98 protein-coding genes and 1 tRNA gene (1 of these 99 running past the window's edge) are annotated in these 115,343 nt (G+C 60.3%); 54 read left to right on the top strand and 45 right to left on the bottom strand.

All coding sequences use genetic code 11. The features are described 5' to 3' along the window. Positions 1–2,488, bottom strand: a 2,488-nt coding sequence (locus tag H8B20_RS16825) for a retention module-containing protein (RefSeq protein ID WP_210623936.1), incomplete at its 3' end; no start/stop codon positions are given. Between the two features lie 358 nt (positions 2,489–2,846). On the opposite strand from H8B20_RS16825, the gene H8B20_RS16830 reads away from it, so the two are divergent. From H8B20_RS16830 to H8B20_RS16860, 7 genes are all read left to right on the top strand, one after another. After that, a complete protein-coding gene (locus H8B20_RS16830) occupies positions 2,847–4,199 on the top strand; it encodes a TolC family outer membrane protein (RefSeq protein ID WP_042561934.1) in 1,353 nt (450 codons plus the stop codon). A gap of 33 nt (positions 4,200–4,232) precedes the next feature. Next, positions 4,233–6,389 (top strand): type I secretion system permease/ATPase, encoded by a 2,157-nt coding sequence (locus H8B20_RS16835; RefSeq protein WP_210623937.1) that lies wholly within the window; start codon positions 4,233–4,235, stop codon positions 6,387–6,389. Continuing rightward, a complete protein-coding gene (locus tag H8B20_RS16840; protein WP_042557032.1) occupies positions 6,379–7,746 on the top strand; it encodes an HlyD family type I secretion periplasmic adaptor subunit in 1,368 nt (455 codons plus the stop codon). Before H8B20_RS16835 ends, H8B20_RS16840 begins: the two co-directional genes overlap by 11 nt. 256 nt (positions 7,747–8,002) lie before the next feature. Next, on the top strand, positions 8,003–8,920 hold the full coding sequence (locus tag H8B20_RS16845) for a LysR family transcriptional regulator (protein WP_210623938.1): 918 nt from the start codon (positions 8,003–8,005) through the stop codon (positions 8,918–8,920). A 192-nt stretch (positions 8,921–9,112) separates the two neighbouring features. After that, entirely contained in the window at positions 9,113–10,651 is a 1,539-nt protein-coding gene (locus H8B20_RS16850) for an MFS transporter (RefSeq protein WP_210623939.1), read from the top strand. Positions 10,652–10,677: 26 nt separating this feature from the next. Next, positions 10,678–11,748: an HlyD family secretion protein gene (locus tag H8B20_RS16855; protein WP_210623940.1), complete on the top strand. Its 1,071-nt coding sequence runs from the start codon at positions 10,678–10,680 to the stop codon at positions 11,746–11,748. Further along, positions 11,745–13,295 (top strand): efflux transporter outer membrane subunit, encoded by a 1,551-nt coding sequence (locus tag H8B20_RS16860; protein ID WP_210623941.1) that lies wholly within the window; start codon positions 11,745–11,747, stop codon positions 13,293–13,295. Before H8B20_RS16855 ends, H8B20_RS16860 begins: the two co-directional genes overlap by 4 nt. Positions 13,296–13,484: 189 nt before the next feature. Here the strand turns inward: H8B20_RS16860 and H8B20_RS16865 are convergent, their stop codons facing one another. Both H8B20_RS16865 and H8B20_RS16870 read right to left on the bottom strand, forming a co-directional pair. Next, positions 13,485–14,243 carry a slipin family protein gene (locus tag H8B20_RS16865; RefSeq protein WP_042557037.1) on the bottom strand — a complete coding sequence of 253 codons (759 nt, stop codon included), beginning with the start codon at positions 14,241–14,243 and terminating at the stop codon, positions 13,485–13,487. A gap of 2 nt (positions 14,244–14,245) precedes the next feature. Further along, positions 14,246–14,776 (bottom strand): NfeD family protein, encoded by a 531-nt coding sequence (locus H8B20_RS16870; RefSeq protein WP_210623942.1) that lies wholly within the window; start codon positions 14,774–14,776, stop codon positions 14,246–14,248. Positions 14,777–15,216: 440 nt separating this feature from the next. Here H8B20_RS16870 and H8B20_RS16875 point away from each other — a divergent pair, with 440 nt between their 5' ends. From H8B20_RS16875 to pgaD, 12 genes are all read left to right on the top strand, one after another. Then, complete coding sequence (locus H8B20_RS16875) at positions 15,217–15,462, top strand: DUF2789 domain-containing protein (protein WP_210623943.1); 246 nt, start codon at positions 15,217–15,219, stop codon at positions 15,460–15,462. A 183-nt stretch (positions 15,463–15,645) separates the two neighbouring features. Further along, a complete protein-coding gene (locus H8B20_RS16880; protein ID WP_210623944.1) occupies positions 15,646–16,074 on the top strand; it encodes a MarR family winged helix-turn-helix transcriptional regulator in 429 nt (142 codons plus the stop codon). Beyond that, complete coding sequence (locus H8B20_RS16885) at positions 16,071–18,134, top strand: FUSC family protein (RefSeq protein ID WP_210623945.1); 2,064 nt, start codon at positions 16,071–16,073, stop codon at positions 18,132–18,134. Before H8B20_RS16880 ends, H8B20_RS16885 begins: the two co-directional genes overlap by 4 nt. Continuing rightward, complete coding sequence (locus tag H8B20_RS16890; protein WP_007917703.1) at positions 18,131–18,340, top strand: DUF1656 domain-containing protein; 210 nt, start codon at positions 18,131–18,133, stop codon at positions 18,338–18,340. The genes H8B20_RS16885 and H8B20_RS16890 overlap by 4 nt, the downstream gene beginning before the upstream one ends. Continuing rightward, complete coding sequence (locus H8B20_RS16895) at positions 18,337–19,224, top strand: efflux RND transporter periplasmic adaptor subunit (RefSeq protein ID WP_047299245.1); 888 nt, start codon at positions 18,337–18,339, stop codon at positions 19,222–19,224. Before H8B20_RS16890 ends, H8B20_RS16895 begins: the two co-directional genes overlap by 4 nt. After that, on the top strand, positions 19,221–20,663 hold the full coding sequence (locus H8B20_RS16900) for an efflux transporter outer membrane subunit (RefSeq protein ID WP_042557044.1): 1,443 nt from the start codon (positions 19,221–19,223) through the stop codon (positions 20,661–20,663). The genes H8B20_RS16895 and H8B20_RS16900 overlap by 4 nt, the downstream gene beginning before the upstream one ends. Positions 20,664–20,756: 93 nt before the next feature. Then, positions 20,757–21,392 (top strand): hypothetical protein, encoded by a 636-nt coding sequence (locus H8B20_RS16905; RefSeq protein ID WP_047299246.1) that lies wholly within the window; start codon positions 20,757–20,759, stop codon positions 21,390–21,392. A gap of 317 nt (positions 21,393–21,709) precedes the next feature. Continuing rightward, positions 21,710–23,215, top strand: coding sequence for a YdgA family protein (locus H8B20_RS16910; RefSeq protein WP_210623946.1), 1,506 nt, complete (start codon positions 21,710–21,712; stop codon positions 23,213–23,215). Between the two features lie 257 nt (positions 23,216–23,472). Further along, the gene (gene pgaA / locus H8B20_RS16915; protein ID WP_210623947.1) at positions 23,473–25,953 is read left to right on the top strand and encodes a poly-beta-1,6 N-acetyl-D-glucosamine export porin PgaA; all 2,481 of its coding nucleotides are present in this window, start codon (positions 23,473–23,475) and stop codon (positions 25,951–25,953) included. A gap of 12 nt (positions 25,954–25,965) precedes the next feature. Next, entirely contained in the window at positions 25,966–27,963 is a 1,998-nt protein-coding gene (gene pgaB, locus H8B20_RS16920) for a poly-beta-1,6-N-acetyl-D-glucosamine N-deacetylase PgaB (RefSeq protein ID WP_210623948.1), read from the top strand. Position 27,964: 1 nt separating this feature from the next. Next, entirely contained in the window at positions 27,965–29,320 is a 1,356-nt protein-coding gene (gene pgaC, locus H8B20_RS16925; RefSeq protein ID WP_210623949.1) for a poly-beta-1,6-N-acetyl-D-glucosamine synthase, read from the top strand. Beyond that, positions 29,317–29,844 carry a poly-beta-1,6-N-acetyl-D-glucosamine biosynthesis protein PgaD gene (gene pgaD / locus H8B20_RS16930; RefSeq protein WP_210623950.1) on the top strand — a complete coding sequence of 176 codons (528 nt, stop codon included), beginning with the start codon at positions 29,317–29,319 and terminating at the stop codon, positions 29,842–29,844. The genes pgaC and pgaD overlap by 4 nt, the downstream gene beginning before the upstream one ends. 41 nt (positions 29,845–29,885) lie before the next feature. Here pgaD and H8B20_RS16935 read toward each other — a convergent pair whose 3' ends face one another. After that, on the bottom strand, positions 29,886–31,409 hold the full coding sequence (locus H8B20_RS16935) for an FAD-dependent oxidoreductase (RefSeq protein ID WP_210623951.1): 1,524 nt from the start codon (positions 31,407–31,409) through the stop codon (positions 29,886–29,888). Between the two features lie 139 nt (positions 31,410–31,548). Between H8B20_RS16935 and H8B20_RS16940 the strand changes: the two genes are divergently transcribed. Both H8B20_RS16940 and H8B20_RS16945 read left to right on the top strand, forming a co-directional pair. Further along, complete coding sequence (locus tag H8B20_RS16940; protein WP_210623952.1) at positions 31,549–32,109, top strand: YbhB/YbcL family Raf kinase inhibitor-like protein; 561 nt, start codon at positions 31,549–31,551, stop codon at positions 32,107–32,109. A 352-nt stretch (positions 32,110–32,461) separates the two neighbouring features. Continuing rightward, on the top strand, positions 32,462–33,883 hold the full coding sequence (locus H8B20_RS16945; protein ID WP_210623953.1) for an aminotransferase-like domain-containing protein: 1,422 nt from the start codon (positions 32,462–32,464) through the stop codon (positions 33,881–33,883). Here H8B20_RS16945 and panB read toward each other — a convergent pair. The 9 genes from panB to H8B20_RS16990 all read right to left on the bottom strand — a co-directional run bounded on the left by panB (position 33,868) and on the right by H8B20_RS16990 (position 43,750). Continuing rightward, the gene (gene panB, locus H8B20_RS16950) at positions 33,868–34,686 is read right to left on the bottom strand and encodes a 3-methyl-2-oxobutanoate hydroxymethyltransferase (protein ID WP_210623954.1); all 819 of its coding nucleotides are present in this window, start codon (positions 34,684–34,686) and stop codon (positions 33,868–33,870) included. The genes H8B20_RS16945 and panB overlap by 16 nt on opposite strands. A 43-nt stretch (positions 34,687–34,729) precedes the next feature. Continuing rightward, positions 34,730–35,983, bottom strand: coding sequence for an ATP-grasp domain-containing protein (locus tag H8B20_RS16955; protein ID WP_210623955.1), 1,254 nt, complete (start codon positions 35,981–35,983; stop codon positions 34,730–34,732). Then, complete coding sequence (locus H8B20_RS16960; protein ID WP_210623956.1) at positions 35,964–37,220, bottom strand: methylaspartate mutase; 1,257 nt, start codon at positions 37,218–37,220, stop codon at positions 35,964–35,966. Before H8B20_RS16960 ends, H8B20_RS16955 begins: the two co-directional genes overlap by 20 nt. A gap of 2 nt (positions 37,221–37,222) precedes the next feature. Beyond that, positions 37,223–38,719: a hypothetical protein gene (locus H8B20_RS16965; RefSeq protein ID WP_210623957.1), complete on the bottom strand. Its 1,497-nt coding sequence runs from the start codon at positions 38,717–38,719 to the stop codon at positions 37,223–37,225. Then, positions 38,716–39,954 carry an ATP-grasp domain-containing protein gene (locus H8B20_RS16970; RefSeq protein ID WP_200616412.1) on the bottom strand — a complete coding sequence of 413 codons (1,239 nt, stop codon included), beginning with the start codon at positions 39,952–39,954 and terminating at the stop codon, positions 38,716–38,718. Before H8B20_RS16970 ends, H8B20_RS16965 begins: the two co-directional genes overlap by 4 nt. A gap of 44 nt (positions 39,955–39,998) precedes the next feature. Further along, the gene (locus H8B20_RS16975; protein WP_210623958.1) at positions 39,999–40,454 is read right to left on the bottom strand and encodes a cobalamin B12-binding domain-containing protein; all 456 of its coding nucleotides are present in this window, start codon (positions 40,452–40,454) and stop codon (positions 39,999–40,001) included. Further along, positions 40,451–41,692, bottom strand: coding sequence for an MFS transporter (locus H8B20_RS16980; RefSeq protein WP_210623959.1), 1,242 nt, complete (start codon positions 41,690–41,692; stop codon positions 40,451–40,453). The genes H8B20_RS16975 and H8B20_RS16980 overlap by 4 nt, the downstream gene beginning before the upstream one ends. Next, a complete protein-coding gene (locus H8B20_RS16985) occupies positions 41,685–42,755 on the bottom strand; it encodes an LLM class flavin-dependent oxidoreductase (RefSeq protein WP_047299258.1) in 1,071 nt (356 codons plus the stop codon). The genes H8B20_RS16980 and H8B20_RS16985 overlap by 8 nt, the downstream gene beginning before the upstream one ends. Positions 42,756–42,820: 65 nt before the next feature. Then, a complete protein-coding gene (locus H8B20_RS16990; protein ID WP_200616405.1) occupies positions 42,821–43,750 on the bottom strand; it encodes an asparagine synthetase A in 930 nt (309 codons plus the stop codon). 237 nt (positions 43,751–43,987) lie between these two features. Here H8B20_RS16990 and H8B20_RS16995 point away from each other — a divergent pair, with 237 nt between their 5' ends. The 7 genes from H8B20_RS16995 to H8B20_RS17025 all read left to right on the top strand — a co-directional run bounded on the left by H8B20_RS16995 (position 43,988) and on the right by H8B20_RS17025 (position 51,456). Further along, positions 43,988–45,301 carry an MFS transporter gene (locus H8B20_RS16995; RefSeq protein ID WP_210623960.1) on the top strand — a complete coding sequence of 438 codons (1,314 nt, stop codon included), beginning with the start codon at positions 43,988–43,990 and terminating at the stop codon, positions 45,299–45,301. Between the two features lie 51 nt (positions 45,302–45,352). Further along, positions 45,353–46,747, top strand: a complete 1,395-nt coding sequence (locus H8B20_RS17000) for an amidase (protein ID WP_210623961.1) — start codon at positions 45,353–45,355, stop codon at positions 46,745–46,747. 74 nt (positions 46,748–46,821) lie between these two features. Continuing rightward, positions 46,822–48,180 (top strand): OprD family outer membrane porin, encoded by a 1,359-nt coding sequence (locus tag H8B20_RS17005; RefSeq protein WP_210623962.1) that lies wholly within the window; start codon positions 46,822–46,824, stop codon positions 48,178–48,180. Between the two features lie 127 nt (positions 48,181–48,307). After that, a complete protein-coding gene (locus H8B20_RS17010) occupies positions 48,308–49,981 on the top strand; it encodes a vWA domain-containing protein (protein ID WP_210623963.1) in 1,674 nt (557 codons plus the stop codon). Positions 49,982–50,010: 29 nt separating this feature from the next. Next, positions 50,011–50,592: an RNA polymerase sigma factor gene (locus H8B20_RS17015; RefSeq protein ID WP_210624235.1), complete on the top strand. Its 582-nt coding sequence runs from the start codon at positions 50,011–50,013 to the stop codon at positions 50,590–50,592. Continuing rightward, positions 50,589–51,164, top strand: a complete 576-nt coding sequence (locus H8B20_RS17020; RefSeq protein WP_210623964.1) for a hypothetical protein — start codon at positions 50,589–50,591, stop codon at positions 51,162–51,164. Before H8B20_RS17015 ends, H8B20_RS17020 begins: the two co-directional genes overlap by 4 nt. Positions 51,165–51,219: 55 nt before the next feature. Then, positions 51,220–51,456: a hypothetical protein gene (locus H8B20_RS17025; RefSeq protein WP_210624236.1), complete on the top strand. Its 237-nt coding sequence runs from the start codon at positions 51,220–51,222 to the stop codon at positions 51,454–51,456. Positions 51,457–51,532: 76 nt separating this feature from the next. On the opposite strand, the gene H8B20_RS17030 is transcribed toward H8B20_RS17025, so the two are convergent. Continuing rightward, a tRNA-Arg gene (locus tag H8B20_RS17030) sits at positions 51,533–51,609 on the bottom strand. A gap of 441 nt (positions 51,610–52,050) precedes the next feature. Between H8B20_RS17030 and gabD the strand changes: the two genes are divergently transcribed. From gabD to H8B20_RS17045, 3 genes are all read left to right on the top strand, one after another. Next, the gene (gene gabD, locus H8B20_RS17035) at positions 52,051–53,493 is read left to right on the top strand and encodes an NADP-dependent succinate-semialdehyde dehydrogenase (protein ID WP_210623965.1); all 1,443 of its coding nucleotides are present in this window, start codon (positions 52,051–52,053) and stop codon (positions 53,491–53,493) included. A gap of 184 nt (positions 53,494–53,677) precedes the next feature. Beyond that, complete coding sequence (gene gabT / locus H8B20_RS17040) at positions 53,678–54,955, top strand: 4-aminobutyrate--2-oxoglutarate transaminase (RefSeq protein ID WP_042557070.1); 1,278 nt, start codon at positions 53,678–53,680, stop codon at positions 54,953–54,955. Between the two features lie 136 nt (positions 54,956–55,091). After that, positions 55,092–56,303 (top strand): response regulator, encoded by a 1,212-nt coding sequence (locus tag H8B20_RS17045; RefSeq protein WP_042557071.1) that lies wholly within the window; start codon positions 55,092–55,094, stop codon positions 56,301–56,303. 120 nt (positions 56,304–56,423) lie between these two features. On the opposite strand, the gene H8B20_RS17050 is transcribed toward H8B20_RS17045, so the two are convergent. Both H8B20_RS17050 and desA read right to left on the bottom strand, forming a co-directional pair. Further along, positions 56,424–57,413: a GGDEF domain-containing protein gene (locus tag H8B20_RS17050; RefSeq protein WP_210623966.1), complete on the bottom strand. Its 990-nt coding sequence runs from the start codon at positions 57,411–57,413 to the stop codon at positions 56,424–56,426. Between the two features lie 226 nt (positions 57,414–57,639). Beyond that, positions 57,640–58,824, bottom strand: coding sequence for a delta-9 fatty acid desaturase DesA (gene desA, locus H8B20_RS17055; protein ID WP_042557073.1), 1,185 nt, complete (start codon positions 58,822–58,824; stop codon positions 57,640–57,642). A 146-nt stretch (positions 58,825–58,970) separates the two neighbouring features. Between desA and dibA the strand changes: the two genes are divergently transcribed. The 6 genes from dibA to H8B20_RS17085 all read left to right on the top strand — a co-directional run bounded on the left by dibA (position 58,971) and on the right by H8B20_RS17085 (position 65,285). After that, positions 58,971–60,890, top strand: coding sequence for a phosphodiesterase DibA (gene dibA / locus H8B20_RS17060; protein WP_210623967.1), 1,920 nt, complete (start codon positions 58,971–58,973; stop codon positions 60,888–60,890). Between the two features lie 201 nt (positions 60,891–61,091). Next, positions 61,092–61,274, top strand: coding sequence for a sulfur starvation response protein OscA (gene oscA / locus H8B20_RS17065; RefSeq protein WP_003220508.1), 183 nt, complete (start codon positions 61,092–61,094; stop codon positions 61,272–61,274). A 148-nt stretch (positions 61,275–61,422) separates the two neighbouring features. Beyond that, a complete protein-coding gene (locus H8B20_RS17070; RefSeq protein ID WP_042557075.1) occupies positions 61,423–62,436 on the top strand; it encodes a sulfate ABC transporter substrate-binding protein in 1,014 nt (337 codons plus the stop codon). A gap of 152 nt (positions 62,437–62,588) precedes the next feature. Continuing rightward, positions 62,589–63,407 (top strand): sulfate ABC transporter permease subunit CysT, encoded by an 819-nt coding sequence (gene cysT, locus H8B20_RS17075; protein WP_210623968.1) that lies wholly within the window; start codon positions 62,589–62,591, stop codon positions 63,405–63,407. A gap of 12 nt (positions 63,408–63,419) precedes the next feature. Beyond that, positions 63,420–64,292 carry a sulfate ABC transporter permease subunit CysW gene (cysW, locus tag H8B20_RS17080; RefSeq protein WP_210623969.1) on the top strand — a complete coding sequence of 291 codons (873 nt, stop codon included), beginning with the start codon at positions 63,420–63,422 and terminating at the stop codon, positions 64,290–64,292. 3 nt (positions 64,293–64,295) lie between these two features. Then, positions 64,296–65,285, top strand: coding sequence for a sulfate/molybdate ABC transporter ATP-binding protein (locus H8B20_RS17085; protein ID WP_210623970.1), 990 nt, complete (start codon positions 64,296–64,298; stop codon positions 65,283–65,285). 82 nt (positions 65,286–65,367) lie between these two features. Here H8B20_RS17085 and H8B20_RS17090 read toward each other — a convergent pair whose 3' ends face one another. Further along, positions 65,368–65,892, bottom strand: coding sequence for an Mpo1 family 2-hydroxy fatty acid dioxygenase (locus H8B20_RS17090; RefSeq protein ID WP_210623971.1), 525 nt, complete (start codon positions 65,890–65,892; stop codon positions 65,368–65,370). An 82-nt stretch (positions 65,893–65,974) separates the two neighbouring features. Here H8B20_RS17090 and H8B20_RS17095 point away from each other — a divergent pair, with 82 nt between their 5' ends. Beyond that, positions 65,975–66,652, top strand: a complete 678-nt coding sequence (locus H8B20_RS17095; RefSeq protein WP_047299268.1) for a Crp/Fnr family transcriptional regulator — start codon at positions 65,975–65,977, stop codon at positions 66,650–66,652. A 127-nt stretch (positions 66,653–66,779) separates the two neighbouring features. Here the strand turns inward: H8B20_RS17095 and uraH are convergent, their stop codons facing one another. Both uraH and H8B20_RS17105 read right to left on the bottom strand, forming a co-directional pair. Then, complete coding sequence (gene uraH, locus H8B20_RS17100; protein WP_200616383.1) at positions 66,780–67,190, bottom strand: hydroxyisourate hydrolase; 411 nt, start codon at positions 67,188–67,190, stop codon at positions 66,780–66,782. Between the two features lie 14 nt (positions 67,191–67,204). Continuing rightward, on the bottom strand, positions 67,205–67,687 hold the full coding sequence (locus tag H8B20_RS17105; RefSeq protein WP_210623972.1) for a GlcG/HbpS family heme-binding protein: 483 nt from the start codon (positions 67,685–67,687) through the stop codon (positions 67,205–67,207). Positions 67,688–67,823: 136 nt separating this feature from the next. Between H8B20_RS17105 and H8B20_RS17110 the strand changes: the two genes are divergently transcribed. Then, positions 67,824–68,504: a heavy metal response regulator transcription factor gene (locus H8B20_RS17110; RefSeq protein WP_210623973.1), complete on the top strand. Its 681-nt coding sequence runs from the start codon at positions 67,824–67,826 to the stop codon at positions 68,502–68,504. After that, on the top strand, positions 68,494–69,879 hold the full coding sequence (locus H8B20_RS17115; protein ID WP_210623974.1) for a heavy metal sensor histidine kinase: 1,386 nt from the start codon (positions 68,494–68,496) through the stop codon (positions 69,877–69,879). The genes H8B20_RS17110 and H8B20_RS17115 overlap by 11 nt, the downstream gene beginning before the upstream one ends. Before the next feature lie 107 nt (positions 69,880–69,986). On the opposite strand, the gene H8B20_RS17120 is transcribed toward H8B20_RS17115, so the two are convergent. Continuing rightward, positions 69,987–70,991, bottom strand: coding sequence for an AraC family transcriptional regulator (locus H8B20_RS17120; RefSeq protein WP_210623975.1), 1,005 nt, complete (start codon positions 70,989–70,991; stop codon positions 69,987–69,989). A gap of 100 nt (positions 70,992–71,091) precedes the next feature. Between H8B20_RS17120 and H8B20_RS17125 the strand changes: the two genes are divergently transcribed. The 4 genes from H8B20_RS17125 to H8B20_RS17140 all read left to right on the top strand — a co-directional run bounded on the left by H8B20_RS17125 (position 71,092) and on the right by H8B20_RS17140 (position 75,615). Continuing rightward, entirely contained in the window at positions 71,092–72,165 is a 1,074-nt protein-coding gene (locus tag H8B20_RS17125) for a fatty acid desaturase (protein WP_210623976.1), read from the top strand. 916 nt (positions 72,166–73,081) lie between these two features. Further along, positions 73,082–73,663 carry an alpha/beta hydrolase gene (locus tag H8B20_RS17130; protein WP_210623977.1) on the top strand — a complete coding sequence of 194 codons (582 nt, stop codon included), beginning with the start codon at positions 73,082–73,084 and terminating at the stop codon, positions 73,661–73,663. 54 nt (positions 73,664–73,717) lie between these two features. Beyond that, entirely contained in the window at positions 73,718–74,650 is a 933-nt protein-coding gene (locus H8B20_RS17135) for a sigma 54-interacting transcriptional regulator (protein WP_210623978.1), read from the top strand. A 167-nt stretch (positions 74,651–74,817) separates the two neighbouring features. After that, positions 74,818–75,615 carry a MetQ/NlpA family ABC transporter substrate-binding protein gene (locus H8B20_RS17140; protein ID WP_115146064.1) on the top strand — a complete coding sequence of 266 codons (798 nt, stop codon included), beginning with the start codon at positions 74,818–74,820 and terminating at the stop codon, positions 75,613–75,615. 588 nt (positions 75,616–76,203) lie between these two features. Here the strand turns inward: H8B20_RS17140 and H8B20_RS17145 are convergent. Then, positions 76,204–77,400, bottom strand: coding sequence for an AAA family ATPase (locus tag H8B20_RS17145; protein ID WP_042557107.1), 1,197 nt, complete (start codon positions 77,398–77,400; stop codon positions 76,204–76,206). A gap of 37 nt (positions 77,401–77,437) precedes the next feature. Next, entirely contained in the window at positions 77,438–77,581 is a 144-nt protein-coding gene (locus H8B20_RS17150) for a hypothetical protein (protein WP_155401098.1), read from the bottom strand. A gap of 44 nt (positions 77,582–77,625) precedes the next feature. Between H8B20_RS17150 and H8B20_RS17155 the strand changes: the two genes are divergently transcribed. The 4 genes from H8B20_RS17155 to H8B20_RS17170 all read left to right on the top strand — a co-directional run bounded on the left by H8B20_RS17155 (position 77,626) and on the right by H8B20_RS17170 (position 85,197). After that, positions 77,626–78,729, top strand: a complete 1,104-nt coding sequence (locus tag H8B20_RS17155; protein WP_210623979.1) for an efflux RND transporter periplasmic adaptor subunit — start codon at positions 77,626–77,628, stop codon at positions 78,727–78,729. After that, positions 78,726–79,793, top strand: a complete 1,068-nt coding sequence (locus H8B20_RS17160; protein ID WP_210623980.1) for an efflux RND transporter periplasmic adaptor subunit — start codon at positions 78,726–78,728, stop codon at positions 79,791–79,793. Before H8B20_RS17155 ends, H8B20_RS17160 begins: the two co-directional genes overlap by 4 nt. Next, positions 79,790–82,855: an efflux RND transporter permease subunit gene (locus tag H8B20_RS17165; protein WP_042557110.1), complete on the top strand. Its 3,066-nt coding sequence runs from the start codon at positions 79,790–79,792 to the stop codon at positions 82,853–82,855. Before H8B20_RS17160 ends, H8B20_RS17165 begins: the two co-directional genes overlap by 4 nt. Before the next feature lie 89 nt (positions 82,856–82,944). After that, positions 82,945–85,197 carry a glycoside hydrolase gene (locus H8B20_RS17170; protein WP_210623981.1) on the top strand — a complete coding sequence of 751 codons (2,253 nt, stop codon included), beginning with the start codon at positions 82,945–82,947 and terminating at the stop codon, positions 85,195–85,197. Between the two features lies 1 nt (position 85,198). Here the strand turns inward: H8B20_RS17170 and H8B20_RS17175 are convergent, their stop codons facing one another. From H8B20_RS17175 to H8B20_RS17230, 12 genes are all read right to left on the bottom strand, one after another. Further along, positions 85,199–85,825 carry a class I SAM-dependent methyltransferase gene (locus H8B20_RS17175; protein WP_210623982.1) on the bottom strand — a complete coding sequence of 209 codons (627 nt, stop codon included), beginning with the start codon at positions 85,823–85,825 and terminating at the stop codon, positions 85,199–85,201. Positions 85,826–85,890: 65 nt separating this feature from the next. Beyond that, positions 85,891–86,535 carry a methionine ABC transporter permease gene (locus tag H8B20_RS17180; RefSeq protein ID WP_042557114.1) on the bottom strand — a complete coding sequence of 215 codons (645 nt, stop codon included), beginning with the start codon at positions 86,533–86,535 and terminating at the stop codon, positions 85,891–85,893. After that, the gene (locus H8B20_RS17185; protein ID WP_210623983.1) at positions 86,525–87,646 is read right to left on the bottom strand and encodes a methionine ABC transporter ATP-binding protein; all 1,122 of its coding nucleotides are present in this window, start codon (positions 87,644–87,646) and stop codon (positions 86,525–86,527) included. Before H8B20_RS17185 ends, H8B20_RS17180 begins: the two co-directional genes overlap by 11 nt. A gap of 2 nt (positions 87,647–87,648) precedes the next feature. Then, the gene (locus tag H8B20_RS17190) at positions 87,649–88,458 is read right to left on the bottom strand and encodes a MetQ/NlpA family ABC transporter substrate-binding protein (protein ID WP_042557116.1); all 810 of its coding nucleotides are present in this window, start codon (positions 88,456–88,458) and stop codon (positions 87,649–87,651) included. Positions 88,459–88,577: 119 nt separating this feature from the next. Beyond that, the gene (locus H8B20_RS17195; protein ID WP_210623984.1) at positions 88,578–89,930 is read right to left on the bottom strand and encodes an LLM class flavin-dependent oxidoreductase; all 1,353 of its coding nucleotides are present in this window, start codon (positions 89,928–89,930) and stop codon (positions 88,578–88,580) included. Beyond that, positions 89,930–91,123: an SfnB family sulfur acquisition oxidoreductase gene (locus H8B20_RS17200; protein ID WP_210623985.1), complete on the bottom strand. Its 1,194-nt coding sequence runs from the start codon at positions 91,121–91,123 to the stop codon at positions 89,930–89,932. The genes H8B20_RS17195 and H8B20_RS17200 overlap by 1 nt, the downstream gene beginning before the upstream one ends. A 35-nt stretch (positions 91,124–91,158) precedes the next feature. Next, positions 91,159–92,400 carry an SfnB family sulfur acquisition oxidoreductase gene (locus H8B20_RS17205; RefSeq protein WP_210623986.1) on the bottom strand — a complete coding sequence of 414 codons (1,242 nt, stop codon included), beginning with the start codon at positions 92,398–92,400 and terminating at the stop codon, positions 91,159–91,161. Positions 92,401–92,700: 300 nt separating this feature from the next. Beyond that, positions 92,701–93,465, bottom strand: a complete 765-nt coding sequence (locus H8B20_RS17210) for a hypothetical protein (RefSeq protein ID WP_210623987.1) — start codon at positions 93,463–93,465, stop codon at positions 92,701–92,703. A 474-nt stretch (positions 93,466–93,939) separates the two neighbouring features. Continuing rightward, on the bottom strand, positions 93,940–94,689 hold the full coding sequence (tcyN, locus tag H8B20_RS17215) for an L-cystine ABC transporter ATP-binding protein TcyN (RefSeq protein ID WP_115146055.1): 750 nt from the start codon (positions 94,687–94,689) through the stop codon (positions 93,940–93,942). Positions 94,690–94,693: 4 nt separating this feature from the next. Continuing rightward, on the bottom strand, positions 94,694–95,359 hold the full coding sequence (tcyL, locus tag H8B20_RS17220) for a cystine ABC transporter permease (RefSeq protein WP_042557122.1): 666 nt from the start codon (positions 95,357–95,359) through the stop codon (positions 94,694–94,696). Next, positions 95,359–96,159 (bottom strand): cystine ABC transporter substrate-binding protein, encoded by an 801-nt coding sequence (tcyJ, locus tag H8B20_RS17225; RefSeq protein ID WP_210623988.1) that lies wholly within the window; start codon positions 96,157–96,159, stop codon positions 95,359–95,361. Before tcyJ ends, tcyL begins: the two co-directional genes overlap by 1 nt. Positions 96,160–96,425: 266 nt before the next feature. Then, positions 96,426–97,418, bottom strand: a complete 993-nt coding sequence (locus H8B20_RS17230; protein ID WP_210623989.1) for a D-cysteine desulfhydrase — start codon at positions 97,416–97,418, stop codon at positions 96,426–96,428. Between the two features lie 190 nt (positions 97,419–97,608). Here H8B20_RS17230 and epsC point away from each other — a divergent pair, with 190 nt between their 5' ends. Both epsC and betT read left to right on the top strand, forming a co-directional pair. Then, positions 97,609–98,535: a serine O-acetyltransferase EpsC gene (gene epsC / locus H8B20_RS17235; RefSeq protein ID WP_150687667.1), complete on the top strand. Its 927-nt coding sequence runs from the start codon at positions 97,609–97,611 to the stop codon at positions 98,533–98,535. A gap of 401 nt (positions 98,536–98,936) precedes the next feature. Then, entirely contained in the window at positions 98,937–100,898 is a 1,962-nt protein-coding gene (gene betT, locus H8B20_RS17240) for a choline transporter BetT (protein ID WP_164488118.1), read from the top strand. Positions 100,899–100,922: 24 nt separating this feature from the next. On the opposite strand, the gene H8B20_RS17245 is transcribed toward betT, so the two are convergent. The 4 genes from H8B20_RS17245 to H8B20_RS17260 all read right to left on the bottom strand — a co-directional run bounded on the left by H8B20_RS17245 (position 100,923) and on the right by H8B20_RS17260 (position 103,181). Next, the gene (locus H8B20_RS17245) at positions 100,923–101,183 is read right to left on the bottom strand and encodes a hypothetical protein (RefSeq protein WP_210623990.1); all 261 of its coding nucleotides are present in this window, start codon (positions 101,181–101,183) and stop codon (positions 100,923–100,925) included. A gap of 25 nt (positions 101,184–101,208) precedes the next feature. Then, on the bottom strand, positions 101,209–101,676 hold the full coding sequence (locus tag H8B20_RS17250) for a DoxX family protein (protein ID WP_228731944.1): 468 nt from the start codon (positions 101,674–101,676) through the stop codon (positions 101,209–101,211). A gap of 225 nt (positions 101,677–101,901) precedes the next feature. Beyond that, positions 101,902–102,408 (bottom strand): DUF1097 domain-containing protein, encoded by a 507-nt coding sequence (locus tag H8B20_RS17255; protein ID WP_210623992.1) that lies wholly within the window; start codon positions 102,406–102,408, stop codon positions 101,902–101,904. Positions 102,409–102,440: 32 nt separating this feature from the next. Then, positions 102,441–103,181, bottom strand: a complete 741-nt coding sequence (locus H8B20_RS17260) for an SDR family oxidoreductase (protein WP_210623993.1) — start codon at positions 103,179–103,181, stop codon at positions 102,441–102,443. 131 nt (positions 103,182–103,312) lie between these two features. Between H8B20_RS17260 and H8B20_RS17265 the strand changes: the two genes are divergently transcribed. Both H8B20_RS17265 and mgrA read left to right on the top strand, forming a co-directional pair. Further along, positions 103,313–104,203 carry a LysR family transcriptional regulator gene (locus H8B20_RS17265; RefSeq protein WP_210623994.1) on the top strand — a complete coding sequence of 297 codons (891 nt, stop codon included), beginning with the start codon at positions 103,313–103,315 and terminating at the stop codon, positions 104,201–104,203. Between the two features lie 189 nt (positions 104,204–104,392). Beyond that, positions 104,393–105,430 (top strand): L-glyceraldehyde 3-phosphate reductase, encoded by a 1,038-nt coding sequence (mgrA, locus tag H8B20_RS17270; protein WP_210623995.1) that lies wholly within the window; start codon positions 104,393–104,395, stop codon positions 105,428–105,430. 160 nt (positions 105,431–105,590) lie between these two features. Here the strand turns inward: mgrA and tauD are convergent, their stop codons facing one another. The 7 genes from tauD to H8B20_RS17305 form a co-directional block, all read right to left on the bottom strand. Beyond that, positions 105,591–106,433 carry a taurine dioxygenase gene (gene tauD / locus H8B20_RS17275; protein WP_210623996.1) on the bottom strand — a complete coding sequence of 281 codons (843 nt, stop codon included), beginning with the start codon at positions 106,431–106,433 and terminating at the stop codon, positions 105,591–105,593. Between the two features lie 143 nt (positions 106,434–106,576). After that, entirely contained in the window at positions 106,577–107,410 is an 834-nt protein-coding gene (tauC, locus tag H8B20_RS17280; protein WP_210623997.1) for a taurine ABC transporter permease TauC, read from the bottom strand. After that, on the bottom strand, positions 107,407–108,201 hold the full coding sequence (gene tauB, locus H8B20_RS17285; protein WP_210623998.1) for a taurine ABC transporter ATP-binding subunit: 795 nt from the start codon (positions 108,199–108,201) through the stop codon (positions 107,407–107,409). The genes tauC and tauB overlap by 4 nt, the downstream gene beginning before the upstream one ends. 16 nt (positions 108,202–108,217) lie before the next feature. Next, on the bottom strand, positions 108,218–109,195 hold the full coding sequence (gene tauA, locus H8B20_RS17290; protein WP_210623999.1) for a taurine ABC transporter substrate-binding protein: 978 nt from the start codon (positions 109,193–109,195) through the stop codon (positions 108,218–108,220). Between the two features lie 315 nt (positions 109,196–109,510). Next, positions 109,511–111,094: a glutamate--cysteine ligase gene (gene gshA, locus H8B20_RS17295; protein WP_042557132.1), complete on the bottom strand. Its 1,584-nt coding sequence runs from the start codon at positions 111,092–111,094 to the stop codon at positions 109,511–109,513. 269 nt (positions 111,095–111,363) lie between these two features. After that, positions 111,364–111,747, bottom strand: coding sequence for a PaaI family thioesterase (locus H8B20_RS17300; protein ID WP_115146048.1), 384 nt, complete (start codon positions 111,745–111,747; stop codon positions 111,364–111,366). Next, entirely contained in the window at positions 111,747–114,071 is a 2,325-nt protein-coding gene (locus H8B20_RS17305) for a Tex family protein (RefSeq protein WP_210624000.1), read from the bottom strand. Before H8B20_RS17305 ends, H8B20_RS17300 begins: the two co-directional genes overlap by 1 nt. Before the next feature lie 356 nt (positions 114,072–114,427). On the opposite strand from H8B20_RS17305, the gene ompR reads away from it, so the two are divergent. Together ompR and H8B20_RS17315 are read left to right on the top strand one after the other, a co-directional pair. Beyond that, a complete protein-coding gene (gene ompR, locus H8B20_RS17310; RefSeq protein ID WP_042557134.1) occupies positions 114,428–115,168 on the top strand; it encodes an osmolarity response regulator transcription factor OmpR in 741 nt (246 codons plus the stop codon). Positions 115,169–115,282: 114 nt separating this feature from the next. Continuing rightward, on the top strand, positions 115,283–115,343 hold the start of the coding sequence (locus H8B20_RS17315) for an ATP-binding protein (protein ID WP_042557135.1). The gene runs 1,253 nt beyond the window's last position; 61 of the gene's 1,314 nt are visible here — the first part of the coding sequence; the start codon lies at positions 115,283–115,285; its stop codon lies beyond the right edge, outside the window.

Consider the following 115,343-nt stretch of genomic DNA (forward strand, 5'->3'; position numbering starts at 1 on the left):
CTGGAACGGTCACGGTGCCGGACGTTTTGCCGGCCTCAATGGTGATCACGGCACCGTTCGACAGAGTCACGGTGACTGGCGAGCCCGCAGCGTTGGTCAGGGTCGCGGTGTAGGTGATCTGGCCACCTTCGGTGACGCTGCCGGTCGCGGTCAGAGTCAGGCCGGTGTTGTCGACCGAGTCAGTGATGGTGGTCACTGCTGGTGTCGGGTTCGGCACCAGGTTTTCGAAGTTGCCGCCGGTAGCGCCAGTGATGGTGGTGCTGACAGTGCTGCCATTGTTGTAGACGTCATTGGCCGCAGTCGGCACGTTGACGGTGCCGGTGGTCTGGCCTGCGCCGATGGTGATAGTCGAGCCGTTCGACAGGGTGACGGTGACCGGCGTTTGCGCCGGGTTGGTCAGGGTCGCGATGTAGGTGATCTGGCCACCTTCGACGACGCTGCCGGTCGCGGTCAGGGTCAGGCCGGTGTTGTCGACCGAGTCGGTGATGGTGGTCACTGCTGGCGTCGGGTTCGGCACCAGGTTTTCGAAGTTGCCGCCGGTAGCGCCAGTGATGGTGGTGCTGACAGTGCTGCCATTGTTGTAAACGTCGTTGGCCGGGGTCGGCACGTTGACGGTGCCGGTGGTCTGGCCCGCGTCAATGGTGATGGTCGAGCCGTTCGACAAGGTGACGGTGACCGGCGTTTGCGCCGGGTTGGTCAGGGTCGCGGTGTAGGTGATCTGGCCACCTTCGGTGACGCTGCCGGTCGCGGTCAGGGTCAGGCCGGTGTTGTCGACTGAGTCAGTGATGGTGGTCACTGCTGGCGTCGGGTTCGGCACCAGGTTTTCGAAGTTGCCACCGGTAGCGCCGGTAATGGTGGTGCTGACGGTGCTGCCATTGTTGTAAACGTCGTTGGCCGGGGTCGGCACGTTGACGGTGCCGGTGGTCTGGCCCGCGTCAATGGTGATAGTCGAGCCGTTCGACAGGGTGACGGTAACCGGCGTTTGTGCCGGGTTGGTCAGGGTCGCGGTGTAGGTGATCTGGCCACCCTCGACGACGCTGCCGGTCGCGGTCAGGGTGAGGCCGGTGTTGTCGACCGAGTCGGTGATGGTGGTCACTGCTGGCGTCGGGTTCGGCACCAGGTTTTCGAAGTTGCCACCGGTAGCGCCAGTGATAGTGGTGCTGACAGTGCTGCCATTGTTGTAAACGTCGTTGGCCGGGGTCGGCACGTTGACGGTGCCGGTGGTCTGGCCCGCGTCAATGGTGATGGTCGAGCCGTTCGACAGGGTGACGGTAACCGGCGTTTGTGCCGGGTTGGTCAGGGTCGCGGTGTAGGTGATCTGGCCACCTTCGACGACGCTGCCGGTCGCTGTCAGGGTCAGGCCGGTGTTGTCGACCGAGTCGGTGATGGTGGTCACTGCTGGCGTCGGGTTCGGCACCAGGTTTTCGAAGTTGCCACCGGTAGCGCCAGTGATGGTGGTGCTGACGGTGCTGCCATTGTTGTAAAAGTCGTTGGCCGCGGTCGGCACGTTGACGGTGCCGGTGGTCTGGCCTGCGCCGATGGTGATAGTCGAGCCGTTCGACAGGGTGACGGTGACCGGCGTTTGCGCCGGGTTGGTCAGGGTCGCGGTGTAGGTGATCTGGCCGCCTTCGGTGACGTTCGGCGCCGTCGTCAGTGTGACGGTGGTGGTGTCGATGGTGTCGGTAACCTGAGTCGTGGCCGGTGTGGTCGGCGGCGTCACGGTGATGCCGTTGCCGCCGGTGGTGCCGGTGACGGTCACGTCGATCTGGGTCGGGTCGTTATAAACCGAGTCGTTCGGTGCCAGCGGTACGTTGACGGTACCGGTGGTCGAGCCGGCCGGAATTACAATCACCGAGCCGTTGGACAGAGTGATGGTCAGGTCGGTGAGCGGCGCCTGGGTCAGGGTCGCGGTGTACACCAGCACGCCGCCGGCTTCGGTGATGGTCGGCGTTGCGCTGAGGCTCAGGGTCGAATCACGCAGGGCATTCGTCGTGGTGTCGGTGTTCTGGCCTCCGGTGATGTTCTGTGCAGCCTGACCGGCCGAATTGATGCCCGCCGTCGGGAAACCAATAGTCGGATCAACGCGACCTGCCGTGGCGTCGAGCATCACGAAACTATGACCGCCGCCGGCTGCACCACCCGTACCTGCGGCGCTTGGGCCGGCAGCGGTGGCTTCGAGTGCGGTAGTCGGGTCGACACCGGCGGCGATGGCCTGCTGCAGTTCTTCTACAGACGGCGCAGCCTGCGCGGTGGCTTCGGACAGGTCAGTACTGGAGTCGGGCGCGCTGGCGCTCCATTGGGTTTCACGACCCAGATCCAGGGTGCGGCCATCAGCCAATTCAAGCGTTACAGCGCCGGAAAGACCGGTGTCGATCTGATCGCCGACAAACAGTCGGTCGCCCTCAACGAGCACGCGGCGTACGCCCTCTGGGGACACCACGAATACCTGACCAACAATGCTTTTGACGATGGCAACAACACTGCTCATTGAAGACTCTCCGGGTGTCACGTTCAGTTGACTTCCATGAACCTGAAGGCATGGATGCCAATTCAGTCTGGACGTACTTTAAAAATGTGCGAAAAAAGTTTTGACGCTTCTAATCGTCAATAATTTGGCTATAATCTTTCGATATTAACTTTATGCCAAACTATTGACCTTCTGGGTGCCATCCTAAACAATCGTCCCACTAATGTCACATTGATATTCCGCGGCGACCTGTCCTTTTGCATGTGAACCAGTTCCTGTTTTGAACTTTCCGACATACGGTCAATTCAGTCGCCAATCATCCGACACAGCAGCACGTTTAGCTGTGATTCAAGACAAGAAGTTCTGGGAAATTTTTACCATGCGTTTGCCTCTCTTCATGGCTGTACCCTTCGCTCTCGCCGCCTCTTTCGTACAAGCACAATCCTTACCAGAAGCCATGCAGCAGGCACTGGATGTCCATCCGGAAATCCAGGCGGGGGTCAACAGTCGTTTAGCCGCGGATTATCAATTAAGAGCAGCCAAAGGTGGATACCTGCCCAAGGTCGATCTGCTGGGCGGTTATGGCCGTGAAGGCACTGACAGCGTGACCACTCGCGCCAACAGCGGTGGCAATCACTGGGAAACCCTGAACCGTAGCGAGTCAAGTTTACGTCTGTCGCAAATGGTTTTTGACGGTTTTGCGACTTCCAGCGAGGTTGGGCGTCAACAAGCCACCGTTAATTCCCGTGCCTACTCTTTGCTGGGTACTTCCGAGCGCACCGGGCTGACAGTTGCCCAGGTTTATCTGGATGTACTGACCCGTCGTGAATTCGTGCGTCTGGCCGAGGACAACCTCAAGAGCCATCAGCGCATCTACGACCAGATCCAGTTGCGCACCCAGCGTGGCGTCGGCAGCGGCGCGGACCTTGATCAGGCCGAAGCGCGGATGGCCCAAGCGCGCAATAACCTGATTACCGAGCAGACCAACCTCGCTGACTCGGAAACCAATTTCCTCAGCGCCGTTGGCCAGATGCCGGATCAACTGGAGCGTCCGGCGCCGTTCATGGCGATGATGCCGGCCAACCTCAATGAAGCGCGTCAGCAGATGCTGGAGAACAGCCCGATCCTGCGGTCGGCCGAGTCTGATATCGCCGCTGCCGAGAAGCAGTACGAAACCGCGAAGTCGACCTTCTACCCACGCTTCGACGCCGAACTGGGCCGCACCGCCGACAATGATCTGGATGGTCAGAACGGCCACAGCAACGAATGGCAGGCCATGTTGCGCATGCGCTTCAACCTCTATTCGGGCGGCAGCAACAAGGCCGATCTGGAGTCCAAGTCGTACCTGTCGAACCAGGCGCTGGATATCCGCAACAACGCCCTGCGTCAGCTGAACGAAGAACTTGGCTTGGCCTGGAATGCCCTGAACAACGCCAACGCTCAGGTGCCGATTGCGCAGCAGTACGTCGATCACAGCACCTCGGTGCGCACGGCTTATCAGCGTCAGTTCAGCCTTGGCGAGCGTACCCTGCTCGATTTGCTCGACAGCGAAAACGAGTTGTTCACCGCTTCGCGGCGTCTGGCTGAAATCAAAAACATTCAGTTATTTACTCAGTATCGAATCAAGGCGACCATGGGCGAGTTGCTCAGAAGCCAGGGAGTGGTCGCGCCGTTGGCATCCGTTGTGCAGAACGACGTGAAGCCCAAGGTTCAGCTGCCTGGGATGAATTGAGTTATCCCTTTCAACTGTTAAAGAGTGTCGAGCGTGGAATCAGAAGTCAGTCGAGTTCATCTCAGTCATGATCCACGCGCGTTGCACGACGATCCGTTGCTGGACGGTCTGCTCGCCCTTTGCATGCTGCACCAGAAGCCCGCCAGCGCGGCGATGCTGACGACCGGCCTGCCTCTGCCCAAACAACGTCTGAGTGTCGAGTTGCTGCCCCGCGCGGCGGCTCGCGCCGGTCTGCAAGGGCGGGTTTTGCAGCGCAAGCTGGAAGAGATTCCAGCGATTGCCATGCCCGCGTTGTTGCTGCTCAAGGATGGACGCAGTGCCGTCCTGCTCGGCTGGCAAGGTGACAATGAAGCGCGGGTGCTGCTCAGCGAAAGCGACGGCGGCGAATCCGTGGTCAGTCGCGAACTGCTGGCCGACGACTACACCGGCAAGGTCTTCTTCGCTCAACCGCAGCACAAATTCGATGTTAACCACGGCACGCTGATCCCGCGCGCGCGCTCGTGGTTTCGCGACACCCTCAAGCGTTCGCGCTGGCTGTACGCCGACGCCATCGCCGCCAGTTTCCTGATCAACATCATCGCCATGGCCGCGCCGCTGTTCGTGATGAACGTCTATGACCGCGTCGTGCCGAACCAGGCCGAAGCGACCCTGTGGGTGCTCGCGCTGGGCATCACCGGCGCGTACATGTTCGATCTGGTCCTCAAGAGCCTGCGCAGCCTGTGTCTGGATCTGGCCGGGAAGAAAACCGACCTGATCATCTCCGCCACGCTGTTCGAACGCATCGTTGGCATGTCGATGAAGTATCGCCCGGCGCGGGTCGGCAGCTTCGCGCAGAACATCCATGAGTTTCAGAGCCTGCGCGATTTCCTCGCCTCGCTGACCCTGACCAGCCTGATCGACCTGCCGTTCACCATCCTGATCTTCATCGTCATCGCCATTCTCGGCGGGCATCTGGTGTGGATTCCGGTGCTGGCATTCCCGATAGCCCTGCTGATTGGTTACGCGCTGCAAAAGCCGCTGGTGGCAACCATGGAACGCACCATGGCCCTCGGTGCAGAGCGTCAGTCGAGCCTGATCGAAACCCTCGCCGGCCTCGACGCGGTCAAGGTCAACAACGCCGAAAGCGAACGCCAATACCAGTGGGAACAGACCATCGGCACCCTCAGCCGTCTCGAACTGCGGGTGAAAATGCTGTCCGGTCTGGCGATGAACATCACCCTGCTGATTCAGCAACTGGCCGGGGTGATCATGATCGTCTTCGGCGTATACCAGATCATCGCCGGCAACCTGAGCATGGGCGGTTTGATCGCCTGCTACATGCTCAGCGGTCGCGCACTCAGCCCGCTGGCGTCGCTGTCGGGTTTGCTGACCCGCTACCAGCAGGCGCGGGTGACGATGACATCGGTGGACCAGATGATGGAGCTGCCGCAGGAGCGCAATTTCGAAGAGCGCCCGCTGAGCCGCAAGGTCCTGCAAGGCGCCATCGAGTGCCGTCAGCTCAACTTCACCTACCCCGAACAACAGAACCCGGCGTTGAAGAACATCAACCTGGTGATCCGTCCCGGCGAGAAAATCGGCATCATCGGCCGCAGCGGCTCGGGTAAGAGTTCGCTCGCCAAACTGCTGGTTGGCCTCTATCAACCGGACGACGGCGCGTTGCTGGTGGACGGCGTGGATATCCGCCAGATCGACGTCAGCGAGTTGCGCTACAACATCGGCTACGTGCCGCAGGACATCCAGCTACTGGCCGGCACCCTGCGTGACAACCTGGTTTCCGGCGCGCGTTATGTCGAAGACGAGCTCGTGCTGCAAGCCGCCGAACTGGCCGGTGTCCACGAGTTCGCCCGCCTGCACCCGCAAGGCTACGAACTGCAAGTGGGCGAGCGCGGGCAAAACCTGTCCGGCGGTCAGCGCCAGAACGTCGCGCTGGCCCGGGCGCTGTTGCTCAATCCGCCGATCCTGCTGATGGACGAGCCGACCAGCGCGATGGACAACACCGGCGAAGAACGCCTCAAGCAACGCCTCGCAGCGGTGATTGAAAACAAGACCGTGGTGCTCGTCACGCACCGGGCTTCCCTGTTGTCGCTGGTGGATCGTCTGTTGGTGATCGATCGCGGGCAGATTCTCGCCGACGGCCCGAAAGCTGCGGTGATGGAAGCGTTGAAGAAGGGGCAGATCAGTGTTGCTTAAGTCGGGTTTCAAGGATTCGATCCGTCGCTACTTCAAAGGCACTGCATCGCTGCAGGGCCAGCCGCTGCCCGAGGTCAACAAGGCGCTGATCGAGGACGCCCCGCGCGTCGTGCGCCTGACCATCTGGGCGATTATCGGCTTTTTCGTGTTCCTCATGCTCTGGGCCAACTTTGCCGTGATCGACGAAGTGACCAAGGGCGACGGCAAGGCGATTCCATCGTCGAAGATCCAGAAGATCCAGAACCTCGAGGGCGGGATCGTTTCCGAACTGTTCGTCAAGGAAGGCCAGATCGTCGAAGCCGGTGCACCGCTTATTCGCCTTGATGACACGCGATTTGCCTCTAACGTCGGCGAAACCGAGGCTGATCGGCAGTCGATGCTACTGCGCGTCGAGCGCCTGAGCGCCGAGGTCGATGACCGCCCGCTGAATTTCCCGGAGGACGTGGTCAAAGCCGTTCCCGGTCAGGCGAAAAGTGAAGAATCGTTGTATATCAGCCGTCGTCAGCAACTGCACGACGAGATAGGCGGCTTGCAGGAGCAGTTGATCCAGCGTCAACAAGAGCTGCGCGAGTTCAGCTCCAAGCAGGCGCAGTATCGCCAGCAGCTGAATTTGCAGCGTCAGGAAATCAACATGTCCGAGCCGCTGGTGGCGCAGGGCGCGGTGTCCCCGGTTGAAGTGCTGCGCCTCAAGCGTGCCGAAGTGGAAACCCGTGGTCAGCTCGACGCCACCACGTTGGCGATTCCACGCGCCGAGTCGGCGATCAAGGAAGTGCAGCGCAAGGTTGATGAGACGCGCGGCAAATTCCGCAGCGAAGCGCTCACTCAGTTGAACGAAGCGCGCACTGATCTGAACAAGGCGCAGGCCACCGGCAAGGCACTGGAAGACCGCGTCAGCCGTACGCTGGTGACATCGCCGGTGCGCGGCATCGTCAACAAATTGCTGGTCAACACCATCGGTGGCGTGATTCAGCCGGGCAGCGACATGGTGGAAATCGTACCGCTGGACGACACTTTGCTGGTCGAGGCCAAGATCCGCCCGCAGGACATCGCATTCCTGCACCCGGGGCAGGAGGCGATCGTGAAATTCACCGCCTACGACTACACCATTTACGGCGGGCTGAAGGCTCAGCTGGAGCAGATCGGCGCCGACACCATCACCGACGAAGACAAGAAAACCACTTACTACATCATCAAGGTGCGCACCGAGCGCAGCCACCTGGGCACCGATGAGAAGCCTTTGCTGATCATTCCGGGGATGGTCGCGTCGGTGGACATCATCACCGGCAAGAAGTCGGTGTTGAGTTATCTGCTCAAGCCGATCATTCGCGCGCGGGCCGAGGCGTTGCACGAGCGCTAGATCTCCATTGGCCTTAATGGCCTCATCGCTGGCAAGCCAGCTCCCACAAGGTTCTCGGTTGGAACACGATTATGTGTTCAACATCGGGACCTGTGGGAGCTGGCTTGCCAGCGATGGCGTCATTGAAATCACCCCATTTCGCCAATAAGTGACACAAATCGTCACTCACCATTCAGTCCAGACAGGCGCCAACTAACTTAGGGATGTTTGCTAGCATTGCGCACAGATCAATCCAGATCAGCCAAGAGTGCTCAGCATGCAACTCCCGGACATGAACCTTCTGGTCGCCCTCGACGCCTTGCTCGACGAGGGCAGTGTGGTCGGCGCCGCGCGGCGGATGAACCTCAGCCCGGCGGCGATGAGCCGGACCTTGACGCGGATCCGTGAAGCCATCGGCGACCCGATTCTGGTGCGCGCCGGTCGGGGGCTGGTGCCAACCCCGAAAGCGTTGGAATTGCGCGAACAGGTGCGCGATGTAGTCGAGCAGGCCGCGCTGTTGTTCCGTTCGGCTGACGAAGTGGAACTGAGCACCTTGCGCCGGCGCTTCAGCATCCGCGCCAACGACTTCTTTGTCGGCGTTTACGGCGGCAAGCTCTTCGACACCCTCGACCAAGTCGCGCCGCACTGCGAACTGCGCTTCGTCCCGGAGGGCGATGGCGACGATGAAGCGCTGCGCGAGGGGCGCATCGACCTGAGCGTCAGCAACACTCGGCCGGTGACGCCTGAGGTGAAGGTGCAGAACCTGTTCTCCACCCATTTTGTCGGTCTGGTGCGTGAGGATCATCCCTTGCTTGATGGCGAGGTCACCGCCGAGCGCTACGCCGGGTTCTCCCACATCAGCATGTCGCGCCGTGGCATTGCCCGCGGGCCTATCGACACGGCGCTGAATGCAATGGGCCTGGAGCGGCGAGTGGCGGTGATCGCGCCGAGTTTCCATGCGGCGATGTTCGCTTTGCCGGACTCTGACCTGATCCTGCCGGTGCCCAAGGAAGCGTTGCTGAGTGTGCGGCGGCTGGGGTTGAAGCTGCGTTCGTTCGACCTGCCGATCCCGCTGCCGACACTGATGCTGACTCAGGCGTGGCACCCGCGTTTCGACAAGGATCCGGCACACCGCTGGCTGCGCGAAACCCTCAAGAGTTGCTGCGACGAAACCTGGCTCGCTGCCCAACCTTGAAGAGCAAAAGATCGCAGCCTTCGGCAGCTCCTACATTGAAATGCATTCCCCTGTAGGAGCTGCCGAAGGCTGCGATTTTTTGATCTTGCATAGTTGCGTCAGACGCACTTATAACCCGCCAACAAGTCAATTTTCGTCAGCACTAAGCCCGACTAAGATGCTCCGGTATTTTTCCCTCCGGAGTTTGCATTCATGACATCCCTGACGGTCCCGGCGCCTCTTGCTGCGGCCAGCCCGGCGACGGCGGTCACGCCCCCGGTGTTCGGGGCGCGGATCATCATCGGGCTGGTCGGCGTGCTGCTGGCGGTGCTGGTGTCGGGCCTCAACGAGATGGTGACCAAGGTCGCCCTGGCCGACATTCGCGGCGCGTTGAATATCGGTTACGACGAAGGTACCTGGCTGGTTGCCAGTTACACCGCTACCTCGGTCGCGGCCATGGCCTTCGCGCCGTGGTGCTCGGTGACCTTTTCGTTGCGTCGCTTCACCCTCTGCGCGATCAGCCTGTTCACCTTGCTCGGGTTGCTCTGTCCGTTCGCCCCGAATTACGAGAGCCTGCTGCTGATGCGCACCTTGCAAGGGTTGGCGGGCGGCGCGTTGCCGCCGATGCTGATGACTGTTGCGCTGCGCTTCCTGCCGGCCAATTTCAAACTCTACGGCCTGGCCGGTTATGCGCTGACCGCCACTTTTGGTCCGGGCCTGGGTACACCGCTGGCCGGGTTATGGACCGAGTACGTCGGCTGGCAATGGACGTTCTGGCAAATCATCGTGCCGTGCCTGATTGCCATGGTGATGGTGGCTTACGGCATCCCGCAGGATCCACTGCGCCTTGAACGTCTCAAGGCGTTTAACTGGAAGGGCCTGCTGCTGGGCTTTCCGGCGATCTGCATGTTGGTGATCGGTCTGTTGCAGGGCAATCGGCTGGACTGGTTCGAGTCGAACCTGATCAGCGCCTTGCTGATCTCGGGATCGCTGCTGCTGGTGGCGTTTCTGATCAACGAGTGGTCGCAGCCGATTCCGTTTTTCAAGTTGCAGATGCTCGGTATCCGCAACCTGGCGTTCGCGCTGATGACCCTGGCTGGCGTGTTGATCGTGCTGCAAGCAGTGGTGTTGATTCCGTCGAGCTATCTGGCGCAAGTGCAGGGTTATCGGCCGGTGCAGACCGCGCCGATCATGCTGATCGCGGCGCTACCGCAGTTGATCGCGCTGCCGCTGGTGGCGGCCCTGTGCAACCTGCGCTGGGTCGACTGCCGTTGGGTGCTGGGCATTGGTTTGAGCATGCTGACGCTGTCCTGTCTGGGCGGGTCGCTGCTGACTTCGGAGTGGATTCGCGACAATTTCTATGTCCTGCAATGGCTGCAGATTTTTGGCCAGCCGATGTCGGTACTGCCGCTGCTGATGCTATCGACCGGCAGCATCCAGCCCATGGACGGGCCGTTTGCTTCAGCGTGGTTCAACACCGTGAAGGGCCTGGCGGCGGTAGTCGCCACAGGAGTGATCGAAGCGCTGACCACATCGCGTCTGCATTTTCACTCGACCATGCTGGTCGACAGCCTCGGCAATTCGCCTCTGGCCGACCGCAGCGACCCGGGCCTCGCCCATCGCCTCCACGAACAAGCGGTGGTGCTGACGTCTTCCGATCTCTATGTGTGCATGGCGGGCGTCGCAGTGACGCTGATCCTGCTGATTTTCTGGCTGCCGACGCGGATCTTTCCACCGCGCGCGCCGACCTGATTGCTGTACTGAAAATGAAGGTTTCCATGATGACTCAAGCAAAGCAAAAACTCGCGGTGGCCCTGGCGGCCGCGTTGGCTGTTGGCGTGCTGGTGTATCTGGCGATGCCCGGCCTGTTCGGCAAACGCACTCAGCAGAACACTAACGATGCGTTTGTTTCCGCCGACTACACCCTGGTGGTGCCGCGCGTGGCCGGGTTCATCAAGGAAGTGCTGGTGGAAGACAACCAGCAAGTGACGGCGGGGCAGTTGCTGGCGTTGATCGATGATCGCGATTTGCGCGCTTCTGCCGAGGCGGCGGATGCGCAAACCCTGGTCGCCCGGGCGCAGTTGCAGAATGCCAAGGCGACGCTGGAGCGTCAGACTTCGGTGATCGCTCAGGCGCAAGCTTCGGTGGTGTCGGCCAAGGCTGAAATGGCCTTCGCCCGGCAGGAATTGAATCGCTACAACCACCTCGCCGGTGTCGGCGCCGGTACCGTGCAGAACGCGCAACAGGCCCGCACCCGCATCGATCAAGCCAGTGCGCGCCTTGACACGGCCAGCGCGAAACTGGCGGCGGAGCGCAAGCAGGTCGACATCCTCGCCGCCCAGCGTGATGCCGCCGAAGGCAGTTTGAAACACGCACAAGCGGCACTGGAAATCGCCAGTTTCGAACTGTCCTACACACGCATTACCGCGCCGCAGGATGGCATGGTCGGCGAACGTGCCGTGCGTGTCGGCGCTTATGTCACGCCGGGCAGCAAACTGCTGGCAGTGGTGCCGTTGAAGCAGGCTTATGTGGTCGCCAATTTTCAGGAGACACAACTGACCGATGTGCAGCCTGGGCAGGAAGTACGGGTGCGCGTTGATAGTCTGGGTGGCGAAGCGCTGACCGGTCGCGTCGAAAGCATTGCTCCGGCCACCGGCGTGACGTTTGCGGCGGTGAAACCGGACAACGCCACGGGTAACTTCACCAAGGTTGTGCAGCGGATTCCGGTGAAGATCATGCTCGAGCCGGGCCAGCCATTGGCCGAGCGCCTGCGGGTGGGTATGTCGGTGGAGGCGAGTATTGATACGCGTACGGCGGCGAATCCGGTGCGTGAGGTGACTCAGCGATGAATCGAGTTGACCGAACCGACGCCTTCGCGAGCAGGCTCGCTCCCACATTGTGCAACGCGTTCCACCTGTGGGAGCGAGCCTGCTCGCGAAGAGGCAATTTGCAGCGATTGATATCCACAGTCGTAATCGCTGCTGGCCTCACCGCCTGCACCGTCGGCCCCGACTTCCACAAACCCGAAGCCCCGCAAATCGCCAACTGGGCAAAACCAGCCAAATCCGCGCCCAGCCAAGCGGTCAGCGAGCCCCTTGACGAGCGCTGGTGGGAAGTCTTCAACGACTTGCAACTGTCGGCCCTGACCCAGCGCGCTGTCAGCAGCAACCTCGACCTGAAACTGGCCAGCAGTCGCCTGCAACAGAGCCGTGCCGCACGTCAGGTCATCACTGCCGAGCGCTACCCGAATACCGCCGCCACCGGCAGTTACGGGCGCAAACGCAACAGCGGCGAAGGCCTGAATGACCCGTCCGGGCACAACGGCGATTCCGCCTTCAATCTGTGGGACGCCGGTTTCTCCGCCTCGTGGGAACTGGATTTCTGGGGCCGCGTGCGCCGGGAAACCGAAGCCGCCGACGCCAACCTCGAAGTCGCCGAAAACGACCGTCGCGGCGTGCTTTTGGCGGTGCTCGCCGACACTGCGCAGAACTACATCCAGCTGCGCGGCGTGCAGAACACTCGTGCCGTCACCGAACAGAATCTCGACGTCGCCCGGCACAGCCTCAAGCTCTCGCAGCTGCGCCTCAATGATGGCGTGGCGACCGATCTGGACGTCGCCGAAGCCGCTGCGCAAGTCGCCGCCATCGAGTCCAGCTTGCCTGCACTCGAACAGCGCCAGTCGCAACTGATCAACGCGATCAGCCTTTTGATAGGCGAGCCACCGCAGGCTCTGAATAAAGAATTATCCACAGACTCCGCGGTGCCACAGTCGCCTCTCGAAGTTGCTATCGGCCTGCCGTCGCAACTGGCTGAGCGCCGGCCGGACATCCGTCAAGCCGAAGCCCGACTGCACGCCGCCACCGCCAACATCGGTGTGGCCAAGGGTGATTTCTATCCGCGCATCACCCTGTCCGGCAACCTCGGTTCGCAAGCGATGCAGCTCAGTGATTTCGGCTCGTGGGGCTCGCGTGCGTTCGGCATCGGCCCGCAATTCAGCCTGCCGCTGTTCGATGGCGGCCGCCTGCGCGGCGTATTGCAGTTACGCGAAGCCCAGCAACAGGAAGCAGCGATCGGCTATCAGCAGACCGTGCTGCGTGCCTGGCACGAAATTGACGATCAACTGACGGCATACAACGCCAGCCAACGCCGCCGCGACAGTCTCGCCGAGGCCGTACGCCAGAACCAGATCGCTTTGCGCACCGCGCAACAGCAATACGTCGAAGGCGTGGCCGACTTCGTCAATGTGCTTACTGTGCAAGGGGCGTTGCTCGCAACGCAGGAGCAATGGGTGGAAAGTTCGACCGGGGTTTCGCTGGCGATGGTCGGGTTGTATCGGGCGTTGGGTGGGGGGTGGGAGTCGGTGTATCCCGCAGAAGTTGTTACCAGTAATCCGTAGAAAAGGCTTTAGCCATCGACAAAAAACCCATGGCGCACAAAAAATCCTCAGAAACGAAAAACCGGCCTGGGCCGGTTATTTATCCACAACTGCCAGCGAACTGAATCGCTGCGTACAGCGTTGAGTAAGGCAATCCTGGAGCGAGTACGTCATGTCGCACTGATGACTTCCCTCGCCACAGGGATGGCGTCAGGATTTTCCCGACAAGTCCGCCATGCCCTTGAGCAACTCAATCGGTAGCGGGAAGACAATCGTCGAACTCTTGTCGCCAGCAATCGAGGTCAAGGTCTGCATGTAGCGCAGTTGCATCGCACCAGGCTGGCGGCCGAGCATTTCGGCGGCCTGCATGAGCTTTTCCGAGGCCTGCAGTTCGCCTTCGGCGTGGATTACCTTGGCCCGCCGTTCACGTTCGGCCTCGGCTTGTTTGGCGATGGCGCGCACCATCGACTCATTCAGGTCGACGTGTTTGATCTCGACATTGGCAACCTTGATGCCCCAGGTATCGGTTTGCGCGTCGAGCACTTGCTGGATGTCGATGTTCAACTGCTCGCGCTCGGCCAGCAGTTGATCCAGTTCATGTTTACCGAGCACGGCGCGCAGCGTGGTCTGCGCCAGTTGGCTGGTGGCGGAGAGGAAATCTTCGACCTGGATGATGGCCTTCTGCGGGTCGAGCACGCGGAAATACAGCACCGCGTTAACCTTCACTGAAACGTTGTCGCGGGTAATCACATCCTGCGGCGGCACATCGAGAACCACGGTGCGCAGGTCGACCCGAACCATTTGCTGCACCACCGGAATCAGCAGGATCAGCCCTGGGCCTTTGACCTGCCAGAAACGCCCGAGCTGGAATACCACCCCGCGCTCGTATTCACGCAGGATTCGAAACGTCGATCCGGCCAGGACGATCACCAACAACAGCAGCGCAACAAAACCGATTTGCAGACCCATGATCACTCTCCGTGTTGAGCCGCGTCAGTCGCACTGACTTGCAGCAATAAGCCGTTTCGCCCGACCACGCGTACCGACTGCCCTGTGTGCAGTGGTGTGGTGCTGAGCACCTGCCAATGTTCGCCTTGCAGTTGCACCCAGCCGTTACGCGGGTTTTGCGCGTGCACGGTAGTCACCGCCGTCACGCTGCCGACCAGGCCGGCGTCGCCGCTGACCGCGTTTCGCGGCCGGGTTTTCAAGGCGCGGATGATCAGCGCAAGCAAGAGCAGAGCGCTAAGCAGACCGAAGCCGATCATCATGGGCACCGGCAAGTCGGCATTGCCCAGAATCAGCGCGCCGATGACGAACATGATGATCCCGCCCAGGCCAATCACGCCGTAATTGGGCAGCACGGCTTCGGCAATCAAAAAAACGATACCCAAGGTGATCAGCCATAAGCCGACAGGGCTCATCGGCGGCAATGAGGTGTCGGCGGCGAAGGCCGACCCACTCAGCAGGAGTAACCAGACAAACGCACAACATCGGCTGTTCACGTGACCCTCCGCGAGAATCGTGGGGTGGTTCTTTCAGTCTAGTTGAGCCTCGCGCTGCCTGAATATTGATCAATGTGCGGATGTGTCCGGTGAGCGGATTTCCCCTCGCCTGCAGCCTGTCGAACTAGACTCAAAGACACGCCAACAACCCTCCAGCGCAACTCCGAGTTGCATCATGCGAATGGCCAAAAAGGTGTAAAGCAGCCTGGCTCGGGCGCATTGCGAATATGACATCGTCGCCACCGTCACTCGTCCAGCAGCCTGGAGACTGCGCGGGTTAGTCCATGCGCAGGTGCGGGAGTTGAGTCGTTAGGTTTTGTGCCGGTCTCGCTGACGCTTTCGCGAGCCGGCTCGCTCCCACCGAGATCGAGTTCAACCTGTGGGAGCGAGCCTGCACGCGAAAATTCTTCCACTCACCGCGTCATCCAAGGAATTCATCAATGGAAAACCCAAACCACAGCCTCCCGTCGTTATTCAAACAACTGGGCCTGGACAACGACCCGGTCAGCATCGACCAATTCATCGTCACCCATTCCCCCCTCAAACCAGAGCTGCATCTGGCGGACGCGTTTTTCTGGAGCAAAAGCCAGGCGGAGTTTTTGCGGGACGAGATTCTCGATGATGCGGATTGGGCAGAAGTGGTGGATCAGTTGAATGTGTTGTTGCGTAAGGGACGGCAGGGATGAGGGGCGCTCTTTGCATCCATGCTGACGGTCCGTTTGATGATGAGGATCGTTTCCACGTCATCATCTTCGATGCGCATTCAATTGTTTCAAAACTTGACTGAATTTCCCCTCCAATGCGATATTGATAGTTAGCAAACTAACAGTGTCTATTTTCCCGTGCCTAATTCCCTCGACGCTCTCCAGATGAACATCAGCAGTGCCATGGTGGTGGCCGCCAGGCATTGGCGGAAGATCTGCCAGACCACGCTGGTCAACTATGGAATCTCCGAAGCCTGCGCCGTCCCGTTATTAATGATCGGGCGGCTGGGCGAGGGTGTGCGCCAGGTGCAAGTGGCGCAGGCGGCCGGGATGGAGAGTCCGTCGCTGGTGCGACTGCTCGATCAGTTGTGCTACGCCGGCTATGTCTGCCGCACCGAAGACACACAGGATCGCCGCGCCAAGTGCCTGAGCCTGACCGACACCGGTCGTGAGTTGGTGCAAGCGGTGGAAGTCGAATTGGTGCGTCTGCGTCACGAAGTACTCGAAGGCATCGACCAGAGTGATCTGGAGGCTACGCTTCGGGTACTCAGAGCTTTTGAGGCGGCCCATCCGCCCGTGGTGGTTAATTCTTGAACGGTTTTTTTTCAGGCATTCCGCCGGCCCGGGACTGGTTCTACGGGATTCGCACGTTTGCCGCGTCGATGCTCGCGCTGTACATCGCCATGCTCATGCAAATGCCGCGTCCCTATTGGGCGATGGCCACGGTTTACATCGTTTCCAGCCCATTTCTCGGGCCAACCAGTTCCAAGGCGTTGTACCGCGCCATCGGTACATTTCTCGGTGCGGCGGCGGCGGTGTTTTTTGTGCCGATGTTCGTCCAGAGCCCTTTTGTACTGGTGGTCGTCATCGCCTTGTGGACGGGGATTTTGCTGTTCCTGTCGCTGCATTTACGCACCGCCAACAGTTACGCATTGATGCTGGCCGGTTACACGCTGCCGTTGATTGCCTTGCCGGTGGTGGATAACCCGTTGGCGGTGTGGGATGTGGCGGAAGCGCGTACCGAAGAGATTTTCCTCGGCATTGCCGTCGCCGCTGTCGTTGGTGCGATGTTCTGGCCACGTCGCCTTGCGCCGGTGTTCAACGATGCCGTGGGCAAATGGTTCGCCGACGCGTCGACCTACAGCCTGAAGTTTCTCAGCCGCGACGTGCAGCCCGAAGAAGTCACGGCCCTGCGCATGGCGATGGTTGCCAATTTCAATAGCCTCGAATTGATGATCGGCCAGCTGCCGCACGAAGGCTCGCGGCCGCAAACCGTGCGCAACACCAAGGAACTGCGCGGGCGAATGATCCACCTGTTGCCGGTGATTGATGCCCTCGAAGACTCGCTCTATGCCCTCGAACGACGCACGCCGGAGCTGGTGGAAAAATTCGCGCCGCTGTTGGCCGCGACGCGTGAATGGCTCGACCACAACGACGCCGATCTCGACCGCTGGCAGGCACTCAAGGATCAGCTCGAAGCCCTGCAGCCAAGCGCCGAAGCACTTGAGGACCGCAAGCAGTTACTGTTTTCCAACGCGATTTATCGCCTCGGCGAATTCATCGATTTGTGGCAAGACTGCCGCAGTCTGCAAGACGCAATTCTCTGCGAGCGCCAAGACAGCTGGCGCGCGGTTTATCGCCACTGGCGCCTCGGCCGGCTGACGCCGTTTATCGACCGTGGGCTGATGCTCTATTCGGTGGCGTCGACCATTCTGGCGATCATTGTCGCCTCGGTGCTGTGGATTCTGCTCGGCTGGCCGGATGGCGGCAGCGCGGTGATTCTGGCGGCAGTCGCGTGCAGCTTCTTCGCCTCGATGGACGACCCGGCGCCGCAGATTTACCGGTTCTTTTTCTGGACCGGCATGTCGGTGCTGTTCGCCAGCCTGTACCTGTTTTTGATTCTGCCCAACCTGCACGATTTTCCGATGCTGGTATTGGCGTTTGCCGTCCCGTTTATCTGCGTTGGCACCCTGACGGTACAGCCGCGTTTCTACCTCGGCATGCTGCTGACGCTGGTTAACACCTCGTCGTTCATCAGTATTCAGGGTGCTTACGATGCCGATTTTTTTGCCTTCGTGAACTCCAATCTGGCGGGGCCGATCGGCCTGCTGTTCGCGTTCATCTGGACGCTGGTGGCGCGTCCGTTCGGTGCCGAGTTCGCAGCCAAACGGCTGACCCGCTTCAGTTGGAAAGACATTGTCGACATGACCGAGCCGGCCAGTCTCGCTGAACACCGCAAGCTGGGCGTGCAGTTGCTTGATCGGCTGATGCAGCACCTGCCGCGTCTGGCGCTGACTGGCCAGGACACCGGCATTGCCATGCGCGAAGTACGCGTGGGCCTGAATCTGCTCGACCTGATCGCTTACACACCGAGGATGACCGGCTTACCGAAGGCACTATTGCAGCAAGTGGTTAGCGAAGTCGGCGGGTATTTCCGCGCTTGCCTCAAGGCTGGCGAACGCTTGCCGGCGCCGAGCCCTTTGTTGATGACCCTGGACCGCACCCGCCGTGCGCTTAATGGCCACGGCGACGAAGAAACCCGGCTACACCTGTTGCACGCCCTGAGCGGTTTGCGTCTGGCATTGCTGCCCGGCGTTGAATTCGTTTCCAGCGCCGAGCCCGAAGAACCGCTGCCCGATGGAGCGCCCCTATGATCGGTGATCTGGACATCAGCGGCATTTTCCTGCCGACCCTGCTGGTGTTGATGGGCATCACTTATGTGCTGTTTTTGCTGGTGCATGCCGTGCTCACGCGCGTGCACTTTTACCGTCTGGTCTGGCACCGGGCATTGTTCAACGTGGCGCTCTACGCCGTGCTTTTGTACGGCGTGGACTCACTCAGTCGATACCTGATGACATGAAAAAACCGTTTTTGACCATCGGTCGCGTGGTACTGACCCTGCTGATCGTGACTTTTGCCGTTGTCCTCGTCTGGCGCATGGTGATGTATTACATGTTCGCGCCGTGGACGCGCGACGGCCACATTCGCGCCGACATCATCCAGATCGCCCCGGACGTTTCCGGGCTGATCCAGCAGGTCGAGGTGAAGGACAACCAGCTGATCAAGCGTGGCCAGGTGCTGTTCAGCATCGACCAGGATCGTTTCAAACTGGCGCTGCGTCAGGCCAAAGCCGCGGTCGCGGATCGCGAAGAAACCCTGGCGCAAGCGCAGCGTGAAGCCAAGCGAAACCGTGGATTGGGTAATCTGGTGCCGGCCGAGCAACTGGAAGCGAGCCAGTCGCGTGTCGCCCGTGCGCAATCGGCGCTGGCCGAAGCGCTGGTGACGGTGGACAGCGCTCAGCTCAACCTTGATCGCTCGGTAATCCGCAGTCCGGTGGATGGCTACGTCAACGACCGTGCGCCGCGTCCTCAGGAATTCGTCACCGCCGGGCGTCCGGTGTTGTCGCTGGTCGACAGCAACTCCTTCCACATCGACGGCTATTTCGAAGAGACCAAACTCGACGGCATTCATGTCGGCCAGTCGGTGGATATCCGTGTGATTGGCGACCGTGCGCGACTGCGCGGGCATGTCGAAAGCATCGTCGCCGGCATCGAAGACCGCGACCGCAGCAGCGGCAGCAATCTGCTGCCAAACGTCAACCCGGCGTTCAGTTGGGTGCGGCTGGCACAGCGGATTCCGGTGCGCATCGCCTTCGATGAGGTGCCGGCAGATTTCCGCATGATCGCCGGGCGGACCGCCACGGTGTCGATTATTGACGACAGGAAACAGGAGCCCGAGCAATGAACAAGGCCCTGATGATCGCCGGGTTGGGCGTGATGCTCTCGGCCTGTCAGATGGTCGGACCGGATTATCAGGTGCCCGATGAAGCGGCCGTCCAGCGCAAGGATTTTCAGGGCGAGCTGGCGGTGGCCGGCAAACCGGTGGTCTCGGCGCCGGTGCCGGCTGACTGGTGGCGCCTTTATAAGGACCCACGTCTGGATCAACTGGTGCAGCAGGCCATGGCCTCCAACACGGATCTGCGCGTGGCGGCGGCGAACCTGTCGCGGGCCCGCGCGCAGGTCGATGAGGCCGAAGCGGCGGGTGGCTGGAGCGCTGGCGTAAAAATGGGCGCGCAGCGTTTGCAGGAATCCGGTCAGGCATTCCTGCTTCCGGAAAAAGTCCCGGTCGATAACGTCGGCGATATCGGCATCAGCGCTTCTTATCAATTCGATCTGTGGGGCACCTTGCAGCGCGGCATCGAAGGTGCGAAGGCCAACGCCGATGCCACCCAGGCAGCAGCTGATACTGCGCGGATCACGTTAGTGGCTGACGTGGTTCGCGCCTATACCCAGGTGTGTGCGGCGAATGAGGAGCGGGAAATCGCAGAGCACTCTCTCGATCTGCAAGCGCAAAGCACCACGCTGACCCAGCGCTTGCGCGATGCCGGACGTGGCGACGAAACCCAGGTCACCCGCTCGCAAACCCAATTCAAATCTCTGCGCGCTGACCTGCCGCGTTACGAAGCGGCGCGTCAGGCTGGACTGTTTCGTCTGTCGATGCTGCTCGCCAAACCCGTTGATCAATTGCCGACGGGCACAGCGACCTGCGCAGAGCTACCGAAAATCGCGCAATTGGTGCCGGTCGGTGATGGCGCCGCGTTGCTCAAGCGCCGTCCTGATATTCGTCAGGCCGAACGGCGGCTGGCCGCTTCGACCGCCGGGATCGGTGTTGCCACTGGCGAGTTGTACCCGGACATCAGCATCGGCGCGACGATCGGCACCGTCGGCCTTATCGACGACCTGGGTGACCCATCGACCAACCGTTGGGGCTTCGGCCCGTCGCTGAGCTGGAAGGTGCCGACCAACGGCGCGCGCGCGCGCATTCGCGAGGCCGAAGCGTCTACGCAAGGCGCGTTGGCGCATTTCGACGGCGTGGTGCTCAACGCCATTCGCGAAACCCAGACGGGTCTGGCTCAGTACACTGCCTTGTTGCAGCGCCGTGATGCACTGGCCGATGCCGAGCAATCGGCGAAACTGGCTGCAGACCAGACGCACCGCTTCTTTCAGGCCGGCCGCGAATCGTTCCTCGCCGACCTGCAAGCGACCCGCACCTACACGGATGTCACCGCGCAACTGGCCGCTGCCAACACTCAAGTCGCCATGAGCCAGATCGATTTGTTCCTCGCCCTCGGCGGCGGTTGGGAAAGCGGACGAACGCAAGCCTCGAGCCCGAGCAAACCCTGACGCCGTAGCTATGCTTGAAGTGTTGAAAGGGCGCCATGTGCAAAAGCGTCCCTTCAGCGCACATTGCTAGCGCTGGTCTAGGGGAAACCAATAATGAAAAACCCTTACGCTCTCGGCTTCTGGTGCTCGTTGGCAGCGCTGGTGCTGCTCTCGGCCACCTATTTCTACGGCATCATGCTGGCCCACCAGATCGACAAGGCGATGATTTTCCTCGACAGCGCCGTGGCGCTGATCGCGGTGATGGCAATCGTCGTAGTGGCCTGGGCGTCTGTGCAGGTTCAGCGAGTCAAGAAACGACAGCTTGAACGAGGCAAGACCCTGGTGCTGATTTGGGACACCAAAGTCGCCCTGCGCCGGGTCGAAACCGTGTTCGACCGGTATTTCTGGGGCAGCTACTGGCAACCCGGGCGTACCTTCGCCGAGGTCATGGGCGAACTCACCGGCACGCCGCTGGAAAAAAGCCTCGAAGCGCTGAAGAAGCAATGCCTGGAACTCGACAAGCAGTTCGACGACGAGGGCTGGCATTGGCTGAACAATGCCCGTGAACTGTCCGATGTCGCCACGGCCATGGCCCGTGAGCGCTATCAACTGGATTACTGCGACCCGCGCGCCGATGGCCCGAGTGGCGCGGTAATCGATCGGGACTTTGAAGTGCTGGTGTATACCTGGACTGCGCGGTTGAAGAGCTTTGATCATCAGTTGGATGAGATCGAGGTTCAGTATTCCTGATCTTCTGTGAATCACCTGGCCTCATCGCTGGCAAGCCAGCTCCCACAGGTTTTTGTGGTGTTCACAAGTTTTGTGATCACCCAAGGCTCTGTGGGAGCTGGCTTGCCAGCGATGGCGTCTGCAAAAACAGCGAAACTCTTCCAGCCTGCCCACTGTCCACACTCCCCATAGACACTCTTTCACCTTTAAACATTGGGCCGTATCCCGCGCCCGGTGCTAATCTGCACCGCTAATTCAAGCAAAGTCGAGCCGCAACCCGGTCACGGGTTCAGGGAAGACGACCACACTTTCAGCCACGGAAATCGATCAGGTCATTCATGAATAAATCAGCAGGCGTGCTACTCGGAATTGTTGTTGCCATCGGCGCGATCAGCGCAGGCGGGGCCTGGTACACCGGGACCAAGATCGAAGGCGTACTGAATAACGCCGTCACCAACGCCAACAAAGAACTGCAAACCGCGATGGCCGGCTCCAACGGCACGGCGTCGCTGGAACTGGTGTCGCTGGAGCGCCACACGTTCACCAGCACCGCACACTATCGCCTCAAAGGTGACGGTGAGTTGTTTGGCGATGCGCCGGTCGAGCTGCTGTTTGTCGACCACATCGAGCACGGCCCGCTGCCATTCTCGCGTCTGGTGTCGCTGAAGTGGCTGCCGGTCATGGCTACCAGCAACTACGAGCTGGAAAAGAACCCGGCCACCGAAAAATGGTTCGCTGCGACCAAAGGTGCAGCACCGCTCAAAGGCGTGACCAACATCGGCTACGACGAATCCACCACCAGCACCATCGACCTGCTGCCGCTGGAAACCGCACTGGATGCGCAATCGAGCCTGAAATTCTCCGGCCTGACCATGAATATTTCTGCCAGCGCCCAAGCGCAAAAGGTCAAGGCTGACGGCTACATGGACAGCCTGAAACTGGTCACCGTGGCTGAAGACCAGGCGCCCGTGCAGATCGAACTCAACGGTCTGACCCTGGCCAGCAACCTCGCCAAGAGCAGCTTCGGCTACTACACCGGCGCCAACACTCTGGAACTGACCAACAGCAAAACCACCTTCGGCACCAAGCAATCGGTGCTCGGCGTGAAGGGCTTCGAGATGAAGAACCTCACCGAAGAAAGCGGCAGTAATGCGTCCGGTCGCGCCGATTACAAGGTTGACGAAGTCACCCTCAACGACAAGAAAATCGGCTCCGCCAACCTGGCATTCAGCCTGAAGAACCTCGACATCCCGTCGACAATGTCGTTGATGCAGATCTATCAGACCAAATTGCAGCCTTACGAAAAAGCCGCTGCCGAAGCTGCAGAAGCAGGCTTGCCGGCGCCGGAACTGAACCTGACCGAAGCTGAATCGGCTCAGGTCAAAGCCGATCTGCAAAAGCTTCTGGCGGCCGGTCCGCAAGTGGCGCTGGAAAATCTCTCGCTGAAAACCGCCAATGGTGAAAGTCGCGCCAATCTGGTGATCGACCTGACCAAGCCGCAATCGATGGACCTGCCGCCGGATCAACTGGCCAAACAGCTGATCGCGTTGCTCGATCTCAATATCGTCGTGTCCAAGCCAATGCTGATCGATCTGCTCAGCGTTCAGGCGCAGCTTGATGGTCAGACCGACGCCAAAGCCATTGTCGATCAGGCCAGCGGTGCGGCCGACATGTTCTCCGGCATGGCCGTTGGTTCGCAGTTGGCGACCGTGGAGGGCACCAATGTCGTGACCAAGCTGCATTACGCCGCCAATCAGGTGGAATTCAACGGCCAGAAAATGACCGTCGAGCAGTTCGTCGCCTTCCTGATGAGCAAGTTCGCGGGCGTCACGCAAGTGCAGTAATACGGCGTCCTTAATAGCAACGCCCGGCCTCTGTCTTGCACAGGCGCCGGGCGTTTTGCTGTCTGGTGTTCGGGTTTTCAGCGCTCCGGGAGCAAGCTGCCATCACGATTCTGAACAATTATTGTGTTCCGAATTTTGCTCCGCGCTTGCGTGCAAACTGCCTGACCAAGCTTGGCCTAGCCGTTGTTGGCTTGGCTCCGTTACGAATGGGCAAGGAGGGCATTGCGACCCGGCTAGCCATGTAAGGATGCTGACGAATGCCGCGTATTGATGTTCCCGTATTGCATCGTGGTTTACGCCCTTTGTTCCGCGTAGCGTTGTGCAGCCAATTACTTTGGCCGGCACTCGCGTTTGCCGATACACCCTATGACGAGATGGTGCGCGACGCCCGTGCCGGGCAAACCACGCCTGCGCTGACGGTGCTGCGTCAGGTACCGCCGGGCCAGGCGACCACCGGACAGATCAGCGATCACCTGCAAATTGCCAGTTGGGCCGGGCTCGACGCCGAAGTGGTGCAGGTCTATGAAACCCAGGGCCGCGGCCGCGTGCTGCCGATTCAGGCGCTGACGGCCACTGCTCGCGCCTATCGCAACCTTAAACGTTGGGATCAGGCGGCTCAGGTCTACAACAAGGCATTGGCCCTGGAGCCAGACAACGCCGACTTGCAACTGGGCCTGGCCCTGACTCAGGCTGACGCCGGCCAACCCGATCAAGCCGTAACTCGCGCCAAAGCGCTGGTCGCCGCCAAGCCTGATGATCCTTCGCGCCGTTTGGCACTGGGCTACGCGCTTAGCCGCGCCGGCAAGCAATATGACGCGCTGTTCGAATACGATCAGGCCTTCATCCGCGCTGGCCACAAACCGGACGTCGCCCGCGAATACGTGGTCGCGCTGCAAAAGGCGCGTCTGCCGGAACCGGCACTGCGCCTGGCCTACCAGCGTCCGGGGTTGATCGATCCGGTCACCCTGCGCCGCCTCGAAGGCGATCTGGCTGCCGAACGCGTGCGCCTCGCTGAACTCGCGACCCGCAGCGAAAAAGAACGCTACGTGATCGCCGATCGTGCCTTGGCTGATTACGACAAACTGCTCGCCACCTGGACGCCCGACGCCAGCGCCAAAGACGACGTGACCCGCTGGCGCATCGACCGCATGGGCGCGCTCAAGGCCCGGGCGCGGACCGCCGACATCATCAGCGAATACCAGAGGCTGCAAGCCGAAGGCGTGAAGATTCCCACCTACGCCCAGCGCTGGGTGGCGGCAGCCTATCTGGACCAGCGCGAGCCAGAGATAGCCTCTGATCTGTATCGCCAGGTGCTGTCGGCGCCGGACGCCGATGTCGGTGATCGTCTGGAGGACACCACGGCGCTGTACTACTCACTGCTGGAAAGTGATCGCGCCGACGAAGCGCGCAAAGTCGCCGAAGACCTGGCCAAGTCCCAGCGTCCACGCGTTGAACTCAAGGGCTTGCCAATAGGCAACCCGAACGATGAATGGATGGACGCCCAGCAACTCGCGGCGCAGGCCGGTATCTATGGCTCCGACCTGCCCCATGGCGAAGAGCGTTTGCAGACGCTGGTCGATCAGGCGCCGGGCAACCTCGGTTTGCGCCTGGCTCAAGCCGACCTGTACCTGGCCCGCAACTGGCCACGTCGCGCTGAAATCCAGCTCAAGGACACCGAAAGCATGGTGCCGCGCGACATGGGCCTGGAAGTTGCTCAGGCCCGCACCGCCATGCAGTTGCAGGAATGGCGGCAGGTGGATGCGCTGACCGACGATGTGGTGGCGCGTTATCCGGACAACCGTCAGGTACAGCGTCTGGCCCGTGAGCGTGAAGTCCACAACATGTCCGAACTGCGCGTCGAAGCCTATGGCGGCAAGGCCAATGGCGGTGGCAGCGGAGAGGCTGGTGCGGTCAGTGGCAGTCGCGATTTCGGTATCCAGACGACGTTGTACAGCCCGCCGATAGACGAGGACTGGCGCGTGTTCGCCGGTGCCGGTTATGCCACTGGCGACTTCGCCGAAGGCACCGGCCATCACCGCTTCCAGCGCGTCGGTCTGGAGCGTCGCACCCGCGACATGACCCTCGAAGCCGAAATCTCCAATCACGATTATGGCTTCGGCGACAAACAGGGGGCGCGTCTGGCGATCGCCCGCGACATCAATGACAACTGGCAGTACGGCGGCAGCCTCGAATACCTGTCGGCGCAAACGCCATTGCGCGCGCTCAACAGCGACATCAAGGCCAACGGTGGTAGCGGTTTTATCCGCTGGCGCGCCAACGAAAGCCGCGAGTGGCGGCTGTCGGTGAGCCCGTCGCACTTCAGTGATGGCAACAACCGCGTCGAAGCCTTGCTCACCGGTCGCGAAGGCGTCTACAGCGCGCCGAACGTGCAAGTCGATGCGGGCCTGGAAGTCGGCACCAGCCACAACTCCAAATCCGATGACGTGCCGTACTTCAACCCCAAATCCGACTTCAGTGTGATGCCGCTGATCAACGTCAATCACGTGCTCTACCACCGTTACGAAACCTCCTGGAGCCAGCAGTTCCAGGCGGGTGCGGGTACGTACAGCCAGCGTAATCACGGCACCGGCGGCATGGCGTTGCTCGGCTACGGCCAGCGTTATGCCTGGAACGACGTGTTCGAGGTGGGCGGTTTGTTCAGTGTGATCAACCGGCCCTATGACGGCGATCGGGAGACCGATCTGCGTCTGCTCGTCGACCTCACTTTCCGCTTCTAGAAGAGTTTGAAGATGCCTTTTATTTCGCGTTTCATCCTTCTGCTGGGAGCGCTGCTGGTCAGCGCTTGCGCCCAGCAAGCCCCGGCCTTCACGCCGCCGTCCGAGCGTCCGGTGGCGGCCAGTGAAAAACCGTGGCCGAAGAATCACGTGCTCGGCATTGCTTATCACGATGTCGAAGATCTTGATCCCGATCAGGCCGTGGTGGCGGTGCGCACCGAGCGCATGATCGAACAGCTCGCCTGGCTGCGGGAGAACAACTACAAACCGGTCACGGTCGACCAGATCATGGCCGCACGCAAGGGCGGACCTGAGTTGCCGCCGAAGGCGATCCTGCTCAGTTTCGACGATGGTTATTCAAGCTTCTACACCCGCGTGCTGCCAGTGTTGCGCGCCTATAACTGGCACGCGTTGCTGGCGCCGGTCGGCACCTGGATCGACACGCCGCTCAACCAGCCAGTGGATTTTGCCGGTACGCCGCGAGCGCGCTCCGACTTCCTGACCTGGGAGCAGGTACGCGAGATCTCCAGATCAGGGCTGGTGGAAATCGCCGCCCACACCGATGCCAACCACAAGGGCATTCTCGCTAACCCGCAGGGCAACCTGCAGCCTGCCGCCGCGACCCGACGCTACGATCCGCTGACCAAACGCTATGAATCCGAGGCCGATTTCCAGGCGCGGATTCGCACCGACGTCAGCAACATCTCGGAAAAAATCCGCAAGGCCACCGGTTACAAACCGCGGGTGTGGGTCTGGCCATATGGCGCGGCGGACGGCACTTCGCTGACTGTGGTGGGCGAGGAGGGCTATGAAATGGCTCTGACCCTCGACGACGGTCTCGACGCCCTCGACAACCTGATGAGCAGCCCGCGCTTCCTCGTCGCCTCCGATCCTGACGGCACGCATTTCGCCAACAGCATTGTCTCGGCGCAGTCGGATTTCGCCATGCGCGTGGTGCACGTGGATCTGGACAACGTCTACGACCCCGACCCGGTGCAGCAGGACATCAACCTCGGCAAACTGGTGCAGCGCATGGCCGACATGGGCGCCAACACTGTATTCCTGCAAGCCTTCGCCGATCCGCAGGGCGACGGTCTGGTGCACTCGCTGTACTTCCCCAACCGCCACTTACCGGTGCGCGCGGATATTTTCGACCGTGTGGCCTGGCAACTGCGTACCCGTGCTCACGTGAAAGTCTTCGCCTGGATGCCGGTGCTGAGTTTTGCTCTCGATTCGAAATTGCCGCGTGTGATGAGCTGGAACCCGGAAACCGGTACTACCTCGGTCGCTCCTGATCAGTACAAACGGCTGTCGCCGTTCGATCCGGAAGTACGGCGGATCATCGGTGAAATCTACGAAGACGTGGCGCGCCTGACCTCGGTCGACGGCATTCTTTACCACGACGATGCCGTGTTCTCGGACTTCGAAGACGCCGGCCCGCAAGCATTGAAGGTATACGCCGCAAACGACTTGCCGGGTTCGATCGCGGCACTGCGTGATGACCCGGCGGCGATGCAGCGCTGGACGCGCTTCAAGAGTCGTTACCTGATCGATTTCACCAACGAACTCACCGCCAAAGTCCGCGCCATCCGAGGGCCGCAAGTGCAGACCGCGCGCAACATATTCGCCGAGCCGATGCTCAATCCACACAGTGAAGAATGGTACGCACAGAACCTCGATGACTTCCTCGCGACCTACGACTGGACGGCGCCGATGGCCATGCCGCTGATGGAAAAACAGACGCAGGAACAGTCTGGCCCATGGCTGGAAAAGCTGGTGCAAACCGTCAGCAAACGCCCCGGCGCGCTGAACCGCACGGTATTCGAATTGCAGGCCCGCGACTGGACGAAAAAGGATCAGGCCGACATCGATGGCGCGCATCTGGCGGACTGGATGGGCCGCCTCAAGCGTCAGGGCGCGACCAGTTTCGGCTACTACCCGGACAACTTCCTCGACAACCTGCCGGACCTGAAAACCGTAAGGCCTGCACTCTCCAACAAATGGAATCCATGACATGCTGGATAGACTGTTAGCCCTGCTTGTTCTGGCGCTCGTCCTCGGCGTACCGCTGGGGCTGATCTTCCTGGTCACCGGGCAGTTCCTGATGGACTTCGTGTTTTTCTACCCGTTGTTCATGTCTGGCTTGTGGATTGCCGGTGGCCTGTATTTCTGGCTGCACTGGGAGCGGCACTGGCCGTGGAAGGACGATACGCTGCCGCCGTCACTGGAAGGCGAGCCGCTGATCTCGATCCTGATCCCTTGTTACAACGAAGGCGAAAACGCCGCCGACACCATCCATGCGGCGCTGGCCCAGCATTACCCGAACATCGAAGTCATTGCGATCAACGACGGCTCCAAGGACAACACCGCCGAAGTGCTCGATCGGCTGGCCAAGGAAGACCCACGGCTGCGGGTCCTGCACCTGGCGGAAAACCAGGGCAAGGCTGTGGCCCTGCGTATGGGCGCGATTGCCGCGCGCAGTGAGTATCTGGTGTGCATCGACGGCGATGCGCTGCTGGCGCCGAACACGGCGGCCTATCTGGTGGCGCCGATGCTCGACAACGCACGCCTTGGCGCGGTGACCGGCAATCCGCGGATCCGTACGCGTTCGACGCTGGTCGGGCGGGTGCAGGTCGGCGAGTTCTCATCGATCATCGGACTGATCAAACGCACTCAGCGCGTGTTCGGACGGATCTTCACCGTGTCCGGCGTCATCGTCGCGTTCCGCCGCACGGCGCTGAACCGGGTGGGCTACTGGAGCCCGGACATGATCACCGAAGACATCGACATCAGCTGGAAACTGCAACTCGATCACTGGAGCATCTTCTACGAGCCCCGCGCCCTGTGCTGGATTCTGATGCCGGAAACCCTCGGCGGCCTGTGGAAGCAGCGGTTGCGCTGGGCACAGGGCGGCGCCGAAGTGCTGTTCAAGAACATTCGCGGCATCTGGCAATACCGCCACCGTTACCTGTGGCCACTGCTGTTCGAATACTGCCTGTCGACCGGTTGGGCGTTCACCTTCCTGCTGTCGGTGATCTTCTGGGGCGTCGGCAAATTTGTGGTCATGCCAGAAGCCATCGCGGTGGACCACCTGATGCCGCCAGCATTTACCGGGTTGCTGCTGGCGTTTGTGTGTCTGATGCAGTTTGCGGTCAGCATCGTCATCGACCGCCGCTATGAACCGGGGCTGGGCCGCACGATGTTCTGGGTGATCTGGTACCCGTTGGTGTTCTGGTTGATCAGTCTGCTGACCACGCTGGTCAGTTTCCCCAAGGTGCTGTTCGGCCAGCATCAAAAACGTGCGCGTTGGGTCAGCCCTGATCGGGGCATCAAACCGATCGGCGACGACGAAGAGGAAGTCATCAAATGAAAATCATCCGGACCCGCCAGCGGCCAATCCTGGTCGTGATCGACGTTATCCTCACGGTGGTGGCTTGGGTCGGTCTGCTGCTTCTGCTGATGCGCGGGCTATGGCCGCTGATAGAGACCCACGCCGGCGCGCCGCGCATCGACAGTTCGGCGTTCGATGCGCTGGGCACGTTGCAGATTTACCTGTGGATCGCTGTGGTCAACGCCGTGATCCTGATTGCATGGGCGCGTTATCAACAGCGCAAAAGCAGAAGCTTCGCTCAGCGACGTTTGCCATCACCGGTGATCGACGATGCAGGGTTGAGCAAGAGTTTCAAACTCTGCGATGACCGTCTGCAGAAACTGCGCACGCCCGGGGTGATGACCATCCACAACGATCAGGAAGGTGACATCAGTCATGTGGTCACGCATTTCTGGCCAGTGACACCAGCGCAGTTGCCATCGCCATTGGCACCGCTGGAGCATCCGCGGGTGATCTTCCTGCATGCCGAAGACGCTGATAATCGTGAGCCGCTGACCCGCTAAATAAATTGAAGCCCCTGTAGGAGCTGCCGCAGGGATCGTGTTTACTCGCGTATCAATTGCCACGCCTCTTCAATGGATAGCGGCTGCTTCATGCGCTCGGCCAGCGTCGCCATCGCCCGTTCTTTTTCGCAGGCCACTGCCGCGACAACGATACCGTTTTTGCCGAACAGGCCGATGAAGGGCGGCTGTTCGGGTTCACCCATGAATTCGACCTCATCCCATTGCTCGGCATGGCCGAGATACTCGTAGTTCTTGCCGAAGTGCCACGTCCAGAAAAACGGCACATCCAAGTAGTGCTCATGGCCACCGAGCATATTCGCGGCGGCGATTCGCGCGTGTTGTTGGGCCAGGCGCCAGTGTTCGATGCGCTGTGGCTGGCCGCTCAACGGAAACGTGGCGATATCGCCAATCGCCCATAGACCTTCACCCACCCGCATACCGTCGTCGACCCGCAGTGATTGATCCTTTTCCCTGGGCAATGACGCGAAAGCTTCTGTGGCCGGATGCACACCGACGCCGGCCACCACCAGATCCGCCGAAAGCCGCAAACCATTGTCGAGCAACACCGCCTCGACTTTACCGCTGCCGGTGATCTCCTGCGCCTCATGCTCGGTGACGAACTTCACGCCGTTTTCTTCGTGCAAGGCGCGGATGGCTTTTCCCACAGCGTCGCCGAACTGAGCGGCGAAAGGGACCGCGTGGCGAGCGAGGACGGTGACGTCGAGGCCGTGCTGGCGCAGGGCCGAAGCACATTCGAGGGCAATGAAGCTGTCGCCGATGATCACTGCGCGCTGATCGGGTGCGGCGGCGTTCATGATCTGTTCGGCCTGGGCTTTTGAGCGCAGGAGTAACACCTGCGGCAGATCCGCGCCGGGCAACTCCAGTGGATTGGGTTCGCCACCGGTCGCCAGCACGGCCGCATCGTAATTCACGGTTTGGCCATCGCGCAGGTGAAGGGTTTTTGCTGCGGCGTCGAGCGAACTGATTTCGCCTTGAATGCGCTCGATGCGCTGCTCTTTATAAAAATCTTCATCGCGCAACGGTGGGGTTTCTTCCGGCGACATTTCCCCGGCGAGGACAAATTTGCTCAGCACCGTGCGGTCGTAACCGGCCTCAGGTTCGCGGTCGATCATTTTGATGCGCCCGCCAAAACCCTTTTCCCGCAGCGCCGCCGCGCACGCAGTACCTGCCGCACCGGCACCGACAATCACGAACGTGCGTGTATCGTCAGCCGGCGGGATGTGCGGATCGACGATCGGCTGGTCATCCACCCAAACCTCATCGCCACGCACCTCCAGCGGGTAACGCTTGAGGCTGTCGAGAGCGGGCGGTTCACACAACGCACCGTCTTCAGCGCGAAAGGCTGCCTTGTGCCACGGGCAGATCAGCCGCCCGTGACACAACGCGCCGTCAGCCAAAGGCGCGCCGGCATGCGGGCATTCACCCTGAAACGCTCGTAATTCGCCGGCGGCACGCAGCAACACAATCTTGCAGTCGCCGATTTTCACTTCCAGACCACGATCTTCAGGCACATCGGCGAAACGGGCGACACGGTGCAGAGACATGTTCGGCTTCCTCGCGGGCATTTCTCTTTCGAGTTTGCAGCGCAGTGCGAGGTTCAGCCATTTGCTACTGCCAAGGCACGAACGGTACAGCTATAGTTTGCAAGCCGACGACGGCCCAACTGCACAAGGTGCTCCCGGAATGACCCGATTGACCTCTCTCAACCCTTGGCTGGCGGCCATTGCCGTCGCCCTTTGCGTGCAGTTTCCGGCGCAGGCCCAGGAGCGCTTTACCCTCAGCATCCCGGGTGTGTCCGATAACCGTCTGTTCACTTCGGCAGCGGCCAGTGATGCGGCCGGTTGCGGCGGCAAGAACCAGTCACCGGCGCTGAGCTGGAACGCCGGCCCTGCCGGGACCCTGAGCTACGCGATTGTCATGCACGACCCGGACGGCCAGAAAGGCCTGGGCGTCGATCACTGGATTCACTACGGCATCAAATCCACCACGCGACAGATTGCCGCCGGTGTCGGCGCCAAATCCGCTTTCGAAGGCGTCGGCGGCACCAACAGCAAGGGCAACACTCATTACATGGGGCCTTGCCCACCGGTGGGCGACAGCGCGCATCACTACATCATCCAGCTCTACGCCCTGGATCTGGCCCCGGACGCCTTGCCTGCCGGTTTGACCCGTGCCGAACTGATGGAAAAAATCAAAGGCCATGTGCTGCGCAACAGCAGTGCGGTGCGGCGTTACCATCGCTGAATGGGGCTGGCCAGCTGCGCGTTCCGTCCGGGATGCGCGGTTACCCTTGGCATCGGCCGATGAAAGCGAGCACTATCGGCGCTGTTCCTGACGGTCGACGCCGGGCAGGGCGCTTACCCTATGGATGACACGCGTGATTCATCCAGCGGGAAACTTGCGGAACAACCTGCAGGTCCCAGATAACGACTTCACCCCTTCGCAACGTCCATTGCTGATGATGTTTTAAAACTGCGGGCATCCGTTCGATGCCTGAGCGTTGGCATGGATGGCCGAGTGCAAGTGTTTCCCCCGTGGTTCCGACCGCGCGTGGCAAGCGCAGTACCTAACGCACCAGGATTTAAAGCGATTGAGCATGAACCCAAATAAAGATTCGACATTTGCCTATCAGGCCGTTTACCGCTATCTCGTCGAACTGATCGAAGCCGCGAGCCCTGAGGGAGAACAGAAGCTGCCGTCGTTGCGACAATTGGCGCAGCGCTTGAATGTCTCAGTGTCCACGACCAAATACGCCTATTCCCTGCTGGAAGACCAAGGGCGTATCTACGCTCGGCCGAAGCTTGGCTACTACACCCGCGCCATGCCATCGGCGCTGCTCAACGAAGGTTCGCCGAACCTGCTCGACAACGTGTTCTCCAACGCTCGGCAACCGGGAATGCTGGCGCTGAGCAGTGATGCCCCGGCCATGCTGCTGTCGCTGGAAAACCCGTTGTTGATGACCGAACGCGAACTGACGCGCCAGTACCCGCGCTCGCATGCGCCGCTGTATCAACCGTTCGGCGAAACCGAATTGCGCAGTGTACTGGCCGATCGTTATACCCGTTCGACGCGTTGCTACTGGCGTGCCGAACACGTTTACATCGGTTCCGATCTGCGCAGCGTGCTTGATTTGTCCCTTGAGGCGTTGAAGTTGACCGGCACTGTAGCGCTGGTGGAATCGCCGTGTTCGTGGGCGATTTTGCGGCAACTCCACGCGGCGAAAATCCGCGTCATCGAGGTGCCGCTGGGTGACGATGGCCGCTTTGACTTGCTCAAAGTCCAGGCGTTGTTGCAGAGAGAACCCATCGCTCTGGCGGTGTTGTCCTCCACCGTGAACATTCCCCACGGCAGTCTGATGCCTGCCGAGGACAAGCAAGTGATCTGCCGCTGGCTGGCGGAGCGGCGCATCTGGCTGTTCGAAAATGACTGCTATGGCGAATTCAGCTTCGTCCCTGCAGCCGCGCGCTACCGTGACTTTGCCGACCCGGAACGGTTGCTGGTGTTTTCCACGTTCGACAAGATCATCGGTTCGGAGGCGCCGTATGGCTTTGTGCTCAGTCGCTTTCAAGGGCCCGAGCTGCATCGGCTGTTTCTGGAGCGAGCCTTTCGTTTGTCGCCGATTCGGCAAAAAGCGATTGCCAAGCTTTACACCACACGGCGCATCGACCAACACACGCAGATGTTGCGCAGCATGCTGATCGACCGCATGCAGCGCATGAAAGCCATGCTGCACGAACACACGGAGGGTCAGTTACGCATTGTCGCCCCGCAGGGCGGCGCGGCGTTCTGGATCGAGGCCACGCGCCCGGTGAACATGCGCCGGGTATTCGAGCGCTTGTTGGCCAAACGCATCGTGATTGCTCCCGGCGAAATCTTCAGCCAGCAGGGGGCGTGGCAGCATCATTTGCGCCTGAGCTACACCATCGACTGGAGCAAGGACATCACCCACGCGCTGAAAATGCTGACTCAGGCCATTCAGGATGAAGGGTCTATGGCTGGCGCTCAGTTGATGCCATAGCAATGCCGGAGTTCGGGGAATGTGCCCGCGCGGACTTCGTCGGCGAACGCCTCGCACGCCTCGCGGATCTGCGCGCCAACATCGGTGTATTGCTTGACGAAGCGCGGTACGTGATCACCCCCCAGCCCTAGCATGTCCTCGGTCACCAGCACCTGACCGTCGCACGCCGGTGAAGCCCCGATGCCGATGGTCGGCACGGGTGAAAAATCGCTGATCCGGCGCGCCACGCCTTCGGCCACGCCTTCGAGCAACAGACTGAAAGCACCGGCTTCAATATGGGCGCGCGCATCGGCTTCGAGGTTCATGGCGCCTGCTTCATTCATGCCCTGGGCCTTGAAGCCACCCATGGTGTTGACGTACTGCGGCATCAGGCCGACATGCGCCATCACCGGGATGCCGCGTTTGACCAGAAACTCCACGGTTTCGGCGAACACCGCGCCGCCTTCGAGCTTGACCGCATCGCAACCGGTGCGCGCCATCACTTGCGCGCAGTTGCGGTAGGCCTGCTGCGGCGATTCCTGATAACTGCCAAACGGCATGTCGGCAATCACGCAGGCCAGCTGGGTACTGCTGACCACAGCGCGGGTGAAAACGATGGTTTCCTCCAGGCTCATGTCGAGCGTTGAGCTGCGGCCAAGTCCGACCATGTTGGTCGAATCACCCACCAGGATGAAGTCGACAACGGGGTCCATCAGTCTGGCCATCCAGCTCGTATAGGCAGTCAGGGAGACAATTTTCTGTTGCCCCTTCATCGCGACCAATTGAGGAACGGTAAGTCGTTTGGTTCGGGTATGCAGGCTCATGGCTCTCTTCCTTGTTAAGCCCCGTGGTCGGGGGCGTCAGTGATTACAACCAATCCCTTTCCCATCCACGCCATGCGTCGTAATCAGCGTCGATGCGTTCGCTCTGTGGGTGCAGCAGAAACACTGCAGCCGGTGAGCTGTTCAGGTCTACGGTGGGGGCAATCCTTGCCCCTTCGGCGAAGCGGAACCTGGCGTTGTGAAAACTCGGCAAGGCTTCCAGGCGCTGGCGCACATGCTCCTGCGCAAACAGCCCGTGGCGGTGGGCGATCAGGTTCATCCCCCGCGCGTGTTGCAACAGCTGATAACGTTTCGGCCACTGCGCCAGACGCGCCGGGTCCAGATAACTGAGGCAGGTCAGGGCCACCTGATCGTTGCCGGTGGCCGCGTGCAGGGCGGGCGGACAGGCCAGTCCGGACAGGCGTGCACCGGTTTCCAGCAGGCGCGGGCCATTGCCGGTCAGGATCAACTCGGTGTGCGCCGGGCCGTGCACGATCCCCAACGCGTCGAGCACGCCTTGCACATACTCAATCAGTTGCGGCAGCTCGCGGGCGTCCGCCGGCAGCAGGTCCTCGCGGTCGTAGATCTTGCGGCCGTCGGCGGCGAAGGTCTTCGAGCATTTCCAAACGTCGGTGATCCAGTGCTCGCCCGCGTGGCTGACGGTGTTGATCACGTACTCGGCGCCTGTCAGGTATTCCTGCAGCAGTACCGCTTTATTGTTGAGCATCATCAGATTGGTGGCGCCGAGGATCGACTCGATGGCTGCTTCCAGCTGCAGCGCATCGTGGCAGATGAACACGTTGTCCGAGCCGGCACTGTCCAGCGGTTTGGCCACTACCGTTTCGCCGCCGCGGGCCCTGAACCAGACCAGCGCCCGCTCCAGCGAGCTGGTGCGCAACTGTGCCGCCACCGGCAACCCGGCCTCGGCCACGCGTTCAGCCATCAATGACTTGTCGCGACGCGCGGCGGAGGTCGCCGGATTATTGCCGGGCAGGCCCAGGCGTGCGGCCAGCAAGTCCGCCAGTTCTACGCCGAATTCGCTGCCAGTCAGCACGGCGGCCGGGTGATAGGCGGCGAGTTTCAGCAACAATGCTTCAAGGCCTTCTTCGGCGACGCTGAAGTCCTCGATGAACAATTCTTTCGGGCAGCTCGCGGCAAATGCGGCCGGCATGTGCGCGCGTGAACGCACATGGAGCAGAGGCCGCTGTCCGGCCAGTGAGCGGGCCAGCAGGGCGCCGGTCGAATAAGCGTCGACCAGAATCAACGGCGCGGCGCTGGAATCAATGCAAGGGTTGGTCATAACGGTTCACCGTGTAATGCAACATCTGAAACAGCTCGGACGAGCTGATGCCGGGGCCGTCCACTGACCAGCCACTGCTGCGAGGCAACGGCAAACTGCCGGTGTTGCCCCAGCGCAGCGCGCCTTGATCGTCGATACGGGTGGTGGCGCGCCCCGGGTTGTCCGGGTGCAGGCAGTAGGGAATATCGAGCAAGCCGCGCGCGAAGGCCTGCACCAGTGCCACGCCGATGTCGGCGTGCAGATTGAGTACGGTCTCCACCAGTCGCCGCGCTTCGAACAGCGTTTGCTGGTAATAGCCGGCGCTGCCCGCGTCAGTCGGGAGGTCGCCGGCGGCGACTTCGGCGGCCATGCGCAAGGCATCAAGGTTGTCCTCGACCGAGGGAATCTGCCGCGATTCGGCGATGGTCTTGACGATCAACCGCTCGCAACCTGCAGCCTTGGTCAGTCGTGCACTGTCGCAAATCAAACGCCGCGCGCCGTGGCTGGAGGTCGGGAACACGCCCATGTACGAATACACCACGACATGCCAATGATCGCCGTCGAGATACTGGGCGGCCAATTCGCGCAATGCCTGCAACGCGCCGAAATCCTGTTCCATCGACGTGCCTTGGGCGTAGCTCAACGAGACGCTGCGCACCCCGTGCTGACGGAAAAACAGGGCTTCCAGCAAGGTCATGGCGATCAGCAGCGAGGGCGGGCACAACTGCCCCAACAGACAGCCGCCGAAACTCTCGATATGCGCATGCTCGGTCGCGCCCGCCAGCACCTGACAGCTCTGCGCCCAGGCACTGACCGCCTCGGCCAACGGCAGACGGCTGTAGGGCATGCAGTACGACACCGGGCCGCCCTCCGTGGCGTCCAGACCCAATGCTGCCAAGCGCTGAAAAACGTTCTGCGGTTTGGCCGTGCCGTGGCGGATCTGAATCGGGAACTCCGCGCTGTACAGTCCGGCGAGCATGCCGCGCACCGCTTCGATTGGATGGCTGATGATCGGAAACCCGTTCATCGGCGCCGAACTGTTCAGGCACTGCAACGCACTCTGGTAATCGCCGACCCGGGTATAGCTGTCGAGCGTGATGGTGCCGATGGCCGCGCAGGGCAGGGCGGCGACGCTCGCCAGCCCCGCGCGCATCTGGCTGAGTGCGCCAAAACCCATGCGCGGTTGCACCACCAGCTCATCGCGGGCGCGGGCGCGCTCGATGAACTGTTGAAAATGGCCGCCGTTGAACGCCGTCATGCTTAGCGTCCCGAGACCAGTTCAACCACGGTTTCACCGGTCGCCGGGTCGTAGCGACTGATGCGCCCCTTGTGCGGATCACCGGCGCGCACCCGCGCGATCAGCGTGACGTCGCTGTCGAAATCGATGCGTTGATGCGCATACAGACTGCGCAACGCCGGCAGCGGCAGGCCGCTGACCTCGCTCAGCCACTGACCGAGGGCCGGATCGTTATGCTCGCCAGCGAGCACCCGGTGCAGATTTTCGAGATCGGCCAGACGCTGCGGATGGCATAGCCCGACGAAGCTGGAGAACTCGCGGCCACGATCAACGAACGGCGCAAACTGCATACACACCAATTGCATTTCATTGAGTCCGAACGCCTGCTCGGCGAAGCGTTCGGCGAGCGTGCGGCGCGCCTGCATGCCCTGCGCATCGACATAGGCCGACATGGCCAGATCGATCAGGCGCTGGGGCATTTCTTTCTTGCGCATGAGCGCCTGTGCCAGCTCCAGGTATTCGGCAATCCCCTGGTTGTAGCTGCGACCTTGCACGTACTCGGCCTTGAGCCCGCGAAAGTGCGCCATCAACATCGGGTTGGCGCAATCGGATTCGGTGAAGCTGAATGCCAGTTCTTCGAAGCGAAAATCGAGGAATTCGGTGATCAGTTCCCAATGATCCTCGACCTTGTAGCTGACCAGATCGTAAATGCTGATGAACGCTGGATCGGCGTTGTCGTCACCGCAGGCGACGCGTCGTTCCTCGCGTTGCTGATCGAAGCCTTTGCCGAACAGTTCGATGAAATAGCTCTGAGCCACGCCATCCAGCGCTTGCAGCAACCCGCGAAAGCCCTGCCTGCGGCATTCTTCGACATCCAGCCCCAGACGCTGCGCCAGACGCATGATCCAGGTGAAATAGTGCTTCTGCTCTTTGCGCGAATCACCGGTGACCACTGCATCGACGCCGCCCTGCCACCACGCGGCGCGACCATAGAAATCCGCAACGGCGAGGTTGCAGCTGTTGCAGAAGGTCGGGCGACCGTCGCCAGCGGTGCGGTGGCCGTTCATCAATACGTCGAAACGGTTCATCGCCTGTACATCGTCGGGGAACGGCAGATGCCGTTCGAACGGGCGAATCTGGCGGTGATCGACCACCAGCATTTCTACCCGCGGGTCATCGAACAGGTGCAGCGCGCGGTAGACCCGATCAATGTTGGCCATCACCGCATCCGGTACGCCGGCATGGCGCATGTTGGCGATGCGCAACTGAAAGGTGCGGCCATGCAGGATCGCCAGTTGTAACTGCGTGGCGCGCAGCATGGCTACGGTGTACGAGCTGTCTTTGCCGCCGCCGTAAGCGACCATCAATTTGTAGCCGGTCAGCCCGTCGAGACCACCCGCAGCGTCAATCAGACGCTCGCCGAGGATAGCCACGGCGCGACGTTCGTCGGCGCGCAAATAGTGGTTGAGCTGACCCAGCAGGGGTTCGTCGTTCAAGGTTTGGGAAGTGGTGGAGTTCATACCGGTTCAGCCCGAAATTGGAATGCCTGAGTGGTGTGGCGGATATCGTTTTCAGTGGCCACTTCGCTGCCGCCGACAAAAATGAAGCGTCCGCTGTGCAGGGCGTCGTAGCTGCCGCCGGCCTCGAGAATCTGCCCCGGCTCGGGCAGCAACTCGCGCCACAGATTGGGCACGGTTTCGCGCAACGAATCGGCTTGCACTACCCGGCACGGCAGGGCCGCGGGTTTCGGGATCACCAGCCAGCCGCCGCTTGGGTCGTGGCTGACGGCGGGCACCGGCACTTGATCGCCGGCGAGGCGGCGCAGCCAATGCTCGTAGAGATTGACCCCGAACACTTTGTTGATCAGGTGCGGGACTTCGCTGCCGCCGACCCGCGCACCGATTTCGAGGAACACCAGCGAGTCGTCCGGTTCGACGAAAATTTCCAGGTGGAACGCCGTGCAGCGCAGATCGAGGGCACGCATGATCTGTTGGCTGAAAGCCTCGATTCGCGCGCGCAGGGCCGATGCCTGGACGATCACCGAACCCAGCGGCTGCGCCTTGGCGAAATCCAGGCAACTGTTGATATAACGTGACACCACCTGAAACGGCACGCTGCCGTCGACATCGACGAAGCCGTCGATGTGGTAGGTCTGGCCGTGCATGAAGCCTTCGATCTCATAACGCGACAGGTCGATGCTGTTGAGCAGCGTGCGCAGAGCGGTCTCGTTTTCGACCTTTTCCACGCCCATGCTCGCGGCACCGTCCACCGGTTTTACGATCAGCGGGAAACCGATTTCCCGGGCAAAATCCACGGCCTGTTGCACCGACTCGCAACGCGCAAACGGCGGCACCGGCAGGCCTTGGTTTTGCAGGATTTCCTTCATGCGTGCCTTGTCGCGATAAACCGCCACTTCGTCAGGGCCGTGACCGGGAATGTTCAGGGTCTGGCGCACGCGCGCGGCGATTTCCAGAGTGAACTCGGAGAGGGCAATCAATTGATCGACGGGGCCGACGCGTTCGATGACTTCCTGCACCGCGCCGAGCAGTTGCTCGTATTGGTTGACGTCAGCGACCTGTACCTGATGAGCGATATGCTGCGCCGGGGCGAGTACGCCGTCGGCGCCGAGTGCATCGACCACGTAGCTGATCCGGTGTTGTTGATGGTCGAAGAAATCTTCGTAGCGAGTCAGTTCGTTGTCCCAGCGGCGCCCATCACGAAAGCGCGGCCAGCGGTTGACGATAACGATGTGCATCGTGGTAATCCTTTGAATGGGCGAAGTCAGCCGTGGTCGGGGGTTCAGCGCCAGGACGCCACGCTGTTGGCGAGTACGGAATCGGCGTCGGGCTGTGCGTGCAGCGAGCCCAGATAGCGGCTGAAGGTGTCGATAGCGTCGGGGCCGACGAACACCTGGTTGTAACCGGCATCGATCAAAGATTGCCGGACTGCCAGGGTTTCATCTTCGGAAGTGGTCAGCTTGCCGCCGATCACGCAGGGCAGGTGCGGGTGTAGCTGGCGCACCTGGCGAATCAGCTCAAGGCCTTGCGAGTAGCCGTGGCCATTGACGCTGCTGACCACCAGCAACTGCGTGCGGCGCTGTTGCAATGCACTGAGCACCGTGCCCACCGGCGTGCAGCTGCCGAGGTTCTTCACGTTCAAACCGTGCTCGCCCAGCCACAGTTGCAGGTACACCAGATTCCACATGTGTGAGTCGGACTCGACGGTGGCGAGCAGGCAGTGCGGCAGAGTTTTCATTGGGATGCCTCCATGGCGAGCGATGGATCTTCGAGGGCAAGGCGAAACCGCCGGGTGGTCAAAATAAACAGCAGAGTGCCGGGCACGGTCAGCACGAGTGCCAGCACCAGAATCAGCACCTGCACGCCGTAGACGTGGCCGACGCTGGCGGTGAGCAAACCACCCAGCGGATAAGAGAGCAGGTTGACCAGATAAAACGGCCCCATGACTTTGCCCAGATGAGCGCTCTCGATCGCCTTGATCCGCTGCGTGCGGTTGAACACGTTGAACAGCGCGCATCCGGCCATTGCCAGCAGGAAACTCAGGGCATACAGCAACACACCGCTGGCCACACCCATGCAGATCAGGCCCAGACACAGCAAGGCAAAACCCAGTGCACCGAGTCGATAAATCGACATGCGCGCCAACAGTCGCGGCACCAGAATGAAGTTCAACAGACCCAGCGCGCCGGCCCCTGCATTCATCAGACCAAACACGCCGTCGGCGGCGCTGAACACGCCGCTGATGACGAACGCGTTGGCGCTGAGCACGGCAGCGAATGCCAGATTGATGCTGAAATTCAGCCCGGCCAGCGACAGCACTGGCGGGTTGCCAAGCAACAGGCGCCAGCCGAGCGCGAGATCCTTGAACACGCTGGTCGGGCGACTGACGGAGCGCGCCGTCGGCAAGCCTCTCCAGAACAGCGCCGCAGCAAACAGTGCGACTGCCGCCAGCCCCAGCAGCCAGCGCTTGTCGGCATACATCGCCAACCCGGCGGCGAGTGCCGGGCCCAGCGCCATTGCCAGCAGCTCCATGTTTTGCACCAGCGACTGGCAGTGGGCGAGGCGTTCAGGGCCGGCGATCAGCGGCACGCTTTTTTCAACCGCCATGCGCACCGGCGCCATCAGCACCGACAATACGATGCCGTTGCCGATCAACGCCCAGACCATCCATTGCGGCTGATACCAGCAGATCCCCAGTGTCACGGCGAGGCTCAGTCCCCGCGCAGTATTGGCGCCGCGAAACAGCAGGCGCCCGCCAAACCGGTCGGCCAGCAACCCGGCGAACGGATAGGCAATCAGTGCCGGCAGCCACTCCAGTGCAAACGCCACACCGGAATAGCGCACGTTGCCGGTGAGCTGGAAAATCATCAACGGCACGGCAAACAGCACGGTCTGCTCCGCCAGCAAGGCACACAGCAACCCGGCACCAAACCAGCGAATCGCGCTGTTGCGTGCAGCGCTGCTGATGTCATGCATGCTCGCGGTCCCAGACGGTTTCCAGCTCGCGCAGATAAGGCAGCACGTATTTGCAGAAACGGCGCATTTCGTCGCGGGTTGGCCAGCCAGAGAAAATGAACTCGCTGACGCCGACTTTCTTGTATTCGAACAAGTATTCGGCGACTTCCTGATAGCTGCCGACCACGCACAATGCCGGACCGCCACGATAGGCCACGGCACCCGACCAGAGCATCGGCGACAGCCAGTCGTGTTCAGCTTTGTCGGCAAGGCGGAACGAGGTTTTCACCGCTTCCGAATCGCAGCGTCCGACGAACTCACGCACCCATTCGCGATGCTGTTCGTCCGGGTTTTCCATCATGCTCTCGACCGCGGCCAGCGCTTCGGCGCGGGTTTCGCGGGCGAGTACGTGCATGCGAATTCCCACCGAGCAACCGGACTGCAAAACCGTGCGGGCGGCCTCGGCAATTCCTTGCGGCGTATCGCCGTAACGCAGCCAGCAATCGCTGTGCTGGATGGCGATCTGCTGGGCAACGTCCGAGGCGCCGCTGAGGTAAATGCGCGGACGCTCGGCGTCCTTGAACGGCAACCCGAGCTGGGCTTTTTCGATGCGGTAGTGCTTGCCGTGGTAGGTCAGCGGTGATTCGCCGCTCCAGAACCGATTGAGGATGTCGAGGAATTCGCCGGTGCGCTCATAGCGTCCGTCGTGCGCTACGAAGTCGCCGTAATAGGCTTGCTCGTCCGGGGAAATGCCGGCGACCAGGTTCAGCGAGATACGCTTGTCCGACATCCACGACACGGTGTTGACGATCTGCGTGAACAGGGTCGGCGGCACCAGCCCCGGACGGTAAGCCAGAATGAATTTGACGCGATCGGTCTCACGCACCAGCGCGCCAATCATCGGCAGCGGATCGGGCATGTGGTAGCTGATGCCCATCAACAGCGAGTCGATACCCAGCTCATCGGCTTCCTTGGCGAAATCGACGATCCCGGCGAAGTCGAGGGCGCCGGTGTCGTATTTTTCCGAGGCCTTTTGCTGACCGCTATCGAGCGGCGAGCACCAGTGAATACGCAGTGCAGACATTGTGTTTCTCCATGGCCAAGCCTGCCGCCGCGAGAGCGGAGCAGGCCTTGCGAGTCAGGTCCGGATCAGAACAGGAAGCTGGTACCGACCGTGCGGTCGAACAGCGCCACATCGCGGATGCGTCGCTTGCCACAGATGAACTTGAGCAGACGCTCGATGCCCAGACCGCCACCGGCGCTCGGGTGCAGCAAGCCGCGCCGGGCGACTTCCAGGTAGTTGGCGAACGGCTGCAGGTCCATCGACAGCTCGTTCATGCGGTAAACGATCTGCTCGTACTCGAACTCACGCTCCGCGCCGGACAGGGCTTCGCCATAGCCATCGGGATAGATCAGGTCGTAGTTGTTGTAAGTGCCGCGCTTGCCAGGGGTTTCGCGATCATAGAACTCGCGACGGTAGTTGGTGACGAAAAACGGCGTGTGCGCTTTGGCCGACATGATCTTCTCGAAGTCGTCGCCATGCTCGGCGCGCAACGCGTCGGAGCTGTAGATCGGGAACGCTGTGGCGAAGTGCGGCAGTTGCCGGCCGAGCTGGGACAATTCGGCGGCGCAGTGCTGATTGACCTCGCTGAACACATGCTTGATCAGGCCTTCGATGAGGGCCATGACCTGATGCATGTCACCGTTGCGGATCTCGAAATCGAACTGCGAGAACTCCAGCAAGTGGTTGTCGGAATCCTTGATCTCGGGTTTTTCCAGACGGATGTTCGGCGCGACAATAAAGATCTTGTCGTGGCCCTTGGCGGTCAGCGCCAACTGCTTGTGGAAGATCATGCTGGCGGTCAGTTTCAGGCGCCGTTCTTCATATTGCAGTTCAGCGGGATACACCGCGTGATTCAATGGATCAGTGATTGGCGACATCAGGATCGGCATCAACTGTTTGAAGTCGCGTTCGAGCAAAAACTGTTGCAATGCCTGTAGGACACGTCCCCGGATGATGGCAATGGATTCTATGTCTGGATTAGCAAAATCGGCGAAGTTACTTGTAATTTCTTCCATGATGGGCCAGATATTCAGCGAGTTAGGGAGGCCTGATTATTGTTTAATCGGAAGAAAACTCAATGTACAGATTTCGGCTAAAAAGCAGCACAGAGCCTCGGTTTTGTTGTTCGCATGGCCTTTTGCGTGGACGATATCGCGCTGTTGAAATTGATCAATTGGCGCACCTGGGGGCAGTTCGTTCGGGCCCTCGTTGGCAGGCGTCGTTCTCTATATCTGTCAATTCAGAGTTTGCCCATGACTGCCCTGACCGGTTCGCGATCCCATCGGTTTTCCAGGTCTGACTACAAGACCTTGGGCCTTGCCGCCCTCGGTGGCGCACTGGAAATCTACGACTTCATCATCTTCGTCTTTTTCGCACTGACACTCAGTCAGCTGTTCTTTCCGCCAGAGATGCCGGAGTGGCTGAGATTGCTGCAGAGCTTCGGCATTTTTGTCACTGGCTATCTGGCACGACCGCTCGGCGGAATTCTGATGGCGCACTTCGCCGATCAGCTGGGGCGCAAGCGCGTGTTCAGCCTGAGCATCCTGATGATGGCGTTGCCCTGCCTGCTGATCGGCATCATGCCGACCTACGCTCAGATTGGTTACTTCGCACCGTTGCTGCTGTTGCTGCTGCGTGTGTTGCAAGGCGCCGCAGTCGGTGGGGAAGTGCCCAGTGCCTGGGTGTTCGTCGCCGAGCACGCACCGGCGGGTCATCGCGGTTATGCGCTGGGTTTCCTGCAAGCCGGACTGACCTTTGGCTATTTGCTCGGGGCGCTGACCGCGACCCTGCTGGCGCAAATATTCACCCCTGCCGAAATTCTTGATTACGCGTGGCGCTTTCCGTTTCTGCTCGGCGGATTGTTCGGCGTGATCGGTGTCTGGCTGCGTCGCTGGCTGAGCGAGACGCCGGTGTTCATGGCTTTGCAGGCGCGCCGTGAGGCTGACGCCGAACTGCCGTTGCGCACCGTGATGCGCGAGCATCGGCACATGTTGTTGCCGGCGATGATTCTGACCTGCGTGCTGACTTCGGCAGTGGTGGTGCTGGTGGTGATCACCCCGACGGTCATGCAAAAAAGCTTCGGCATGAGCCCCAGCCATACATTCGCCCTGAGCAGCCTCGGTATTGTCTTCCTGAATATCGGTTGTGTGATTGCCGGGTTGATCGTCGACCGGCTCGGCGCCTGGCGCACAGTCATGTTGTACAGCGTGCTGCTGCCGGTTGGCGTAGCCCTGCTTTATGGCTGCCTGATCAGTGGTGATTCTTGGCTGGGGCTGGCGTATGCACTGGCGGGATTGAGCTGTGGTGTGGTCGGCGCGGTGCCGTCGGTGATGGTTAGTCTGTTCCCCGCACACATCCGCGTCTCGGGCATTTCGTTTACTTACAACATTGCCTATGCACTGTGGGCGAGCACCACGCCGTTGTTGTTGATCGGGCTGATGCCGTGGAGCCCGTGGGTGTGCGTGGTGTACAGCCTGGTGATGGGCGCGGTGGGCGTTGCCTGCGCTGCGTATTTCGGTGGGCGCAATACGGTTCAAACCAGCCATGCGCTGGTTGCCGAGCGCTAGGGAAGACAATTTGCAGCATGCGCACTATGGGTTTGCACGGACGGCTATTCGATGACCGATTTACATGACTTGTCGGCGGCACAACTGCTGGCCTTGTTTGCCAGTGCTGAGTTGTCGCCGCTGGAATACTACGATCACCTGCTGGCGCACATCGAGCGCTGGGAACCGAGCATCAATGCGCTGTACGCGTTCGATCCGCAGCGCGTACTCGATCAGGCGCGCGCGTCGACTGAACGCTGGAGCCGTGGAACCCCGCGCGGCATGCTCGACGGCATCCCGGTGACACTCAAGGAATTGATCGCCACTGAGGGCGATTGCATCCCCCAAGGCTCGCGCGCCACGACGTTGATCGCGGCGACTGCCGACGCGCCGCCGGCCGCGCGTTTGCGTGAAGCCGGGGCGATCATTCTGGGCAAGACCACGGTGCCGGATTTCGGCATGCTGTCGTCCGGGCTGTCGAGTTTCCATGGCATCACGCGCAACCCGTGGGACACCACGCAAAACCCCGGCGGCTCGAGTTCCGGCGCGGCGGCTGCGGCGGCGGCTGGTTATGGTCCACTGCATGTCGGCACCGACATCGGCGGCTCGGTACGCCTGCCGGCAGGCTGGTGTGGATTGGTGGGGTTCAAGCCAACGCTTGGACGGATCCCGATTGATCCCTATTACACCGGCCGTTGCGCGGGACCGATGACCCGCACCGTGGATGATTGCGCGCTGATGATGCGTTATCTGGCACTACCGGATGCACGCGACGCTACCAGCCTGCCGGCGCACGCGCTGGACTGGAACCTGCAGGCACCGTCGATGCAGGGTCTGCGCATCGGGCTGATGCTCGACCCCGGCTGCGGCTTCCAGCCTGAACATGAAGTGTGTGAAGCGGTGCGAGATGCCGCGCGACTGTTCGAGGCCCATGGCGCGCAGGTGGACTTGATCGGGTCGCTGATGGATCGACAGTTGCTCGACGGCCTCGATGATTTCTGGCGCGCCCGCCAGTTGTCGCAACTGCAAAGCTTGAGCACGGCGCAACGCGACAACGTCTTGCCCTACATTCAGGACTGGGCAGCACCGGCGGCCGGGATGAGCGCGGTGCAAGCGGTCGAAGGTTTCAATCAGACCTTTGAAATCCGTCGTCGCTGCGCGCAATTGTTCGGCAACTTCGACTTGCTGTTGTCGCCGACCAATCAGGTCAGCAGTTTCCCCGCTGAATGGCCCTCGCCCGGCAATGACCCGCGCCAGCCTTTCGAACACATCGTGTTCACGCTGCCGTGGAATATGGGCGAGCAACCGGCCTTGTCGATCAACTGCGGGTTTACATCCGGGGGTATGCCGATCGGCCTGCAAATGGTTGCACCACGGTTTGCCGATCAATGGTTGTTGCAGTGCGCCAAGGCTTACGAAGGCTGGCGCGGCTCGATCAAACACTGGCCGTCTGCGCCGCCCCGCTGATCCCGACAGTTGTCGCAGGCCGCTCAAACGCCAGGCGCGTGGGCGGCGTGCACTCTTTTTACAGGCACTTTTCCATGCAATCACATGTACGTCGGGCGTTGCTGCCGATGCTGCTCATCGCCCAGCCTGCTTATGCCGGTGAACCCGTCGCAGCACAGGATCAAGCGACCGGGCTGATCGATGGCAGCCACCTCAACCTGAATTTGCGCCACTACTATTCCAACCAGCACACCCGGCGCAGTACCCACCTGGTGATCAAAAAAGCAGGCGTCGCACAGCCCACGCGCCAGCGCGACACCTGGGTGCAGACCGCGATGCTCAATTACATCTCTGGCTACACCGAAGGTTGGGTGGGCTTTGGTGTCGACGCCTCGCTGTTCAGCGCAGTGACCCTCGAGCGTGGCCACGGTGCGGTGGCCAATGGGGGTGACCGGGTGCTGGTCGACAGCGATGGCGACGCGGTCCCGAGCTGGAGTCGTCTGGGTGTCGGCGACGTGAAACTGCGAGTGTCGAGCACCGAACTCAAGGCCGGGCGGATGCTCACGGAAAACCCGATCCTGCGCTACAAGGACAATCGTACCTTGCCGTCGACCTTTCAGGGCATTGGCCTGAACAGCAACGAACTCGACTGGCTGGCGCTGCAAGCGGGCAGCTTCGAGCGCGCCATCCCGCGTACCGGCACCGGCAGCGAACGCCTGACTACCACCTTCGGCAATCGCGCCTACAGCGGTTCACGTATCAGCTATCTCGGCGCGACAGCCAAAGCGCCCTACGGTCTGACATTGAGCGCTTATGGCTCGCGGTTCGAGGACATGTGGCAGCAATACTATCTGGGCGCGACTCACATAACGGGGGATCGCGCAAATCTCGCGCTGAAAACCAGCCTCAACTACTACCGCACGCGCGATCAGGGTGAACAAAACCTGGGCTTCATCGACAACCACGCCTACAGCCTGGCAATCACCGCCGCCCATGGCGCGCACGCTCTGACTACGGCGTGGCAGCAGGTGTTCGGCGACGAATATTTCGACTACGTGTGGGAGTCCACAGGCAACTACATGGCCAACTCGCTGTACTCGGACTACAACGGCCCGAACGAAAAATCCTGGCAGCTGCGCTATGACTTCGACCTCGCCAGCTACGGCGTGCCGGGCCTGACCACCAGCCTGTGGCACGCCAAGGGCTGGGGCATTGATGGCACCCACTACAGCGGCGACCGCGACGGACGCAACACTGGCTACAACGTGCGCGAGCTGGAGGGTGCCAAGCACAACGAAAATGGCTTGATGCTCGCCTACGTGGTGCAGTCTGGCACCCTGAAAAACACGGTACTGCGCAGCATCGTCTATAACCACCGCGCGAGTGGCGGGCAGATCGACGGCAGTTACGACGAGTTCCGTCTGGTGGCGAATGTACCGCTCAGCCTGTTTTAAATGCGCCGAGACGCCGGCAGTCTGCGGCGTCATCCACGGCAGAAATATTTCAACGGCGTTAACCCGCACGCAACGGACGGCCCGTCTCAGTGGATGAATGATCAATTTCATCCCGAGGTCAGCCCCCATGTCTCTTCCTCTTTTACGTCCTGTAGTGGTCGGTATTTTGCTGGCCATCGGCGGTTGTGGCGTTTCTTCCAAACCTGATTCCGCTGCTGCACCGGCTCAGCCTGAAGCCTTGGTGCAACATGAAGCGATCATGGCTGATGGCGCCATGGTCAAGCGCAGCGTTCATCCGGCACCCATTGCCGGTTTTGCTGCAATGCCTGCCGGGGACAGTTATCCACAAGGCTATCGCGACGAACAGCGTGAGCAATATCAAACGCTGGCCGGCAACCCCATCCACAGCGTCGCCGAAACCCCGGTCTCGACCTTCAGCGCCGACGTGGATACCGGCGCCTACGCCAACGTCCGTCGCCTGCTCAATCAGGGACGCCTGCCGCCGGAAGGCGCGGTGCGACTGGAGGAAATGGTCAACTATTTCCCTTACGACTACGCATTGCCCAGTGACGGCTCACCGTTTGGCGTGACCACCGAGCTGGCAGCATCGCCGTGGAACCCGCACACGCGCTTGCTGCGCATCGGCATCAAGGCGTCCGACCGTGCGGTTGCGCAATTGGCCCCGGCCAATCTGGTGTTTCTGGTCGACGTGTCCGGCTCAATGGATCGCCGCGAAGGGCTGCCGATGGTCAAAAGCACGCTGAAATTGCTGGTTGACCAATTACGCGATCAGGATCGGGTTTCGTTGGTGGTGTATGCCGGTGAATCCAGAGTGGTGCTTGAGCCCACATCCGGACGAGAAAAAGCGAAGATTCGCACAGCCATCGAGCAATTAACTGCGGGCGGCTCCACCGCCGGGGCGTCAGGCATCGAACTGGCCTATCAAATGGCGCAACAGGGATTCATCGCCAAAGGCATCAACCGCATCCTGCTGGCCACCGACGGCGACTTCAACGTCGGCGTCAGCGACTTCGACAGCCTTAAACAAATGGCTGTGGATAAACGCAAAACCGGAATTTCCCTGACCACCCTGGGTTTTGGTGTGGATAACTACAATGAGCACTTGATGGAACAACTGGCCGATGCCGGCGATGGCAACTACGCCTACATCGACAACCTGCGCGAGGCGCGCAAGGTGCTGGTGGATCAACTCGGCTCGACCCTCACCGTGGTGGCGAAAAACGTCAAATTGCAGGTGGAGTTCAACCCCGCGCAAGTCAGCGAGTATCGCCTGCTCGGCTATGAAAACCGTGCGTTGAAGCGTGAGGATTTCAGTAATGACAAGGTCGATGCTGGCGAAATCGGTGCAGGACACACGGTGACGGCGCTGTATGAAATTGTTCCGGCAGGCGAGAAGGGCTGGCTGGAGCCGCTGCGCTACGGTAAATCTGAGAAGGCTGTTTCCGAGAAGAGCGGGGAATTGGCGATGTTGCGTGTGCGTTATCAACAGCCCGAAGGTGGGAAAAGTCTTTTGATCGAGCGGCCGATTGCCAATCAGGTTGTGCCAGCCAGCGAAGATTTGCGTTTTGCTGCGGCCGTTGCCGCGTTTTCCCAGCAACTCAAGGACGGTCGCCATACCGGCGATTTCAACCTGAAGGACACCGAAGCGCTGGCCCGTGGTGCCCGTGGCGATGATCGTTTCGGTCTGCGCAACGAGTTTGTGCAACTGGTCGAACTGGCGCAGAGCCTGCGCACTTCAACCGCATCGAATGCGCTGCCCACTGAGCGACGGATTGAATAGTGAGTCGTCTGAAAGGCTTCATCAGTCAGCTGTTTGCTTCGCCGGACAGCCCCACCGCCAACAGCGATGAATCGCTGTTGGCGCGTTATCGCGAGGGCGACGGCGCGGCGTTCGAGATCTTGTACGCCCGCCACCGTCAGGGTTTGTATCGGTTTCTGCTCGGTCTGAGTGGCAAACCCGAACTGGCCGATGAAGTCTTTCAGGAAACCTGGCTGAGCCTGATCCGCAGCGCCAGTCAGCCACAAGGACGGGCGACCTTTCGTACATGGCTGTTCCAGATTGCCCGTAATCGCCTGATCGACCACTGGCGCAAACATGGTGCCCGGCAACCGCTGCACGACAGTTACGATGAACAAATCCACGCGGTCAGCGACGAAGCCACCGACCCCGAACAACTGCTGAGTCTCAGTCGTGACAGTCAGCGCCTGGAAAACGCCCTGCAGATGCTGCCCACCGATCAACGCGAAGTGTTCCTGCTGCGCGCCCACGGCGACCTTGATCTGGCGCAAATCGCCAGCCTCACCGAAACGCCGCTGGAAACCGTCAAAAGCCGCTTGCGCTACGCCCAGCAAAAACTGCGTCGGCTGCTGGCCGAGGAGGTACTGACATGACTGACGCCCGCCAGACACCCGAAGATTCGGTGATTAAACATGTGCGCGAGCAGCACAACGCTGAACCGCCAACGCACCTTGATGCTTTCATCCTCAATGCTGCGCACCGCCACACCCCGCCGGCTAAGCCTGGTCTGTGGCAGCGCTGGCTCGACGCCTGCCGCAAACCGCGCTGGCAAGTGGCGTTCGCCAGCCTCGTCGGCGTGGCACTGATGCTGTCGTTGGTGCAACGCGCGCCCGAGCCGCAAGCGCAATTTGACTTCGCTCCGGCCGCCAAACCCGCGGCACCAATGGCTCGCAAACAAGCCCCCGAAGCATTGTCCGCCCCAGCTCCCGCGCCGATGGCAGAAATGGCTGCGCCGATGCACAGCGAAGCGTTCAGCGCCGACGAAGCCAAAACCAGCAAACGCGCCACCGCCCCGGCCAACGGTCTCGACGAACAACTGCGCGAAGTCCTGCGCCTGCGTGAGTCCGGGCAATCACAAGCCGCCGACAGCCTGTTCAACAACCTGCACAAACGCTACCCAAACGCCGACCTCGACGCCCGGCTCAAACAAATCCAGAAGAACTGACTGCCTCTGCGCCCAGCCATTTGGCATTGCCCCGCAAAACGCGCACTATCGGGCCATAGCTGAAGCGCTGGAGAACACCGTGGCACCAAAAATCGACCGCATCGCCCAACTCCTCAATTGCCCGAAAAAGGGCGAAGAGATGCGGCGCGCGATTACTGAAGCGCGTAAGGAGTTTCTGCTGAGTCAGCAGGAAGAAGACGTGCTTGAGGAAGAGGACGTATTTGAGGAAGAGGTTGAGGAGGAAGACGACGAGGATGAGGATTACGATGAGTTTGACTGGACGACGGAGTAACGTTGCGTCCGAACAATTCAGCGCCCACAAAAAAGCCCCGAACCACCACAGTCCGGGGCTTTCTCGTTTTGATTCATGGTGCACCAGGCGGGATTCGAACCCACGACCACTGCCTTCGGAGGGCAGTACTCTATCCAGCTGAGCTACTGGTGCAGCGGGCGACATCATACCTAGGTCGGCTCGGGGCGTCCATGCTGGGTTTCGGCACCCTTTGTCAGTGCGCGTGTCGGAATAAAACGCTGCATTCCATAAAGCGGTAACGTCCTGCAAAACCCTCGCTTGGCGCTTTGGCGGGGCTGATCTATGGTTTTCCTGCGGCAGGGTTTTTTGCGCGTTGATCTGAAAAATTCAGCAAATGCGGCGTTTTTGTTCTTTTTTTCGAACGCCCTATTGTCCTTTAAACCCTTTGCTCCTACGATCCGTTTGAGATTTCAAACGCCCGTTGATTGGGTGTTGAAGCGCAGGTGTTCCGAAGCGTGCACTATTTTTGCGCCTCACCCGGTCACTGATTTCCCTGACGGCAGCCTTGCGAGGCGCCTTTCTACAATCATAATTTGCTCCGCGCAGGCCGCGGTGCTGTTAAGGAAAGCCGACATGCAGCTTAAAGACACCCAGTTGTTCCGCCAGCAAGCCTTCATTGATGGCGCTTGGGTCGATGCGGACAACGGTCAGACGATCAAGGTCAATAACCCGGCCACTGGCGAAATCCTCGGCACGGTGCCGAAGATGGGCGCTGCCGAAACCCGCCGTGCCATTGAAGCCGCTGACAAAGCGCTGCCGGCCTGGCGTGCACTGACCGCCAAGGATCGTGCGAACAAGCTGCGTCGCTGGTTCGAACTGATCATCGAGAACCAGGACGACCTCGCTCGCCTGATGACCCTCGAGCAGGGCAAGCCGCTGGCCGAAGCCAAGGGTGAAATCGTTTACGCCGCTTCGTTCATCGAATGGTTCGCCGAAGAAGCCAAGCGCATCTACGGTGACGTGATTCCGGGTCACCAGCCAGACAAGCGCCTGATCGTTATCAAGCAGCCAATCGGCGTTACCGCGGCCATCACCCCGTGGAACTTCCCGGCAGCGATGATCACCCGTAAGGCGGGCCCTGCTCTGGCTGCCGGTTGCACCATGGTGCTCAAACCAGCTTCGCAAACCCCATTCTCCGCATTCGCGCTGGCTGAACTGGCTCAGCGTGCCGGCATTCCTGCGGGCGTGTTCAGCGTGGTGTCCGGCAGCGCCGGTGACATCGGCAGCGAGCTGACCAGCAACCCGATCGTACGCAAACTGTCCTTCACCGGCTCGACCGAAATCGGCCGTCAGTTGATGGCTGAATGCGCCAAGGACATCAAGAAAGTGTCGCTGGAGCTGGGCGGCAACGCGCCGTTCATCGTGTTCGACGATGCGGATCTGGATAAGGCCGTCGAAGGCGCGATCATTTCCAAATATCGCAACAACGGTCAGACCTGCGTCTGCGCCAACCGTCTGTACATTCAGGATTCGGTCTACGATGCGTTCGCCGAAAAGCTGAAAGTGGCAGTAGCCAAGCTGAAGATCGGTAACGGTCTGGAAGACGGCACCACCACTGGCCCGCTGATCGACGAAAAAGCCGTGGCGAAGGTGCAAGAGCACATTGCTGACGCGGTAGCCAAAGGCGCAACCGTATTGGCTGGCGGCAATCAAATGGAAGGCAACTTCTTCGAGCCGACCATCCTGACCAACGTGCCGAAAAACGCGGCAGTGGCCAAGGAAGAGACCTTCGGTCCGCTGGCGCCGTTGTTCCGCTTCAAAGACGAAGCCGAAGTGATCGCAATGTCCAACGACACCGAGTTCGGTCTGGCCTCTTACTTCTACGCTCGCGATCTGGGCCGTGTGTTCCGTGTGGCTGAAGCCCTGGAATACGGCATGGTTGGCGTCAACACCGGGCTGATCTCCAACGAAGTCGCACCGTTCGGCGGCATCAAGGCCTCGGGCCTGGGCCGTGAAGGCTCCAAGTACGGCATCGAAGATTACCTGGAAATCAAATACCTCTGCCTGGGCATCTAAGCCGGGAAAGGGATCGCTGCAAACGCAAAGGGCACGAGAGCGCTGTCCCTTTGCGTGTTTCAAACCGGAATTTTCTCTGCGGCCGGGAACGCCGTGGCAGTCGATCATCGCATGCTGCCACCGTCGCTTCCTCCCGCTTAATCCTTGAACCACGCCGCCCGATGAGCGGCGAATGAGGACTGTAATGAGCAAGACTAACGCTGAACTGATGGCCCGCCGTACCGCTGCTGTACCCCGTGGTGTTGGCCAGATTCACCCGATCTTCGCCGAATCCGCGAAGAACGCTACTGTGACTGACGTTGAAGGTCGTGAATTCATCGACTTCGCCGGCGGTATCGCCGTGCTGAACACCGGCCACGTGCACCCGAAAATTATCGCCGCCGTGACCGAACAGCTGAACAAGCTGACTCACACCTGCTTCCAGGTGCTGGCCTACGAGCCGTACGTTGAGCTGTGCGAAAAAATCAACGCCAAGGTGCCTGGTGATTTCGCCAAGAAAACCCTGCTGGTCACCACCGGTTCCGAAGCGGTAGAAAACGCCGTGAAAATCGCCCGTGCTGCCACTGGCCGCGCTGGCGTGATCGCCTTCACTGGCGCTTACCACGGTCGCACCATGATGACCCTGGGTCTGACCGGTAAAGTCGTGCCTTACTCGGCCGGCATGGGCCTGATGCCAGGTGGCATCTTCCGCGCGCTGTACCCGAACGAACTGCACGGCGTGAGCATCGACGACTCGATCGCTTCCATCGAACGCATTTTCAAGAATGACGCCGAGCCGAAAGACATCGCCGCGATCATCATCGAGCCTGTACAGGGCGAAGGTGGTTTCTACGTTGCGCCGAAGGAATTCATGAAGCGCCTGCGTGCCCTGTGCGACCAGCACGGCATCCTGCTGATTGCTGACGAAGTACAAACCGGCGCTGGCCGTACCGGTACGTTCTTCGCCATGGAACAGATGGGCGTTGCTGCCGACCTGACCACCTTCGCCAAATCCATTGCTGGCGGTTTCCCGCTGGCCGGTGTGTGTGGCAAGGCAGAATACATGGACGCCATCGCACCAGGCGGCCTGGGCGGCACTTACGCCGGTAGCCCGATCGCTTGCGCCGCTGCTCTGGCAGTGATGGAAGTGTTCGAAGAAGAACAACTGCTGGACCGCTGCAAAGCGGTCGGCGAGCGTCTGGTCACCGGCCTGAAAGCCATCCAGGCCAAATACCCGGTAATCGGCGAAGTCCGTGCATTGGGCGCGATGATCGCCGTTGAGCTGTTCGAAAACGGCGACAGTCACAAGCCGAACGCTGCCGCTGTAGCGTCCGTTGTGGCCAAGGCTCGCGACAAGGGCCTGATCCTGCTGTCCTGCGGCACCTACGGCAACGTGCTGCGCGTACTCGTACCGCTGACCTCGCCGGACGAGCAACTGGACCAAGGCCTGGCGATCATCGAAGAGTGCTTCTCCGAGCTCTGATCACCCGGTGTGACCTGATCGACAAAAAACCCGCTTCGGCGGGTTTTTTTATGCCCCAGAAACACATCGGCTGTTTTAGCGCTGTATCGAATGGCCATCATTGGCTAAGGTTCAAGTATTGCAAGGGAGAGCGTGCATGACTGCCGTTGATTTACCCGCCGTACCCCGAGTGCTGATTGCCGAGGCTGATCCGTGGTCCCGGGACTTGCTCGAACAAGTGTTGCTGAGCGTGCGTTGTGATGCGCGGCTGGATCTGTGTGCCGATGGCAAACAAGCGATATCGATGCTCAGTGAAGTGCCGTATGACCTGGCTATCGTCGATTGGGAACTGCCTGGCGTCGATGGTTTGAATGTGCTGCGCAGTGTGCGTCAGCGCAAACGTAATCCACCGCTGCCGTTCATTTTGATGAGCAGCCGCAACGACAGTGCCAGCGTGCGTGAGGCCATACTGCTGGCGCCGACGGCATACCTGACCAAACCCCTGAACATGGAAAGCCTGACCGAGCGTTTGCAGGGTTTGCTGTTGAATGCCGGGGAAGAAGTGTTCTGTGAAGTGCCAGTACTGGCGCCTGGCATGACCTTGTCGGTGTTCCTCGAGCGACGCCGTGAGCAGGCCGACGGCGCGCCGTTGATGATGGATGTGCAGGTAGCGGTCAAGCGCAGCCTCAATCCCGGCGGTCTCGATCTGACGCAGCTGCAACAGGAATTCCGTACCGATCCGCAGATTACCGCGGTATTGATTGCGGCGGCCAACAGCGCCGGGCAACACCATGGCGCACCGGTGCAAACTCTGGCGCAGGCACTGCAGCGGCTTGGCACGGGGCAGAGCATGAATCTTATTCTGGGGCTGGCGCTCAAACGCAGCGCCCGGCTTAGCGATCCCTGTCTGGCGGACTACGCCGAACGTTATTGGAACCTGTCGCTGCACACCGCTGAATACGCGCGCACGCTGGCGCGGTTGCTCGATCTGGATCAGGAGCGCTGCTATTGCGCGGGCATACTGCATCGTCTCGGTGATCTGGCTTTGCTGCGCTGTTTGCAAGAATGGAAACAGGCGGGCGGTGAGCTGGACGATTTTGAGGAAGTGGGTGAAGCGTTGGCGCAATTTGGCGCGGCCTACGGTTCGGCGCTACGCACTCGCTGGCGACTGCCGCTGGAGTTGCGTGAGTTGATTGCCTCGGTCTACCAGCTCGGCGGTGGGGTGTATTCCCGCGAGGCGCTGGTGATGAACATGGCGGCGCAGATGGCTCACCTGACCGAGCATGAAGGTATCGAGGCGTTGGCGAAGAGCCGGACCGCGCGGTTGCTCAAGATCGGTTTGCCAGAGTTGATGCGGATGCGCAAATAGCCAGATTTCAATGTAGGAGCTGCGGCACGCTGCGATCTTTTGATCCTGATCTTTAAAGTCAAAAGATCGCAGCGTGCCGCAGCTCCTACAGGGGATTTGTGTTGGGCTTGAGCCAAAGGTTCAGCCGGAGATAATCCGGTTCTTGCCCTGACGCTTGGCTTCATACATCGCCGCATCTGCCCGGGCGAAGAGGCTGTCGAGGCTTTCGTCGCTTTCGGTCAGGCTCGTCAGGCCCTGGCTGACGGTGATGCCGAACGTCTGGCCGTCCTGGCTGAAGCTCAAACGCTGAATCTCCTGTTGCAGCCGCTCGGCGACTTGCAAGGCCATGTCAGGGGCGCAGCCCGGGAACACTGCGGCAAATTCTTCACCGCCTATTCGCCCGAACAAGTCTCCCCGCCGCAACGAGGCGCGGCCACATTCGGCAATGGCTTGCAGCACGCTGTCGCCTTGAGGGTGGCCGTAAGTGTCGTTGATGATTTTGAAGTCATCGATATCCAACAGCAGAAACGCCAGCGGCGAGCCTTGCAGCCGCGCCTCTTCGAACTCGCGATTGGCGCATTCGAAAAAGTGCCGGCGGTTGCTGCTCTGGGTCAGCACATCGGTGGTGGCCAGGCGTTGCAATTCGGTTTCCATCTGCTTCTTATCGGTGATGTCTTCGGCGATGCCGACGATGATCACCGGTTGCCCGGGCTCGTCCTGACGATTGATGAAGCATTTGTCGCTGAGCCAGCGCACCTGGCCGTCAGCGGCGATGATCCGGTACTCGCGATCTTCCACTGCGCCTTTGTGCAGGACTTCGGCGAGGCTGCGTTCAGCGTAATCCAGATCGTCGGGATAGATGCTGTCGCGCCACTGGTTGTAATCAGCCAGCAGAAGCCCTGCCGAGCGACCGAAAATTCGCTCATAGGCCGGGCTGACGTACAGCACCTGACGGGTTTCCCAGTTGAATGCCCAGAGCACAGCGTTGACGCTGACCAGCAGCGAGCTGAACAGCTGTTCGCGTTCGCTCAGACGAGCGACTTCGCCCTGGGCGTGCATTAATGCCATGAGTGTTTGCGCGGCCTCGGGCCACTGCGGGAGGGATGAGTCTTTTTGGTTGTTATTGACCATCGGCACAATTCTCAGAGGGCGTGCCGCGTTGACAACAACGGCCACACCTAAGCCCGCCGGAATGGCGAAGTCTTTGAGATAGGGGATTTTCGGCGAAGTTCCCAACGGTAGTGGGGTTCTGCTAGGCGGTAATGACGACGCGCTTGATCAATGCAAACGCGCCGTCAGATTTGCGGTGGTGTCGCCACCGATCGGGGATAAATCCACGATCCACATGGGCAGCCGATCAGGCTGTGGCTGGGCGCAACGAGTAGGTTTTCAGCTGGTCGGCGAACTCGCGCAGGGATTGAATTCCGCTGGCCTCGGCTTCATGGATCCACTCTTTGATGGCGGCGAGCATGTCGTGGCCATTGGAGCTGGTCTTCACCCAGATCTGCTGCAGTGCCAGGCGTTTTTCGTAAATGACCTTCAGCGCGTGGCTGTGCTCGAGCATGCTCTGGATGCGCGCGTGGTGGCGATCTTCCAGCAGGCTGGTTTCCCGCGAGAGCAGGCGTTTGGCTCGATGGAACTGGTGACGCACCGAGTGATCGACTTTGTCCAGCTCCTGCTTGACCAGCGGGCCAATGACCAATTTGCGGTACTGGGCCATGATCTGGAAGCGGTTGTTGAGGATCGCCATGGCGGTGTCCATGTCCAGATTGCCCTTGCCTTCAACGCGATGGGCAATTGGGGCTACACGCTGAACCTTGGCCAGACGCAGAAAACTGAAGACTTTGATCCACGCCCAGCCGAGGTCGAATTCCCATTTCTTCACCGACAGCTTGGCCGAGTTCGGGTAGGTGTGATGGTTGTTGTGCAGTTCTTCGCCGCCGATCAGGATGCCCCAAGGCACCAGATTGGTTGCCGCGTCGCGGCATTCGAAGTTGCGATAACCGACCGCATGGCCCAGACCGTTGATGACGCCGGCGGCCCACACCGGGATCCACATCATCTGGATCGCCCAGATGGTGATGCCGATGGTGCCGAACAGCAGCAGGTCGATGACGCCCATGATTGCCACGCCCAGCAGCGGGTAACGGCTGTAGACGTTGCGCTCGATCCAGTCCTCGGGGCAGTTCTTGCCGTAGATGCGCAGGGTTTCCGGGTTCTGCGCTTCGGCGCGGTACAGCTCGGCACCGGTACGCAATACCGTGGACAAACCCTTGATGACCGGGCTGTGCGGGTCATCTTCGGTTTCGCATTTGGCGTGGTGCTTGCGGTGGATGGCGGTCCACTCGCGGGTGTTCTGCGCCGTGGTCAGCCACAGCCAGAAACGGAAAAAGTGCTTCAGACCGGCATTCAGCTCCAGGGAGCGATGGGCCGAGTAGCGGTGCAGATAGACGGTAACGCCGACAATCGTCACGTGGGTCATCAGCAGGGTGACCGCGACCAGAGACCAGGCCGACAAGCCAAGAAAACCTTCGTACCACATAGGCTATAGGGCCCTCGATAAAGATAAAAACAGCCGATGCATTATCACTAAGCACACAGATAAAACCAGTCGCGCTTTCAGATAAGAGTTAGCTGGATGTTTCTTGACCTATAATCCCACTTTTTTGTAGGGACATGGACGGCCGAATGTCTGCCACTTATCGCGATGCCTTGCGTGCAGCGCTGCTCTATCTCGTACTCGCGGCGGTCTGGCTGCAAGGTACTGGTTATTTATTAAACAATTTCTTCGATAACTCGGCCCAACTCGCACGATGGCAACTGATCAACGGTTATGTCTTTGCGGCGGTCAGTGCCGGTCTGATTTTTCTGGCGCGGGCGCGGTTGTACGAGTGTCTCGGGATAGGTGCGAGGTTGCGTGAACGTCACGCTGATCGGGAGCGCTTGCGGCAAGCGGCGGCTGTGTTCGACTGCACTCGCGAAGGCGTGTTGGTCACCAACCATCAAGGGCTGATCGTGCACGTCAATCGTGCGTTCATCGAGATTACCGGTTATCTGCGCGAAGAAGTGCTCGGCCAACAACCCAGTCTGTTCAAGTCCGGCCATCATCCGCCGGGCTTCTATCAGGCGATGTTCGCCACGCTGGAATCGCAAGGCGAGTGGAGCGGCGAGATCTGGAACCGCCGCAAAAGCGGGGAGATTTATCCCCAATGGCAAACCATCCGCGTCATTCATGATGATCAGAGCCGGATCAGTCATTACGTAGCGGTGTTTTCCGATATCAGTGCGATCAAGCATTCCGAGCATGAGCTTCAGCACCTTGCCCACCACGATCCGTTGACCGATCTGCCCAACCGTCTGTTATTCAGCGATCGTACCGAACAGGCCCTGGCGTCGGCGCAGGCCCACAAGCGCGGCTGTGCGCTGCTGTTGCTCGATCTGGATCACTTCAAGATGATCAACGACAGCCTCGGGCACAACGTTGGCGATCGTTTGCTCAAAGCGGTGGCGATCCGTTTGCAGGAGCTGTTTGGGCCCGGCGTCACCGTGGCGCGACTGGGGGGTGACGAATTCGCGGTATTGGCAGAAAGTTGTCCACAGCCCGGCCAGGCGGCGGCATTCGCTCAGCGTATTCTCGATGCCCTGAAGGAGCCGGTCGGTATCGACGGCGATGAGTTATTCATCAACGCCAGCGTCGGCATCAGCCTGTTCCCCAGCGATGCGCTGAGCGCCGACCAGTTGTTGCGCAACGCCGACGCGGCGCTGTTCAAGGCCAAGAGCAGTGGGCGCAACGGTTATGCCTTGTACACCGAAGAGCTCACCGCTCACGCCCAGCAACGGGTCGAAATTGCCTTCGAACTGCGCCGTGCGCTGGAGCAACAGGAGTTGCGGGTCTATTACCAACCGGTGCATGACCTTAAAACCGGTCGTCTGATCGGCGTTGAAGCCTTGGTGCGTTGGCAGCATCCGCTGCGGGGGCTGGTGTCGCCGGCCGAATTCATACCTATTGCCGAGCGCACCGGGTTGATCGTCGACATCGATGCCTGGGTGATGCAGCAGGCTTGCCGGCAGATGTGCCAGTGGCAGCAGGCCGGGAGGGGGCTGTCGTTTGTGGCGGTGAATGTGTCGTCGCGGTTGTTTGCCCGGCGCGAGCTGTACCAACAGGTGGCGCAAGTGCTGCGCGAGACCGGGCTGGATCCGGCCTATCTGGAACTGGAAGTGACCGAAAGCGCGGTGATGGACGATCCGGAGGTGGCGCTGGAGCAAATGCATCGCTTGCGTGAATTGGGTGTTCGCCTGGCGATCGATGATTTCGGCACCGGCTATTCGTCGTTGCTGCGGCTCAAGCACTTGCCGGTGCAAAAGCTCAAGATTGATCAAGGATTTGTCGCCGGTTTGCCGTGGGATGAGGATGACATAGCGATCGTCCGGGTGATCATCGCGCTGGCGCGGAGTATGGGCATGCAGGTGCATGCCGAAGGGATCGAGCAGGTTGAACAGGCGGCGTTTTTGCTGGAGCAGGAATGTGATCTCGGGCAGGGCTATTGGTTTGGGCGGCCGGTGCCTGCGCTGGAAATAGATTGGGCGCGGGCCCCGTTAGTTGTCTGAGGATCAAAAGATCCTCAGATCACGGCCCGATCTTTTTGCTTTTACAGCAAACAAACCCTTGTCCGCTTTCATGATTTTTTCTGGTTATATAAACATTCTTAAATAGTCTTTTTAAGAATATCAGCGCCTCTCTTATATTGCTCCCACGCCGAACGCAGTGCCGCCCACTGCCAGGCATATCCCATTCAAAGGAGCAGCACCATGAGCGCATCCCTTCGCAGCGTTGACGGTCAGGACGAAACCACGATCTTGCGTGAAATCCAGAGCGCCCTGCGCGATCTGCGGTTTGGCGCGGTGGAGATCACCGTGCACAACGCTCAAGTGGTCCAGATTGAGCGCAAAGAGAAATTCCGTTTGCAGCAGCCGGGCAACAAGCCGAGCTAAAAAGATCGTCCGATCGCGGCCCGAGCCTTCGGCAGCTCCTACAGGGGGCTGTGTGCTGGAGCTGGCGAAGGCGGCGATCTTTCAGCGGGACCCGATTCCAGCAGTACATAAGAAAAAGCCACCACCCAGAATTCCAGGAGCTTTCACCATGTCGTCGATTCGCCGTTACGCTTTGGCCGCCCTGGCCAGCGCTGTGTTTGCCGGTTCCGCGGTTGCCAAGGATTACGAACTGCTCAATGTGTCGTATGACCCGACGCGCGAGCTGTATCAGGACTACAACGCCGAATTCATCAAGTTCTGGCAGAAGGACCATGCCGGCGACACCGTGAAAATCCAGCAATCCCACGGTGGTTCGGGCAAGCAGGGCCGCGCCGTGATCGATGGCCTGCGTGCCGACGTCGTAACCCTGGCCCTGGCCGGTGACATCGACGAAATCGCCAAACTCGGCAAGACCCTGCCCGCCGACTGGCAGAAGCGTCTGCCGGAAGCGAGCACGCCGTACACCTCGACCATCGTCTTCCTGGTGCGCAAGGGCAACCCGAAAGGCATCAAGGACTGGGGCGATCTGGTCAAGAACGACGTCTCGGTGATCACCCCTAACCCGAAAACCTCCGGCGGTGCGCGCTGGAACTTCCTCGCGGCCTGGGCCTATGGCCTGAAAGCCAATGGCGGCAGCGAAGAAAAAGCTAAAGAGTACGTGCAGACCCTGTTCAAGCACGTGCCGATTCTCGACACCGGCGCTCGCGGCTCGACCATCACTTTCGTCAACAACGGTCAGGGTGACGTGTTGCTGGCCTGGGAAAACGAAGCGTTCCTGGCGCTGAAAGAAGACGGCGGCGCCGACAAGTTCGACATCGTCGTGCCTTCGTTGTCGATCCTGGCTGAACCACCGGTGGCCGTGGTCGACAAAAATGCCCAGAAGAAGGGCAATGAGCAGATCGCCGAAGCCTACCTCAAGCACCTGTACAGCCCGGCCGGTCAGGAAATCGCCGCGAAGAACTTCTATCGTCCACGTGACAAGGACGTGGCCGCCAAGTACGCCCAGCAGTTCCCGAAACTGGAACTGGTGACCATCGACAAAGACTTCGGCGGCTGGAAAACCGCGCAACCGAAATTCTTCAACGATGGTGGCGTGTTCGACCAGATTTATCAGGCGCAGTAATCTCACTCTAACCAGCCTGATGTTTGGGCACATGACATGTGGAAGCGAGCCTGCTCGAAGGCAGTGTTACAGGCGACAGGAATGTTGTCTGATACTCCCTCTTCGCGAGCAGGCTCGCTCCCACATTGATGCGTTTTTAACCAGGGACTTTTATGTCGCGTCGTATCTCCCCCGTCATACCCGGCTTCGGGCTGACGCTGGGTTACACCTTGGTGTACCTCAGTCTGATTGTGCTTATCCCGCTGGCGGCGATGTTCGTCCACGCCTCGCAGCTCACCTGGGATCAGTTCTGGACGATCATTTCCGCCCCCCGTGTGCTGGCAGCCTTGAAGTTGAGTTTCGGCACCGCGCTGTGCGCTGCGATCATCAACGGCATCATCGGCACATTGCTGGCGTGGGTGCTGGTGCGCTACACCTTCCCCGGGCGCAAGGTGATCGACGCGATGATCGATCTGCCGTTCGCCCTACCAACGGCGGTAGCCGGTATCGCTCTAACTGCGCTGTACGCGCCGGCCGGTCTGGTCGGCCAGTTCGCCGCCGAGCTCGGTTTCAAAATCGCTTATACCCCGCTGGGCATCACCCTCGCGCTGACGTTTGTGACGCTGCCGTTCGTGGTGCGTACGGTGCAACCGGTGCTGGCCGACATTCCCCGTGAAGTCGAAGAGGCCGCAGCTTGCCTCGGCGCGAAGCCATGGCAGGTGTTCCGCCACATCCTGGTGCCGGCATTGCTGCCCGCCTGGCTGACCGGTTTTGCCCTGGCCTTTGCCCGTGGTGTCGGCGAGTACGGTTCGGTGATTTTCATCGCCGGCAACATGCCGATGAAAACCGAGATCCTGCCGCTGCTGATCATGGTCAAACTCGACCAATACGATTACACCGGCGCCACGGCCATCGGCGTGTTGATGCTGGTGGTTTCCTTTGTCCTGTTGCTGCTGATCAACCTGCTGCAGCGGCGCATCGAAACCCCATAAGGAGGCGCGAACATGTCCCAATCGTCTATTGCGGCCGCTTCCTCGGCCAACGCTGCGCGGCGTGGCAGTGCCGCGTCGCGCAGAATCCTGATTGGCCTTGGCTGGCTGATCTTTTTCCTGTTTCTGTTACTGCCGTTGTTCATTGTGGTGTCGCAAGGTTTGAAGAACGGCCTCGGCGCATTCTTCACCGCGATCTTTGAGCCGGATGCACTTTCGGCACTGAAGCTCACCGTGTTCGCCGTGCTGATTTCGGTGCCGCTGAACCTGGTGTTCGGGGTCAGCGCCGCGTGGTGCGTGAGCAAGTACTCGTTCCGTGGCAAGAGCATGCTGGTGACGCTGATCGACCTGCCGTTCTCGGTATCGCCGGTGATCGCAGGTTTAGTCTACGTGTTGATGTTCGGAGCCCAGGGCTTCTTCGGGCCGTGGTTGCAGGAGCACGACATCCAGATCGTCTTCGCCCTGCCGGGCATCGTGCTGGCGACGATTTTCGTCACCGTGCCATTCGTGGCCCGTGAGCTGATCCCATTGATGCAGGAGCAAGGCACGCAAGAAGAGGAAGCCGCGCGCCTGCTCGGCGCCAATGGCTGGCAGATGTTCTGGCATGTCACCGTGCCCAACATCAAGTGGGGCCTGATCTATGGCGTGGTGCTGTGTACCGCGCGGGCCATGGGTGAGTTCGGTGCGGTGTCGGTGGTTTCCGGGCATATTCGCGGGGTGACCAACACCTTGCCGTTGCACGTCGAGATCCTCTACAACGAATACAACCACGTGGCCGCGTTCGCCGTGGCGAGCCTGTTGCTGATCCTGGCGCTCTTCATCCTGCTGCTCAAGCAGTGGAGCGAAAACCGTATCAACCGCCTGCGCGCCAGCGCCGCGGAGGAATAACTCATGTCGATCGAAGTGCGTAACGTCAGCAAGAATTTCAACGCGTTCAAGGCGCTGGACAACATCAGCCTGGACATCCACAGCGGTGAGCTGGTAGCGCTGCTGGGCCCGTCGGGCTGCGGCAAAACCACCTTGCTGCGCATTATTGCCGGTCTGGAAACCCCGGATCAGGGCAACATCGTCTTCCACGGTGAAGACGTTTCCGGCCACGACGTGCGTGATCGCAACGTCGGTTTTGTGTTCCAGCACTACGCGCTGTTCCGGCACATGACCGTGTTCGACAACGTCGCCTTCGGCCTGCGCATGAAACCGAAAAACCAGCGCCCGAACGAAAGCCAGATCGCGGCCAAGGTTCATGAGTTGTTGAACATGGTGCAACTGGATTGGCTGTCGGATCGCTACCCGGAGCAACTGTCCGGTGGTCAGCGCCAACGTATCGCCCTGGCCCGTGCCTTGGCGGTTGAGCCGAAAGTGCTGCTGCTCGACGAACCGTTCGGCGCCCTCGATGCCAAGGTGCGTAAAGAGCTGCGCCGCTGGCTGGCGCGTCTGCACGAAGACATCAACCTGACCTCGGTGTTCGTGACCCACGACCAGGAAGAAGCGATGGAAGTCGCCGACCGCATCGTGGTGATGAACAAGGGTGTGATCGAGCAGATCGGCTCGCCGGGCGACGTTTACGAAAACCCGGCCAGCGATTTCGTTTATCACTTCCTTGGTGATTCGAACCGCTTGCTGTTAAGCGACGACAATCACGTGCTATTCCGTCCGCACGAAGTGTCGTTGTCCAGGCATGAGCTGGAAGATCACCATGCCGCCGAGGTGCGTGATATCCGGCCGCTGGGCGCGACCACGCGGGTGACGCTGAAGGTAGAGGGGCAGACTGATTTGATCGAGGCCGAAGTGGTGAAAGATCACGACAGCCTGATCGGTTTGGCCAAGGGTGAGACGTTGTTCTTCAAGCCGAAGGTCTGGCAGAAAGTCGCCAACCTTTAAAAATCAAAAGCTTCGCGAGCAGGCTCGCTCCCACATTTGGAATGCATTTCCCTGTGGGAGCGAGCCTGCTCGCGAAAGCTGTCTAGACAGCCGCCCGATTCGGATTAACCCGCACCACCCCCGCCCGCGCCTCGATCTGCTCTTTCAACTCATGCCGCATCCCGAGCATGAACGCCAGCTCCACCACGACAAACAGCGGCCCGACGATCAAACCGCTGACGTCATCGACAAACGCCGGTTTGCGTCCCTCGTAGTGATGCCCGACAAACTGGATAACCCAGCCGATCACAAACATCGCCAGGCCGCTGCTCAGCCAGACCATGGTGCTCTGCTGCGCCAGGACATGCCCGGCCCAGACTGATAACCCCATCAGCACCGTCATCAGTACGCCGAGCTTCACCTCCAGGCGCAGGTAAAACCACGCCGAGACCAGCGCTACCACAACGGCCGGAGATATCCACAAGCCGCCCAGCGACCATTCCGGACGCGACAACAAAACCGCCACTGCCACCACGATCAGCGGAATACCGATAAAGTGGCTGGCGATGTTGCGCGGGTCACGGTGGTAGGCGGCGTATTGACTCAGATGATCGACGAGGCTTTTCATTGTTGTTCCTCCTGTAGGGTGATCGCAGCATGCCCGGGGTTCAGCGTTCGCTCTGTCAGGCAGGCGACAATTAGGAGTGTTCATGGATAAGCGTTCACGGCTGCTGACCGGGCAGTGGTTCAGTCATTTGCCTGCGTCCTTTCAGGATAGTCTGCTGGCGGCTGCGCGGGAGCGGCGGCTGACGGCGGGGCAGCGGCTGTTTCAGCGTGGCGATCCGCCGTGTGGTCTGTACGCGGTGCTCGATGGCGCCGTGCGCATCGGCGCGGTGAGCGAGCAGGGCAAGGAGGCGTTACTGAGTCTGGTCGAGGCGCCGCACTGGTTTGGTGAAATCAGCCTGTTCGACGGTCAGCCGCGCACCCATGACGCCTATGCCGTGGGGCCGTGCACGCTGCTGAATATCCCGCAGGCCACGTTGCTGAAACTGCTCGATGAGCACCCGGTGTACTGGCGGCATCTGGCGCTGTTGATGAGCCACAAGCTGCGCCTGACTTTCATCAATCTCGAACAGCTCAGCCTGCTGCCAGCCCCGGCGCGACTGGCTCATCGCTTGCTGATGATTGCCGAGGGCTACGGCGAAATCGACGCGCCCCGCCGGTTGCTGCAACTGCCGCAGGAGCAGTTGGCATCGATGCTTTCGTTATCCCGACAGACCACCAATCAGATCCTCAAGGACTTGCAGGGGCAGGGGATTATTGGCTTGGGGTATGGCGAGATCGAGATCCTCGATGCGGTGCGGTTGCGGGCGCTGGCCACGATTTAGCGAACACCTGAAATCCTGTGTGGGAGCGAGCCTGCTCGCGAAAGCGGTGGGTCATTCACCAGTCGTTTTGACTGACCCGGCGCCTTCGCGAGCAGGCTCGCTCCCATATTTTTGATCCGTGTTGATTTCAGGAACCGCGATAGGTCGAGAAGCCGTACGGGCTCAGCAGCAGCGGGATGTGGTAATGCTGATCGGTCTGCTTCACTTCGAAAATCACCGGAATTTCCGGAAAGAACGTGTCGTGTTTGGTCTTCTTGAAGTATTCGCCAGTCTTGAACACCACCCGGTATTCGCCCGCTTCAAATGGCTGTTTGGCCGGGAACAGTTCGGCAATGCGCCCCTGCTCATTGGTGGTGCCTTCGGCCAATGGCTGCCAGTTCTGGCCAACGTGCTTTTCCAGGGTCACGTTGATGCCCGGCGAGGGCAGGCCGTTTTCCAGGTTGAGTACGTGCACGCTGAGCGGATTGCCAGCGGCGAGTGCCAGGCTGGAAAACGCGCTGAGGCCCAGCGCAGCGAAGGTCATGCGCAAAGTCGTCATGGTGAATCTCCTTATCAGGAACGGGTGATGGACAGGCCAGTTTTGTCAGCGGCCCGGGTTGCACAGTTTTCGTCTTGCTCACCGCCGCCGGATCCAGCCACGCCCATGGCGCCAACCAGCTCATCGCCTGCGAACAATGGAATGCCGCCGCCAAGCAACAGCAATTCGTCGAGGGTGTTGAGGTTGACGGTTTCCGGATTGCTGCGGGCGCGCTCGGCGAACAGTCGGGTTGGGGTTTTTGTCGACAACGCGGTGTAGGCCTTGCGCTGGCTGGCAGCGGTGTTGTGCGGGCCGACACCGTCGCCGCGCAGGGTCACCAGCAAGTTGCCGCCCCGATCGAGTACCGACACCGTGCCGGTGCAGCTGCTCATTGCCGTGTCGGCCAGCAGGCGCGCAGTTTTCAGGTCGAGGTCGGCGTGGCGTGGCAGTTCAGGGCTGGCGAAAACGCTGGCGCTGAGGCCGATGGCCAGGCTCGCAACGAGGTATTTGACGTTCATAAACAGGCTCCGGAAGCGAAGGTCACCACCTTAGCCGCCGGACTTCGTCAGAACGCCGTCAGTCGGATTACAAGTTTGTAATGGGCAACGAGGCCGAAGGCGCCTAGCCTGTGCGTCTGAATAATCGAGGTGTGCCATGCGTTTGCTGGTCGTAGAAGATGAAGCCAAAACCGCCAATTTCCTCGCCAAGGGGCTGGGCGAGTCGGGATTTGCCGTGGATGTGGCGCTCAATGGCCTCGACGGGCGCTATTTCATCGAGCAGCAGGAATACGACCTGATCATCCTCGACGTGATGCTGCCGGGCCTCAACGGCTGGCAATTGCTGCAACTGATCCGCCAGGGCGGCGCCACGCCAGTGCTGTTCCTCACCGCCAAGGACGCCATTGAAGATCGCGTGCGCGGTCTTGAACTGGGCGCCGACGATTATCTGCTGAAGCCGTTCGCATTCGCCGAATTGCTCGCGCGCGTACGCACCCTGCTACGTCGCGGACCAATGCGCGAAGCCGAGTCGTACAGCATTGCCGATCTGGAGATTGACGTTTTACGCCGTCGTGTCAGTCGTGGCGGTCAGCGCATTGCCCTGACCAACAAGGAATTCGCGTTGTTGCAATTGCTCGCCAGCCGCCAGGGCGAAGTGCTGTCGCGCACACTGATCGCCTCACAGGTGTGGAACCTGAATTTCGACAGCGACACCAATATGGTCGAAGTCGCGGTAAGGCGATTGCGCTCGAAAGTCGATGACCCGTTCATGCCGAAACTGATCCACACCGTGCGCGGCGTCGGGTATCAACTGGAAGCGCCCGACGATGCGCTCTAGGTCGATTGCCTGGCGCCTGGCGCTGGCGTTCGCGATGGTCTGCGCTTTGGTATTGGGCGCGATTGGCGTGTTTCTCTACCGCTCCCTCGCCGCTGAAATCGCCTACCGCGATGACTTGGCGTTGCTTGGGCGACTGGAACAGGTGCGTGCTCTGCTCGCCGACAGCGACAGCCTCGACGCGTTGCAGGCGCGGCCGCGGCTGTATCAGAACATGCTCGGTAATCTCGACAGTTTGCTGCTGGTGCGCCGCGCGGATGGATCAAATGTGATCGCGATCAACCCGCGCCAGCGAACGCTTCCAGCGCTGAACTCAATCGCGCGCGATCAGCCGCCGCAACGTCGCGACGTGATGACCTGGCAGGCGCCCGACGGCGCCGAAGTGGCGCTGCTGTCCGGCGAAGCTCAGGGGCCGAACGGCGAATCGCTAACCGTGATTGCCGGTAAAGTACTAAGCGAACGCGAGCAGATGCTGGCCAGCTACCGGATGCGGCTGTACGTCGCGATCGGGCTGGGTGCGTTGCTGGCGTTTGCGTTGGGGCTGGTGCTGCTGCGCCGTGGCCTGCAACCTTTACGGCAATTGAGCGAAGCGGTGCGCGGCATTGACCTGCGCAGCCTTGATCAGCGTCTGCCTGCCGTTGGCACGCCGGCGGAACTGCTTGAGCCGGTAAACGCGCTGAACGCCATGCTTGTGCGGCTGGAGGACAGCTTCCAGCGCCTGTCGCAGTTCTCCGCCGACCTCGCTCACGAAATTCGCACCCCGCTGCATACCTTGCTCGCCAGTAATGGCCAGGCGCTGAATCACTCGCGCAGCACGGCGGAGTATCAGGAATTGCTGGCCTCGAACATGGAAGAGTTCGAACGGCTCAAACGTATGGCGGAAAACCTGATGTTCCTCGCCCGAGCCGAACAGGCGGAGCGTGCGCTCGACTTGCGCACGCTGGATCTGGCTGACATCGGCAATGAGCTGTGTGACTACTTTGAAGCCTTGGCCGACGATCGTGGGATTCACTTGAGAAACACGTTCAGTGGGCAATTGTTTGCCGACCAGCAACTGCTGCAACGCGCCCTCGGCAACCTGCTGGCCAACGCGGTGCGCCACGCTGACGTTGGCTCGGTCATCAGCTTGCGCCAGCGCGAAGAGCCGGGCATGTGCTGGTTGCAGGTGAACAACTACGGCCCGGCCATCGCGCCTGAACATCTGGGCAAACTGTTCGACCGCTTCTACCGCGTCGACCCGGCCCGTGCTGAACCGGGTGATTCCGGCGGGTTAGGTCTGGCGATCGTGCAGTCGATCATGCAACTGCATGGTGGGCAGGTGCGGGTGAGCAGTGATGCGACGGGGACTGTGTTTGAGCTTGGGTTTGTGGTGAATTAGACGGCCTCTTCGCGAGCAGGCTCGCTCCCACATTTGGAATGCGGTTCCCTGTGGGAGCGAGCCTGCTCGCGAAGGGGCCGGAACTGACGATTCAACACTCGGTTCAGTCAACGCAACTGATCCCGAAACTGCCCCGGTGTCATCCCCGTCCAGCGTTTGAACGCGCGGCTGAAACTGCTGGTGTCGGCAAACCCCAGCAGATAACTGACTTCACTCAATGAGCAGTGCGGATCACGCAGGTGCAGCAGCGCGAGGTTTTCGCGGCTTTCGTTGAACAGCGTGTCGAAGCGGCAGCCTTCATCTGCCAAGTGCCGTTGCAGGCTGCGCAAGCTCAAGTGCAGAGCCTGGGCGATGCGTTCGGCGCTGGGCTCGCCTTCCGGTAGTTGCTCCTCAATGGCGTTGCGCACCTTGCGCTCCCAGGTCAACGGTTTGAGCTGGGCCATGGTGCGCTTAAGTACAGCTTCGTTGTGTTCCGCCAGTTCGGGGTTGGCGTCGTCGAGGTGGCTGTCGAAGTCGTTGAGGGCGAACTCCAGGCGATCTTCGGCCGAGGCGAAATGCACCGGGGCACGGAAGACTCTGTGCCATTGATGGACATCGAGCGGTTCCGGGCGACGCAGGTAAACGGCCAGCGGCGCGTAGTCGCGGCCAAGGCGATTGCGGCAGGTGCGCACGTAGATCGCGGCGAAGGCATCAATGGCTTCGAAGGCGGGGGCAGGATTGCCCGACGGAATTTTCAGACGGAACAGATAGCGGTCATCGCTGCGGCTCAGATCCAGTTCCAGCGCATCGCTGACCACCGGGTGATAACGCACGATGCGCTCGAACACTTCGCGCAAACTGCCACTGGCCACCAGCGCGTATCCGAGCGCGTGGAACGTGGTCGGGCTGACGAATCGCGACACACGCAGACCAATCGCCGGATCGCCGCTGACCTGCACAGCTAGCCGCCACAGGCGCGTGGTGGCGGACAGGGGATAGCGGGCGTTGGGGTCGTCCATCAGTTGCGGATCGAGCCCGGCCTGTTGGCACAGGTCAGTACTGTCCAGCCCCAGCGCGTCGAGTTGCTTGCGCAGGGCACGGGTCCAACTGGCGAGGGAGGTCGGTTCCTTCATGCTGATTGGCGCTTCCGGTCAACAGGTTGGCGTTCTCGGCTACCGTCATTGCAAACATCACGACGCAAGATACGAACATCTTAAACCCGAGGATGTAAGCATGGACGGTACTTCTGCAAGCCCCCAGCGACACAATGCGGCGCAGCGATCAGCGCATATTCGCCAAGTGGTGCTGGCCAAAGGCATCGAACTGCGCGGGCGCTACCCGATTCTCAAGCATCAGGATGCGCTTGGCGCGGGGATTTTGGCATTTGCCCTGGCCGGAATGATCGGCTCGGCGGCGCTGTACATCACTGGCCACATGGCCTGGTGGGTGTGCCTGCTGCTCAATGCATTTTTTGCCTCGCTCACCCATGAGCTTGAGCACGACCTGATCCACAGCATGTATTTCCGCAAGCAACGCGTGCCGCACAACCTGATGATGGGCCTGGTGTGGTTGGCGCGGCCAAGCACGATCAATCCGTGGATTCGCCGGCATCTGCACCTCAATCACCACAAGGTGTCCGGCACTGAAACCGACATGGAAGAGCGCGCAATCACCAACGGCGAACCGTGGGGTTTTGCGCGTCTGCTGATGGTCGGCGACAACATGATGTCGGCTTTCATCCGTTTGCTTCGGGCGCCCACCTGGGCGCACAAGTGGAGCATTCTCAAGAGGGTGTTCAAGGTTTACGCGCCGCTGGCGCTGGTGCATTGGGGCGCGTGGTATGTGTTTTTAGGCTTCCACGCAGCCAATGGCATCGCCTACCTGATGGGCTCGCCGATTGAATGGTCGGCGACCACGTTGTCGGTGATGCAGGTAATCGATATCGCCGCCGTGGTGATCATCGGCCCGAATGTGTTGCGCACGTTCTGCCTGCACTTCATCAGTTCGAACATGCATTACTACGGCGATGTCGAGCCGGGCAATGTGCTGCAGCAATGCCAGGTGTTGAACCCTTGGTGGCTATGGCCGTTGCAGGCGTTCTGCTTCAACTTTGGCAGCAGTCACGGGATTCATCATTTTGTGGTCAAGGAGCCGTTTTATATTCGTCAGCTGACCGTGCCAGTGGCGCATAAGGTGATGCGTGAGATGGGCGTGCGGTTCAATGATTTCGGCACGTTCGGGCGGGCGAACCGGTTTGTGCGCCGGGATGACGTGGTGAGTGAAGAAGCGCGTACAGCCCGGGCCTGATCGCTGAATTCAAGGACCTCTTCGCTGGCAAGCCAGCTCCCAAATGTTTTGTGTGGTTCATGAAATTTTTGAACTACATCGCCCCCTATGGGGGCTGGCTTGCCAGCGATAGCTCAGGCAACTTCAATCCGGCCGCAATGGCGAAGCACTCAAATCCCCCCCTCGATACTCAACATACTGCCGCAGCCAGACCATGAGTCTCCCCAGACCACTTTCCAGGTGATGACGCTGCAGTGTCGCGGCTGGTGAATACGGAGTGTTTGCTGGCCTGAAAGGGCGTCAAGCGGACGGCATCGAGAATCGATTTCGTACTGTACAAGGTGTGGTATGAAATTAGTACAGTTGCTAGTTCCAGCGGTGTGGTGTGATGTGATGTACTAAAATGCAAACGCCAGAATTCCTCGCTTTCCTCATCGATGAATTCGATAGCGCAATTTTTAGTGTAGTCAGCTTCTGCGTGTTTGCCCGAGACACTTGCGGGTGCATGTGCCGGCCAAGCAGGCTGATGTCATTCAGGAAGGCTGTGTCAACGCGACCGTCGATTTCAAATTCATCAAACCGAAACCAAATTCGCGCGAAATGTTTACATGAGGAAATACATCATGAGGCTACCGCTATCTGCACAGGAATCGATCTGGCGCGGTTAGCTGGCGGCTGGTCGGGTTAACAGCATTTACGATTTTCCGGGGCCGTTTCCTTGGCAGGGTGCGGCCCTTTTTTATGTCTGGATTTAGGGCTGAAGCCCCTCACCCTCACCCTCACCCTAGGCCTCTCCTGGGGGGTGAGGGCCGTTGACCTAAAGCGTTCCGGGAAACGTATATGCAATTAAGGTCTTAATAAATAGCTTCTTATTCCTTAACGAATATAAATCCCATCCCTATACTCGTTCAGGAACAGACACGCAGGAGAGCTCCCCATGCGCAACGAATCAATTCGCTACCTGATTGTGCCGGGCTGGCAAGGATCGCCAGAAGATCATTGGCAAACCCACTGGCAGAGCAGCCTGCCAAACAGCGCGCGGGTGGAACAGGCCGACTGGCTGACCCCGCGCCGTGAAGACTGGGTCGCGGCGCTGGCCGAGGCCATCGCCGCCGACAGCACGCCGGTCATTCTCATCGCGCACAGCCTCGGCTGCGTCACCGTTGCCCATTGGGCGGCCACTGCGCCAGTGCAATACCTGCGTCAGGTGCGCGGCGCCTTGCTGGTCGCGCCTGCGGATGTCGAGCGTCCGGCCTGCGTGCCGGCCCTGCGCAATTTCGCACCGATCCCGAGCGATCTGCTGCCGTTCCCGAGCCAGGTCGTCAGCTCCGACAACGACGCCGCCGTCAGTGCGCCGCGCGCACTGGAGCTGGCGCGTAACTGGGGGGCCGAAGCCGGGATTCTTGCTGGCGCCGGACACATCAACGTGAAGTCCGGGCATCAGCGTTGGGAGCAGGGTTTTGCCTATCTCTATCGCCTGCAAAACCGCATGGAACACCACGCCCGACGTCGCGCCTGATTTTTACTTCTTCAAACGCCCCCGTCTGCCGGCGGTTCTGGGCGGGAGTCCGCCATGAGTTTCGAAACTTTCGGTCAGCCGTTGCTGACTTTTCCCGATGCGGAAAAAAGCCCCTTGAGCATTCGCGCCAAAGCGCTGGTGTTCGTCGATCCGCGCTCGCGTCAGTTGCGTGAAGAGCTTGAGCAGTTAGCGCCACGATCAATATCAGTGTTGATCCGTGGCGAGACCGGCACCGGTAAAGAACTGCTCGCCCGGCACATCCACCGCGCCAGTGATCGCAGTGGCCTGTTCGTTTCGGTCAATTGCGGCGCGATCAGCCCTACTTATGCCGATGCCGAACTGTTTGGCTACGCCGCTGGCAGTTACACAGGTTCGGCCAGCAGTCGCGCTGGCTGGTTCGGTTCGGCTAATGGCGGCACCTTGTATCTGGATGAAATCGGCGATCTGCCACTGCCGATCCAGATCAAGTTGCTCGCCGCGCTGGAAAACCACGAAGTCACCCGCGTTGGCGCGCATCAGCCGAGTCCAGTGGATGTGCGCCTGGTGGCGGCGACCAGTATCGATCTGGCGCAAGCGGTGGACGCCGGGAAATTCCACGAGCGGCTCTACCACTATCTCAGCGAAGGGCATCTGGAATTACCAGCCTTGCGCGCGCGGATCGGCGACATTCTTTCGTTGGCCGAATATTTCCTAGGCATCTACAGCCAGCGGCTGGGTCTGCCCGTGCCGTTGATCAGCGAAACGGCGCAGCATGTGCTCGAACAACACAGTTGGCCAGGCAACACCCGCGAACTGGAAAACGTCATTCACTTTGCCTTGCTGGTGAGCACCGGTGACGAGATTTTGCCGGAGCACCTGAACCTGCCCGAAGCGTCTGGGCCGCAGCTTCAGATCGAACGGCTGGTGGCACAAGTCAACATCGGCGGTAGCGTCGCTGAGCGTAAGGCATTGAAAGATTTGCTGATTCGTTTGAGTGAGGGCTTGTAACCATTTTGTTCAATATGAACAAAATGGAATATGAAGCTGAATAAACGTTATTGTCCGGGAATAAAAAATCCCGGTATTGTCCGCTTCACGCCAGCGATAGCATTCCACTGGCACACGTATTAATAGCCGTCGCCATGAGCGACCGTGATTTTCGATAAGGACACTGCATGAAAAAGGTTCTGTTGTTTACCGCATTGGCGGCTGCTCTGACTGCTTCCCTGGCCCAGGCTGGCGAGAAACTGGTCGTCGCGGCGACCCCGGTGCCGCACGCTGAAATTCTTGAGCTGATCAAACCGACCCTCGCCAAAGAAGGCGTGGATCTGGAAGTCAAAGTCTTCACCGACTACGTTCAGCCGAACGTACAGGTTGGGGAGAAGCGTCTGGATGCCAACTACTTCCAGACCAAGCCTTACCTGGACAGCTTCAACGCCGGCAAATACAAGGACGACAAGTCCAAGTACCTGGTGACCGTGCAAGGCGTGCACGTTGAACCGTTTGGTGGTTACTCGAGCAAGTACAAAACCCTGGCTGAACTGCCGGACGGCGCAACCATCGCCATCCCGAACGAAGGCAGCAACAGCGGCCGCGCCCTGATCCTGCTGCAGAAGGCTGGCCTGATCGAACTCAAAGATCCGAAAAACGCCCTGGCAACGCCGAAAGACATCGCCAAGAACCCGCACAACTTCAAGTTCAAGGAACTGGAGTCTGCGTTGCTGCCACGCGTTCTGAAGGAAGTTGATCTGGACATGATCAACACCAACTACGCGCTGGAAGCAGGTTTGAACCCAAACAAGGATGCTTTGGTGATCGAAGGTGCTGATTCGCCGTACGTGAACTTCCTGGTGGCCCGTGAGGACAACAAGAACAGCGACGCGATCCAGAAACTGGCCAAAGCCCTGACCAGCCCGGAAGTCAAAGCATTCATCGAGAAGAAGTACAACGGCGCGGTACTGCCGGCGTTCTGATCTGACGTTTTAAAACACCCCCTTCAGGTGTAAAAACGCCGATGGCCAGTGATGGGCATCGGCGTTTTTGTGTGTGCCTTTAAAAGCCCCTAACCCTCTCCCGGAGGGAGAGGGGACTGATCGGGGGATGCTTTAGAAGTACACCGACGTGAAAGAACTCTGCTGAATCCATAATCGACTCGATTTTTCATGTCGATGTAAAACGCCAGACACCTCGGTCGCCCCCTCTCCCTCCGTGAGAGGGCTTGGGGTGAGGGGCTTTTGATTCTCAGGCCACCCGGGCCTTCAAAGCCCGCCTCAACGCCATCAACAATTTCACAATCTCCTGCGGATCCAGTCGCTGCGGCACTTTTACGTCCATGTTTTCTTCCTTGTTATGGGGGTTGGCCGGGGGAGTCTGGCCAAAAGCTGTTCGTCCTTGGAGGGCTTTCGTGAAAAAAAGATCCTTCCTACAGCGAAAAGGAAAATAGCTTTCTTATTCCTTCCCGGCAAATTCAAGGACAGGTTTTTGCTTGATACCAATAGGCTTTAACCGTTTTCGTGGCAGTCCAGAAACTGCCGCAGGCCACGATCTTTTTGGTTTCGGGATCAGTCAGGCCAATGCCACGCCGGCTCATCCAGCACGCGCTGCCCGACAATCCCGGTCTGCCCCAGCGTCTTCTCCAGCACAATGCAATTGCACTCCGGGTCTTCCTGCAACGCCGAAATCAATCGCCGCGCATGGGATACCACCCACACCTGACACTCTTGCGACGCCTTGATAATCAACCGCGCCAGCGCCGGCAGCAGGTCCGGGTGCAGACTGGTTTCTGGTTCGTTCAGCACCATCAACGACGGTGGTCGTGGCGTGAGCAATGCCGCGACCAGCAGCAGATAACGCAACGTCCCGTCCGACAGCTCCGCCGCCGACAATGGTCGCAATAACCCTTCCTGAAAAAACTCGATGGCAAAGCGTCCGCCGGCCTGGGATTCGATGTGCAACCGCGCGCCGGGAAATGCATCGGTGATGGCGGCCCGCATCGCGTCGGCATCGCCTATTTCGATGATCGTCTGCAACGCCGCTGCCAGATCGCGACCATCGTGATGCAATACCGGCGTGCGCGTACCCAGTTGCGGCTGGCGCACTGCGGCGTCGGCATCGCTGCGAAAGTGATCGTAGAAGCGCCAGCGGCGGATGAACTCGCGCATCTGGAACACTTCCGGCGAGCTGCGCAGGCTGCCGACCTGGTCGAACAGGCTGTCGAAGTTCGGTGTGTGTTGTGCCAGAACGTCCCATTTTCTCTCTGAGCGGGCACGGATCATTGGCCCGTCTCGGTCTACCAGCAGGCTGGCGGGCCGGTAATGAGGGCCAGCCCAGATGCATTCGCGCTTGATTTGCGGATCAAGGCTGAACCGCGAGGGAATCGGCCGCGGATTCTCCGGCAACATGAAGTGGCCGTTGGAATCGGGCAGCCCGAGGCTGATCGAATAACTGAAATCCTCCCCGGCAAACCCCAGGCGCAGGCGTTTGACGCCTTGGCGCACCGTCGGCTCGATCGCCACCTCACCGTTGCGCATCCGGCGACTGATGGTTTCCGGCCCGGCCCAGAACGTTGAATCCAGCCCGCCTTCACGGGCCAGCGCATTGACCACGCCGCCCTGCGCAGTTTCCGCCAACAGGCGCAGCGCCCGGTACAGGTTGGACTTGCCGCTGCCGTTGGGGCCGGTGATCAGGTTCAGCCGACCCAGCGGGATCACCAATTTATTGATCGAGCGGTAATTGGCCACCGCGAGGGTCTTGAGCATGGAAATCCTTCTCTTGATCGTTCCTGCGCGGGGGCAGTTAAACGATCGCATTGTAGGCGTTGCCGCCGGCGGCGAGCTTTTGATCTTGATCTAAAAAGCAAAAGATCGCCGCCGGCTGCAGCGCCTGCAGGGGTAAATGCAGCATCATGCGAGCAATGGCGGAACCCTGTTCTAAGCTCACAGTCGTATCGTCACTTGCACGTTCGTACACAGGAAGGAGTCTGCATGGCGAGTCCCGGATTGAAAACAGTGGTCGTGCTCGGCCTGCTCACATTGCTGGCCGCCTGTGGCGACAAGAAACAGGTCGAAAAAGAACTGCCCCGGGTCTTCGTGCAAGAGGTCAAACCGGCCGATTACGCGGCTTCGGTGACGCTGACCGGCGACGTTCAGGCGCGGGTGCAGACCGATCTGTCGTTCCGTGTCGGCGGCAAGATTATCCAGCGTTCGGTTGACGTCGGCGACCGCGTCACCGCCAAACAGGTGCTGGCCAAACTCGATCCGAAAGATTTGCAGACCAACGTCGACTCCGCACAAGCACAAGTGGTGGCCGAGCAGGCGCGGGTCAAACAGGGCGCAGCGGCTTTCGTCCGCCAGCAGAAACTCTTGCCCAAGGGCTACACCAGCCAATCCGAATATGATGCCGCGCAAGCACAATTGCGCAGCAGCCAGAGCGCGCTGACGGCCGCTCAGGCACAACTGGCCAATGCCCGCGAGCAACTGAGCTACACCTCGCTGATCGCCGAAGCGCCGGGGATCATCACCGCGCGCCAGGCCGAAGTTGGCCAGGTCGTGCAAGCCACCGTGCCGATCTACAGCCTGGCCCGTGACGGTGAGCGCGACGCGGTGTTCAACGTCTACGAGTCGCTGTTGGCCGGACCGCCGACGGATCGCTCGATTGAAGTCAGCCTGCTCGATAATCCGAAAATCAAAACCACCGGCACGGTGCGTGAAATCACTCCGGCGGTATCCGCGCAGACCGGCACCGTGCAAGTCAAAGTCACCCTCGATAGCCTGCCGGAAGGCATGCAGCTGGGCTCGGTGGTCAGCGCCACGGCCAAGACGCCCGGCCAATCCGCCGTGGAATTGCCGTGGTCGGCGCTGACCAAAAACCTCAGCGAGCCGGCGGTATGGATCATCGACGGCGAGGGCCGCGCGCAACTGCACACGGTGACGGTCGGGCGTTACCTGACCGGCAAAGTCATCGTCAGCGACGGCTTGAAGGCTGGCGACAAAGTCATCATCGCCGGCGGCCAGTTGCTGCATCCGGGCATGAAAGTCGAGATTGCCGAAAACACCTACAAGGATCTGCAAGTGGGAGCCCAGCCATGAAGCGCCTGTTGTTGCTCACGGCGCTGCTGGCGCTGGCCGCGTGCTCGGAAAAAGAAGCGCCGCCGGAGCCGGTGCGTCCGGTGTTGTCGGTGGAAGTGAAAACCCTCAATCAGGAAGACCTCGGCCGTTTTGCCGGGAGCATTCAGGCACGCTACGAAAGCAACGTTGGTTTTCGTATCCCGGGGCGTATCGCCAGCCGTAACGTCGATGTCGGCGCCGAAGTCGAGAAGGGCGCCTTGCTCGCCACACTCGACCCGACCGATCAGCAGAACCGGTTGCGCGCCGCCCAAGGGGATCTGGCGCGCATTGAAGCGCAGTACATCAATGCCCAGGCCAACGCCCGTCGCCAGCAGCAATTGTTCGACCGTGGCGTCGGTGCGCAGGCGCAACTGGACATCGCCCAAACCGACCTGAAAACCACCAAGGCTTCGCTGGATCAGGCCAAGGCGTCGCTGAGCCAGGCCAAGGATCAGCTCGACTACGTGCAACTGCGCACCGATCACAAAGCCGTGGTCACCGCGTGGAATGCCGAGGCCGGGCAAGTGGTTACCGCCGGCCAGCAAGTGGTCACGCTGGCGCAACCGGACATCAAGGAAGCGGTGATCGACCTGCCCGATACCCTGGTCGATCAACTGCCACCGGATGTGGTGTTTCTGGTCGCCGCGCAACTCGACCCGAGTATCAACACCACCGCGACCATTCGCGAGATCGAACCCCAGGCCCAGAGCGCCACCCGCACCCGGCGTGCACGCCTGACGCTCACCGACACGCCCCCCGGTTTTCGTCTCGGCACAGCGATCAGCGTCACCCTCAGTTCGGCAATCAAACCGCGTCTCGAATTGCCGGTCAGCGTGTTGCAGGAAGTCGACGGCAAAACACGGATCTGGGTCATCGACCCGCAAGCGCAAACCGTCTCGCCACGTGACGTCACCCTGATCAGTCGCAATGACAGCACCGTAGTGCTGTCCGGCGGCGTCAAGGCTGGCGAGCGGGTGGTAACGGCCGGTGTGAACAGCCTCCAACCGGGGCAGAAAGTCAAAATCGACGAGGACAGTCCACGATGAAAGGGCCTTTCAACCTATCCGAATGGGCTCTGAAACATCAGTCGTTCGTCTGGTACCTGATGTTCGTCGCCCTGCTGATGGGCGTGTTCTCGTACATGAACCTGGGTCGCGAGGAAGACCCGTCGTTCACCATCAAGACCATGGTCATCCAGACCCGCTGGCCGGGTGCGACGCAAGAGGAAACCCTCAAACAGGTCACCGACCGCATCGAGAAAAAACTCGAAGAACTCGACTCCCTCGACTACGTGAAAAGTTACACGCGACCCGGCGAGTCCACGGTGTTCGTGTACTTGCGCGATACCACCAGTGCCAAGGACATCCCGGACATCTGGTATCAGGTGCGCAAGAAGATCAACGACATTCGTGGCGACTTCCCCCAAGGCCTGCAAGGGCCGGGGTTCAACGATGAGTTCGGTGATGTGTTCGGCTCGGTGTATGCGTTTACCGCCGACGGCTTGTCGATGCGCCAGTTGCGCGATTACGTCGAACAGGTGCGTGCCGAGATCCGTGAAGTGCCGGGGCTGGGCAAGGTCGAGATGGTTGGCGAGCAGGATGAAGTGCTCTACCTGAACTTCTCCACACGCAAACTGGCGGCGCTGGGCATCGATCAACGTCAGGTGGTGCAGAGCCTGCAATCGCAAAACGCGGTGACCCCTGCGGGCGTTATCGAAGCCGGGCCGGAGCGCATTTCCGTGCGCACCTCCGGGCAATTTGCCTCGGAGAAAGACCTGGCTGACGTCAACCTGCGCCTTAACGACCGCTTCTATCGCCTTGCCGATATCGCCAACATCACTCGCGGCTACGTCGACCCGGCGACACCGGAGTTTCGTTTTGACGGTAAAAAAGCCATCGGCCTCGCGATTGCGATGAAGAAGGGCGGCAACATTCAGGAATTCGGCAAGGCGCTGCACCAACGCATGGAAGCGCTGACCGCCGACTTGCCGGTGGGCGTCGGCGTGCACACGGTTTCCGACCAGGCCGACGTGGTGGAAAAAGCCGTCGGCGGTTTCACCAGTGCGCTGTTCGAAGCGGTCATTATCGTGCTGGTGGTGAGCTTCATCAGCCTCGGCGTGCGCGCCGGTCTGGTGGTGGCGTGCTCGATTCCGCTGGTGCTGGCGATGGTCTTCGTGTTCATGGAATACAGCGGCATCACCATGCAGCGGATCTCCCTCGGCGCATTGATCATCGCCCTCGGCCTGCTGGTGGACGACGCGATGATCACGGTGGAGATGATGGTCACGCGCCTGGAAATGGGCGAGACCAAGGAGCAGGCGGCGACCTACGCCTACACCTCGACCGCGTTCCCGATGCTCACCGGTACGCTGGTGACCGTCGCCGGGTTCGTACCGATCGGCCTCAACGCCAGTTCGGCGGGTGAGTACACCTTCACCCTGTTTGCGGTGATCGCCGTGGCGATGCTGGTGTCGTGGATTGTCGCGGTGCTGTTTGCACCCGTAATCGGCGTGCACATTCTCAGCGCCAACGTCAAACCGCACAGCGCTGAACCGGGTCGCATCGGTCGCGCGTTCAACTACGGCATGTTCTGGGCCATGCGCAACCGCTGGTGGGCGATCGGCATCACCATCGCGTTGTTCGTGGCGTCGGTATTCTCCATGCAGTTTGTGCAGAACCAGTTCTTCCCGTCTTCGGACCGCCCGGAAATCCTCGTCGACCTCAACCTGCCGCAAAACGCCTCGATGGCCGAAACCCGCAAGGCTGTGGACAGGCTCGAAGCGACGTTCAAGGACGACCCGGACATCGCGCGCTGGAGCACCTACATCGGCGAAGGCGCGATCCGTTTCTACCTGCCCCTCGACCAGCAATTGCAGAACCCGTACTACGCGCAACTGGTCATCGTGAGTAAGGGGCTGGAGTCGCGTGAGGCCTTGAGCCAGCGCCTGCGCGAACGTCTGCGCAAGGACTTCGTCGGCATTGGCAGTTACGTGCAGGCACTGGAGATGGGCCCGCCGGTAGGGCGGCCGATCCAGTACCGGGTCAGCGGCAAGGACATCGATCAGGTGCGCAAGCACGCGATCGAACTGGCCACCGAACTCGACAAGAACTCGCACATCGGCGAAATCATTTACGACTGGAACGAACCGGGCAAAGTCCTGCGCATCGACATCGCCCAGGACAAGGCGCGGCAACTCGGCTTGTCCTCGGAGGACGTCGCCAACCTGATGAACAGCATCGTCGTCGGCTCGCCGGTGACCCAGGTCGATGACGACATCTACCTGATCAACGTTATCGGTCGTGCCGAAGATGCCGAACGCGGTACGCCGGAGACCCTGCAAAACCTGCAGATCGTCACGCCGAGCGGCACATCGATTCCACTGCTGGCATTCGCCACCGTGCGCTATGAGCTGGAGCAGCCGCTGGTGTGGCGTCGCGACCGCAAGCCGACAATCACCATCAAAGCGGCGGTGCGCGATGAGATTCAGCCGACCGATCTGGTCAAGCAGCTCAAGCCCGACATCGACAAATTCGCCGCCGGGTTGCCGGTGGGCTACGAGGTCGCCACTGGCGGTACGGTCGAGGAAAGCGGCAAGGCCCAAGGGCCGATTGCCAAGGTCGTGCCGCTGATGCTGTTTTTGATGGCGACGTTCCTGATGATCCAGTTGCACAGTGTGCAGAAGCTGTTCCTGGTCGCGAGTGTCGCGCCGCTCGGCTTGATTGGCGTGGTGCTGGCGCTGATCCCGACGGGCACGCCGATGGGCTTCGTGGCGATCCTGGGGATCCTTGCGCTGATCGGCATCATCATCCGCAACTCGGTAATTCTGGTCACGCAGATCGACGAACTGGAGAAAGAAGGTCTGGAACCCTGGGATGCGGTGGCGAAAGCGACCGAGCACCGACGCCGCCCGATCCTGCTGACCGCTGCGGCGGCGAGCCTGGGCATGATCCCGATTGCCCGCGAAGTGTTCTGGGGGCCGATGGCTTACGCCATGATCGGCGGGATCATCATCGCCACCTTGCTGACGCTGCTGTTTCTGCCAGCGCTGTACGTGGCCTGGTACAAGATTCGCGAGCCGAAGAAAGACTCATCGCCGTCGGCACATTGATCGGTCTTGTTACACCTTTGGGAACGGTCTGACTTACAAGCGTCGTCCATTGCGTTACCGTCCCTCCTCCATTTGGAGGGGGACGCCTGATGTCTACGATTGCTTGCTGGCCGCGTCAGCTGCTGCTGATGCTCGGGCTGTGCCTGTCGCCCTCGACGCTGGCCGCAACGCTGTTGGCCAACGCACTGTGGCAGGTGCAGATCGACCCCGCGACCCTCGCCGTGCAGGTCACCCCGGCCGACCGCGCCAGCGTGCAGGCATCGACGGGGGTTGAAGCGCACAAGGTCAGTCAATTGGTCAGAAGCGGCAATCGCCTCGACTGGCAATGGGATGATGGCGCCTGGACCCTCAGTGCTGAACTCGATCAGCGCGACCTTTCGTTCTCGATTACCGCGCGCAAGCCAGGTGACTTCGAGTTCCTGCGCCAACCCGGCAGCGCCATGGGCAAAGGCTTGATCTGGCCGCTGGCCGAAGGGCACTACGTGCCGCGTGGGGACCAGGTCTGGCAGAAATTTCTGCTCGGTGAGGGCGCATTCAATACCACCCAGGATCTCGGCTTGCCGCTGTGGGGCGTCGTGCACGACGGGTTCAGCCTCAATTGGTTGCTGAGCAATCCGTACAACAATCATCTGCTGTTCAGCGCTGATGGTCAGACCCTGGCGTTGTCAGCGCGGCATCAATTCACCTCATTGCAACCGTCGACGCCGCTGACGTTCAGCCTGTTTCTGGGCGACGCCGAAACGTTGGCGGGGGCCAAACGCTACCGGCAATGGCTGATCGAAAACGGTCATTATGAAACGCTGAGCAGCAAGCTTGAGAAAACCCCGCAGGCCAGCAAGCTGCTGGGGGCCAGCCATGTCTACCTGTGGGGCAACGATCTGTTGGGAGCGAAAGATGTGCGCAACTGGCCGGCGCTGCTCGGCAAACTGCGCAGTCAGACGCCGCTGGCCAGTGCGCTGCGCGGCGCTATGGATCACGAAGCCTTGCAGATGCTCGCCGGCGAAACCGTGCTCAATCGCTACCAGAAAACGGTGCTGCTGCGCAGTCTCAATCGCGCGCTCGACACCCTGGCGCGCAAAACCTGGCAAGCCCGCGCGGTGCCGGACATGCAGGCACTGGTCAGTGGTTATGGCGCCCTTCGCGGGCAACTGGCCGGCGAATTCGCGGGCGCTTTGACCGCCGATCCCAAGCGCTGGGGCAGCACCTTGTCGCTCGATACCCTTGAACGTTTGCACAGCGCAGGGCTGACGCGTTTGTGGCTGGGGCTTGGCGAGGGTTGGGAGGGCGGACTCTGGCATCCGGAGGTGGTTCGCGCAGCGGTGAAGGCGGGGTATCTGATCGCGCCGTATGACTCCTACCAGACCGCCCTGAGCCGTGACGAAAACCCGGACTGGATCACCGCGCACCTGGGCGACATGGCAAACACCGAATGCGCCATCGTGATGGAAAACCGCACGTTGAAAACCGGTTTCCAGCAGTCGGGACACTACACCGATCCGCGTTGCGTGCGGCCATTGCTGGAGAAACGCGTCACCGCCATCAGCGCCGCTGCCGGTTTCAACAGTTGGTTTCTGGACGCCTACGCCACGGGCATGGTGCTCGACAGTTACCGCCCTGGTGCCACGATGACGCAAGCGCAAAATGCCGAAAGCAACGTCGAGGCGTCACGCTGGATCAATCAGGTCTTGCAACTGCCCACCGGCTCCGAGGATGGCAACGCGACCACAGCGCGAGGCGTGCTGTTCGCCCATGGCATGCAGACGCCCGTGATCGGCTGGGGCGATGTCGACATGAGCAAAAATCCTGCCTCTGAATACTTCGTCGGCAAATGGTATCCGCCGGAGCAACCGGCGGTGTTCTTCAAGCCTGTGCCGATCAAAGAACCGTACCGCCGCATCCACTTTGATCCGGCCAGCCGTTTGCCGCTGTACCAGGCAGTGTTCCACGGTTCGGTCATCACCACGCATCACTGGTTGTACGACAGCCTGAAGCTGAGCAACGTGCAGGCGGCGAATGAGCTCACGCAGTTGCTCTACAACGTGCCGCCGCTGTATCACCTGAGCGCGGCGACGCTTGCGCAGCGGCTGCCGCTGATGGCGCGGCAGGACGTTTTTTTCCGCCCGTTGCATGAACGTCTGGCGAAGCAGGAGATGACCGGATTCGAATGGCTCAGCGATGATCGGCGCGTGCAGCAGACAACCTTCGCGGACGGTACTCGATTGCTGGCCAACTTCGATCAAGCCGCGCGTGAAGTGCGCGGCAAGACCCTGCCGGGCGAGAGCCTCACGGTGTTGCTGCCCGACGGTGCGGTGAGCCACTACCGGGTGCAGAACGCTCCCTGAGTCAGACCTTGCGCCAAACACTCGCCAGCCACGGCTGTTGCTCTCGCGGCAGCCCCGCTGGCCGGAAGTAGTGTTCCATCTCGACGAAACCGGCCGCCGTGAGCAACCCGCGCCACGCCTCCAGATCGTGATAAGAGCCATAACGCGGGCCGTTCCAGCCCTCGCTGTTATCGCCGCGTGGATTGGAACTGAACAGCACGCCACCCGCTTTCAGGCTGCCGTGCAGTTGCTGCAAAACCCGCGGCAGTTCCTGCAACGGCACATGGAACAGCACCGCGTTGGCGAAAACGCCGTCGAAGCGCGCTGCGGGCAAATCCAGCTTCAGGAAATCTTGCTGCAGCACTTCGCAACCACTGTCCTCACGTGCCATCTGCGCAAATTTTTCCGAGCCGTCGAGGCCGACAGCAACGTGGCCCATGCGCGTGAACGTCTGCAGATCCCGCCCCGGCCCACAGCCGAAATCAAGAATCGTGAACGGTGCCGTGCCTTGAATGTGCCGCAACAGCGCGTCGATGTTCTGGCTGACATCGTGATCGCGGGTGCCCTCGCGAAAGTCCTCGGCCACCGAGTTGTAGTGGCCGAGGGTGGTGGCGGTGATCTGCTCGAGGTCGGTAGGGGTCTGCTTCATGGTCTGTTCGTGGCGTAAAGAGAGATGAGCTGACTATAAGCGCTTTCGCGCTTTAAAAGATCGCCTCAGCGCTTGTTCAAGCCCCGCGCCAAGCGATCACCGCCCAACTGAATCACCGCCACCAGCGCCACCAGCAACACAATCACCGTCAGCATGATCTGGCTGTCGAAACGCTGATAGCCGTAGCGGTAAGCGATATCCCCCAGGCCGCCAGCGCCAATCGCGCCGGCCATGGCCGAGGAGTTGATCATCGTCACCAGGGTGATGGTGAATCCGCCGACGATCCCCGGCAGCGCCTCGGGCAGCAGCACATGCCAGACGATGTGCCAGCGCCGGCAACCCATCGCCTGCGCAGCTTCGATCAAGCCGTGGTCAACTTCACGCAAGCTCACCTCGGCGATCCGTGCAAAGAACGGCGTGGCAGCAATGGTCAGCGGCACCACCGCCGCCCACACGCCGTAGGTGGTGCCGACGATCAGCCGCGTGAACGGGATCAGTGCGACCATCAGAATCAGAAACGGGATCGAACGGAACAGGTTCACGAATGCGCCCAAGGCGCGGTTCAGCACCGGTGCTGCGTAGATCCCGCCCTTGTCGCTGGTGACCAGAATCACCGCCATGGGAATGCCCACCAGCAGCGCGATCAACGACGACACGCCGACCATCAAAAACGTGTCGATGAAACCCTGCAGCAAGCGATCAAACCACATAACCCAGCACCTCCACCCGTTGCGCCCATTGTCCGGCGCGTTGGCGCAATGTTTCGGCGTCCAGCGAAGCACCACTGACCGCCAACAGCAACTGCCCCAGCGCGTGGCCCTGAATCCGTTCAACGCCGCCCTGCAACAACTTCACCCGCCCACCGAGGGCCGCGAATAACGCTGCCAGATCGGGCTCGTCGCTGGCGCTGCCAGTGAACTGCAAACGCAGAACCACAGCCGCTTCGCTGGAGGGCGAATGCGCGTGCAGACGGCTTTGCAACTCTTGCGGCAACGCATGTTGCAGCGGCGCAAGCAGTGTTTGGCTGACCTCGTGTTGCGGGTTGCCGAACACTTCCCAGACCGGACCTTGCTCGACTATTTGCCCGTGTTCCAGTACCACCACTCGGTCGCAGATTTCGCGAATCACTGCCATTTCGTGGGTGATCAATACGATGGTCAGGCCCAGGCGCTGGTTGATCTCGTGCAGCAAACCGAGGATCGATTGCGTGGTCTCCGGATCGAGCGCCGAAGTCGCTTCGTCACACAGGAGAATATCCGGGTCATGCACCAGTGCGCGGGCGATGCCGACACGCTGTTTCTGCCCGCCGGAGAGCTGCGCCGGATAAGCCTTGTGCTTGCCTTGCAGGCCCACCAGTTCCAGCAGTTCGCGGACCTTGTTCTCGCGTTGTTCTTTGGGCACACCGGCGACTTTCAGCGGCAACTCGACGTTCTGCCAAACGGTCTTGGCCGACATCAGATTGAAGTGCTGGAAAATCATGCCGATTCGCCGACGCAGAGCGACCAAACGGTTTTCATCGAACTCGCCAATGTCCACTTGATCGATCAGCACCCGCCCTGAAGTCGGTTGTTCCAGTCGATTGATCGTACGAATCAGCGACGACTTGCCGGCGCCGCTGCGGCCGATAATCCCGAACACTTCACCGCGCTGGATCGCCAGGTCGATGCCTTGCAGCGCAGCGACCGGGCCTTGTCGGCCGTTGTAGGTTTTGCCGAGGTTGATGAAGCGCACGTGGGCGCGGTTCAGTTCCGGGTGCAGTTCAGTGCGTTCAGCATTCTTTGGCTCTGGAATCTCCAGTCGCCGTTGGGTCGCGGCCGTCATGCTCAGCTTTCCCAACCGGCCTGGTACAGCTTGCCGTGGGCCTTATCCAGTGCCGCGCGAACGGCTGGGGAATGCTGGTAGATATCGACGAATTTGATCAGGCGCGGGTCGGTTTTGCTCTTTGGCTGAATCACGAACTGGATCACGTACTCCTTGTGATCGAGGCCATCGAACAGCAGCGCCGAGCCGGCATCGAAGGTCTTCGCCAGGCGAATATAGGCCGGGTAGCCCTGCACCAGATCTGCGTCGTCATAGGCGCGCACCAGTTGCACGGCTTCGACCTGAAGGATTTTGATTTTCTTCGGGTTGGCGACGATGTCGTCTTCGGTGGCTTTATAGCCGACCCCCGGTTTGAGCTTGATCAGACCGGCCTTGGCCAGCAGTTGCAGACCGCGACCGCTGTTGATCGGGTCGTTGGCGATGGCAACGCTGGCGCCTTCCGGTAACTCGTCGAAGCTTGTGTATTTCTTTGAGTAGAGGCCGACGTTGTTGATGATCCCCGGGGCGAACGGCACCAGGTCAAAACCCGCGGCGGCTTTGGCATTTTCGAGGAACGGGATGTGCTGAAAGTAGTTCACGTCGATGTCGCCGGCGGCGAGGCTGACGTTCGGTGCGATCCAGTCGGTGAACTCCACCAGCTCGACGTTAAGGCCTTGTTTGCTGGCCTCTTCGACGGCGGCTTCCAGCGGGATGGCAAAGGCTGCGGTGGTGCCGATTTTCAGGGGGGCGTCGGCGGCGAAAACCGCCGAGCTGAACAGACCTAGGGCCAGGGCCAGTGCTTTGACTGGGTGGGACAGGATTTTCTTGGTCATGATGAGTTTTCCAGTCAGTGCATAAATTTGTGGTGTCTGTTCGGGCCTCTTCGCGAGCAGGCTCGCTCCCACAGGGGAAATGCAATCCAAATGGGGGAGCGAGCCTGCTCGCGAAGCTTTTAATGCCGGTACGAAGATCCGGTGTGTTGCTCGGGGAGCTGCGCTGCGCCGTGAAACAGCTTCTCGCGCAGGCTGCCCGTGTCATAAGCGGTCTTGTACGACCCACGCCGCTGCAACTCCGGAATCACCAAATCAATGAAATCCACGTAGCTTTCAGGCGTGACGATGCGGGTCAGGTTAAAACCGTCCAGGCCGGTTTCGGCGATCCACGATTCCAGTTCATCCGCCACTTGCTCAGGCGAACCGACCACGGTGATGTAGCGGCCACCGAGGGCGTGCTGGTCTAGCAACTTGCGTCGGGTCCAGTCGTTGTTTTGCAGGTTTTTGGTGGCGGACTGAATGGCGTTGCTCTTCACGTACTGGATCGGTTCGTCGATCTCGTACTGGGAAAAGTCGATGCCGGTGGATGCCGAGAAATGCGCCACGCCGGCCTCGGCACTGGCGTAGCTCAGGTACTCGGCATGCTTGGCCCACGCGGCTTGCTCGGTCACGCCGACGATCACGTTGAGGCCCATGAACACCTTGATGTCCTCGGGATTGCGCCCGGCCTCTATAGCGCTGGCGCGGACCTTGTCGACCTGAACCTTGGTCGACAGTTTGTTCTGGCCGCTGATGAACACGCACTCGGCGTGGCGCCCGGCAAACAGCAAGCCGCGATCAGAACTGCCGGCCTGAAACAGCACTGGCGTGCGCTGTGGCGACGGCTCGCAGAGGTGATAACCCTCGACCTGATAGAACTCGCCCTTGTGCTCGACCTTGTGCACTTTTTCCGGTTGGGCGTAGATGCGCTGTTCGCGGTCGTTGAGGACCGCACCGTTTTCCCAGCTGCCTTCCCAGAGTTTGTAGAGCACTTCAAGGTATTCGTCGGCCTGGTCGTAGCGCCGGTCATGCTCGACTTGCTCGCTCAGGCCCATGGCTTTGGCGGCGCTGTCGAGGTAGCCGGTGACGATGTTCCAGCCCACGCGACCACGGCTCAGATGATCGAGTGTCGACATGCGCCGGGCGAACAGGTACGGCGGCTCGTAGGTGAGGTTGGCAGTCAGGCCGAAACCAAGATTTTGGGTCACGGCAGCCATCGCCGAAACCAGCAACAACGGATCGTTGACCGGCAACTGGATCGACTCTTTCAGCGGGACATCTACCGAGTTCTGATAGACGTCGTACACGCCGACGATGTCGGCGATGAACAGCCCGTCGAACAGCCCTCGCTCCAGCAACTGCGCCAATTCGGTCCAGTATTCGATTCTATTGAATTGGGTCGACGTGTCGCGCGGGTGCGTCCACAAGCCATGGTTGATATGGCCGATGCAGTTCATGTTGAACGCGTTGAGCAGAATTTTTTTCTTGCTCATCAGATGGTGCCCCGCAGTGGCGGGTTTTCATCGTTGAGGTAGTAATTGCCAACCGCGTGATACTTCCAGCGCACCGGGTCGTGCAGGGTGTGCACCCGGGCGTTGCGCCAGTGGCGGTCGAGGCCGTGTTCGATCAGCGTGGCCTGGCTGCCGGCCAGTTCGAACAGCGTGCTGCCGGCGGCCAGCGAAATTTCAGTACTGATGGCGCGTGCTTCGGCGACGGCAATCGATGCCGCGGCGACGGTGTCCGCGTTGGTTTCGGCTTGCGCGACATCTAGGAATTCGCCTGCGCGTTCAAGCAAAGCCTCGGTCGCGTGCAGGCGAATACTCAAGTGGCCGAAGCTTTTCAGTGTCAGCGGATCTTCAGTGGCATTGTCATTACCCGAGTCGATCCATGGCCGGGTTTTGCTGCGCACAAAGTGCAGCGCATCTTCATAAGCGGCGCGGGCGATACCGGTGTCGATGGCGGCGTGAAGGATCTGCGCAAGCGGGCCGACGGTGGTCGGGCGTTCGAAGGCGCTTTGAAACGGCAGCACGTCTTGCGCTGCGACATACACGTCTTCGAACACCACCGAACCGCTGCCAGTGGTGCGCTGGCCGAAGCCGCTCCAGTCGTCGATCACGCTCACGCCTTTGCTGTCACGCGGGACGAAGGCCAGTTGCTGCACGCCGTTTTCATCGACCACGGAGGTAGGAATGCGCTGCGCGTAAATCGCCCCGGTTGCGTAGAACTTGCGGCCGTTGATGCGATAGCCGTCGCCGTCACGTTTGAGGCTGGTAACGCGGTCGTGGGCGGTTCTGGTACCCAGTTCCGCCAGTGCATTGCCAAAGCGCTGGCCGGCCAGCACCTCGGCGTACAACCGTTGTTGCTGCGCGTGGCTGCCGTTTACCCTGAGGACTTCGAGGGCATAGAAATGGTTCTGCGGAATCTGCCCAAGAGAGCCGTCAGCCTGAGCGATCAGGGCGATGACTTTGGCCAGCGTGACGTTGGACACAGCGGCGCCGCCGTATTCCTTGGGGACAGTGATGCCCCACAGGCCGGAGCGGGAAAACACGTCGAGTTCGGGCAGCGGCAGGCGTCGTTCACGGTCGCGCAGGGCGCTGTCGCGTTTGAAATCTTCGGCCAGGTCGCTGGCGACGATCAGGGCTTGCTCATCGCTGGTAATGACCGCGACGGGATGGGAAAAAGTCATGTGTTTCTCCAGAGATCTGGTCAAAAGTGTTCTGGTCAAATCCAGGAATGGCGAGCCGGCAACGTGCCGTTCAGGCGATAGGCGCCGACCGCGTGATATTTCCAGCGCACCGGGTCGTGCAGTGTGTGCACGCGGGCGTTGCGCCAGTGACGGTCGAGGTTGAATTCGGCGAGGGTGGCGCGGCTGCCGGCCAGTTCGAAGAGCTTTTCGCTGGCCAGCAGCGAGATCTCGGTGGTCAGCACTTTGGCTTCAGCCACGGCAATCGAGGCGCGGGCGGCGGACTCGACGGTGACTGGTGCGGCGTGTACCTGATCGAGCACTTGCCCGGCCTTGCGCAGCAGCGCTTCGGCGGCGTGCAGTTCGATTTTCAGCTTGCCGATGTCAGCTATGACATAGAGGTCATCGCTGGCACGCTCGACCTTGGCGTCAATCCATGGCCGCGCGCGGGTTTTGACAAACTCGATGGCGTCTTCGATGGCGCCACGGGCGATGCCGGCGTCGATCGCTGCTTGAATCAGCTGTGACACCGCGCCTTGAATGTTCGGGGTTTCGTTGATCTTCCAGTTGTCGACGACAAGGCTCGCTTCGACGCGCACGTTGTTCAGCAGGATCGTGCCGCTGGCGGTGGTGCGCTGACCGAAGCCCGACCAATCATCAACAATGCGCAAACCCGGTGTGCCGCGGCGGACGAAGGCCAGCACTTGCTTGCCGTCATCGTTGAGCGCTTTGACCGCGACCCAGTGCGCAAACAGCGCGCCGGTGGAATAAAACTTCTGGCCGTTGATCACGTACTCATCGCCGTCAGCGGTGATGCGCGCTTTCAGTTCCAGGGTGTTTTTGGTGCCGCGTTCAGGGCCGGCATTGCCGATGCGCCAGCCTTCCAGAACACTTTGGAACAGCTGCTTTTTCTGCGCTTCGGTGGCGCAGCCAAGCACCAGGTTGATGATGCCGAACTGGTTCTGCGGGATCTGTCCCAGCGCCGGATCGGCGGCGGAAATGATCGCGAACACCTCGGCCAGCGTGACGAACGAAACCTGCGGACCACCGTATTCGCGCGGGATGGCAATGCTGCCCAGACCACTGCGGGTGAACTGTTCGATTTCCGACCACGGCAATTTGCGTTGGCGGTCGCGCTTGGCGGCCTGCACGCGGGCGACTTGCGCCAGCTCAAGGGCGGCCTCTAGGACTTGGGCGTCGTTGCGCAATACTTGCGCGGGCAACAACAGCGGGGCGATGTCCAGATCAGACTGGACGATTGCATCTGCCAGACTGGACATCAGTGCCGCTCCTTGGCTGCACGCAATGCCCTGGCGATCTGCACTGGGGTGATTGTGTTCCGGACCATACTACCTACCTCACATCTCATGAAAACGCTGCAAAGTGCAGCGAAAGAAAGAATGTCCGGTGGTCCGGTTTATATACCCTAAGCGTGTATAAAAATTAAATAAACTAACTTTTAGGAATATGTATAGAAGGGTTGATGGTCGAGTTGGTCAAGATTTTCAAGGTTGGTAAAACACTTGCGGTGAACGTGAACGATGGGGAGGCGAACGTTCCCTCACCCGTTGGATTCACTGCTAAGGCTTGCGCGTTTCGGCCGCCTTGAGTGCTTGCCTCAATGGCACCTTCAGATAAGGATTCACACAACCGATCTTCAATGTCCGTGGTGGTGCCCAGCGCGAGTTGTTGCCGACCCGGTCGAGGATGCAGTAGGTCACGTCCAGGCGCATATCCTCGCCGGCTTCGACGATGACCGCCGGCGGCACCCAGACCTGAATCGGCAGCCCGATATCGGCAGCCGTGATCGGCGCGAGATCCATACGGACATCGCCCCAGCGCAAAGTGATGGCGTCGTCTTCCGCCATGTTCAGGTAGGGCTCTATGGTCAGTGGCACGCCGCGCTTGATCTGATTCGGATTCACCCCCTGACGGCGAATGGCATCGGGAATTATCACCGGCGCCAGTTGCTGGTTTTCGTCACCGCACACGGCGGCTGGCTGGCCGCCAGGGCAATCGAGTTTGACCCGCACGCGCGTTGCCGCCGACAGTGCCGCGCCGTGACCGACTTGCATCACCCGGTAGTGGATACGCGCGGTGCCGTTGGCAATGAAACTCTCCGGCACACGCATGCTGATCGACTTGCCAACGTCCTCGGCGGTCAGCACCTTTGATGCGATGTAGCACTTGTTCCAGAACAGTTCGATCAGGTCGCCGCAGTCCATGTCGGGATAGGGCGAAACGGCGACCAGCAGATGTGCGGCGGCGGTCAGGTTGATGCCGGTTTTTTGCGCTGGCGACAGTGTCGGTGCTGCCAGTTCGGGGGTATGCGAAGTGCGAGTCATCGATTTCTCTCCTTGAAGCCTTGCAGCGAAGTCCGTTTCTGGAAGAACAAATGGCATGAATCAACTGGCAATAAAGCAATGAACATTTTGTTCAACTTGAGAGTGAGTTGATTAAACTAAGTAGTGCCGGTTGGCGACTAGATAAGAGGGTGCGGGGAAGGGTGTCAATAGTCGGCGGTAGTTAATCTGGGAATTGAGGTTCTATCAGAAGTTTCCTACATTTCTGAAGTCGAAGTCCTAGGCGTAAAAGCGAATCCGACTACCTTTCATAGGCTTTTTTAGCCGTTTTGACGCAGAGTTATTCATACTCATGTCAGTGACATTCGATAAGTTTCAGACGAGTTTTATCTGTTGCAGAACATATATACATGTAGTGCATTGAATGTGTCTGGTGTGTATATAGTCGGGAGGGGGTTGGAGCGGGGTAAAGATAACTTCCATCCATGGAAGTTTGAGAGGGTGCGTTAAACATTCTCAGGCGTGATTCAGGAACTTGCTGAGAAACTGTTGAGTGCGTTCTTCTTTCGGGTTGGCAAACAATGCTTTGGCTTCACCTTGTTCAACGATCACGCCCTTGTCGAAAAACACCACACGGTTGGCCACGTCACGGGCGAAGCCCATTTCGTGGGTGACGATCACCATGGTGCGTTTTTCTTCAGCGAGACCGCGGATGGTCGCCAGCACTTCGCCGACCAGTTCCGGATCGAGGGCCGAAGTCGGCTCGTCGAACAGGATCACTTCCGGCTCCATCGCCAACGCACGGGCGATCGCCACGCGTTGTTGCTGACCCCCGGAAAGTCGACGCGGATAAGCGTCTTCCTTGCCGGCGAGACCGACCTTGGTCAGTAGCTTCTTGCCCAGGGCAACCGCTTGTTCGCGCGGCATCTTCTTGACCACGATCGGCCCTTCGATGACGTTTTCCAGAGCGGTGCGATGGGGGAACAGGTTGAAGTTCTGGAACACGAAGCCCACATGCTGGCGCAGATTGCGCACCAGACCTTGTTGCTGGTTCAGCGGGCGGCGGGTATCGATTTCGATATCGCCGACCTTGATCCGGCCGCTGGTGGGTTCTTCAAGGAAATTCAGGCAGCGCAGGAACGTCGTCTTGCCCGAGCCGCTAGGGCCGATGATCGCGACGACCTCGCCTTCCTTTACCTCAAGGTCAATGCCGTTGAGCACCACTTGACCCTTGAACTGCTTTGTCAGTTTTTCCACGACAATCATGGGGTCAGGACTCCTGGTCGTGCCGATTGACCCGCTCTTCCAACTTGTTCTGCAAGTGCGACAGCACCGTGGCCAGAATCCAGTAGATCAGCGCGGCGGCAAGATACATGGTGAAGACTTCGAAAGTCCGGGCGGTAATCAGCTGCGCCTGACGGAATAGTTCCGGCACCTGAATGGTTGCGGCCAGTGCAGTGTCCTTGACCAGTGAAATGAAGCTGTTGCCCAGCGGCGGCAATGCCGTGCGCATCGCTTGCGGCAGGATGGCCCGACGCAAGGTTTGCGCGCGGGTCATGCCGATGCTCGCAGCGGCCTCCCACTGGCCGCGTTCGATCGAGCCGATCGCGGAGCGCAGGATTTCACAGGCGTAGGCGGCCATGTTCAGCGAGAAGCCGATCAGCGCCGCTGGCAGCGGATCAAGCTCCAGGCCCATTTGCGGCAAGCCGTAATAGATCACGAACAGCTGCACCAGCAACGGCGTGCCGCGAAAGAACGACACGTAGATGCGGGCCAGCCAGCTGACCGACTTGAAGCGCGACAGGCGCATCAACGCCAGGCCAAAGCCCAGCAGCAGGCCGAAGAACATCCCGCCGAGGCTGAGGACAACCGTGTAATACGCGCCCTTAAGCAGGAAGGGCGCGGAATCAAGTGCGAGTTGGAAAGCTTCTTCCATTATTTAGTGACGTCTGCGTTGAAGTATTTTTCCGACAGCTTCTTCAGGGTACCGTCTGCACGCAGTTCGTCGAGGGCCTTGTTCAGGGCGGCCAGCAGTTCCGGCTCGCCTTTGCGCAGGGCAATGCCGGACTCCTGACGGGAAAAGGCTTCACCGGCAGCGACGGTTTTCGGAGCTTTTTTGGCGTACTCAAGGGCGGCCAGACGGTCGATCAGGATAGCGTCAGTGCGGCCATTGTTCAGGTCGGCGAACTTGGTCGGATCATCATCGTAGGTACGCACGTCTGCACCCGGCACGTTGGCGCGGACCCACTGCTCGTAGTTGGTGCCCAGACCTACACCGACTTTCTTGCCGGCCAGGTCAGCGGCGGTCTTGATGTTCAGCGCGGATTCCTTGCTCTTCAGCACCAACGCCTGGATACCGGAGACGGTGTACGGTTCGGAGAAGTCGTACTTCTTCTTGCGCTCCTCGGAGATGGTCACCTGATTGACCACGACGTCCAGGCGCTTGGATTCCAGCGCAGCGAGGATGCCATCCCATTTGGTTGGCTGGATCTTGGCTTTGACACCGAGTTTTTGCGCCAGGGCTTCGGAGAGCTCGACTTCGAAACCGGACAGTTTGCCGTCGGCATCGACGAAGCTGAACGGTGGGTAAGTGCCTTCCAGGCCGACGTTGATAACGCCTTTGTCCTTGATCTGTTGCAGCTGCTCACCGGCCACTGCCTGGCCGATCAGACCGGCGCTCAGCGCCAGGCCCAGCGAACCAACCAGCAGATTGCGACGTAGTGCGGAAAAATTCATGACAAGCCCCTGTGTTTTCTTATGGAAGACGCTTAAGGAATGTAGGCAAATGGGTGATTTGAACGACAGCGCTATCCTGCCTTAAAGCAGCTTATGCGTCTCTCGCGAAATTCGCCTGCGGCGAGACTATATGGCTTCTGTCTTAGACTTGAAAATACTAATTACTTAATTTGATATTCGTTTTTAGAATATGTGGCGAATTCGAAAAAATCGCAGCCCTGCTCCTCGCAGGAGCTGCCCAAGGCTGCGATCTTTTGATCTGTCGGCTACAGAAAATCCTTATAGGCGAACAACGCCGGGGCCCCACCGGTGTGCAGAAAAATAATCGGACCTTGATCGAAGCGCGAACGGCCAATGCCATCGAGCAAACCCGCCATGGCCTTGCCGGTATACACCGGGTCGAGTAACAGGCCTTCCTGACTGGCTAACAACTTTACCGCCGCCAGTGTCCCGGCATTCGGTTCGCCGTAGCGCGGGCCGAAGTATTCGTCCCACAATTCGACTTTGAAGTTTGCCGGCAGCGCGACACCGAGCAGCTCCGCCGTGCGTTCGGCCAGACCCTGCACCTTCGGGCGCTGGTCTTCTTCGCTACGCGAAACGGTTACGCCGATCACCGGCAATTCGGGCAACGCTTCGCTCAGGGCCAGCGCCAGACCGCTGTGCGTGCCGGCGCTGCCCGAAGCCAACACCACGGCGGCAAAGTCGAGGCCGGTGTCTTTGATCTGCTCGGCCAGTTCCAGGCCAGCACGGACGTAACCCAGCGCACCGAGCGCATTCGAGCCACCGATCGGCACCAGATACGGCTTCTTGCCGTTGCTGCGCAAACGCGCGGCGAGGGCGGCCAGTTGCTCGTCGGCGTTGTCGAGGTTTTCGACCAGCTCGACCTTGGTGTCGAACAGATCCAGCAGCAGTCGATTGCCGTTGCCGGTGTAATTGCTGTCGTCAGTGCCCAACGGATTTTCCAGCAGCGCGACACAACTCAGGCCTAGTTTGGCGGCCAGTGCTGCGGTCTGGCGAACATGGTTCGATTGCAGTGCGCCGGCGGTGATCAGCGTGTCGGCCCCCTGCGCGAGCGCATCGGCGGCGAGGTATTCGAGTTTGCGTAATTTGTTGCCACCCATGGCCAGCGGCGTTAGATCATCGCGTTTGATGTAAACGTCGCGGCCGAGCCAGGCAGAGAGGCGCTCAAGTTTTTCCAGTGGGGTTGGTTGGCCGAGCAGGTCGAGACGGTTAAAACGGTCCAGCTGTTGTTTAATCATGAGTCCGTACTGGCGGAGAAAGATGAAAGGACTATAGGCAGTCGATTTTGCAGGGGCAACCGCGAATCGCTTATAGCCAAATGGACTGAGCCCAGCACTATCGGTTCTTAATTCGCACTCGTGGGCATGCCGTAAAGTAGTCGCCGTTGACGCGGCCAGACAGTCCGGCCGCCCGTGAGGAGTCTTTACCGTGAGCGAGCGTTCCAGCCATTGGCAATTGCAGACCATCGTCAGCCAACTGCGCACCGCGCGGGATCAGTGGCGCGCACAAAATGGCCGGGCCACCGGCGAGCAGGGTGGCCGCGAGTTGCCGTCGCGGGCGGCGATGGCGGAGATTCTCGAGGCTTTATGTGGTGCGTTGTTCCCGATGCGCCTGGGGCCGGTCGATCTGCGCGAAGAAAGTGAAGATTTTTATGTGGGGCACACCCTCGACGTCGCGTTGAATGCCTTGCTGGCGCAGACGCGACTTGAGCTGCGTTATGTTGCCCGGCACAGCGCGCAGGTCGACACCGAGGTCGAGGCCCGGGCGATCCAGATCGTCCAGGATTTCGCCCTTGCCTTGCCGGGGTTGCGCACGCTGCTCGACACCGACGTGCTGGCGGCCTATCACGGCGATCCGGCAGCGCGCAGCGTTGATGAAGTGCTGCTGTGCTACCCGGGGATTCTGGCGGTAATTCACCATCGTCTGGCGCACCATTTGTATCGCGCCGGGTTGCCGTTGCTGGCGCGGATCAGCGCGGAAATCGCTCACTCGGCGACGGGCATCGATATCCACCCGGGCGCGCAGATCGGCCGCAGTTTCTTCATCGACCATGGCACGGGTGTGGTGATCGGCGAGACCGCGATTATTGGTGAGCGGGTGCGGATTTATCAGGCAGTGACTTTGGGCGCCAAGCGCTTCCCGGCAGATGAAGACGGGCAGTTGCAGAAGGGCCATCCGCGTCATCCGATTGTTGAAGATGACGTGGTGATTTATGCCGGGGCGACGATTCTTGGACGGATCACCATTGGCAAGGGCTCGACCATTGGCGGCAATGTATGGCTGACGCGCAGTGTGCCGGCCGGGTGCAATTTGACTCAGGCCAATTTGCAGCATGATGACGGGACGCAGAAGTAGGTTTCTGAATCTGCGTTGCTGCTTCGGGCCTCATCGCGAGCAGGCTCGCTCCCACAGTGGAACGCACTCCAAAGTGGGAGCGAGCCTGCTCGCGAAAATTTTTTAAGGTTGTATCGAGATAATGGCCTTCCGCCAATTCTCCAGTGAACGATTCGCCCCAAACCAACGTCATACCCCTCCTTGAGCTAGCGTAGGAAAGCTACCGCTTAGCCGTGCGATTAGTCCTTAGCGCCCTATCCATGTTTAACTTGAACGTTCATTCAAGTTAAACCGGTGGTTCGCTGCCCGCTCACAACAGGAGGCTTGCCTTTGCTGAGTCCGATCATTTCAGCCACGTTTCAACCCCTAGAGGTGCACGTTTCATGAGTGCATCGTCTACCCCCGCCAGCGGTCTGGTGCGGATGAATCCGCCGGTGTTCTACTTCGCCGCGACGTTTATTCTGCTGTTTGGTCTCGTTGTCATCGCCATGCCGCAACAGGCCGGTGCCTGGCTGCTTGAAGCACAAAACTGGGCGGCCAATACGGTCGGCTGGTATTACATGCTCGCGATGACGCTGTATCTGGTCTTCGTGGTGGTCACCGCGTTATCCGGCTACGGCAAGATAAAACTCGGTGCCGACCACGACGAACCCGAGTTCAGTTATCTGTCCTGGGCCGGCATGCTGTTCGCCGCCGGGATCAGCATTACGCTGTTCTTTTTCTGCGTTTCAGAGCCGCTGACTCACATGCTGCAGCCCCCACAGGGCGAGGCCGGCACCGCGGATGCGGCGCGTCAGGCCATGCAGGTGCTGTTTCTGCACTGGGGCCTGCATGGCTGGGGCGTTTTCGCCTTCGTCGGCATGGCCCTGGCGTACTTCGCCTATCGGCATAACCTGCCGCTGGCCCTGCGCTCGGCGCTGTATCCGCTGATCGGCAAACGCATCAACGGCCCGATTGGTTACGCGGTGGATGGCTTCGGCATCATCGCCACGGTGTTCGGTCTCGGCGCCGACATGGGCTTCGGTGTGCTGCACCTCAACTCGGGTCTCGACTACCTGTTCGGCATTGCCCACACCCAGTGGATTCAGGTCGGCCTGATCACGCTGATGATGGGCGCGGCGATCCTCGTCGCCGTGGCCGGGGTCGATAAAGGCGTGCGGGTGATGTCCGACATCAACATGCTGCTGGCCTGTGCGCTGCTGCTGTTCGTGCTGTTCGCCGGCCCGACTCAGCACCTGCTCAACACCTTGATCCAGAACATCGGTGACTACCTCGGCGCGTTGCCGATGAAGAGTTTCGACCTCTACGCCTATGACAAACCGAGCGACTGGCTCGGCGGCTGGACAGTGTTCTACTGGGCCTGGTGGATTGCATGGTCGCCGTTCGTGGGCCTGTTCATTGCGCGGATTTCCCGTGGTCGCACCATCCGTGAATTCGTTTTCGGCGTGCTGTTGATTCCGCTCGGCTTCACCTTGGCGTGGATGTCGATCTTCGGCAACAGCGCCATCGATCAGGTGCTCAATCACGGAATGTCGGCGATGGGCATGTCGGCGATCGAAAATCCATCGATGACCCTCTACCTGCTGCTGGAAACCTACCCGTGGAGCAAAACTGTCATCGCCGTGACGGTGTTTATCAGCTTCGTGTTCTTCGTCACCTCTGCTGACTCCGGCACGGTGGTGCTCTCGACCCTGTCCGCCAAGGGCGGCAACCCTGACGAAGACGGGCCTAAATGGCTGCGGGTGTTCTGGGGCGCGATGACAGCGTTGATCACCAGTGCGCTGCTGTTCTCCGGCAGCATTGATGCATTGAAGTCGGCCGTGGTGCTGACCTCGTTACCGTTCTCGTTGATTCTGCTGCTGATGATGTGGGGCCTGCACAAGGCGTTCTATCTCGAATCGCAGAAGCAGATCGCGCAACTGCATTCGCTGGCGCCGGTGTCCGGTTCGCGGCGTGGCACGGGTGGTTGGCGACAACGCCTGAGCCAGGCGGTGCACTTCCCGTCGCGTGATGAGGTGTACCGTTTCATGGACAGCACGGTGCGCCCGGCGATCGAAGAAGTGACGGCGGTGTTCGTCGAGAAAGGCTTGAATGTGGTCACTCAGCCCGATCCTGCGCACGACAACGTCAGCCTGGAAATCGGCCATGGCGAGCAGCATCCGTTCATCTATCAGGTGCAGATGCGCGGCTACTTCACGCCGTCGTTCGCACGTGGCGGCATGGGCTCCAAACAGCTCAACAATCGCCGTTACTACCGCGCTGAAGTGCACCTGAGCGAGGGCAGTCAGGATTACGATCTGGTGGGTTACACCAAGGAACAGATCATCAACGACATCCTCGACCAGTACGAACGCCACATGCAGTTCCTGCACCTGGTGCGTTAATCATGAGCTGGGCGCCGGGTCTGTTCAGGACTCGGCGCTCAGCACCATGAACAACACCATCGTCGCCACCGGCACGCCGAACACCACACTGCCGATCCCCAGCTCCGACCCCACGGACTGGCCGGCATGCACCACTCCCACCGCGCCATTGATCACCGTCAACGCCAGCCACAGCGCGGCGAAGCCGTAGGCCATGGTCTGACGGCTGAAGCCGATGCGCTCACCGATGTAGAGCATCAGGGCGAGGAGGGCCAGGCCGAAGAGAATGATGATGGTGGTGTGCATGGCGACGTCCTCGCGACAGCAACTTTCAGAGTTCTCGACCTAAAGTGTGGTCGAGTGAGTAGCGTCCTGCTCCGCGAAACAGGATGTACAGCGACAGAAACGCCATCAGCACCGGGTATTCGATGCCACGGTCGATCCAGGGCCACGTAGGTCCGAGAATACTGGCGATCGTCAGCATCTGGATACCCATCATCGCCGCCAGCAGGCGCGTGCCCAGTCCCAGAGCCAGCAGCAATCCGCCGACACCTTCCAGCAGCGCCACCAGCAGGCCAATCAGGCCCGGCATAGGCAGGTGCAGGACGTTCTGGATCAGGTTGATCGACGCGGCCATCGGATCGGCCATCGAACCGTGCGACTGACCCAGCAGTTTGGGCAAGCCGTGGGTCACCATGATCACACCGTACGTGGCGCGTAACAGGGCGTAGGAAATGGGTTCACCGAGGCGATAGAACGGCGCAAGGGCGAGAATAAGCAAGGTCGGGTTCTGGCGCATGGGGAGCTCCGAGGCACGGGTCATCAATGATCGTTCCCACGCAGAGCATGGGAACGATCGGTGGCAGAGCAGGCATTAGCGCAGTGTCGGTTTCAGCAGGTCTTCCAGACCGATGCGGCGGAACATCTGGGCGCGTACCCGATCGGCGGGCGAGCCGGAGTGCACGAAATGGTTGGTGCCCCTGTTGGATTTCATGGCGTTGATCTCTGCACAGTGAGGGTGGTTTCAGGCGCGACGAGGAAGGCGTTGTTGCGCGACATGGGACAACCAACCGGCGAAGGAACCGAGGGTGCCGGCTGCGCCCAGTTCAACGAAGCTTTCCAGAGAGGGTTCCAGGTGCGAGGCGAAATAGGCGATCAGGCCGAGAAAGTAAGCGACGAGGTTGTTCATCGTCCGGGTGGCACGTAGCGACACCACGACCATCGCCACGACAAACACCACGACCGGCAGGGCAAACAGGCCCAACGTGGGGGTCAGGGCGCCGATGCTCAGCGCCGCAGCCATGCCGAAGGCGATGCCCATCAGCACACAGCCGAGGTTCACCAGGCCGTCACGCAAGGTCAGGCCACGGCTAAAGAACGCGACCCAACCGACAAACATCGCCCACACTGGCAGGGTCAGCAACAGGCTGGAACCGGCCGCCAGTGCGGCAGTGGCGGCAGCCACCGCGGTGAATAGCGTAAACATCAGTTTCGATTGCCCGGTGTGGGCGGTATTGGCTGGATGACTCATGATTTTCTTCTCCTTTGCCCGGGTGAGGCCGCTCAGACAAGGCCGCCGTTGACGCGCAAGACTTGCCCGTTGACCCAAGCCGAATCCGGGCCGACCAGGAAGGACACGACGCGGGAAATGTCTTCTGGCTGAGCCAGGCGTTCCAGCGGAGGCATCTTGGCGAAGGTCTGAATCTGCTCTTCACTCTTGCCGTGCAGAAACAACTCAGTAGCGACTGGGCCCGGTGCCACGGCATTGACGGTGATGTTGCGTCCGCGCATTTCCTTGGCGAACACCTGGGTCAGCGACTCCACCGCTGCTTTGCTGGCGATGTACACCGCGTAACCCGGCAGGTTCATGCCGACGGTGCTGCTGGAGAAGTTGATGATCCGCCCGCCACTGTTCAAGCGTGTCGCTGCTTCGCGCAGGGTATTGAAAGTGCCGCGAGCGTGGATGTTGAAGTTCTTCTCGAACAGTTCGTCTGTGTGTTGCGCCAAGGGCAACACCTTGAGGATGCCGGCGTTGTTCACCAGTACATCGATCATCCCCAGTTGTGCCTCGGTCTCATCGAACATGCGCTGCACGTCGCCGGCATTGGCGACATCGGCCTTGACCGCCATGGCCTGATGCCCGGCCTGGCGCAACTCAACCACCAGTTTCGAGGCTTCACTGGCGCTGCTCGCATAGTTGATGGCGACGGCGAAACCTTCGCTGGCCAGTTGCTTGGCAATCACGGCGCCGATGCCGCGAGAAGCACCGGTTACGAGGGCGACTTTCGAAGTTTGCTGAGTCATGGCGATGATCCTTGTGCAGGTGTTGATTGGGAGTGGAGCCAATTTCACATGTTTACTCACACCGATAAATGCACGAGAGTTGCCTTGACTGTTCAAAAATCGCCAACAATCAAAAGCCGGGGGAAAGCGCCGTGGATCAAGTCAAAGCAATGAAGGTGTTCGTGCGGATCTACGAGCGCAGCAGCTTCACCTTGGCGGCCGATGACCTGAACCTGCCACGGGCGACACTGACTCATACCCTCAATCAATTCGAAGCCTGGCTCGGCACTCGCTTGCTGGAGCGCAGCACGCGCAAAGTGCGGCCTACATTGGACGGCGAGGCTTACTACCAACGCTGTGTGCAATTGCTCGCGGAACTGGAGGAGGCCGAATTGGCGTTTCGCGGCGTGGCGCCAAAAGGACGGCTGCGGGTGGATCTGCACGGGACGCTGGCCAAGCATTTTGTGATCCCGGCGCTGCCGCAATTCATGGAGCGTTATCCCGACATCGAACTGTCGATCAGCGAGGCCGACCGCTTCGTCGATCTGATCGCCGAAGGCGTCGATTGCGTGCTGCGCGCCGGGACGCTTGGCGATTCCAACCTCATCGGCAAGCGAGTCGCCAGCCTGCGCCAGATCACCTGCGCCAGCCCGGCGTACCTGCGTCAATACGGTGAGCCGAAGAACCTCTCTGAACTGAAAAACCATCGCGCGGTGAACTACGTCTCGCGCACCACGGCCAAGTTGTTTCCCTTCGAATTCATGGTTGACGGCGAACTGCAGGAAGTCGCCATCGACGGTGCGCTGTCGGTGTTCGGCGCGGAAATTTATGCCGCGTCGGCGATTGCCGGGCTGGGCATCATCCAGTGCCCGCATTACCGGATGGAAACGCTGATTGCTCAGGAAGTGGTGCAGGAAATCCTCATCGACACGCCACCACCTCCGATGCCGGTATCCGTGCTCTACCCGCACAACCGACAAATGTCGCCACGGGTTCGGGTGTTTGTGGATTGGTTGGGGGAGGTTTTTGCAGTGGCTGTTTGAAGGCGGGGCGAGATCAAAAGATCGTCGGAGCGCGGCCCGAGCCTGGCGAGGGTTTACCGTAGAAGATGAAATTTCTGAAACGTTTCAGCATTTTCTCGAGTCCGGCGTTTATCAGTGTTTGTCTGGGCGTATGCTGGGCAACTTGCGAAGCAGTCGATACCAAATTCAAAACAGACAAGAGAGGATTCGATGACTTACACCGCTGCCGAAAACCGCTACGACTCCATTCCTTACCGCCGCGTCGGCCGCAGCGGTCTGGTGCTGCCGGCGCTGTCGCTGGGCCTGTGGCACAACTTTGGCGACAGCACGCCGATCGACACCCAGCGCGCCTTGCTGCGCACCGCGTTCGATCTGGGCATCAACCACTTCGACCTGGCCAACAACTACGGCCCGCCGTATGGCAGTGCCGAAATCAATTTCGGTCGCCTGCTGCGTGAAGACTTCAAGCAGTACCGCGATGAACTGATCATCTCCAGCAAAGCCGGTTGGGACATGTGGCCAGGCCCGTACGGGCAGGGCGGCGGTTCGCGCAAATACGTGCTGGCCAGCCTCGACCAGAGCCTGCAACGCCTCGGTCTGGACTATGTGGATATCTTCTATTCGCATCGCTTCGACTCGGACACCCCGCTGGAAGAAACCGCCAGCGCCCTCGCCACTGCGGTGCAACAGGGCAAGGCGTTGTACATCGGCATCTCGTCGTATTCGGGCGTGAAGACCCGTGAGATGGCAGCGCTGCTCAAGGAATGGAAAGTGCCGCTGCTGATTCATCAACCGGCCTACAACCTGCTCAATCGCTGGGTGGAAAAAGACCTGCTCGACACCACCGAAGAACTCGGCACGGGCGTCATCGCTTTCACGCCATTGGCGCAAGGTCTGCTGACCGACAAATACCTTAACGGCGTGCCGGAAGATGCGCGGGTCAATCGTCCGGGCGGTGGTTCGTTGCAGGCTTCGCACTTGTCCGAGGCGAACATCGCGCATGTGCGTGCGTTGAATGAGATCGCCAAACGTCGCGGCCAGAGCCTGGCGCAACTGGCGCTGGCGTGGACCCTGCGTGATCCGCGAGTGACCTCGGCACTGATCGGCGCGAGCCGGCCGGAGCAGATTATCGAGAACGTCGGGGCGTTGAAGAATTTGAGTTTCAGTGCTGAAGAGTTGGCGGAGATTGACCGGTTTGCCCAAGAGGGTGGGATCAATCTTTGGGAGAAGCCGTCGACGGCGGAATAAGTGACTGGCGCCGAATTATTCGGCGCCTGCTCTGACGCTTTCGCGGGCAAGCCCGCTCCCACAGGGTTCCAGTCGTACACAAAATCTGTGAATGGCGCTGTACCTGTGGGAGCGGGCTTGCCCGCGAAGGGGCCAGTTCAGACAACGAGGAAATCGAGTCTTATCTGAAGAACGGCACATCCCCCAACACCGTCGCCCGCTGCATCACCCGCCGCGCAGGGCGGTAGTCATCCACCGCGTAATGCTGCGTCACGCGGTTATCCCAGAACGCAATATCGTCCTGCTGCCAACGCCAGCGAATGGTGAACTCCGGCCGCGTCGCGTGGGCGAACAGGAACTTCAGAATCGCCTCGCTTTCGGTTTCCGACAGCTCATTGATCTTCGACGTAAAGCCTTCATTGACGAACAATGAACGTCGTCCGCTCACCGGATGGGTGCGAATCACTGGGTGTGACAACGGCGGATTTTTGCGCCGTGCCTCTTCCCACTGCGCCAGCGCTTCGGGCGTATTGCCATAGCGTTCCAGTGGAAACGAGCGGGTGAAATCGTGGGTGGCGCTCAGGCCCTCAAGCAAACCCTTCATCGGCTCCGACAGCGCCTCATATGCGGCAATCCCACTGGCCCACAACGTGTCGCCGCCAAACTCTGGTAGCAACTTGGCGCTGAGCACCGCGCCCATCGCCGGCGTCGGCAGGAAGGTCACGTCGGTGTGCCAGATCGCATTGTCGCGCACGTTGGTGACGGCGGTGTCGAGGATCAGCACTTCCGGTTGTTCCGGCACGTTCGGGTAGATCGGGTGAATGTGCAGGTCGCCAAAATACGCGGCGAAACGCGCCTGTTGCGGCGGCTCGATCGGCTGGTTGCGGAAGAACAGCACTTGAAACTTGAGCAGCGCCTGCTCGATGGCATTGCGGTGTTCCAGGCTCAACGGCTGGCTGATATCGACGCCGCTGATCTGTGCGCCGAGGGCCGAGCTTAACGGGGTGATGTGCAGGCTGCTCATGGTGGTTCTCTAGAATTCGGGATTTAGCTTTTGTGGGAGCGAGCCTGCTCGCGAAAGCGGAGTGTCAGGTAGCAAAAATGTCGACAGAAAGTCAGCATTCGCGAGCAGGCTCGCTCCCACAGGGTTCTTTACATAGCAATTATTCAGTGGGCCTGGCCGTGCCACGGCACCAGTTTGCGTTGCAGGGCGCGCAGGCCCATCTCCATGGCGAAGGCGATCAGGGCGATGACCAAAATCCCCAGCACCACCACATCAGTCACCAGAAACTGCGCGGCCGATTGCACCATGAAGCCCAAACCGCTGGTGGCGGCGATCAGTTCGGCGGCGACCAGCGTCGACCAACCGACCCCCAGACCAATGCGCACACCGGTAAGAATGTCCGGCAGGGCGCTGGGCAGAATCACGTGGCGAATCAATTGCGCGCGAGTGGCGCCGAGCGATTGCGCGGCACGCAATTTCGCCGGGTCTACGGTGCGCACGCCGGTCGCGGTCGCAATGGCGATCGGCGCGAAAATCGCCAGGTAGATCAGTAGTACTTTCGACAACTCGCCGATGCCGCACCAGATCACGATCAGCGGCAGATAAGCCAGTGGCGGAATCGGCCGGTAGAACTCGATCAGCGGATCAAGCACGCCACGGGCGATGCGGTTGGTACCGATGGCGATACCCACTGGCACGGCGGTCAGAATCGCGAAACCGAGGCCCAGGCCGATGCGGCTCAGGCTCGCGCCGAGGTGCTGCCACAGCGTCGAATCCATGTAGCCGCTGGTCGCCAGCAACCAGCCTTTTTGCAGAACGGCAGACGGTGGCGGCAGAAACAGTGGTTCGATCAAGCCAGTGGCGGTTACTGCCCACCAGACTGCCAACAAAGCGAACAACGTCAGGAGGCTGATCCAGCGAGTGCTGAGGCTGCGGCGCACTGGAATTACGACCGAAGGGGTTTTTACTGCCGCAGCGGAAACGTCGTAACTGCTCATGCGCGCTCCTGCCGTTGAACGGCGCTGCGTTGCGAGAACACTTTGCTCAGCACGTGCTCGCGGGTTTCGATAAAACGCGGGTCGGATTTGATTGCTCGCGCGGACTCACCAGCGGCATATCGCTGACCGAAGTCCAGGTGCAGGCGCTCAACGATCTGCCCCGGATTCGGCGCCAGCAGTATCAGGTCAGTGGCGAGGAACACCGCTTCTTCAATGTCGTGGGTAATCAGGAAAACCGGTTTGGCGGTGCGCTGCCAGACTTGCAGCAACAGCGCCTGCATCTGTTCGCGAGTAAAGGCGTCGAGGGCGCCGAAGGGTTCGTCCATCAGCAACACGCGCGGGTCGGCGGCGAGTGCACGGGCGAGGCCGACGCGTTGTTTCTGGCCACCGGAAAGTTGCCAGATACGGCGGTTTTCAAAACCGGATAGATCGACCAGCGCGAGCATCTCGCGGGCGATCTTTTCGCGCTTGTCCTTGGCGACACCGGCGAGTTCGAGACCGAATGCGACGTTGGCCAGCACATCCTGCCAAGGCAGCAGGGCATCGTCCTGGAACACCACGCCGCGCTCGGCGCTTGGGCCTTTGACCGGCACGCCGTCGAGGGTGATGCGCCCGGCGCTCGGTTCGACGAAGCCGGCAATCAGGTTCAACAGCGAAGTCTTGCCACTGCCGGACGGGCCGAGGGCGACCAGCAATTGCTGCGGCCCCAGGGTCAGAGAAATATCCGCCAGCACCGGTTCCGGGCTGCCCGGGTACTGTGCGCTGATGCGCTCCAGCTGTAGCAAGGCCATCGCGGTTAACTCCCGATCAGTTGGTGATGTATTTGGCGCTGACGTACGGCGCGTAGTCCGGCAGAACGGCTTCGACCTTGCCTTGTTCCTTGAGGAACGCGGCGGTGTCGGTGATGGCTTTGGTGGTCGGCGCCCCGAGGTCGCTGACCTGGTCCGCCGCCAGCGGATAGACGTTGCCTTGCAGCAGCAATGGAATGTCGCTGGCCTTGGCACCCGACAACTTCACAAGTTTGTCGACGTTGGATTGATCAGCGAGCCAGGCTTTCGGGTCCTTGCGGTAATCGGCGTAGGCGTCGAGAGTGACCTTGGCGAACGCGGTGACGATTTCCGGGTGTTTCTCGGCGAAGTCCTTGCGCACGATCCAGGCATCGAACGTCGGCGCGCCGAACTTGGCCAGCTCACCGGAAGTGATCAGCACTTTGCCGTTTTCCTTGGCTACTCCGAGGGCTGGGTCCCACACGTAGGTGGCGTCGATATCACCACGTTTCCACGCCGCGATAATCGCTGGTGGGGCGAGGTTGAGGACGGTGACTTTGGAAGGATCGATGTTCCAGTGCTTCAGCGCGGCGAGCAGGCTGTAGTGCCCGGTGGACACGAACGGCACGGCGATTTTCTTGCCGATCAGATCCTGTGGCGTCTTGATCCCGGAACCGTCGCGAGCGACCAGCGCTTCAGCGGCGCCGATCTGGGTGGCGATGAGGAACGTTTCTACCGGGACTTTGCGGGTGATCGCTGCGGTCAGCGGGCTCGAACCGAGGTAGCCAATCTGCACGTCGCCGGAAGCGATGGCGGCGATGATGTCGGCGCCATTGTCGAACTTGCGCCAGCTGATATCGGCTTTGGTGGCTTTCTCGTAGGCGCCGTCGGCCTGAGCGACTTTCGCCGGGTCAACAGTGGTTTGGTAGGCGACGGTGAGGTCGGTGGCCTGAGCCAGAAAACTCGCGGCAGCCAGAGAGGCCACGGTCAGCAGGCGAAGCGGGAAATTCAGTTTCATTGAAAAGCTCCATATCAGGCGACCGAGTGTCGGCGTGAAAGGAGACTAAATGATCTAAGAATCTAAAAATAAATAACTTTTTAGACTTAGCTTATGAGCGGAAAAATCTAATCGGGAGATGTGTTCGAGAAAAATTTGTATCAGTGAGATCCAGCCCCTCACCCCAGCCCTCTCCCAATGGGAGAGGGGGAAAGGGAGCAGATCGGGGGCTTTTTAAATCCTGAGTTCGACTTGGTCGTTCAGGTCGGTGTAGCTCGAGCTAACAACACGGTCAGTCCCCTCTCCCAATGGGAGAGGGTTAGGGTGAGGGGCTCTTCAGTTACTGATCGCCAGAATACTCGCCTGATACGACCCGACAAACACGTCGAAATCGCCCACCTCGTTCTGCTCCAGCTCAGCCTGCGCCGCCAGCGAAGTTCGCGCCAACTCCTCAAACTTTGCTTGCTCATCAGCCGCCAATGGCTCGCTGCGGAAGAACTCGGCATGTGCCTGACTCTGGCGCAGAGAGAACTGCGCGAAGCTTTCCTTGTGTTCGGCCATCGCGGCCAGCACCTGTGCCGACGGCGTCAGGGACGAATCCTTGACCTTTGCCAGTTGCGCATCCAGCGCGGTGCTGTGCGCATCAAAGCCATGGCTCTGATCCAGCAGCGCCGCCAGCGGAGCAATCTGTTCCAGCAATTCGGCTGCCCAGGACTTCATGTCGACCGGCTGGCCGTCACGCTGCAATTGCAGGCCCGGACGGCGACCTTCCTTGACCACGCTGAGGAAGTTCGAGGTGGCATTGCTGCACGAGGTGTTGGTCAGCAGCGGGCTGTCGTTCAGCGCGCAATACAGCAGGAAGGCGTCGAGGAAGCGCGACTCGGTGAGGTCGATGCCCATCGGCAGAAACGGGTTGATGTCCAGGCAGCGCACTTCGACATACTGAATGCCACGGGCGACCAGCGCCTGGATCGGCCGCTCGCCGGTGTAGGTCACGCGTTTCGGGCGGATGTTGGAGTAGTACTCGTTTTCGATCTGCAGGATGTTGGTGTTCAGTTGCACCCATTCGCCATCCTGATGCGTGCCGACTTCAACGTACGGCGCGTAGGGCGTGGCGACGGCTTTGCGCAGGCTGTCGGTGTAGCTCGCCAGATCGTTGTAGCACGGCGTCAGGCCGGCCTGGGCGTTGCTCTGATAACCAAGGTCGCTCATGCGCAGGCTGGTCGCGTACGGCAGGTACAGCGTGTCCGGGTCCAGTTGTTCCAGCTGATGCGAACGACCGCGCAGGAAACCGGCATCCAGCGCCGGCGACGCACCGAAAAGGTACATCAGCAGCCAGCTGTAGCGACGGAAATTACGGATCAGCGCAATGTAGGAGACTGACTGGAAATCCCGGTCGGTACCGACAAAACCTTCCGCTTCCTTGAGCAGCGGCCAGAGTTTTTCCGGCAGGGAGAAGTTGTAGTGAATCCCGGCGATGCACTGCATGGTCTTGCCGTAACGCAGGGCCAGGCCTTTGCGATAGACGTACTTGAGCTGACCGATGTTGGAGGTGCCGTAATAGGCGATCGGGATGTCTTCCTCGGCCGGCAACGGGCACGGCATCGACGGACTCCACAGGTACTCGTTGCCGAGTTTGCTGTAGGCAAAGCGATGAATCTTGTCCAGGCTCGCCAGGGTGTCTGCCGGGTCGGGCAGGGCGGGCGTGATGAATTCCAGCAGCGACTCGGAATAGTCGGTGGTGATTTTTTCATTGGTCAGCGCGGAACCCAAGGCTTCCGGGTGCGGCGTTTGCGCCAGTCGACCTTCGCTGGTCACGCGCAGGCATTCACGTTCGATACCGTGGAGGCACTGTTCGAGCAGAGAGAGGTTGGCGCGCTCGCCGAGCAGAGCCAGGCGGCGGTTGAGAAGTTCGCTCAATTTGGATTCCTTCACGCGTCAGTCGCCCCAATATGGGGGTGGGCAGGACGGTCTACAAGGGTGAAGTTGAAACTGGCGTTTTCGCCTGGTTTTTTGCGGCAGGCCATTTGCCGGTCGGTCAAGAACTGCACAATCCCTGTGGGAGCGAGCCTGCTCGCGAAGAGGGTTTTCCAGCCGACATCATCGCCGACTGACACACCGGCTTCGCGAGCAGGCTCGCTCCCACAGGATTCATTGCGCCGAAATTAACTCAAAATGATGATCAACATCTACAGGACTGCGAACGTGCCTTGCGCTTTTGCGACCAGTTTGTCGCCCTGCATCACCTCGGCCTCGACCACCAGCGTGCGCCGGCCCGGGTGAATCACCCGGGCCGTGCACAGCACCTCGCCGTCCGAGACGGCGCGGATATAGTTGATCTTGCACTCGATGGTCGCGCTCTGCTGATCGAAGCCGTGGGTGCTGGAACAGGCCAGCCCCATGGCGATATCGACCAGACTGAACAGTGCGCCGCCGTGCAATTTTCCGCCGCGATTGCGCAGTTCCGGTTCCAGCCCCAGGGCGACTTGCGCCACCCCGGTTTCCAGGCTGTGCAGGCGACAGCCCAACAGCTTGAAAAACGCGCTCTCGACGAGCCCGGCCGGAATTTCCATCAGCGTTTCTTCAGCTGTTTGGCGTTGGCGAACAGCGAGGCCATTGCATTGTTTACTGGCGCTGCGGTCACGCTTTCCTTGCGCGGCGCGTTGTTCGACGGCTGACGCTGCGCCGAGCCCGGACGCGAGCCGCGGGCACCGTCAATTTTCTCGCCCGGGGTGTCGCCCATGCGCATCGACAGGCCGACGCGTTTGCGCGGGATGTCGACTTCCATGACCTTCACTTTCACGACATCACCGGCCTTCACCGCTTCGCGTGGGTCCTTGATGAACTTCTCCGACAGTGCCGAGATGTGCACCAGACCATCCTGATGCACGCCGATGTCGACGAATGCGCCGAACGCGGTCACGTTGGTGACGACACCTTCAAGGATCATCCCCAGTTGCAGGTCCTTGAGGTCTTCTACGCCTTCCTGGAACTCGGCAGTCTTGAACTCCGGGCGCGGGTCGCGGCCGGGTTTTTCCAGTTCCTGGAGGATGTCGGTCACCGTCGGCAGACCGAAGGTTTCGTCGGTGAATTTCTTCGGATCCAGACGCTTGAGGAAGCTTGCGTCGCCGATCAGCGAGCGGATGTCGCGGTCAGTTTCAGCGGCAATGCGTTGCACCAGCGGATAGGCTTCCGGGTGAACGGCCGAGGAATCCAGCGGGTTGTCGCCGTTCATCACACGCAAGAAACCGGCAGCCTGTTCGAAGGTTTTTTCGCCCAGACGTGCGACTTTCTTCAGCGCCGCACGGGTCTTGAACGCGCCGTGTTCGTCGCGGTGAGCAACGATATTCTGCGCCAGCGTGGCGTTGAGGCCGGAGATCCGCGCCAGCAGCGCCACCGAGGCGGTGTTGACGTCGACACCGACGGCGTTCACGCAGTCTTCGACCACGGCATCCAGACCGCGCGCCAGTTTCAGCTGCGAGACGTCGTGCTGGTACTGGCCAACGCCGATGGATTTCGGATCGATCTTCACCAGCTCTGCCAGCGGATCCTGCAGACGGCGAGCGATGGACACCGCGCCACGGATCGACACGTCCAGATCGGGGAATTCCTTGGCTGCCAGTTCCGACGCCGAGTACACCGATGCACCGGCCTCCGAAACCATGACCTTGGTCATCTTCATCGCTGGATATTTTTTGATCAGTTCGATGGCCAGTTTGTCGGTTTCGCGACTGGCGGTGCCGTTGCCGATGGCGATCAGGTCAACCGAGTGCTTGGCGCACAGGGCGGCCAGAATGGCGATGGTCTGATCCCACTTGTTGTGCGGCACGTGCGGGTAAACCGTGGCGTGATCGAGCATCTTGCCGGTCGAATCGACCACGGCAACCTTGCAACCGGTACGCAGGCCCGGGTCGAGGCCCAGGGTTGCGCGTGGGCCGGCCGGTGCGGCCAGCAACAGGTCATGCAGGTTGTGGGCGAAAACGTTGATCGCCTCGGTTTCGGCGCCGTCGCGCAGCTCGCCCAGCAGGTCGGTCTCGAGGTGGGTATAGAGCTTGACCTTCCAGGTCCAGCGCACCACTTCACCGAGCCATTTGTCGGCCGGACGGTTCTGGTTCTGGATATTGAATTGCTGGCCGATCATGCCTTCGCACGGGTGCATGGTGCCCGGCAGTTCGTCGCCGACTTTCAGCGCAGAGCTGAGAATGCCTTCGTTGCGGCCACGGAAAATTGCCAATGCGCGGTGCGACGGCATGCTTTTCAGCGGTTCGTCGTGTTCGAAGTAGTCGCGGAACTTGGCGCCTTCCTCTTCTTTGCCGGCGATGACGCGGGCACTGAGGATGGCTTCCTGCTTGAGATAGGTACGCAGTTTTTCCAGCAGGCTGGCGTCTTCGGCAAAACGCTCCATCAGGATGTACTTGGCGCCTTCCAGCGCAGCCTTCACGTCGGCCACGCCTTTTTCGGCATCGACGAAGCGTGCGGCTTCGGTTTCCGGTGTAAGGTTCGGGTCGTTGAACAGGCCGTCGGCCAGGTCGCCGAGGCCGGCTTCCAGGGCAATCTGGCCCTTGGTGCGGCGCTTTTGCTTGTACGGCAGGTACAAGTCTTCGAGGCGGGTCTTGGTGTCGGCGAGTTTGATATCGCGCTCAAGAGCAGGAGTGAGTTTGCCTTGCTCCTCGATACTGGCCAGGATGCTGATGCGCCGTTCGTCGAGTTCTCGCAGGTAGCGCAGACGCTCTTCCAGATGACGCAACTGGGTGTCATCGAGGCTGCCGGTGACTTCTTTCCGGTAGCGGGAAATGAAGGGTACGGTAGAGCCTTCATCGAGTAGCGCGACGGCCGCTTCGACCTGTTGTGGGCGTACGCCGAGTTCCTCGGCGATGCGGCTGTTGATGCTGTCCATAAAACCACCTGACATATTGTGAAAGCAGGCTCGCAGGCACGGAAATAAAGGCCCGGAGTCTGGTTGAGCGGCTTGAAGATTGCCGCTGCCTGGGTCAAAAGGCAGCCCATTGACCCGTGAAATCGAACTATTACTGCGCTGACCGGGAAAAAAACGGCCACTTGCGGTAACGATTCAGACGTTGCCTGGCACAAAACGCCGCGCATTATAACCAGCGTTCTGTCATTCGGGGGCGTCACAGTCTGTAGGCTTAAACCCCGGTTTTCTGGCAGTGAAGGAAAAATCTGCTAACAATGCACACGGTGCGTATAACGGCAGCTACGCCATAATGCGCGCCGAGCTAAAAGGAGCATCCAATGAGCAGCACTGCACAAACTGCTGAAGGCGAAAAAATTCTTATCGTTGATGACGATCCGGGGCTGAGCAGCCTGCTGGAACGTTTCTTCGTCAGCAAGGGCTACCGTGCCCGTACCGTACCGAATACCGAGCAGATGGACCGTCTGCTGGCGCGTGAAGTATTCAATCTGGTCGTCCTCGACTTGATGCTGCCCGGCGAAGACGGTCTGACCGCTTGCCGCCGCCTGCGGGCCGCGAACAACCAGATTCCGATCATCATGCTCACCGCCAAGGGCGATGAGATGAGCCGCATCAAGGGCCTGGAACTGGGCGCTGACGATTACTTGGCCAAGCCGTTCAACCCGGACGAGCTGATGGCCCGGGTCAAAGCGGTGTTGCGTCGCCAGGCCGCACCAGTGCCGGGTGCGCCGGGCAGCGAAGACGAAAATGTCACCTTCGGTGACTACGTGTTGTCGCTGGCCACTCGCGAACTGAAACGTGGCGACGAAGTGCACATGCTCACTACCGGTGAGTTTGCGGTACTCAAGGCCTTGGTGATGAACGCGCGTCAGCCACTGACCCGCGACAAGCTCATGAACCTGGCCCGTGGCCGCGAGTGGGATGCCCTGGAGCGTTCCATCGACGTGCAGATCTCCCGTCTGCGCCGGATGATCGAGCCTGATCCGTCGAAACCGCGCTACATCCAGACTGTCTGGGGCGTTGGCTACGTGTTCGTACCGGATGGCGCCGCCACCAAGTGATCGGCGATTTGTAGGAGCGGGTCTGCTGGGGGTTGGTCAAACGACCATTCCCACAGACTCGCAATCCGCAATATGCGAGCATTGCTCGCTCCTGCAAGTGTGTAGCGGTTATTGATGAAGACGCCCGTCTGGTTCCCCCAAAGTTTTTTCTCCCGCACCCTCTGGCTGGTGCTCA

It is taken from the genome of Pseudomonas sp. P42 (assembly GCF_017973755.1).
GTDB lineage: Bacteria > Pseudomonadota > Gammaproteobacteria > Pseudomonadales > Pseudomonadaceae > Aquipseudomonas > Aquipseudomonas iridis.

Bases quoted from the DNA above. Each gene is read 5' to 3' on its own strand.
- H8B20_RS17260 (WP_210623993.1), bottom strand. From the start codon at position 103,181: ATGACTCAGCAAACTTCGAAAGTCGCCCTCGTAACCGGTGCTTCTCGC.
- H8B20_RS16945 (WP_210623953.1), top strand. From the start codon at position 32,462: ATGAACCCAAATAAAGATTCGACATTTGCCTATCAGGCCGTTTACCGC.
- H8B20_RS16965 (WP_210623957.1), bottom strand. From the start codon at position 38,719: ATGAACTCCACCACTTCCCAAACCTTGAACGACGAACCCCTGCTGGGT.
- H8B20_RS16900 (WP_042557044.1), top strand. From the start codon at position 19,221: ATGAACAAGGCCCTGATGATCGCCGGGTTGGGCGTGATGCTCTCGGCC.
- H8B20_RS16860 (WP_210623941.1), top strand. From the start codon at position 11,745: ATGAATCGAGTTGACCGAACCGACGCCTTCGCGAGCAGGCTCGCTCCC.
- H8B20_RS16955 (WP_210623955.1), bottom strand. From the start codon at position 35,983: ATGACCAACCCTTGCATTGATTCCAGCGCCGCGCCGTTGATTCTGGTC.
- betT (WP_164488118.1), top strand. From the start codon at position 98,937: ATGAATCCGCCGGTGTTCTACTTCGCCGCGACGTTTATTCTGCTGTTT.
- H8B20_RS16850 (WP_210623939.1), top strand. From the start codon at position 9,113: ATGACATCCCTGACGGTCCCGGCGCCTCTTGCTGCGGCCAGCCCGGCG.
- H8B20_RS16985 (WP_047299258.1), bottom strand. From the start codon at position 42,755: ATGTCTGCACTGCGTATTCACTGGTGCTCGCCGCTCGATAGCGGTCAG.
- H8B20_RS17050 (WP_210623966.1), bottom strand. From the start codon at position 57,413: ATGGTCAATAACAACCAAAAAGACTCATCCCTCCCGCAGTGGCCCGAG.
- H8B20_RS17170 (WP_210623981.1), top strand. From the start codon at position 82,945: ATGTCTACGATTGCTTGCTGGCCGCGTCAGCTGCTGCTGATGCTCGGG.
- gabD (WP_210623965.1), top strand. From the start codon at position 52,051: ATGCAGCTTAAAGACACCCAGTTGTTCCGCCAGCAAGCCTTCATTGAT.
- H8B20_RS17190 (WP_042557116.1), bottom strand. From the start codon at position 88,458: ATGACCAAGAAAATCCTGTCCCACCCAGTCAAAGCACTGGCCCTGGCC.
- dibA (WP_210623967.1), top strand. From the start codon at position 58,971: ATGTCTGCCACTTATCGCGATGCCTTGCGTGCAGCGCTGCTCTATCTC.
- H8B20_RS16960 (WP_210623956.1), bottom strand. From the start codon at position 37,220: ATGACGGCGTTCAACGGCGGCCATTTTCAACAGTTCATCGAGCGCGCC.
- ompR (WP_042557134.1), top strand. From the start codon at position 114,428: ATGAGCAGCACTGCACAAACTGCTGAAGGCGAAAAAATTCTTATCGTT.
- tauC (WP_210623997.1), bottom strand. From the start codon at position 107,410: ATGAGCAGTTACGACGTTTCCGCTGCGGCAGTAAAAACCCCTTCGGTC.
- mgrA (WP_210623995.1), top strand. From the start codon at position 104,393: ATGACTTACACCGCTGCCGAAAACCGCTACGACTCCATTCCTTACCGC.
- H8B20_RS16865 (WP_042557037.1), bottom strand. From the start codon at position 14,243: ATGGGTCTGCAAATCGGTTTTGTTGCGCTGCTGTTGTTGGTGATCGTC.
- H8B20_RS16990 (WP_200616405.1), bottom strand. From the start codon at position 43,750: ATGGAAGAAATTACAAGTAACTTCGCCGATTTTGCTAATCCAGACATA.
- H8B20_RS17255 (WP_210623992.1), bottom strand. From the start codon at position 102,408: ATGAGTCATCCAGCCAATACCGCCCACACCGGGCAATCGAAACTGATG.
- H8B20_RS16855 (WP_210623940.1), top strand. From the start codon at position 10,678: ATGATGACTCAAGCAAAGCAAAAACTCGCGGTGGCCCTGGCGGCCGCG.
- H8B20_RS16845 (WP_210623938.1), top strand. From the start codon at position 8,003: ATGCAACTCCCGGACATGAACCTTCTGGTCGCCCTCGACGCCTTGCTC.
- pgaC (WP_210623949.1), top strand. From the start codon at position 27,965: ATGCTGGATAGACTGTTAGCCCTGCTTGTTCTGGCGCTCGTCCTCGGC.
- oscA (WP_003220508.1), top strand. From the start codon at position 61,092: ATGAGCGCATCCCTTCGCAGCGTTGACGGTCAGGACGAAACCACGATC.
- H8B20_RS17185 (WP_210623983.1), bottom strand. From the start codon at position 87,646: ATGACGGCCGCGACCCAACGGCGACTGGAGATTCCAGAGCCAAAGAAT.
- H8B20_RS17110 (WP_210623973.1), top strand. From the start codon at position 67,824: ATGCGTTTGCTGGTCGTAGAAGATGAAGCCAAAACCGCCAATTTCCTC.
- tcyN (WP_115146055.1), bottom strand. From the start codon at position 94,689: ATGATTGTCGTGGAAAAACTGACAAAGCAGTTCAAGGGTCAAGTGGTG.
- H8B20_RS16975 (WP_210623958.1), bottom strand. From the start codon at position 40,454: ATGAAAACTCTGCCGCACTGCCTGCTCGCCACCGTCGAGTCCGACTCA.
- H8B20_RS17165 (WP_042557110.1), top strand. From the start codon at position 79,790: ATGAAAGGGCCTTTCAACCTATCCGAATGGGCTCTGAAACATCAGTCG.
- cysT (WP_210623968.1), top strand. From the start codon at position 62,589: ATGTCGCGTCGTATCTCCCCCGTCATACCCGGCTTCGGGCTGACGCTG.
- H8B20_RS17125 (WP_210623976.1), top strand. From the start codon at position 71,092: ATGGACGGTACTTCTGCAAGCCCCCAGCGACACAATGCGGCGCAGCGA.
- H8B20_RS17250 (WP_228731944.1), bottom strand. From the start codon at position 101,676: ATGCGCCAGAACCCGACCTTGCTTATTCTCGCCCTTGCGCCGTTCTAT.
- H8B20_RS17145 (WP_042557107.1), bottom strand. From the start codon at position 77,400: ATGCTCAAGACCCTCGCGGTGGCCAATTACCGCTCGATCAATAAATTG.
- pgaB (WP_210623948.1), top strand. From the start codon at position 25,966: ATGCCTTTTATTTCGCGTTTCATCCTTCTGCTGGGAGCGCTGCTGGTC.
- H8B20_RS17155 (WP_210623979.1), top strand. From the start codon at position 77,626: ATGGCGAGTCCCGGATTGAAAACAGTGGTCGTGCTCGGCCTGCTCACA.
- H8B20_RS17005 (WP_210623962.1), top strand. From the start codon at position 46,822: ATGCAATCACATGTACGTCGGGCGTTGCTGCCGATGCTGCTCATCGCC.
- H8B20_RS17010 (WP_210623963.1), top strand. From the start codon at position 48,308: ATGTCTCTTCCTCTTTTACGTCCTGTAGTGGTCGGTATTTTGCTGGCC.
- H8B20_RS17175 (WP_210623982.1), bottom strand. From the start codon at position 85,825: ATGAAGCAGACCCCTACCGACCTCGAGCAGATCACCGCCACCACCCTC.
- tauD (WP_210623996.1), bottom strand. From the start codon at position 106,433: ATGAGCAGCCTGCACATCACCCCGTTAAGCTCGGCCCTCGGCGCACAG.
- H8B20_RS17020 (WP_210623964.1), top strand. From the start codon at position 50,589: ATGACTGACGCCCGCCAGACACCCGAAGATTCGGTGATTAAACATGTG.
- panB (WP_210623954.1), bottom strand. From the start codon at position 34,686: ATGAGCCTGCATACCCGAACCAAACGACTTACCGTTCCTCAATTGGTC.
- H8B20_RS17160 (WP_210623980.1), top strand. From the start codon at position 78,726: ATGAAGCGCCTGTTGTTGCTCACGGCGCTGCTGGCGCTGGCCGCGTGC.
- H8B20_RS17195 (WP_210623984.1), bottom strand. From the start codon at position 89,930: ATGAGCAAGAAAAAAATTCTGCTCAACGCGTTCAACATGAACTGCATC.
- H8B20_RS17105 (WP_210623972.1), bottom strand. From the start codon at position 67,687: ATGAACGTCAAATACCTCGTTGCGAGCCTGGCCATCGGCCTCAGCGCC.
- H8B20_RS17210 (WP_210623987.1), bottom strand. From the start codon at position 93,465: ATGACTCGCACTTCGCATACCCCCGAACTGGCAGCACCGACACTGTCG.
- H8B20_RS16910 (WP_210623946.1), top strand. From the start codon at position 21,710: ATGAATAAATCAGCAGGCGTGCTACTCGGAATTGTTGTTGCCATCGGC.
- H8B20_RS17230 (WP_210623989.1), bottom strand. From the start codon at position 97,418: ATGATTAAACAACAGCTGGACCGTTTTAACCGTCTCGACCTGCTCGGC.
- H8B20_RS16935 (WP_210623951.1), bottom strand. From the start codon at position 31,409: ATGTCTCTGCACCGTGTCGCCCGTTTCGCCGATGTGCCTGAAGATCGT.
- H8B20_RS17180 (WP_042557114.1), bottom strand. From the start codon at position 86,535: ATGTGGTTTGATCGCTTGCTGCAGGGTTTCATCGACACGTTTTTGATG.
- H8B20_RS17085 (WP_210623970.1), top strand. From the start codon at position 64,296: ATGTCGATCGAAGTGCGTAACGTCAGCAAGAATTTCAACGCGTTCAAG.
- H8B20_RS17090 (WP_210623971.1), bottom strand. From the start codon at position 65,892: ATGAAAAGCCTCGTCGATCATCTGAGTCAATACGCCGCCTACCACCGT.
- H8B20_RS17205 (WP_210623986.1), bottom strand. From the start codon at position 92,400: ATGTCCAGTCTGGCAGATGCAATCGTCCAGTCTGATCTGGACATCGCC.
- H8B20_RS17200 (WP_210623985.1), bottom strand. From the start codon at position 91,123: ATGACTTTTTCCCATCCCGTCGCGGTCATTACCAGCGATGAGCAAGCC.
- H8B20_RS17070 (WP_042557075.1), top strand. From the start codon at position 61,423: ATGTCGTCGATTCGCCGTTACGCTTTGGCCGCCCTGGCCAGCGCTGTG.
- H8B20_RS16970 (WP_200616412.1), bottom strand. From the start codon at position 39,954: ATGCACATCGTTATCGTCAACCGCTGGCCGCGCTTTCGTGATGGGCGC.
- H8B20_RS16880 (WP_210623944.1), top strand. From the start codon at position 15,646: ATGAACATCAGCAGTGCCATGGTGGTGGCCGCCAGGCATTGGCGGAAG.
- tcyL (WP_042557122.1), bottom strand. From the start codon at position 95,359: ATGGAAGAAGCTTTCCAACTCGCACTTGATTCCGCGCCCTTCCTGCTT.
- pgaD (WP_210623950.1), top strand. From the start codon at position 29,317: ATGAAAATCATCCGGACCCGCCAGCGGCCAATCCTGGTCGTGATCGAC.
- H8B20_RS16995 (WP_210623960.1), top strand. From the start codon at position 43,988: ATGACTGCCCTGACCGGTTCGCGATCCCATCGGTTTTCCAGGTCTGAC.
- H8B20_RS17045 (WP_042557071.1), top strand. From the start codon at position 55,092: ATGACTGCCGTTGATTTACCCGCCGTACCCCGAGTGCTGATTGCCGAG.
- desA (WP_042557073.1), bottom strand. From the start codon at position 58,824: ATGTGGTACGAAGGTTTTCTTGGCTTGTCGGCCTGGTCTCTGGTCGCG.
- H8B20_RS17115 (WP_210623974.1), top strand. From the start codon at position 68,494: ATGCGCTCTAGGTCGATTGCCTGGCGCCTGGCGCTGGCGTTCGCGATG.
- tcyJ (WP_210623988.1), bottom strand. From the start codon at position 96,159: ATGAATTTTTCCGCACTACGTCGCAATCTGCTGGTTGGTTCGCTGGGC.
- H8B20_RS17130 (WP_210623977.1), top strand. From the start codon at position 73,082: ATGCGCAACGAATCAATTCGCTACCTGATTGTGCCGGGCTGGCAAGGA.
- H8B20_RS17095 (WP_047299268.1), top strand. From the start codon at position 65,975: ATGGATAAGCGTTCACGGCTGCTGACCGGGCAGTGGTTCAGTCATTTG.
- H8B20_RS16905 (WP_047299246.1), top strand. From the start codon at position 20,757: ATGAAAAACCCTTACGCTCTCGGCTTCTGGTGCTCGTTGGCAGCGCTG.
- H8B20_RS16875 (WP_210623943.1), top strand. From the start codon at position 15,217: ATGGAAAACCCAAACCACAGCCTCCCGTCGTTATTCAAACAACTGGGC.
- H8B20_RS17135 (WP_210623978.1), top strand. From the start codon at position 73,718: ATGAGTTTCGAAACTTTCGGTCAGCCGTTGCTGACTTTTCCCGATGCG.
- H8B20_RS17300 (WP_115146048.1), bottom strand. From the start codon at position 111,747: ATGGAAATTCCGGCCGGGCTCGTCGAGAGCGCGTTTTTCAAGCTGTTG.
- H8B20_RS16830 (WP_042561934.1), top strand. From the start codon at position 2,847: ATGCGTTTGCCTCTCTTCATGGCTGTACCCTTCGCTCTCGCCGCCTCT.
- H8B20_RS17120 (WP_210623975.1), bottom strand. From the start codon at position 70,991: ATGAAGGAACCGACCTCCCTCGCCAGTTGGACCCGTGCCCTGCGCAAG.
- H8B20_RS16940 (WP_210623952.1), top strand. From the start codon at position 31,549: ATGACCCGATTGACCTCTCTCAACCCTTGGCTGGCGGCCATTGCCGTC.
- H8B20_RS16890 (WP_007917703.1), top strand. From the start codon at position 18,131: ATGATCGGTGATCTGGACATCAGCGGCATTTTCCTGCCGACCCTGCTG.
- tauA (WP_210623999.1), bottom strand. From the start codon at position 109,195: ATGAAACTGAATTTCCCGCTTCGCCTGCTGACCGTGGCCTCTCTGGCT.
- H8B20_RS17305 (WP_210624000.1), bottom strand. From the start codon at position 114,071: ATGGACAGCATCAACAGCCGCATCGCCGAGGAACTCGGCGTACGCCCA.
- gabT (WP_042557070.1), top strand. From the start codon at position 53,678: ATGAGCAAGACTAACGCTGAACTGATGGCCCGCCGTACCGCTGCTGTA.
- uraH (WP_200616383.1), bottom strand. From the start codon at position 67,190: ATGACGACTTTGCGCATGACCTTCGCTGCGCTGGGCCTCAGCGCGTTT.
- H8B20_RS17140 (WP_115146064.1), top strand. From the start codon at position 74,818: ATGAAAAAGGTTCTGTTGTTTACCGCATTGGCGGCTGCTCTGACTGCT.
- H8B20_RS16980 (WP_210623959.1), bottom strand. From the start codon at position 41,692: ATGCATGACATCAGCAGCGCTGCACGCAACAGCGCGATTCGCTGGTTT.
- H8B20_RS17245 (WP_210623990.1), bottom strand. From the start codon at position 101,183: ATGCACACCACCATCATCATTCTCTTCGGCCTGGCCCTCCTCGCCCTG.
- H8B20_RS16895 (WP_047299245.1), top strand. From the start codon at position 18,337: ATGAAAAAACCGTTTTTGACCATCGGTCGCGTGGTACTGACCCTGCTG.
- cysW (WP_210623969.1), top strand. From the start codon at position 63,420: ATGTCCCAATCGTCTATTGCGGCCGCTTCCTCGGCCAACGCTGCGCGG.
- H8B20_RS17000 (WP_210623961.1), top strand. From the start codon at position 45,353: ATGACCGATTTACATGACTTGTCGGCGGCACAACTGCTGGCCTTGTTT.
- pgaA (WP_210623947.1), top strand. From the start codon at position 23,473: ATGCCGCGTATTGATGTTCCCGTATTGCATCGTGGTTTACGCCCTTTG.
- tauB (WP_210623998.1), bottom strand. From the start codon at position 108,201: ATGGCCTTGCTACAGCTGGAGCGCATCAGCGCACAGTACCCGGGCAGC.